Raw genomic sequence first — 115,343 nt, 5'->3', positions numbered from 1 at the left:
AGCGCGTTTTTCTAATTGACTCGCTTGTTGCTCAACTTTGGCTTCGATTTCTGCCCCCATGTTTTCCATGCGTTGTTCAAAGGCTTGCATATCACCACCTGAGCCCATTAGTTCTGAACCTACTGCCATTAAAATACTGCCCATTGATTGCATCATGGCAGCTTGCACGGCGCTTTCTATTTGCTGATCAAATTGGCTTTCAAAGTTTTCGCCAAATTGGTTAAAGCTTTGTTGCCCCATTACAAAAGCGCCTTGTTGATAAAAGGTGTTTTCAACTTCAACGTGAATATCTGCCATTAGGGCATTGATGCCGTCTAGGCCATCGATATTAAATGCATTGGCGACTTCTGTAATGGCAACACCCGCGATTTTTACCCCATCAAGGGCAATGTTGGCAACTTCAGGTAATTGGCTACGCAGGCTGTCTGAGTAATTACTGATCGCTTGGTGTTGTTGACTGTTTAGTGGCAAAGTTTGGCCATCGATGATTAATTCACCATTATCAGCAAAAGTCATGGTGTGATTATCTGCGGTAAATATTTCTAATTCGCTTGGTTTGATACGAATATCATTTTTAAATTCAATATCGCATGATTCACTATTGAAAGAGATATTAGTCTCATTATCATTATGTGCCATTGCCCCTGTGGCAATGAATAAAGAACTTATTAATAGTAATTTTTTCATTTTAATTTCCTGCTAATTTGTTGATTGTAACCAGTACGTATTTTTCTTATTTAATACTTATCAAGTTTGATGCCAATAATTTTTAGTATTTAAAAACAAAGGGCTAACAGTTTTTTGTGGTTTTTAAAGAGGATGCTCAGATTATAAAAAAACTATTTTTTAGTCATTTTGACTAATATGCATCAATGCATAAAAGATGTTTATCGTTTCGATAAAAAACTCTCACTTTCCAGAATTCAAATTTAGCGCTATTTATTCACAATATCGACATAACACTATTCTACAGTGGTGTTGTGGCTTTATTTTAGTGCGTTTTCATCATCTGAAATCGTGCTGAACATTTTTAATTTTACCAATGATAGTGATAAAAAATCCTGAATTGGTCTCAAACACTTTATGGAGTGGGTTGTGGGTAAGACATTTAGTTACGATGCGCTAGATGACGATTTTGTTGAAGACGAGTACGAAATGGTCGGGCGTAATCAACACGACAAGAATAAGCAAAAGGTAAAGAAAAAGTTGGAAGACTACCTTGAGCAAAAACGCTTGCGTAAAAACTTGGGCGATGATGACTTGGATGAGTATTTAAACGACTAAGAGATAATTTAGATAAAGAGGCAAATTGCCTCTTTATTGCTTTTAGCAGCTCATATATTGTTGCTTTTAAGGGCTTTGATAATAGCGCCTTCGATTTGCTGCGGCTTAGTAAATGGTGCAAACCGTTTGATCGCCTTACCGTCACGGCCAATTAAAAACTTGGTGAAATTCCACTTTATTTTGCGGGTTAAAAATCCCGGTAATGCAGACTTTAAGTGCCTGAATACAGGGTGAGCGTGCTCGCCATTAACATCAACTTTGCTCATCATCACAAAGTCTACGCCGTAGTTAATTAAGCACCCTTGCTCGATATCTTTGGCGCTGCCTGGCTCTTGCTTACCAAACTGATTACACGGAAAACCAATAATTACTAATCCTTGCTCGGCGTATTTTGCATGTAATTGCTGCAAGCCTTCATACTGTGGCGTAAAACCACATTTACTCGCTGTATTGACAATTAATACGACTTTGCCTACGAAGTCTGAAAAATCAATTGTCTGACCTTGAAGGTTGCTGGCTGAAAGTTGGTGAAAGTCGTTCATGGTAATCACTTATTATTGTTGTTTGCTAAATTCTATCCTGAGTTGCGACAGACATACAGCTTAAATTCTAAGCGCATTTAATTTATTAAGTTGAACGCTAGATAATGACGTACTCTTCAGCGGCAATTTTCAACACTAACTGCGTTGAGTTTATTTGCAAGAAGCAAGTGTCTGAGGCGCCAATTCGCTTAATCAGAGCGCAACTTAGCGATGAAATTTTAGCTATTAGTGCTTTAAGGATTAAAGCTGGCAAGTAAATATTCAATTAATAATCGCACTCGGTACGGCATTAAGTCTTTACGTGGATAGACCAGCCAGGAGGCGTTGTCAGTTACTTGGAATTCATCAAGTAAGGTAACTAATTGCCCCTGTTGAATATACTCAGCAACAATATCGGTGGCTAAATGGGCGATCCCTAAGCCCGCTAATGTTGCTGCAAGCAGTGCGCGAGGATGATTGCTGCGCCAGTTACCGGCAACTTTAACTTCTTTTATTTCATTATTAAAATTAAAACGCCAGCGTTTCCCCAAAGCGATTAAACAATTATGCTCTGTTAATTGGTATGGCGTAGTTGGGATTGACTGATGTGCTAAATATTCTGGGCTGGCAACGAGCGTCATTATGCGAGGGCTAAGTGGTCGTGCAATTAAGTTGGAGTCTTGCATACGGCCAAAGCGAATCGCTAAATCAAAGCCTTCTTCGACTAAATCGACATTGCGATTGTTAAAGTCCATATCTACTTCAACCTCAGGATAACGTTTTACAAACTCCACAATCTTAGGTGCGACATGACAGGCCACAAACTCACCGGCGCCAGAAATTCGAATTAAGCCTTTAGGTTTGCGTTGTTCACCTTGTAGTTGGTTATTCGCGTCGATTAATTCTTGCTTGATTGCTTTGAGTTTTATGGCGTATTCGCGGCCAATATCGGTGAGGCTTATTTTTCGTGTGGTACGTTGAAATAATACGGAGCCTAAGCGGTTTTCAAGCTGTTGTACTTGGCGACTAATGTGGGATGTAGATACTTCCATAGCTTTTGCTGCTTGGGTAAAGCTGCCATGTTCAACTACATGCAAAAATTCATCGAGGCCTTGCCACATTTCTTTGTTCTCAAAATGTTAAGTAATACTAGTTTATAGCATCTATTGTTGCAGCTGTGCAAAAGTGATTCTCTGAGCTTGCTCTTTTAATAAATCATTAAACCCATACAATTACTAAGTCACCTAATTTGGCTCATGAGAGCAAACTGTCAAGCAATGGAGTAACCATGTTAAATTTTAGTTTTGCAAACCCAACCAAAATTCATTTCGGCGAACAACAAATCGCTTTAATTAAAAATGAGATCCCAGCAGACGCAAAAGTATTAGTTACTTATGGCGGCGGCAGCATTAAAAGTAATGGCGTTTATGAGCAAGTTGTCGATGCGTTAAGTGAACATACTTGGTTTGAGTTTGCGGGTATTGAGCCTAACCCAAGTTATCAAACTTGTATGAAAGCCGTGGCTTTAGTGCAAGAAAAGCACATTGATTACATTCTTGCAGTGGGTGGTGGTTCAGTCGCTGATGGCAGTAAGTTTATCGCTGCAGCGGCAAATTATGAGGGTGAGCCATGGGATATTTTAGCAAAAGGTGGCGAGATTAAATCGGCTATTGCTCTTGGTGTGGTATTAACGTTACCAGCTACGGGCTCTGAGTCAAACGGTAATAGTGTTATTTCAAATCTTGAAACGCACGAAAAGCTTGCATTTGCTAGTCCATTTGTACTGCCAAAATTTGCAGTACTTGATCCTGCGGTGACTTTTTCATTGCCTGAGCGCCAAGTGGCAAACGGCATTGTCGATGCATTTGTACATACGATGGAGCAGTATTTAACTTACGATGTAGGTGCGAAGCTGCAAGACCGTTTCGCTGAAGGTATTTTAATGACCTTAATTGAAGAGGGTCCTAAAGCGTTTAGTGAGCCTGACAACTACCAAGTACGTGCAAACATTATGTGGTCAGCAACGATGGCACTGAATGGTTTAATTGGTGCGGGTGTGCCACAAGATTGGTCAACGCATATGTTAGGCCATGAAATGACCGCTATGTATGGTCTTGATCACGCGCAAACGCTTGCGATTGTATTACCACGGATGATGGCTGAGCAAAAAGAAACTAAACGCGGTAAAATCTTACAGTACGCAGAGCGCGTATTAGGATTAGATATTAGTGATGAAGATGCCGCGATTGAGCAGGCAATTACTGCAACTGAAGCGTTTTTCCACAGTGTGAATATGCCAACGCGTTTAAGTGATTATGAGTTGGGCGAAGAAGTTGCTGATAAAATTGTTGAGCAACTTGAACGCCATGGTATGGCGGCTATTGGCGAACGTGGGCAGGTTACGCTAGATAAAAGCCGCGCTATTTTATTAGCCAGCGTTTAAATTTGCTTAAATTAGCCAAAAAAGGTTAATTTAAGATCAAAAATAAGCCCATACCAACCAAGGTTGTGTAGTAAATATTGTGTGTTTTATAGGCCACAATAATGGCTGCCACAGCGGCGCTAAGGTATGGGTTTTGCCAATCTAAATTTATTCCCTTATCGGTCACAAATACAATCGGTGCCCAAATTGCTGTTAAAACTGCAGGCGCACTAAAGCTTAAAAACTGTTGCATTTTCGGGCCGACTTTAAACGGCAGTTGGCGATGTAAAAATAAATAGCGAGTAAAAAAGGTAATGCAAGCCATTAATAAAATAGTGGTCATCATACATTATGCTCCGTTTTACCTGAAATGCGGCTAATAATATAGCCAACGCTCATTGCTGTTAATGCCGCAGCCACTAACCATAATTCAAAGCCCTGGCTTTTAAGTAGCGTTGCCATAACACCCGCGGTGATCACTGTTGCTAATGTAGCGAGGTTTTTAATACCTGGAATTACTAATGCAATAAAGGTTGCAGCAATCGCAAAGTCGAGCCCAAGGTGAGTTAAATCGGGCAGCAAACTGCCTGCCACTATGCCAATTAAGGTCCATAGATTCCATGCGATGTAAAAGCTAAAGCCTGCGCTTAATGCATAGATCAATCGTGTTTTTGTACGATACGCTTTGCGATGATGGGAAAATGCAAATAACTCGTCGGTCAGTACAAAACTAACCGGTAAGCGCCAGCGTATAGGTTGGTCAATTACTTTGTGGCGCACAGCTAAGCCATATAAAAAGTGCCGTGAACTAATAATAAAGGTGGTAAATAAAATGGTCAGTAATGGCGTGTTACCTGCTATTAGTTCAATGGCAACGAGCTGCGCCGAGCCGGCAAATACCAGTAACGACATAGCTTGAGTTTCAACGGCAGTAAAGCCATTTTGAATTGCTAAAGAGCCACATAATATCCCCCATGGAACCACCGCTAAACATAGCGGTAGCATATCTAAAAAGCCTTTTATGAGTGCGCGTTTGCTGCTAAGTGACATTAATATTATTCATTACGGTAATTAATGCCCTTAGTCTGCCATAGATCAATTAACCCTGAACAGCAAAGATGCTAAATTAACAAAAGTTTGAAATAATAAGCTTTTACGCAAAAGAGATTAAACATGCACAATATTAAAGTATGGGATGGCTTTATCCGCAGTTTCCATTGGTTATTAGTGATTGCTATTGCAACGCTGTATTTTAGTGCTGAAGAAGGCATGATGGAATTACACTTTGTGGCTGGCTTTTTCACCTTAGCGCTGTTTTTAACTCGTCTTATTTGGGGAGTAATAGGGAGTAAAACGGCTAAGTTAACGGCACTGATTCACTCACCGAGAGCTGTACTTAAGTCTTTGCAACATGGTGATGGCAAGCTGGGCCATGGTGCTGCAGGTAGTTACATGGTGATTGCATTTTTTATTTTACTATTAGTGCAGTTACTCAGTGGCTTAATGACCACTGACGATATTTTAACGGATGGTCCGCTGGTGCAATATGCATCAAGCCAAGTTGTCGAATGGGCAGGTTGGCTGCATCATAAAAACTTTGATCTACTATTCTACGCGATTATTTTGCACGTAGTGGCGATTGTTATTTATCGCCTAAAAGGCAAAAAACTAGTCAAAGCGATGGTGACCGGTTATGCCGCTGAAAAAAATAATGATAGTAACGAAGAGCTAACAAAATCACCGTGGGCTGCGATAATTATTTTTGTCGTTGTATTTGCGGCATTACTGATGACATGGGGCGCAGAGCCTGTGGCTTACTTGTTTAGTTAAACGGTTCAACAGAGCAAAACGGCGCTAATTTAGCGCCGTTTTAGTTTTAAGATTATCGCATTAAAGATTAATCTTTAAATGATGTGTGGCAATCTTTACAGCCTTTAGCCCATGGGCCAAACGCTTTAGCGATTACTTTTTTATCGCCCGTTTGTGCTGCAACGGCAAGCTCGTCAGCGTATTGCTGGAACGCTGCGGCTTTTTTCATGAAAGTTGCGTTATCACTCCAAATGGCTGGCAACGCAGATGTATCACCTTTGTCAGAGCCCGCAACAAACGCTTCCCAAGGCATTTTTGATAATGCTGCTGCGTTATTGGCTCGTTGTTGAAAGCGCTCAGCATCGAATGGCACTTTCCCTTTAAGCATATCGCCCATATCACCGATTTGTACGCGGATCATTGAAAACGCAGCTTGGCGATATTCAATTGCGTCACTTGGCTTTTCAAATGCTGAATTGGCAGTTGCACCAAATGTGAGTGCACTCAGTGTTGCACCTAAAAGTAATTGCTTTAATTTCATTCCTTTTGCCCCTTATTAGTAATTCATTGCTTGAATAGCTGCTGTTGTATATCAGCAAGTTCGATTATTCAAGTTTATTGCGGTTAAACTGAACTGCTATTGAACTTAATAATTAAAATCTAATCATTGATATCAATATCGGCAAATATCATCCCTCTGCGCATGCTTCGAGTTGCTAAGAATACTTCACCTAGTAGCGACATAAATGCACAAATAAGTAATGCCATCGCGCCAACGAAACAGCTGCCAATAGTAACACCTAAATTAATAGATTGAATATGGGATAAAAACAGTAGCATAACCACTGCACATACAAGTACAGCACTTAATACACTTAAGCTAAAGGCAATATGAATACAGCGAGAGCGTTTTAACAATGCTCGTAGCTCTGTGGTTAGCGATGAATTAAATTCTTCATCGGTACTGACTTTTAACTTCCGCTCGAGCTGTCGTGCTCGGTCAGTAATACGTGCTAAGCGATTAGATAAAACCCCTAGCGTAGCAGCAATACCAGTGATTAAAAAAACCGGCGCAACGGCTGTTTGGATTACTTTTGCCATTGTTAAAATATTTATAACATCGGAATTCATTTTTTCCCTTTTTAGGTGTTTTGGTTACGTTTGTTTACAATGGTTTACATTTTAGGTTTTTAATTTTGGTCATATTTTACAATATGTTACTTCAGTTGTTCGAAGGTTTCATCCGATTTATGTAATTTGTATGTAATGGAATTGTTGTTATTCTGGGTTGCGAAGTTCTATATTAGACCCTCACTTAATTTTTGCTCATTAATAAGTACAATAATACATAACATATCCTAGGGGAAATCATGTCTAACAATCTAATAAAAAGAACAGCGGTTGCAACCGCCGTATCAAGTATCTTAATTGCTGGCGCTGTAAATGCAAATACAACAATTAATAGCGCACTTAAGCATACTAGTTACACACCTATATCACAGGCTGATATTGTTAATAAAAATGAACCTTCAGCGTACTTAGTGGTACTTAAAGCAACTACCGCAGCTGACATGATGGAGCGAGGCGTGTACCGCGTTTCAGATGCTCGCCAAAGTTATGCTAATGTAGAAACGTTACAAAATCAGGTTCAAGATAAGCTTTTTACTCTTGATAGCAATGTAAAAGTGCTTGGTTCAACTAAAATACTTGCGCCTACACTTATCGTGCAAGCTAGCCAAGGTGCGTTAGACCGCATTGCGCAAGACTCTCGCGTAGATCGCGTATTGCCTATGTTCGATTATGATTTACATGTTGCTGCTACAGCGGATTATATCAAAGCATCACCGATCGTAACGAGTGGAACGCATACAGGTTCAACGCAAACCGTTGCAGTATTAGATACCGGTATTGATTACACGCATAAAATTTTTGGTGGTGCAGGCACTGTTGAAGCGTATGAAGCGGCTCAAGCAGATCCAACAACCGTTACTTGGCCACAAGGGCAAGTCATGGGCGGTTATGACTTTATGCGTGACGATGCTGATCCAATAGAGAATGATCCATCAATTGCACCAGCAACTGGTGATGCTACAAGTCATGGTACATCGGTTTCTCACTCAGTGACCGGTATTGCGCCTGAAGTGGAGCTTTATGTGTATTCAGTGTGTGGTGGCGGTTGCCCAAGTGCTGCACAGGTGTCTGCATTAGAAGCGGCAATGGATCCAAATGGTGATGGTGATTCAGCAGATCGTGTTGATGTAATTAATATGTCGTTAGGTGGTGAGTTTGGTGACACGTATATCGGTGGCGGCACTCAATTCTTAATCCAACAAGCAGTAGAGGCGGGTGTAAACGTTGTTATCTCTGCGGGTAATGATGGCGATCACCCTTTCCGTATTGGTGGCCCATCGACCACCCCTAATGCACTTTCTGTTGGCGCAATGACTCACCCAGCAAATGATATTGCCATTGCTTCTGGTACTGTTGAAGGTACGGAAACTGTAATTCAGCCTTCAGGTTTTGGTCCGCAAACTGCGTTTGTAATGACGGATGCTGATGCTGAAGTTGTTTACCCAGATGAAAATCAAGATGGTTGTGTTGAATTCTCTGCAGAAACTGATTTTACCGGTAAAGCAGTTATAATTGACCGTGGTGCATGTAACTTTACTCAAAAAGTATTAAGCGCTCAAAACCGTGGTGCAGCATTTGTATTCATTGCAAATAATACCGACGATGGTACACCAGCGCCTATGGGTGGTTTTGATGCTGCAGTAACTATTCCAAATGTAGGGATTAATTTTGCTGCTGGGGCAGCAATGAAGGCAGCACTTACTGCTGGCGAACAGCCTACTTACAACATCGAGGTTGAGCGTAAAGTAACCGCAGGTGCAGTGGCTTCATTCTCATCACGTGGCCCGTCAATGGATGGTTTATTAAAACCTGAAATTACAGCGCCAGGTACAGCGATTATGGTTGCAGCCACGGGTACGCAAGATCAACTTGCCCCAGCTACAGGTACTTCATTCTCTGGTCCTATTACAGCAGGTGCAATTGCACTTGTTCGTGAGGCGCATCCAGAGCGCAGTGCGCTTGAAATCAAAGCGACAATCATGAATGCCGCAGATCTAAACGTGACTGTTGAGCCACTTAGTCTTAACCCAGATTCGCCGCTTGCACCAATTAGTTTAATCGGTGCTGGTTTAGTTGATGTGGAAAAAGCAGTTAACCTTCCGGTTGCTGCATGGGTTGAAGATACGATATTTAACACCAAACAAGCTGCATTATCATTTGGTTTAGAGCGTATGACTGAAGTAACGAGCTTTACTAAAACTGTGACGCTGAAAAACTTCTCAGATGCAGATAAAACATACGATCTTCGTATCGAAGAGCGCTACATGAACGATGTTGATAGTGCTGCAGTAAGTTTTGATATTCCACGTGACGTTACAGTTGCAGCGAATGCCGTAACAACATTTGATGTAACTATGACTGTAGATCCAACTAAGTTACCTGCTTGGACTCTAGATAATCCATTTAGCCAAGATGACCTAGCAGCTCGTAGTCCGTCACTGACTATGGCTGAATTTGATGGTGCCTTAGTGTTCGATGACACTTCAACAGCAGATACAGACCATGATCTACATATTGTTTACCATGCATTGCCTAAAGCCGGTGCAGAGTTAGCTTTCTCATATGAAGAAGTGAATGGCATTGGCGAGTTGGTTGTAACCAATGTGGGGGCGACTACGATATTACCGACTGCAGAATCAGTGGTTGCTACAAGTGAAGAGAACCGCGACGCTGACTTTGATATTCTCTCAACTACATTTGCTGCTTATGCGTCTGAGACATGTGAGTCAGGTGTGTTCATTACCTCTTCAATTCAATTACGAGATGAAATTACCCACATGCGTCAAATCGGTGTTCGTATGAATCTCGATATTGATAATGATGGTGTTTATGATCATTTTATGATGAATATTAATGATGTTGGCCGTGATGCAGCCATACCTGGGCGCAGCCGTACATTAATTGGTGAAATCGATGCCGCGGGTGAGGATGTGTGGCAGTGGGGTACACCGATGTATCATGCTGCTGGTGAAGATACAGTGACCTTCTCTGGATGTAGTAATTTGTTAGGATTAGATGCAAATATGCTAGGCAGCACAATTAACATTGCAGCTTCAGTTGGTTATCCAAATTATCAAGCCGGTGTGTTCTCTGAAACCGATAGTGCTGTTGGTTCTACTGTGTTTACAGGTAATCCTGTGGTTACTTTAGAATCAACAGAAGATGCGGAAATGAAATTATCAGAGCTAGCCCCTGGACAAAAAGCGGTTGTTAGAGCTAATGGTAACTTTGCATTGGCGTCTGCTACAGGCACCGATGTTTATATTAACTCTGTAACTGGTGTACCAGCAGTCCCTGTTGTGCCTAATATTGTTGCTAGTGAGTTTGCTATAAATGAAACTGCACTTGATGGTATTACTATTGGTCGACTTAGTTTTGAAGATACTCCAGCACTACGTATAACAAACTTTACTGTTGTTAGTATGTCTGCTCCAGGCTTAATGGTTGATGCTGAAACTGGCGATATCATGGTTGAAGATACGAGTATGTTGGATTTTGAGTCTGACGTTAAAGAAATCATTTTAACAGTGAAGGCGACTGATTTACTTGGTACTGAATCTGCAACAGCCGATATTAAAGTAACGATCACTAATGATGCCGATGAGCTGCCAGTTGTAGCAAAAGGGCAAAATTTCAGTATTATTGAATCCGCAGCCGAAGGTACAGTGATTGGCATGCTTGATCATAGTTTGTTTGAAAGTGCGGCAACAATGGTCACTGGTGGTACGGTTGCAAACACAAACTTAATTAGTATTAATAATAAGGGTGAGCTAGTTGTCACTGGCAGCCTAAGTTATTATGCAACTCCAACTATGACTCTTGATGTAACAGTAATGGATGACAGCGGCTTAGAGTCTGAGGTTGTGCAAGTTATGTTGAATGTAACCGCCGATCCTAAATCTCATGCCCCAGTCATTGAGGGTGGTCAAAAATTCAGAACTGATGAAAATGTTGCCATTGGTACCGTGTTGGGTCAATTGGTATTCTCAGACCCTGATATGGATATTTCGCCAATTACTCGTTTTATTGTATCTGGAACAACATTAGTTAGTGTTCAGTTAGATGGTTCAATTGTGACTATGGGTGAAATTGACTATGAGTTTGATAAAGAGATTGTTTTCAGTGTTCAAGCTGAAGATAGCAAAGGGTATGTATCGAAAGCTGTAAGTGTTGAGATTGACGTTAACAATCTACGTGCGAACGATGATGACGACAATGATAGCTCTGGTTCTCTAGCATGGTTAACACTGTTTGTAGCACCGTTTGCATTTATGCGTCGTCGCAAACAAAAGTAATGGCTTAATCACTTAAGCAACAGTTGCACATCAGTAACTGAAAACAAATATAAAGGGAGCTTAGGCTCCCTTTTTACATTGCTTTACAAACTAATATAGGTAATCAACAGGTAGTTAGATATATTGCAAGTAGTGGAATAATAATAACTCTAGGGAAATAACAATGAAAACAGGTCACTCATTTGCATTAGCGATTTTGTCGCTTGCGGTTTTAGCTGGTTGTAATAAAGCACCAGAACAAAGTTCAACAACGGTAGCCCAAAATAAGCAAACTACGGCACAGAAAAATGTAGTGCAGGAAATTACAGCGCCAGTAGCCAATAAAATACCATTTGCAATGACTATTCATGGTGATACACGTATCGATAATTACTACTGGATGCGTGATGATGAACGCCAAGATCCCGCGGTAATTGCGCACCTCAATGCAGAAAACAGCTATACAGATGCGATGCTAAAACACACTGAATCGTTGCAAGCCACCTTGTTTGAAGAGCTCAAAGGGCGCATTCAAAAAGATGATGACTCCGTGCCAACTAAAAGTGGTCAATATTATTATTCATCACAAACCCGTGGGGATAATGAATACCCGACTTATGTTCGCAGTGGCGATGACAAGGGCACTGATCAACACGTTATATTGGATGTTAATGAGTTGGCGAAAGGTCATGACTATTATGCGGCAACCGGGTTATCAGTTAGCCCAAATGGTAATTTATTAGCGTATGGCGAAGACACGGTAAGTCGTCGAATTTACACTATTTTAGTGAAAGACTTGAGCACAGGAAAATTGCTTGAAGATAAACTCGAAGGCACTGATGGTGAAATTGTCTGGGCTAACGATAATAAAACCTTTTATTACATTAAAAAAGACTTACAAACCTTATTAGGTTACCAAGTCTATCGCCACACGTTAGGTACTGCGCAAGCTGAAGATGAGTTGATCTATGAAGAGAGCAATACCAGTTATTATACTGGTATTGGTAAGAGTAAAGACCAGCAAGAAATTTATATTTTCCATGCTAGTACCAATGCTTCTGGTGTATCGGTAATTGATGCTAATGACGTCAAGGCGCAGCCTAAGCGGTTAATTGAGCGAGCAGAAAACCTTGAGTATAGTATTGAAAAATTGGCTGATTTTTATTATATCGTGACCAATTTGAACGCCGTGAATTTTCAATTAATGAAAGTACACAAAGATCAGGCGCATGATAAAGCAAATTGGCAAACAGTGATCCCAGCTCGTGATGCAGTGAAGCTTGAGGGGATTGATTTATTTGCTAATCACTTAGTTTATAAAGAACGTGAAATGGGCCAATCTCGTTTAACGGTGCGTAATTTAACCACGGGTGATGAACAGCAGCTGAGCTTTAATGACAGCAGTTATAGGGTTACTGCATACGGTAATAATGAGCTCGATAACCCAAATCTACGCGTTTACTACACTAGCATGACCACCCCCGCTAGCACTTTTGATATTGATTTAAACACAGGAGATAAAACATTATTAAAACAGCAACAAGTCATTGGTGAGTTTAACGCTGATAACTATGCGTCAGAGCGGTTGTTTATTAGCGCGCGAGATGGCGTAAAAGTACCTGTGAGCTTGGTTTATCGTAAAGATAAATTCAAAAAAGATGGCACCAATCCACTGCTACAATATGCATACGGGTCGTACGGTGCAACCATGGATCCAAGTTTCTCAAGTGGTCGTTTGAGTCTACTCGATCGTGGTTTTGTATTTGCTATCGCGCATATTCGCGGTTCACAAATGCTTGGCCGCCCTTGGTATGAAGATGGCAAACTACTTAATAAAAAGAATACCTTTAATGACTTTGTTGATGTTACCAAAAGCTTAGTTGCCCAGCAGTATGGCGCGCAAGAGCAAATATTCGCCATGGGTGGTAGTGCCGGTGGCTTACTTATGGGCGCCGTGGCAAACCAAGCACCAGAGCTTTATAAAGGCATGGTTGCCGCAGTACCATTTGTTGACGTAGTAACTACTATGCTTGATGCCAGTTTGCCGCTGACCACCAACGAATATGGTGAGTGGGGCAACCCAAACGACAAACTATATTATGACTATATGCTGTCGTACTCACCGTATGATCAAGTAAGCAAACAGGCCTATCCAAATATGTTAGTAACGACTGGTTTGCATGATTCTCAGGTGCAGTATTTCGAACCTGCAAAATGGGTTGCAAAACTACGTGAGTTTAAAACGGATGATAATAAATTACTGTTTAAAATCGATATGGAAGCGGGGCACGGTGGTGCCTCAGGGCGTTTTAAAAGCCTAGCGGATACCGCACTTAACTATGCTTTTATTTTAGACTTGGCCGGTATTAAAGAGTAATAACTGGCCCTAGTGTTTTACAATTAAGGTGTGACTTAGGTTACGCCCTAATTCTTTGGCTAAATTGAGTGTGTTTGTTTTGCTCACTTATTCCAGTTTGGCAGTAGTGACGACGCTGATTAAAATCTAGACATTAAGGCTGAAAAAGGTCAGCATGTAGGTGTTAACAAAAACAAGGAGATGATAATGGAAGATAATCAACAGGTTGAACCAGTTGTAGTAGATAAAGAACAGCGTACGTGGGCCATGTTATGCCATTTAAGCGCATTGGCGGGATTCATAATCCCAATGGGCAGTATTATTGGTCCATTGATTGTGTGGTTAGTGAAAAAAGATGAGATGCCATTAGTGGCGGAGCATGGCCGTAAATCGCTTAATTTTCAAATCACTATGCTAATTGCATATATAGTGTGTTTTATTTTGATGTTTGCAGTTATTGGGGTGATTTTATTACCTATAGTCGCTATTTTCTCATTTATTATGGTGGTGATTGGCGCAATAAAAACTAATGACGGTAAAGAGTTTAACTATCCATTTAGTTTAAATTTGATAAAATAAAGCATACTTTATTTTACTGAAACCCAGCTTCTGCTGGGTTTTTTATACGCTTTAAAAAGGCTTAGATGGCTTATTTAACGTTATTTTTTACCGCGTTTGTATCTGCAACCTTGTTGCCCAGCTCATCAGAAGTGGTACTGACGGCGATGGTCACCAAAGGCGAATATTTACTTTGGTTGTTGTGGCTTACTGCAACGGTGGGTAATGTGTTAGGGAGTTGTGTTAATTATTGGTTGGGCACCCAAGTGATCCGTTTTAAAGACCGCAAATGGTTTCCGGTATCACAGGCTAATATTGATAAAGCGCAGCAGCGTTTTGAAAAATATGGCGTGTACAGCTTATTTTTAGCATGGGTGCCGATTATTGGCGATCCATTGACTGTAGTTGGTGGAATTTTTAAGGTTCGCTGGTGGACCTTTTTATGGATTGTTACCCTTGGCAAAGGCGCTCGTTATTTAGTGGTGCTGGCCTTTGCCTTAGGTTTAGAGCAATTGATTTAATTTTTAGCCCAATCGAGTGTTAGTGACACTGAGTCTGCAAAGCGCAAGGCGTGGGGTTTATCAACCCGCGCTTTAGCGTAATTGACGCTAGAGTGGCGGTGGCACACTTCTAGTATCTCTGCGACCAACTTCTCCAGCAGTAAAAAGTGCCCTTGTTCGACCAGCGAAATGACTTCTTTGGTGATCACCTTGTAGTTCAATGCTTGTTCTACTTGATCGGTTTCACAGGCTTGTTCTGCGGGGTAGTGAATTTCTAAATTGATCACTACATCTTGCTTTTTTTCACGCTCATCGGGGTTAAAGCCGATAAAAGTACGCAGCCGTAAGTTAGTGACATTAATAATTGCATTGGCCATAGATTTAGCCTTTTACAAGCTGCAAAAACTCATTGCGGGTTTTTGGGTCTGCTCTAAAGTTACCTAGCATCACTGATGTCCGCATGCTGGAGTTTTGCTTTTCAACCCCGCGCATCATCATACACATATGTTTTGCTTCAACAATAACACCCACGCCTTTGGCGCCAGTCACTTCTTCTACCGCTTTAGCGATTTGATGAGTCAACTGCTCTTGAATTTGAAAGCGGCGAGCGTACATATCAACGATACGCGCAAATTTAGATAATCCAAGTACTTTGCCGTTAGGAATATAAGCAATATGACAGCGGCCAACAAAAGGCAGTAAATGGTGTTCGCACATTGAGTAAAGCTCTATATCTTGTACTAGTACCATATCGTCAGCATCAGAGGTAAATACGGCATTGTTGGTGATTTCGTCTAATGTTTGACGATAGCCTTTAGTTAAATACTCCATCGCTTTGGCGGCACGTTTTGGTGTGTCTAGCAGCCCTTCGCGTTGTGGGTCTTCACCTACGGCAGCAATGATCTCTTGGTAACTATTCTTTAATTCGTTATGCATAAATTTCTCAGTTTTAAATTAATTATTTTAAGTGCCTGCCGCCATCAACGGGTAATGAACGCCCTGTGATGTAATGGCTATTGAGTAATAAATCGACACTGTTAATTATTTCACGGCAACCTGGTTCGATGCCCATTAATGATTTTTTCAACGTTTTAGCACGGTACGCTTCATCATCGTGTTCATTAAAAATAATCAGCGAAGGTGCAATTGCATTGACTTTTATCTGTGGCGCATACTTAGCAGCAAACGATTTAGTTAAATTATCAAGCGCTGCTTTACTGGCTGCATAGGCTAAGTGTTTTGGGCTACCAGTATCGACAACATAATCTGTTAAATGAATGATGTCGGCTGGCTGATGATATTGCTCGTAGTGGCATTGCAATAACTCACCGCAGGCAAGGTTGATCAAATAAGGCGTCTTGGCATGGATACGCATCATATTATCAAATAGTGTCGCGCTGTCTGGATTATTGGCTTCACAATCCCAGCTTGAGGCGTTATGAATAATCGCTTTGAGGCTACCAGTATGGCTTTTTAATAGCTCAATAAACTCTGCAATAGCATTATCATCAGTAAAGTCAGCAGCGATACAAATAGCCCCTTGTTGCGCTAAATCGTCAATTGTTTTATGGCGAGTACGGTAAGTCACAATAATAGCTTGGCCAGCGGCAATAAAATGCTGAGCAAGTGCTAAGCCAATACGTTGGCCTGCGCCAGTAATTAAAATGGGCGATGTCATAAAATGCTGTATTCTCTATTTAGCGCTAAGTATTAATAAGCTAACTATAATCTAAATTACAGTAATGTTTCACCCATTAGCGTGGCAAAGTCATTACCGCATCATTGAGTTGTACATTACGGTTGACGATAAGAGAAGGATCATCAGTGCAGGCTCTTTATTGCTGCTGGCCTGCACTCAGTTCGTCAGTATGCAATTAATCGTAAATTGTTGGGATAGCTTGGCGTTTATGTTGAGTGCGTTGATAAATAGCAATGAGCTTTTCAGTGACTTCATCACTAACGTCTTTACCTTCTAAAAAGTCATCAATTTGTTCATAAGTTAGTCCTAACGCTTCTTCATCGGTAAGGCCCGGGCGATCGCATTCTAAATCCGCGGTTGGGGTTTTATTCACTAGCAACTCAGGCGCACCGAGTTGCTTTGCCAAAGCGCGTACTTGGCGTTTTGATAAACCAAATAAGGGTGCTAAGTCACAGGCACCATCACCAAACTTAGTGTAAAAACCGGTAATGTTCTCGGCACTATGGTCAGTACCCACTACCAGCCCTTGGCAGAAACCGGCAATTTCATATTGCGCAACCATGCGTTGACGTGCTTTAACGTTGCCTTTAATAAAATCAATTTGCGCTTGTTCAGGCAATGTTTCACCACAGCCAACCACCGCCGCTAATGCTTGTTCGTGCATGCCGTCTGCGGCGGGTTTGATATTAACCGTTAGCCGTTTACTAGGTTGAATAAAGTCAACTGCTAATTGTGCTTCAGCTTCGTCGGCTTGAATACCGTAGGGCAGGCGAACAGCGATAAATTGATACTTGTCAGTTTGTTGCTGTGCATTTAATTCATTAACGGCGAGTTGGCATAAGCGGCCACAAGTAGATGAATCTACGCCACCACTGATCCCCAGCACTAAAGAACGTGAATGTGCTGCCACAAGGCGGTTTTTGATAAAGTTAACGCGTCGGGTAATTTCCTGCTCAACGTTTATCCTTGGTTTAACTTTCATTTCAGCCATGATCTCGGCACGCATGCTGACTCCTAATAGTTAATGTTGTCATTATTATGTTATTGGCAAAGGCTAAATTAAAGCCCTAGGTGTTGTTTAATTTTTTGTAATTCGGCTTTTAACTGATCAATTTCTGTAAGCAGTTCATTGAATTCAACAGTTTTGAGTGCTGCTAATTCAGGCGGCTCTACAGCGACAGTAACGGCACTTTGTGGATCCGCAAATAAATGGCTGTAACGGCTTTCACGTTTACCTGGTTCGCGCGGGTGTTTTATCACATGCTCTGCGTTGATCAAGGCATTTAATGCTGATTCAACTTCAGTCACATTATTAAACTCTGCGAGTCGATTACTGCGGGTTCTTAATTCACCAGGAGTTTGTGGGCCACGCAGTAACATGAGGCAAATAATGGCGCGTTGTTGCTCAGTTAAGTGTAAATTACCAAACTCGGTGTTGCAAAAACGATGTGCGAACTTAGTTACGCGGCCAGACAATCCTTCATCTTGTGTGACTAAGCGCTGCGCGAGTAAAGCGTCTAGCGCCTCTTGTACTTGCGTTTCACTAAGAGTGAGTACGGGGTCACGGTTCGATTTTTGATTACACGCGTTAGTTAATGCATTGAGTGACAGCGGATAATGCTCTGGTGTGGTGCTTTGTTTTTCAAGTAAGCAGCCGATCACACGTTGTTCAATAGCGGTAAGTTGCATAATAAATCCTTCTTTTGTTGTGCCTAAGCTTACACTTTTATTGTTTATCAAGCCATTGTTGTAATTTCGGATTAAGCGTCTCAAAATCGAGCGGTTTGGTTAGATAATCACTCATGCCCGCAGTTAGGCATTTGTCTCTATCGCCTTGCATAGCATTCGCTGTTAAGGCAATGATAGCTACGTTTTTATAATGCTCTCCGGCATCCCCATTACGGATAGCGCGAGTTGCTTGGTAGCCGTCCATTTCTGGCATTTGACAGTCCATTAATAATAACTTGTATGGTTGTGCAGAATTACTTTTTAGTTGCTCAATTGCTGCAAGGCCATTTTCAGCAATATCGAAATTAATACCGGCTTGTTTAAGTAAAGCGGAGGCAACCACTTGATTGACCTTGTTGTCTTCTACTAGCAAAATTTTGTCTTGATTTGCAAAGTGCACGTTATTTATTGCAATGTTGCTATGTAATACAGGGTTATTTTGTTGTTGTTCAATAAACTTGTCATTTGCCAGCGAGTCAAATAAATCAGAAGGAGTTAGAGGCTTAAATATCATGCAATCAACTTTCACCGACAAGGAGGTATGCTCTTGCGAGAAACTCATCGGTGCCATCAGGATCAGCTTTACTTGGTGCTCATGTAGGTAGCTTTGGAGCGTGTTCATCACTGTGCTATCGACTTGTTGAGTAAAGCTATAATCAAGCAAAATAGCATCAATAGGTGCCTCACTTGTTGTTAAGTACTGGGTAATACTTGGATAGTGGCCGACAATATCAGCTTGTGCGCCCCATACATGCAGTTGTTTATGAGCAATTGCGCTATTTAAAGGGCAGCTATCAACAACTAAGATGCGTTTATTTTTGATTAAATGGCTCGGTAAATCTTGCTCTCTACTTAGTAGCGGCTGTACTTTAATTGAAAAAGTAAACGTACTACCTTGCCCGTAAACACTGGTAACGTTAATTTCGCCATTCATTAAATTACAGAGCTGCTTAACAATCGCCAGTCCTAAACCTGTGCCACCATATTGGCGAGTGGTTGAGGTATCTGCTTGCGTGAAAGAATCAAATAACGATGCTTGCTTATCGGCTTTTATACCAATCCCAGTATCAATTATTGAGCAATTTAAAAAAGTACCATCAGTGGTATTTTTTAAATCAGCAATGACAATAATTTCTCCATCGTGAGTGAATTTAACCGCATTACCGAGCAAGTTATTAATAATTTGCCGTAGCCTGTTTGGATCGCTAATAACTTCATTAACATCAATTTTAGTGGCATCTAAAACCAGTTTAGTATTTTGTTGCTCGACCTTGAGGGCAAATGATTCGACAATTTCCCCCAGTAATTTCGGCAAATTAAAGGCAATTTCTTCAATACCTAATTTACCCGCTTCAATTTTTGAAAAGTCCAAAATATCGTTAATAATGTTAAGCAGCGATTGCGCTGATGATTGCGCTAACTCAATGTGATGCGCTTGCTGGGGATCTAGTGGGGTTTGCTGCACAATATTCAGCATACCGAGTACCCCGTTCATCGGAGTGCGAATTTCGTGGCTCATACTAGCCAAAAACTCCCCCTTAGCGGCCACCGCTTTTTCAGCAGCTTCCTTGGCTTTGACTAACTGTTGCTCTGTTTCTATACGTTGTTCGCTAGAATATAAGCTGCCAATTAAAGCGGCTACAGCGATTAGAAAGCTTTCTTCGTTGCGAGACCATGCCCGTGGATGCAGACAATGCTCAGCACAGACAATACCAATGGCGCCGCTCCCTGCTGGAATAGAAGCACTTAGCATAGATTGTATTTCTAAAGGCGCTAAATAGTGCTTTGTGAGTGGCGTTGTCAGTTCGTTGCTAAGTGTATTAGGGGCGCAGATCACCGCTTGATGATTAATGGCGGTAAAAAAATGTGGTAGCTCACTTTGCTGCCATGCTTGCAATATCGTATTATCTGGGGCGTGTCTACCGTGATGGGCAAATAACTGTAATTGATCCTTTGCATCATTGAACAGCCAAATACTGGCGCGTTCGACATTTAAGGCATCGCAAACTGATTGCGTGATAATATCTTTTGCTTGTTTTAAATTACCAGTGAGCACCGCGCTATTAACCGTAAGAGAGGCAAGAGCTTCGTTGTGCCGTGCGGTTTTATTGCTTTCTAATTCAATACATTTGCGGGTGTTTATATCTTGCAGTGAGCCAAAAATCCTTACACAACGGCCATTACGGACCTCTGCTTCGCCATGTACTAATACCCACACGGATTGGTTCTGAGAATTAATTACTTCGAGTTCTACTTCGTAACTTTCACCGTATTTTATTGCTCGCTCAACGAGTTCTTTTATAGTATTACGGCTTTCTCCAGCTTTAAAATAAGCAAGGTTCTTTGGCCAGTTGGGTTGTTCATCTAAAGGATATTTGAAAATTTCTTTGGTCATATCTGACCAATATACTTGCTGTGTTTCGAGGTTAAATGACCACGCGCCAATTTTTGCTAAGCTACTCATAGTGATTAACATTTTTTCATTTTGTAGCTGGCGGTTGAGCATTTTTAAGAACACTAAAAATGCTAAAATTAGTAGTCCGCAAATTGTAAATATTGCTAACCGCAATGGCCATATTGCGGAGCTTGGTGGCGCCCAGCCTGTTTTTGGAGAAACAAAAATTTCCCATTCCCCACCTTGAAAAGTTAACTTAAATGCTAGTGGGTTGTGCTTTAAAATTTCAGAGCTGCCGCGGAAAAACTCCCCTTTTAGACCTAAGCCATTACGCCCTTGAATGGCGACATCGTAGTGCTCTTCTAATTCGTAGATACCTGCTTTAGTGTATATTTTGTCAATGTCGAGTACCACAGAGAGTAATCCCCAAAAATGTTTATCAGGGGGAAGATAAACAGGGACTCGGGCAATTAAGGCCTCGCCACCTTGAACTAAAGTGAGAGGACCTGCCATAACTATTTCATTGCTGTCACGGGCACGAATAGCATCGGCGTGTTGTGCTTTGTTTGCTAAAAAATTTAGACCAATCGCTTTTTCATTGCCAGCTAACGGATAAGTCATACTCAGCACCATATCAGGTGCGCCACCGATATTGCGTAATTCAGATGAGGTGTCGAATAATGGCGCGGCGATTTGTGCAAAACGTTGTTGATCTAAATTAGGCTCTGCGGCAACAGCGACGGCTAAACCACGGACAAGTTGAATATTCGACACTAAGGTTGATTCAAGTTGAGTACGGTAGCTACTCACCTCTGATAGAATTAATAGTCGGTGAGATTGTTTGGCACGGTTATAGCTGACCTGATCAAGTACTAAACTGATAAATAGAATAAAGGCGAGTGAAAACCAAAATGTCAGTTTGAATTTATATACCTGTTTATAATCATCTGTTTTTGGCAATGGCATTAAGATTAGTGCATTTTAGAATCGGCTGTTCAACTATAGTCAACTTATTGTGGAAATAAAAATAGTCCTGGTAAATCGTATTTTTTATTTTTATTTAAATTACGGCATGTTAGCTGCCAGATTAACTGTTAATCGTGATGATAGATGAGCTTATTTTGGGGCCAGTTGGAATTTATTCCCTTGAAACGAGTGAAGAACATTATTTTTCATAAAACTATGGTTATGATAGAACTAATTCACAGTGAAAGGACCGGTTCATGTTTAAAGTAATTAAGTGGTTGGTGTTGGCAATCGTTATTTTAGGGTTAGCTGCAACGGCAGTTATTTATGGTGTTCTGGCAATTAGCTTACCGGCGCTTGATGGTAATGGGCGTAGTAACCACGTCAGCCAAGCGGTAAAAATCTCTCGAGATCAACTGGGTCAAGCAGTTATTTCAGCTGAAAACCGTCTTGATGCCGCGTATGGTTTAGGTTTCGCACATAGCCAAGATCGGTTCTTTCAAATGGATTTATTGCGCCGTAATGCGGCGGGTGAATTGAGTGAATTGTTTGGTAAAGCGGCCGTAGGGTTAGATAAAAACATGCGCTTTCACCAGTTACGAAAACGCAGTGCAGCGATCGTTGAGCAATTGCCTCAAGCCGATCAAGCATTATTAACAAGTTATGCCGCTGGCGTTAACGAAGGCTTAGCGCAGGTAGGTTTTAGCAGTTTTGAATATTTACTAACAGGCGCAGAGCAAAAGCCTTGGCGCAGTGAAGATAGCTTGTTAGTGATTTACAGTATGTACTTAGATTTACAAACAGCGACCTTTGAGCGTGACCAAGCGTTAATTCAAATTGCCGATATTTATGGCTCAGAGATGGTCAGTTTTTTAACTCAACCCAGCCAATATCAAGCGGCTTTAGATGGCAGCACACTCGCACCTTATAATTTAGCTATTCCTGAATTTCCTAAGCAAACCTTACAAGCTTTATTAAATATTGATGCAAATCAAGAACGTGGTAGTAATAACTGGGCAGTGACAGGGCAGTTAACGACCACTGGGGCTGGGATGCTGTCGGATGATATGCACTTGTCGATGGCGGTACCGGTTATTTGGTATCGTGCGCAACTTAATTATGCAATGGCAGGAAAAGCGAGCCAAGTGACAGGGGTTTCCTTACCTGGCGCACCCGCCATTGTGGTGGGGACTAATAACAATATTGCCTGGGGATTTACTAATGGCTATTTGGATACGGCTGATTGGATAGCATTAACTGATAACAGTAAAACATGGCAAGAAGTTGAGCAAATAGCACTACCCGATGGGTCAATTGAAGAATATAAGCTGACATTGAGTGAGTATGGTCCAGTGCGAGAAATAAATGGCCAGCCTTATGCGCTTAGCTGGGTTGGCCATCAACCTTATGCAGTCGATATGGATTTATTGAAATTAGAACAAGCAACCACTGTCGATGACGCGCTGCGGATTGCCAGTGAAGTGGGTATTCCAGTACAAAATTTAATGGTGGTAGATAGCCAAGGCAATGCGGGTTGGAAAAATATGGGAGCCATTCCAGGGCGTATTAAGCCCAGTGAACTAGCTGTTCAGGAAAATGATTACTCAACACTTTGGCAGCATAATGAACAGCAAAGGCCGGAAGTTAAAAATCCTGTTGATGGCCGTTTATGGACTGGGAACTCTCGGGTGGTGTCGGCTGAAGATGATCAGCGTTTTGGTAATGGTGGCTATGCCTTAGGGGCACGCTCGAGTCAAATTCGTGATCGATTGTATGAAAAGCAACACTTTAATGAAGCTGATTTTAACCAGTTACAGCATGATAATCAGGCGCGTTTTTTACAACCGTGGCATAGTCTATTGCTGCAACAGCTTAATAAAAATAGTACGGCTAATCAGCAATACATAACAGAGTTAGAGAACTGGCAAGGGTGTGCCTGTGCAACGTCAATAGGCTATACACTGGTTAGGCGTTATCGTGATGAAGTTATTAATAGTGTATTTACGGCTATGCAAGCAAAGTTGCAGGCTCAGGGCGGTTCATTAAAGTATGTTAAACGTGATTTAGAGCCGGCAATATGGCAGCTTATTGAACAGCAACCAAGCAGCTGGTTAAATCCACAATTTGCTGATTGGGATGCACAATTAACTGATTCATTTCGTCAAGTTGTCAGTAACTTAAGTAAAGAATTTGGCAGTAACTTAAAAGCTTGGCAGTGGGGTACAGTGAATGAATTAGTTATTGAGCATCCATTCGCCCAGCAAATACCACAACTAAGTAAATTATTAAATATGCCGACCGCCGCAGGGTTTGGTGATAGTTATATGCCAGCAGTGCAGGGGCGAAGTTTTGGGGCGTCGCAGCGTTTTATTGCTCAGCCTGGGCATTTAGAAAACGCCATAATGGCCATTCCCGGTGGTCAATCAGGGCATCCATTATCGTCTTTTTATCGCGCAGGATTTGATGACTACGTAGCTGCAAAACCAACGCCGCTATTACCGCAAACACTAATTCATGAGATCACAATCTTACCTGTAAGTGAGCTTTAAATGTGCAAAGAGGTGTAAAATTAAAAATTATACCTACTTATACTTACTTCAATACAGTTGTTGGTGCTATCTTAAAAATAAACCAGCGCTAAGTATGCTGCACTAAGCAAACGTTCAGAGCTGAACAGGTATGATGTCGTATTGAATATCAAATGTAATGTCCTACGCCTAAAGGAGTTGTGTATGTCGGCAGAAAAAACCCATCTTGAGATTTGTAATTTAACGAAAGAGCAGTATCCACAAGTAAAAACCTTGATGGATCAAGCTTATCCAGATTTAGGTGGTGCATGGCCAAGCCATACTATATTTAGGTTGATTGACCAGTTCCCGGAAGGACAGTTGGGCATGGTGGATGATGGCGTGCTGGTAGGGATTGCACTGAGCGTGCAAGTGGATTACACGCGTTTTTCTAATCCGCATACCTATGAAGATATTGTTGACGGCCATGATCGGGTATTTAGTGACCCTGATGGTGATGCGCTGTATGGGTTGGATGTGGTTATTTCGCCTACTCATCGTGGTATGCGTTTAGGGCGCAGGCTTTATGATGCGCGTAAAGAATTGTGTCGTCAGTATAATCTGCGGGCTATTTTGGCTGGTGGACGTATTCCGCGTTATTACAACCACAGCAGTGACATGAGTCCAACAGAATATATTGCCAAGGTCGATCATAAAGAGCTGTATGATCCAATTTTAAGTTTTCAATTATCGAATGATTTTCAGGTTAAACGGTTACTTAAAAAGTATTTACCGGAAGATCAAAATTCGGTGGGTTATGCCACGCTACTTGAGTGGAATAACATTATGTTTGAACCGACCGACACGGTACTTGAATCAACAAAGTCGATAGTACGAGTTGGCGCAGTACAGTGGCAAATGCGCAGTGTTGAGTCGGTTGAAGAAATGCTCACCCAGGTTGAATATTTTGTAGACACAGTGTCTGATTACAAAAGTGATTTTATTCTCTTCCCTGAGTTTTTTAATGCACCACTTATGGGACTTAGTGAGCAAAGAAATCAAACCGAGGCTATTCGTTATTTAGCTGAATATACAGAGACTTTCCGTGATGCGATGTCGCGCATGGCGATTGAATATAACGCTAATATTATTACCGGCTCAATGCCGCTGGCTGAAGGCGATAAAATTTATAACGTCAGTTATCTGTGTCATCGCAGCGGTAAAATTGACGAACAACGTAAAATTCATATCACCCCTCATGAGCAAAATGATTGGGTGATCCAAGGCGGCGATAAAATTGCGGTATTTGATACCGATGCGGGTCGCGTGGGTATTCAAATTTGCTACGATGTTGAATTTCCTGAATTGTCACGAATTTTAGCAAAACAAGGTTTAGATATTTTGTTTGTGCCATTTTGGACCGACACTAAAAATAGTTATTTACGAGTACGTCACTGTGCACAAGCACGGGCGATTGAAAACGAATGCTACGTGGTTATTGCCGGCTCTGTGGGTAATTTACCGGAAGTAGAAAGTCTTGATGTGCAGTATTCACAATCAGCGGTATTAACACCGTCTGATTTTTCATTCCCTCATGATGCGACGCTTAATGAAGCAACCCCCAATACTGAAATGCTGTTATTTAGTGATTTAGATATGGATAAATTAAAAGTTTTGCACAGTGAAGGCACAGTGCGTAACTTAAAAGATCGTCGTGAGGATCTGTACGATGTAATATTGAAAAAGAGAGAAAATTAATGGCGTGGATTTATTTAATTATTGCCGGCTTATTGGAGATTGGTTGGCCGGTGGGATTAAAAATGTCGCAAGAGGGTGAAAATCGCTGGTTAGGTATTGGCATTGCTGTGGCGTTTATGGTCGCCAGTGGTTTTATGTTATGGCTGGCACAGCGTGATATCTCTATGGGCACGTCTTACGCGGTATGGACCGGTATAGGTGCAGCTGGAACATTTATTGTCGGTATTTTATTTTATAACGATGCGGCGACATTTGGTCGTATTGCCGGTGTGTTGATGATCATCAGCGGCGTGATCACCTTAAAAATTAGTCATTAATTCAGTGGATTAAAAAATGAAAGGCGGCCACGTTGCAGTGAGCCGCCGTTGTTGCTTATATCGAAGGCAACATCACTAACACCGCCGCAATGGCAATTAATAGCAGCCCTGCGCTGTCTTGGCGTTTTAATGGTTGCTTGAGCCACAACACTGAGATCAAAATAGTAAAAAACACTTCCACTTGTCCTAAGGTTTTAACATAGGCGACATGCTGTAAACTCATCGCACTAAACCAGCCAATCGAACCGACACAACTAAAGAAACTCACTGCACTGGTGGTTTTTTTATGTGCCCACATCGCGCGAAACGTAGGGCGCTCTTTTACTGCAATATAGCCACAAAGCATAATGGTTTGTAGGCTAATAATAAGCAGTAAAACCCATGCTGCTGAATAAGGAAACGACAGGCCTGAGTTTAGGCTTGCTTCACGTATCCATGACGAAGAAAGGGCGAATGCGGTGCCACAGGCTAAACCTAACAAGGCGGTTTTGAGGCTAAAGTGCTTAATATTCGTAATGCCACTTAATAGTAATACTGCAATTGATCCAAGAAATACGCCAAGCCAGCCGAGTAAAGATAGCGTCGCGCCAAAAAACAACACTCCCAAAATGGCGGCAACCAGCGCTTCACTTTTCGCAAGTCCCGCACCGACTGCAAAATTATTCATTTTAAATAATTTCACCATCAGCCCAGTGGCAATAATTTGCACTATGCTTGCGCCGACAATATAACCAATAAAAATAAGGTTGAAAGAGGGTAAGGGGGCATCTTGGTAGCTATATAATGCAATTAGATAAGCTAATGCAAGCGGGCTTGCCAGTATAAAGCGCGCTAAAGTGACGCCTGCAACACTGACATGTGCACTTAGCTTACTTTGTAAAGCGTTGCGCCATGACTGCATAAAAGCAGCTAAAATAGTTAAAAAGATCCAGATCATAATGAAAAAATAGCAAGTGAGAGAGGCGGATACGTTACCAGTGCAAGGGTGCTAAAGCGAACTAAGAATAGCAAAAATGAAAATATCTCAACTGCGACAATATGTCACAGCTGCAAAATGCTCACACTGAGCTATAGTTAAAGTGATGTTATTGTTAGCCGCTATTGTTTAGTAAGCAACGGCGGCTTTTTTATTACTCGGTTTTTTACACTATGCGCTTAGCTATGTTAAGTTGATGAGCACAACGATAAGGAGTAATAATGACTATTTTATTAATTTGTGCGCTGCTTGCTGTGTTGATGCCTTATTTTGCCAAAGCACCCGTGGCAGTTGCGATGAACAAGCTAAATGGCTATGACAATAAGCATCCTCGTGACCAACAATCTAAACTAACGGGCTTTGGTGCAAGAGCTTTGGCTGCACATCAAAATTGCTTTGAATCACTGGCAGTATTTGCAGTGGCTTTAGCCGTAGTTCTAGGTACTAATAACGTTCATCAAGTCACGGAATTACTGGCTATTGCTCATATTATTTCGCGTACTTTATATTGTGTTTTTTATTATCTAAATTTAGATGTACTGCGCTCATTAGTATGGTTTGTTGGGCTAGCAACCGCAGTTGCCATGATTATTGTGTGTATTTAAAAACAACTAAAACGCCAAAGCAAGCGGCTTAAATAAGGCGCTTGCTTTGGAGTCTTTGGTTGTTAAAATTTACTTAGCCGCAACAGTCACCTTTTCAATAAGATCTGCTGATTTGTAATCTTTATCTATTGCAAAGTCTAGCTGTACCAATACATCTTTAAAGCCCGAATCAGAAGGCTTATATTGCCATTGCATTAACGCTTTTTTTGCCTCTCTATCGAATACCCCTTCAGGCTTGGCATTCACAACCGACACATTTTGTGTCTTTCCGGCTGGGCTAATATCGTATTTTAATACTACTGAACCGCTGATACCTTGTTCAGCTGCCTGTATCGGGTATAAAGGCTCAATTCGCATAATCGGTGCAATCGACTGCTGTGCGGCTTTTGCTGCTGGCTGTTTAGCAATAGCAACGCTGCTTAACATCCCTGCGGCAAAAATTAGCAGGGCGCCCTTGGCAACCATTGAGCTATTGCCATTGTGTTTGATTTGATTGAGTCGTTGTAACATAGTGTTTTTATCTCCATAGTGTGAATAAGCCATCAAGCCTGCACGACTATTCGCTGCGCAATTAATGAGGGCCTTGCTGTATAAAATTCGTTGTTGGATGCTCTTATTGATTAGGACTTTTTCATCACATGACAGCTCTTGTAGGCGCCTGAAACTCAGGTAACCTATCCATGCTAGCGGGTTAAACCAAAACACCAAAGTGGTCATCAATAACAGCATATTGAGCAAATTATCGGCACGCTTTATATGTACTTGTTCATGCTCAATGATCAGCTTTAACGAGACGCTATCGGTTTTTTGCAAATAGCCAGTTGGCAACACTAACTGAGTACGTAATAAACCAATCACCATAGGCGTGCTGACGGCATCGCTTTGTAGTAACTGAATACCTGGATTATCCTTTGCAAACTGTTCATCATTAAGAGCAGTCAAACGCAGTTGTTTGATAAAGCGTTGGTGTGTCAGCGTGGCAATCACAGCCAATAAGCTGAATACCACGCTATACAGTAGCGCCCAATTAATGCTGAAATCAGCTACCAAGGCTTGATTTGGAGTGATCAACATAGTGCTTATAGCTGCACTTTGTAATGGTTTTAAATGGGCTGGTAAATTAGCAAGCAACAGGGCGATGGGTATTAGCAACCATAGCTTATAGACAAAGTTTGCACTGAGCCATTTTAACAAATAGCGCTCTAAAATGAGCAGGCTAACGATCAGTATGCTGAGCAATAGTTGTTGCTCAATCAGCCAGTTTAAGGTTATTTCTAGCATCTTAAATCCTTACTTTTGCTGTTTTTCCCAGTCATCAATGACTTTTTTTAGCTCGTTGATGTCTTGTTGAGAAAGTTGCTCAGATTTCGCAAAACCACTAACTAAAGGTGCAATGCGGCCACTAAAAAATCGCTCAATAAAGTTTTGGCTTTCTTTTAGCGTGTATTCAGCGCGTTCCATGCAAGGAGTGTAAATATACTGACGGCCATCTTTTTCAAAGCTCAAAGCGCCTTTTTTAACTAACCGACCGAGCAAGGTCTTAATGGTTTTTTCGTGCCACTGCTTTTCATCGCTTAAGCGTTCAATAATTTGGCTCGCTGTTGCTGGGTAGCTCAACCAAAGTGCATCGAGGACTTCAAATTCTGCTTTCGATAATTCAATCATTAATATGTTGCCTACAAATGTAATCTATAAATCAAGATTACACCTGTAATCATTATTTGCAACTGTTTTGTGTAAAAAATAATTAATTTTTTAAAATATCGAATTTATTGATTTTAAGGTAGCTGTTTTCAGGGAGGTTGAGCGTAGCCAGATTAAGATCGCTAATTTGCTCACGATATAGATCAATCACTTTATAGCCACAGTAATGAGCCATTTTCCGGATTTGGCGATTAAGGCCTTGCTTTAAAATAATACTGAACTGGCATTGAGCTATTTTTTCCACCGTACAGGGTAAGGTGATTTGTTTATTTACAGGAACGCCCTGAGCCATTTTTTGGCAAAAGTCGTCATCCAAAGGTTTGTCAACGGTGACTAAATAGCGTTTTGGTTGGTGGAAGTCAGGGTGGATCAGCTGATTACAAAATTCACCATCATTAGTCAGTATTAACAGACCACGAGAATCTTTATCTAGCCTGCCAATCGGGTATACGCGGGTATTTGTTGGTAGATGGTGAATTAAGCTGCTTGGATCATGTTGATTAAGCTTGCAATCAATGCCCACGGGTTTGTGGTAAGCGTAATAAACCCGTGCGGCTTTACCTTGGATACGCGTGTTATGGACACGTATATCGTCGTTCTCATCAACGTGATCAATATGATTGGCTGGGCGGTTATTTACGCTCACCATACCTTCATCAATCAGCCGCGAGGCTTGTTTACGAGAACAAACGCCAGCATGGGCAAGGTATTTAGCTAGACGAGTTTTCTCGCTCATAAATTAAGTCGCTTCGGTTTAAATTGATCAAAGTATATCAAAGCAACGTACAGATCACTTAATCCACTGTAAAAAGGGTTTTACCATGGCGATTAAATTATCAGAACTTAAAAACCATCAGCCTTTGCAAAAAGTCATTGTTCACTCATTGGAAATGGCTTTATACAATGTGTCGGTGATGATCAACAATGTCGAGTATTATATAACGGATGAACAAGGTGAGTTTATCCGTGGCTTAAGTCCATTACATATTCAAAAACGACTCGACCACCTTAGTTATGCGCAAATGGTATTGCGTCACACCAGTGCATACGATGAAATGTGTGGCCAGAGTGAAAAAGTGGCCAGTAATATGCTTGAGGTGCCTTATGGTAAAAATCATTTGTATTAACTTGTTAGTCATTTAAACTGACCTTTTAACTTGGTAAGCAGCGACCATGTATCAGTTTGAAAATGATGATTCACAGATATTAGAACAGTTACTGCGTGGGCACATAGTTGCTTATAATCAAGCTCACTTTGATGCCCAAAGACTGCCATTAGGGTGTAAATTTGTTGATGAAAATCAGCAAGTGGTGGCGGCTGTAGCTGCTCAATTATTTGGTAACTGGTTACAAATAAATTGGCTTTGGTGTGACGAAAAAGCACGCGGTCAAGGCTTAGCCAGTAAGTTACTTAGCGCGATCGAACTAAAGGGTAAGCAGTTAGGTGCGCTGCAAGTTCAGCTTGATACTTTAGATTTTCAAGCTAAACCATTTTATGAACACCGTGGTTATGAAGTTAAATATCAACTCGATAATTATCCTCGCTCTGGCACCCGCTACTTTATGGAAAAATCACTTAGTTAGCTGTTAATGGCTCGCCATCAAAAGTAATGCCCAAGAAGGGGGTTATTTCTGGTGCCAGCATAAACGTACGAATGTTCATGTGATCGTGTTCATTAGGATGACCAAGTACATCATCACGATAAAACGCGCCAAAGCAATCTAGGGTATTTTGTTTACTTAGCTGGTTAAGTTTAGCAAAAGCAAAAATTTTACATGAGCCATTATTTTCACCAGCGGCACTTTTTAAGCCGTGGTTATTGAATGCGCAGGCTGTAAAAGTATAGTTTGCTTCAATCACTGCCATCGTATCGGCAAATGCAATGGTGTGTGGCTCATTAGCCAGACGGCTTAAAAAATCGTTGAGTGTCATCGTCATCCTTATTTAGCTAACTCTAGCTGATTAGTTTGTTGATTAATATTAAATTTAAACAACTGTAAAAAATTCATGCCGAGTAATCCATAACCACTATGGTTATCAATTACTAACACTTCAAAGTTTTCAATGTATTGCTGGCCAATTAAAATTGAATCAAGTTGGTAGCGTTTTGCGATTACTTGGCCGTTGGCGGTATTGATGTTTAAGCTATCAATATAGTCGGGTATTGGCCGTAATGCTTGAAATACGTTATTTGGTAATACGGTAAAGCTTGCCCCAGTATCTATCATTAGTTGGGTGTTGAGCGCATCGTTGATTTGCATATCTAATAAATAGTGGACGCCGTATGGACGTAATGGCACTAGATCAATGCCGCTTTGCGCTTGTGCTATGCGTGTTTGTAATTCAGCAACCTGTGCTTGTAATGGATGTTCCACAGGAAAGCGCTCTAATGTTGCTTGCGCGCTTAGCAGATCATCGAGATGGTAATACGCATTAGCGAGTGCGAATAAGTAATTAGGATTTTCGTTATCATAGTCAAGCCACACTAAGGTTTGATTGATGGTTTTTTGCCACGCGTGCTGCTCTGTAAGCGTTTTTATTTGTGCGATAGTCAATTGTATTAAACGCATATTAATGGCTGCTTGCTGGCTTTCATTGGCAAGTGATTGCAATGAGAGTAACGCAACAATAGCTTGGTGCCGCTGCTGGTTTTTCACTAAACGTTCGCCGTCGAGCTGCAACATATTTATATCGTATGGGTAGCTGTTTAAAAATAATTGCAAAAAAGTCTCTGCAACGGTGAGCTCATTATTTTTTAACCAGCTATCGAGTTTATCCAACCATAAAAAGTAAAGTTGTTCAGCTTGTAATGGTTGGCTTGTAGTTAATGCTTGGTAGCTGGCTAAGGCAGCCGTAAACTGTCGCTGATTAAATTGCTGTAGAGCTTGCTGATAGAGTGATTGCTGATTGTTTGCAACGACAACTGATGGCGGCAATTTAACCGCTGTTTGCGGGGCTGTTGCTTGCTGCTGTGGCCACAATAAATAGCCATTAAGTGCCACTGATAGCAGTAGCAGCAGCGTGATCAGTTTAGTAACAGCAGTCCCTTTCATTGCTCGCTCCTAGAATATTATGGCTGGCTTAAAAAGTGTTTAAGCGCTTGAATATCAGTTATTTCAATATCGGCTAAGCCTTTGTAGGCATATTTAGCTGGTTGGTCATTTAACCAAAGTGACTGACAACCCGCATTATGCGCACCTTGTACATCGGTGTCTAAACTATCGCCGATGTGCAAAATATGCCGAGTTGGTACGCCAAGCGCGGCGGCGGCCTGTTCAAACATCGTGCTATGAGGTTTCGCTTTACCGTGAATGCCTGCTTGTAAAACCAGTTCAAATACACCATTTAAGTTAAAACGTTCAATTTCTACATTACCATTGGTAATAGCAATTAAGCGATAGCGTTTACTCAGTTGTGAAAGTAAATCGAGCACTTTATCATCCACCACAATTTGGCTGCGGGCATCAGCAAAGGCTTGATACGCATTATTAGCATGGCGTTCGAGCTCTGCGTTTTTATAACCGAGCTTTGCCAGTGCTGTACGCAGAGTGCTTTTGCGCCATTGCGTAACATTGTCGACTAACTCGGGGTTATCCAGTAGCGCCTGCTCACGGCATTGTTGCCAAAAGTCTTTGCCTTGTGCTTGCCAGTTTGGCAGTGCATTGAGGTAATTTATCTGTGCTTGAACGGCTGCTGTAATAATCGGATGGTTATTGTATAAGGTGTCGTCTAAGTCAAAACTCAGTACGGTAAAAGGTGAAATGGCACGATTAAAGCGGATCATATCAGCTCCTTGCTAGTCGGGATTTGAGCGTTTTTTAGCGCGAGGGTGAGTGTTGTCGTACACTTTTGCTAAATGTTGAAAGTCTAAATGAGTATACACTTGGGTGGCCGATAAGCTGCTATGGCCTAATAGCTCTTGTACTGCTCGCAAGTCGCCCGATGATTCTAGAATATGCGAGGCGAATGAATGGCGCAATTTATGCGGATGAACTTGGCTGCTAATACCTTGTTTTATGCCCCACTCTTGCATGCGCAGACGTACATGACGCGCTGAAATTCGGCATTTTTTGCTACTGACAAATACTGCAATTTCTTCTGGATGAGCAAATTGCGGGCGTAGTTTTAGCCATTTATTTAATGATTCGAGTGCTTTGCCACCAACAGGTAATAACCGTTCTTTATTTCCTTTACCTCTAACTAAAATCTCAGCTGAACTGCGGTTAATATCTTGCAAGTTAGCGCCCACTAGCTCGCTTATCCTTAAACCAGAAGAATACATTAATTCCATCATCGCCTGATCGCGCACCGCCAGCGGATCGTCATCGTGAATATCCAGTAACCGCGCCATTTGATCGACATCGAGATTTTTAGGTAATGGCTTGGCAAATTTAGGGCCTTTGATTGCTTCTGCCGGATTATGGTAATGACCTTGTTGGCTGACATTTTTAGTTTTTAAAAATTTATATAAGCTGCGAATACAGCTGAGTTTTAAACTAATCGTACGGCCGCTTAATTGTTTGCTGCGAAGTTGCATACTGTAACGACGTATATGCTCCCCCTGTACGCTTGACCAATCATTACACAGTTTACTGAAATACAAGGCGGCAAAGTTTAGTTGGCTAGTGTATTGGCTAATAGTGTGCGGTGAGTATTGTCTTTCGAAGCGTAAATAGTCACTAAATAATAAGATTGGCGTGCGCCACTTATCGCTTAGCTGGTTACATAATTGCTCAACATCTGGCGGCTGCTGCTCGCTCATGCTTGCTCTAGTTCCAATTCCAACAGTCTAAGTTGCAGTGAACGAACAAACTCCAGCACAAATAAACTGCCTTTTGCCGGTTCGAAGTGATTTGCATCTGCACTACCAAATGCCAAAATAGCGATAGGGTGCTGACTGTTACCAATTAAATACAGCGCAGTTGATTGTGTCGCAGGACTGAACAGTAAATCGCGCTCTTGCTGATTTACGCGACCCAAATAAACGCCATTATGCTGTAAGCGGTGCTCAATGAGTTGCGCAAACTTTTCATCATACTTAAGCAAGTGGCATTCATTAATCGCCGGATTGGTACAAATAATGTTGCGTAAGTTGATTGCTAAGGTTTTAAAATCGTAGTTGGTCCACAGTTGGCGATGACACTCGCTGAACAAGCTATAAATGAGCTCATTTTCTTTTGCGTGCTTAATTAAGCTGTCAATTTTGCTTTTCAGCATGGTGTTGTGTTCACGCAATTGCCGTTGCTGAATGTGCACTAATGAGGTCGCGCCTTGCGCTTGCTGCAGTTCAAGTTGGGCTAATAGTGTTGGGTTTTGAGCTAAAAATAAGGGGTTTTGTTGTAAAAACTCACTAACTTGCTCACTAGTTACTTTGTCGTTTGAGTTACTCATAAAGCAACTTGCCCATCAAATACATGCTCGGCAGGGCCGGTCATACGTACTGGATGGCCTTCACCTTGCCAGCGAATTTGTAAACTACCGCCCGGTAAATCGACCTGTACTGTGGTGGATAATTTACTTTGAATTTGGCCAATTACCATCGCGGCACAGGCGCCGGTACCGCAGGCGAGCGTTTCGTTAACGCCACGTTCCCAAACTCGCAGTTTAATATGTTCAGAATTGATTACTTGCATAAAACCCACGTTAACGCGCTGCGGAAAACGTTCGTGGTTTTCAAGTAGCGGGCCTAAAGTGCTGACGTCAGCGGTGTCTATATCATCAACTTCAAGTACACAATGTGGGTTACCCATTGATACAGCACCACTAAATACGGTGTGTTCTTCTGCTCGAATAATATAAGTCAGTTCACGCTTAGTCGCTTTGAGTGGGATTTTACTCGGTTCGAAATTAGGGTGGCCCATGTTCACGGTGACTTGGCCATCTTTTTCGATGTATAAGGTTAAATTACCTGATTTAGTCGATACGGTGACTTTATGTTTATTAGTAAGGCCTTTCATCCGTACAAAACGAGCAAAACAGCGAGCGCCATTGCCGCATTGTTCTACTTCGTTACCGTCAGCATTAAAAATACGATAATGGAAATCAAGATCGGGAGAATAAGGCGCTTCAACCATTAATAGTTGGTCAAAGCCGATGCCGAAATGGCGATCTGCCAGTTTTTTTATTTGGTCTCGTGACAAGAAAACGTTTTGTGTAATGTTATCAATTACAACAAAATCGTTGCCTAAGCCGTGCATTTTAGAAAAATTAACTAACATAGCGCTCTAATTCGGGTTGCTCTGCGCTAATCATGCCACAGAGCAGCCTGGTTACAAAAAGTTTATGGTAAAATTTTCTCACCTTGCCATAGACTTTCTAGAGTTTCGCGGGCGCGGATCAAATGACTCTGCTCGCCATCGACCATGATCTCTGCCACACGTGGCCGTGAGTTATAATTTGAGCTCATAGTAAAGCCGTAGGCACCAGCGCTGCGCTGGGCAAGTAAATCACCTTGTTGTAAGGCTAACAGGCGATCTTTACCTAAAAAGTCACCGGTTTCACACACCGGACCAACAATATCAAAGTTGTATGTGGGTGTGTCGTCATTACGCGGCGTTACCGGCACAATGTTTTGCCATGCTTGATATAAAGCAGGGCGCAACATATCGTTCATACCGGCATCAACGATTGCAAAAAACTTATCTTGGTTTTGTTTTATAAACTCAACTTTTGTAACCAAAATACCCGCATTGGCAGCAATCGCACGGCCCGGTTCAAAAATAAGCTCTAAGTGTTGATAATCAGTTAAACGATCGGTGATATGTGCCACATATTCACTTGGATGCGGTGGCGCTTCGCCGTTGTATGGTACCCCTAAACCGCCACCAATATCTAAGTGGCTAAGTTCAATACCGTTGGCTTTTAAATCGTCAATCAGTGCCAGTACTTTATCTAGCGCTTCGAGAAATGGTTTGATCTCAGTAAGCTGCGAGCCAATATGACAATCAACCCCAGTGATTTTTAAACCAGGTAATGACGCAGCATATTGATAAACGCTGACAGCGGTAAGGATATCGATCCCAAACTTATTCTCTTTTAAACCCGTTGAAATATATGGGTGAGTTTTTGCATCGATATCAGGATTCACCCGAATCGAAATAGGCGCTATTAAGTTAAGCTCGCTGGCAACTTCAGAGATGCGATCTAGTTCAGACACCGACTCAACATTAAAGCATTTAATGCCGAGCTTGAGTGCATAGGCAATTTCGTCAGCTGTTTTCGCAACCCCTGAAAATACCACTTTTTTGGCATCGCCGCCGGCCGCAATGACGCGGGCAAGTTCACCTTTAGAAACAATATCAAACCCTGAACCTAAACGAGCTAGCACATTTAACACTGCGATGTTTGAATTAGCTTTTACCGCATAACAGACTAAGTTTTTATGGTTGGTCGCGGCCTGTGCAAAGGCAAGATAATGGCGTTCAAAGGTTTTGCGGGAATAGATATAACAAGGCGTACCGTATTGCGCTGCAAGCTCACTGACAGCAATATCTTCAGCGTACAGCTGGTTATTTTTATAGTCAAAAAAGTCCATTATTGGTCCTGTTTCGATTCAGTTGTTGATGATGGGATTTTGGTAGCGGGTGGCGCTACTTGTTCTGGTTGATTTGGTTCGACTTTATCTTCCGGTAAATACAGTGGCCCGCTTTGTCCGCAGCCAGCTAAAGTGATGAGTAGTACACCAAGTGGGGAAAGTCGTTTTAATTGTTTAAGATGCATCTCTTTCATTAGATTAATCGTGTTGCTGGCTTTATAATCGCAGATTAACAGAATATCTAAAAAATGCAGCTATTCGCGGATGAATTTATTCCTGTTACACTAGCTGCATGCAATTCGTACCGAATACTTGGCTAAATGCCCGTAAAAGGAAACAATTATGACTGATCATGAATACCATCAATTAGCCGAAGCACTTATGTTCACTATTGAAGAGCAAGTGGATGACTGTGAAGCCGACTTAGACTATGAATCTGGCGAAGGTATTTTGGAAATTATTTTTGCCGATCGCAGTAAAATTGTGATTAATAAGCAAGCGCCTTTGCATCAAGTGTGGGTTGCGACTAAGTTTAATGGTCATCACTTTGAATTACGTGGTGATCAGTGGATTGATAACCGCTCGGGCGCTGAGTTTTGGCAATTTATGAATGAAGCCACAACGCGCCAAGCTGGTCAAACAGTACAGTGGCAATCAACGCTATGAGTTTAGCGTTTGTAGAGTACCCGGCAAAGGGCGATCATAAAGCAACCATTATTTGGTTGCATGGCTTGGGTGATTCAGGCGATGGTTTTTTGCCTGTTGCATCGCAACTTGCGTTACCTGATGAGTTAGGTTTGCGGTTCGTGTTTCCGCATGCGCCAGTGCAACCGGTCACCATTAATGGTGGTATGGCAATGCGTTCTTGGTATGATATTAAATCAATGGATTTAGACAAGCGCGCCGATGAAACAGGGGTTCGTGAATCAGCGGCTAAAGTTGAGCAGTTAATTAACCAAGAACTGGCCAGTGGTATTCCGGCGGATAAGATTATTTTGGCGGGTTTCTCACAAGGTGGCGTTATTACGCTGCATTTAGCACCGCGTTTACAGCAAAAGCTTGCGGGTGTAATGGCACTGTCAACATACATGTGTGCGCCTGAGAAATTATCCACAGAAGCAAAACACACAGATTTAAATGTATTTATGGCTCATGGTAGTCAAGATCCTGTTGTTCCTTATGAGGCAGGTCGTCATGCGTTTGATGTATTAACAGCGCATAACATGGAGGTAAGCTGGCAAGATTACCCAATGGGCCATCAGGTCTGTGGGGAAGAGCTTTTGGCGATTCGCCATTGGTTGATTGCTCGCTTAAGTTAATAGTGTTGAGTAGCCGAGGCTAAAATGAAACAAAAAATAGTGATCACTGCAAATATGAGTCGTGCGGCAGCACCTATCGCCCCTGAAGTAACCTATCAATGGCACTGGAAGCGCATTGTGACAGTTATGCTATTAGTGGTATTTGCGTTAGTTATTTTTACTTATAGCCTATTAGGCTCGGTTAACGCAGAGCAAAATGAACAACAACCAACAGACAATCCAGCCCCGCTTGTTATTGCCGCGAGTGATGATGAAACGTCGTTAGTCGATCTAAATCATGATGAAGAGACTGAGCTTGAATCGGCGACTGCTGCACCGGTTATTGCAGCCGTTAGTGAAAATAACAAGGATGATGTAACAGAATTAGTTACTGAGCCAGAACCGCAAGTTGTTGCTGTGAGTGAGCCTGAACAAAGTGAAACTCCAGCAGTTATCAGCGCAGTTACAGCTGATAGCAATGATGAGTTGCTTGAACGTGATGGCGTTGCAGAATCAGTTGATAACTTTGCAGCTTCAGCGCAGGTTGCCAGTGTCGCGCTTGGCGCCCGAATTGATACCGACAAAGTAAGTCGCGCAGTGTTGACTCGTGAGGTCGTGGATCGAGAGCCTGTTAATGTGTTTAAAGCAGATGTGCGTTTCAATGAATTTACCGACACGATGGCATTTTTTAGTGAGCTTAAAAACCTGCAAGGGCAAAAAGTTAAGCATGTTTGGCGCTATGAAGATGAAGTGCTAGCCAGCATTGAGCTTGAGGTAACATCTCCTCGCTATCGTACTTTCTCCAATAAAACTATTTTACCTGAACAAATTGGCAATTGGCGCGTTGATGTTGTTGATGAGCAGGGCCGTTTATTGGCACAAAAAGAATTTCGCATTTTGGCTGAGTAAGTGTTTAGCGTACTTTAGACTTAGCAAAGAAAATTAATTGGACTCCTTTTATGACTGAAAAAGTGACAAAAAAATCGCAACTTATCCGTATTGCTACACGGAAAAGTGCCTTAGCATTATGGCAAGCTGAATTTGTAAAAGCGCAACTTGAGCATTTTCATGCTGAACTCACCGTTGAGTTAGTGCCTATGTCGACCCAAGGAGATATTATTTTAGATACTCCTCTTGCAAAAATTGGTGGTAAAGGGCTGTTTGTTAAAGAACTTGAACAAGCTATGTTAGATGGCCGCGCTGATATCGCCGTCCATTCAATGAAAGATGTGCCGGTGGATTTCCCACAAGGATTAGCACTGCATACTATTTGTGAGCGTGAAGATCCACGGGACGCGTTTGTATCAAATAGCTTTGATAACATTGCACAGTTACCACAAGGTGCTATTGTTGGTACATCTAGCTTGCGTCGTCAGTGCCAAATACGTGCATTGCGACCTGATTTAGAAATTCGCGATTTACGCGGTAACGTCAATACCCGCTTAGCTAAGCTTGATGATGGCCAATATGATGCGATTATTTTAGCAGCCGCGGGTTTAATTCGTTTAGCAATGCATGACCGTATTAAAGCCTTTATTGAGCCAGAACAATCGCTACCAGCCAATGGCCAAGGTGCAGTTGGAATTGAATGTCGTATTGATGATGAAGTAACCAAAGCGTTACTTGCACCATTGGAACACAATGAAACACGCATTCGCGTAAATGCAGAGCGTGCCATGAATCGCCGTTTAGAAGGTGGTTGCCAAGTGCCGATTGGTGCTTATGCTTTAGTTGATGGCGAGCAAGTACATTTACGTGGCTTAGTTGGTGCGATTGATGGCAGCGAAATTTTACGTGCTGAAATCAGTGGTCATGCTCGCGATGCAGAACAACTGGGTGTACAACTGGCCGAGCAATTACTTGCATTAGGCGCAGATAAAATTTTAGCAGACGTATATAGAGACGCATAAATGTCACAGATCCTGATAACTCGCCCACATGGAAAAGGCGCCGACCTTGCAGAGCAACTGTCGCAAGGGGGTTATCAGGCGACTTTATTTCCGGTTTTAAAAATTGATTATTTCACCCCAGATAATACCCAGCTCAGCCCCTTATTAAATGCAGATAAAATTATTTTTATCTCCCAAGATGCAGTCAAAGCATTGTTGGCCCTTAAGCCCGATATAAATATCAAAGCACAATTTTATGCCGTAGGCGAACAAACCGCTGAAGCCATTTGGCAGGCGTTTGGGGTGCGAGCGGCAGTGCCTAAGCAGCATGATTCCGAAGGGTTATTAGCGCTAAAGTCATTACAGCAGATCGATGGGCAGAATATAGTGTTGGTCAAAGGTAAAGATGGCCGAACAACGATTGCAAAAAACCTCAAGCAGCGTGGGGCATTTTTAAATAATTTAGTCGTCTATCAACGTGGCCCTGTAGAAGGTAATGCAACTGACTGGATAGACCACTGGCAAAGCCTTGATGTTAAAGGTATAGTCATAACAAGTAATGCGGCAGTCGATGCAATTTTTCGTGAGCTGGGCGCAAAACAATTAGAGTGGATCAGACGCTGCCAGTTTTATGTTGCCAGTGCTCGCATCAGTGAACACCTTGCGGCGCAACAGATTGACTCGGCAAATATACACATTGCTGCAGGTGCAAGCGATAGCGCTATGTTTACTTGTATCAGCGAAGGTAACATTATGAGTGAAGACACAAAGCTAACATCTCAGCTTGCTGACACTAAAGCAACGCAAAGCAGTTCAACCAAGGCGAATGCTAAGGTTGCAGACTCTCCTTCGGCAACAAAAAAAGACTTTGCTATGAATCAAAAACCCAACCCAACTAACAAACAAAAAGTAAGTAAAACTGGCAGCTTAGCATTATTGATCTCGTTAATTGTGGCAGCTGGTGTGGGCTATCAGTTTTATCAAAAATTAAATACGCAGCAGCAAGAAAATCTGTTAATTAATCAGTTATCAGCTGACAACCAACTACTCAGTAAAGAGCTACAAGCCGTTAAAGTTGCGCAGCAAACCTTGCAACAAGCACTGTTTAATAGTGAGCAAAAAGTGACGGCAGCTTTAGCTGCAAGTGAAGCTGAAACACAGCAGCAATTAGAAAGTGCCTTGCAGCGTGCAGAGCAACAAACATATAGCCTTAATCCACAAGAGGTGACTAGTTTACAGCGTATGGCTGAGTTTAAACTGTGGGCTGAAAAAGATTACCAAGGGGCAACTGCTGTGTTGTCTCGTTTAGATGCGTTACTTGCAGAGCATCCAGGAACTGGCGCTATTCGCCAAGCTATACATCAGGACTTGCAGGCATTAAGCATTGTAAAAAGTGTGCCAGTTGAAGCCATTTATTTGCAGCTACATGGTGTACTAGGACAAGTTGATAAACTGACTTTTAATGCGGTTGCATTACCACAAGAAGTGGAGCAAGAAGAGCAACATGCATTGAGCGAAAACGTTAGTGACTGGCAGCAAAATCTAGCTAATACTTGGCATCAAATGATGGATGGCTTTATAAAAATCCGCCAACGTGAAGATGTTGCCATTGAAGCACTGCTTACAGAGCAAGAACGCCACCTAATTAAACAACGTTTGAGTTTGTATTTATCACAAGCTCAAGATGCTTTATTAACTAAACAGGCGAGTGTTTATTTTACTGCCTTAAACCAAGCAAGTGAATTAGTTAATGACTACTTTAAGCAAGATGATCCGCAAACCCAAAGCGTGTTGAAAGCGTTAGCTGCATTGAATAAAGAGTCATTAAACTTTAATCCAGAGATCACTTTGAAAAGTACTGAGCAGGTCAAGGAGTGGGCACAATGATCCGCTTAATCTTAGTTATTTTAGCGATTGTAGTATTGCTTGCTGTTGCGCCATTGCTACTCGGCGAAACAGGCTATGTATTGATCTCATTTAAGCAAACAACAATTGAGGGCTCCATAGTTGCATTTGCAATTACAGCATTAGCGATATTTATTGGTGCTTATTTAATTTATAAATTAGTGCGTTACTTATGGTCTTTATACAGCAATACTCGCCATCGTTTTTTTGCCCGTAGTGAAGAGCGTAAACAAGCGGCAATTGAGCAAGGTGTATGGAGCTTAATTAATGGCGATAGTGAGCAACTTGAACTTGCGCTGGCAAACAATAGTGTGGCTGATAATTGGCAAGATGTGCGCTATGCGTTACTAGCCAAAGCGGCATTACAAAACAATGAGCCTAATAAGGCAATTGTGTTACTTAATCAAATCTCACCAGAAAATCAATTAAAGGCGGCGAAGCTTTGGCTAGCCAGTGGTGATAGCAGTACCGTGACCGGTGAATTAAAACTATTAGCGGAGGCTAAAAAAGCCACCGCCTTGGAACTAAAACTGTATGCCGAAGTACTTGTTCAGCAACAAAAATGGGCTGCACTTGAGCAGTTTATGCCGCGTTTATTAGCCAAAAAAGCGTTAACGGATAGCCAGTGGGCGATATTATTGACCAGCTATTTTATGGCTCAGCCAGAATCGCAATTAACCGATAAGTATCAGCAACTTTCTAAAAACGTAAAAGTAAAAGCACATAGCTGTTACTTAGCCGCAATGGCAAAAGCTGGGCGTTTAAATGAGATTGAACTAAGTCTACTTAAAATGCTGAAAAAACCAGAGCAACACAACGAGCTTGCTCAGATTTTAAACGTTTCAGCACCTGGTGATGCGCTAAAATTACAAGCCAGTTTACAAGATGCGTTAAAGAAAGATCCTGACAATCAAGCATTGTTACTCGCACTTGCTTGTCTAGCGAATGCACATGGCGAATACGACCTAGCAGCGCGGGTGTTTGATAAGGCCTTAACTCGAGAAAATAGCAAAGCATATTTGGCACAAGCACAGCTTAGTTATAGTAAAAGCGCACAACCACAAAAAGCACTCGACCTGTATTTGTAGATACGCGGATCCACACCAGCATGGGAGCGTCAGAGCATTGAAAAATATATTTACTCTGACGTTTAGTCTTGCTTTTGCTTATTTTATTACTGGTTTTTTCAGTAACTCATTACTGGCAATAGATGGTTATGCAGTGGCTTCGTGGCCACCGTCAGGCATTGCCCTTGCGGGGTTTTTATTGTGCGGGCGACGCGCCTTAGTTGGGGTTTTGCTCGGTGCTTTACTCACCAATATGATTCATCTCGATCGTGTTGCTGATATTCTGCATTGGCAGGTTTTTTTACAAGCTTTAGCCGTCTCTTTAGCAGCCGTTTTGCAGGCCTGGGTAGGCTGCTATTTCATTGTTAAAATAATTAAAGCGCCGCTAGATTTATCCTCTTTAAAACACAGTGTGCAAAGCTTGATCATTGCAGGTCCTGCTTGCTGTGTGATCGCGGCAGCAATAGGCACCAGCTTATTGGTGTTCAATAATATAATACCGGTACATACCGCCTTTGATAACTTTGTCGCGTGGTGGATTGGTGACAGTATTGGGGTGTTAATTTTTACACCGTTAATATTGGCGGCTTTTAATTACGCACAGATGCGTCATCGCTTACAAGTAATTTTACCGGCAATCCTAATTTATGTCGTTATAAGTATTAGCTTTTATGCTGCCGCCAGTGTGAAAAAAGACAAAGATATTCAAAAGCAGGAAGCGAAAGTTGCGCAAGTGCAGTCGGAAATAAATCATAAGTTAAATGAAATTACAGGGCATTTAGCATTACTCTCAACTTTTTTCGCCAGTAGTGCTGGAGTAAGTAATGATGAATTTAAGCGTTTCACTTCAAAACAGCTGGATTATAGTAATGAAATTCTTGCTTTTGAATGGGTGCCTTACGTACCAGCAGCACAGAGCACTGATTATCAGAATAGAGTTCGCCAACAACAAGCTGGCTTGAGTCAGTTTTATATTAAAGAGCAATCCTCTGCTGGGCTCTGGCAGCCTGTTAGTGAGCGAGATGCTTATTATCCAGTGCAATATACCTATCCAATTATAGGTAATGAAGAGATTATTGGTTTTGATTTGGCATCGAATAGCCAGCGTCGTAGAGCATTGCTGTTGTCAAAAGCATTGAATGAATTCGTGGTTAGTGAACCTATTGATTTATTACAGAATAAAGCGCGCGAACAGGGTGTGTTGTTTATCAGCCCAGTATTTAATGATTTGGATACACAGGTTGACTTTAGAGGTTTTGTGGTTGCGGTGGTGAGCCTAGCGCGCTTAGCAAATACTTTACAATTTAATCATCACAGCCAAATAAGTGCAGATTTTTATGATGTCACCGATGTGCAAAACACACTCTTAATTTATCGCACTGCTCGTACTGATATAGAGCTGTTGAGTGAATACCAATTAGAGATTGGCGAACGAATTTGGCAAATACAGCTACTTGAGCCAAAAACACAAACGTCATGGATAATGTACTGGTTTGCCCAAATATTAGGGATGTTGTTTGTGTGGTTACTGATCACTTTCTTAATTTCAGTAACAGGCACTAATATTCAGGTTAGGGAGCAAGTTGCTCAACAAACACGCGTTTTGCGACAAGAAAAACAAAAAGCGGATGAAGCAAGTCAAATCAAAAGCCAGTTTTTAGCCAATATGAGTCACGAAGTACGGACTCCGATCAATGGCATCAAAGGGCTGCATTATTTAGCGTTACAGCAGCAAGATTGGCAACAAGCCCGTCATTATATTGAACAAGCTGATGGCGCACTGAGTGTGCTGCTGCGAGTATTAAATGATGTGCTGGATTTTTCAAAGATGGAAGCGGGTAAACTGGATTTAATGCAAGAGCCAATTGCATTAAATAAGTTAATTGATGAATTAATTAATTTGGTGCAATTTGAAGCTGATATAAAGTCGCTGAAATTACTATTAGAAATCGATAGCACAACTGAACTACAGCTAGATTGTGATCCAATACGGTTAAAACAAGTGCTGCTTAATTTATTAAATAATGCGATTAAGTTTACCGCCGCTGGGGCTATTACGTTAAAAGTATGGCAACAGCGTGACAGTATATATTTTAGTGTCAGTGACACTGGTATTGGTATTAGCCAAGCAGCCCAACAGCAGCTATTCCAACCGTTTGCTCAAGCTGATAGCTCTACCTCGCGACAGTTCGGTGGCACTGGATTGGGATTAAGTATTTGCAAGAAGCTGGTTGAATTAATGGGTGGAACGATTAGCCTAGTCAGTAACGAAGGGCAGGGTTCAACTTTTACTTTCACCTTACCGCGCACTTCACCGCTTGCGAAAGCTGAGCAATTAGGGCCACAGTTTAATGATATTGATACAAACAATATATCGCTCGCTGCATTTAAGATCTTATTAGTTGAAGATAATCTGCTCAATCAACATGTTGCCACCGCTATATTAAAAACCAAAGGCTGTATTGCTGATGTTGCTGTTGATGGTTTTGAGGCGATAGAGAAAGTTTTTGAAACCCGTTATGATTTAGTTATCATGGATATTCAAATGCCGAATATGGATGGCTTGCAAGCGACTAAAGTGATCCGTGATGAGTTATTTATGCATGAGTTGCCTATTATTGCTTTGTCTGCAAACGCTCATGATGATGATGTTAAAAAAGCCCTCGCAGCTGGTATGGATGGCTATTTAACAAAACCAATTGATGCAGAGAAGCTATTTAAAACCGTGTGGCATTATCTACACAAAAGTACTCATTAATATTATTAGTACTTTTATCGAGCGGGGCTGACAAATGACCTCAATAATACCAACAAAATCATCTAAACTTGAATTACCGATTGAAGTGCGTATCATCCGCGCAAATTAACTGAACTGAGTGCTAATTATGATCAACAAAAAACTCCCTTTGCTAGATATTCATCGCCATTTAGATGGTAATGTCCGCGCACAAACAATTCTTGATTTAGGCCGTCAGTTTAATATTCAACTGCCCGCTGACAATGTTGCAGCGCTAATTCCACATGTACAAGTTATTGATCCTGAACCTAACCTAATGGCTTTTTTACAAAAGCTTGATTGGGGCGTTGCAGTGCTGGGTGACTATGATGCATGTCGACGTATTGCCATTGAAAATATCGAAGATGCCCAAGCGCAAGGCTTAGATTATGTTGAGCTGCGTTTTAGTCCTTACTACATGGCGCAAAGCCAAGGTTTACACCCACAAGGCGTGGTTGAAGCGGTTGTTGATGGGATTAAAAGTGCGACTCAAAACAGCACAGTTAAAGCTAATCTGATTGGTATTATGTCACGCACTTATGGCACTAAGATTTGCCAGCAAGAACTAGATGCCTTACTGGCGTTTAAAAATGATTTAGTAGCGATTGATTTAGCCGGTGATGAAATAGGTTTTCCAGGTGAGCTATTTGTTGATCACTTTAAACAAGTGGGTGATGCTTACTTAGCGGCGACCATACATGCTGGTGAAGCGCTAGGATCGGCAAGTATTTGGCAGGCGATAAACGAACTGGGGGCGGGGCGTATTGGTCATGGTGTCAAAGCTATTGAAGATGCCAAGCTAATGGACTACCTACGTGATCACCGCATAGGGATTGAGTCATGCTTAACCAGTAATGTGCAAACCAGTACCGTCGCTAGTTTAGCTGTACACCCACTGAAACAATTTTTAGACCATGGTATTTTGGCCTGCATTAATACTGATGATCCAGCTGTCCAAGGCATCGAAATTGAGCATGAATACGCGATTGCAGCACCGGCGGCAGGGTTAACTAAAGCGGATATGGAAAAAGCCCAAGCCAATGCACTCGATATTGCATATTTGAGTGATGCTGAAAAACAGCAACTAAAGCAAGCTGCCGCTTTACGATAGTTGCGATGTACAAGCCATTAAATTATGCAATGCACCTAATGCTCACGTTGGCAGCTTAGGTAGTTATCATACATGGCTTTAAGAATATCACTACGGCCTATCATACCTATGACCGTAGTGCCTTCTACAACGGGGTAGTTTTTCGGCTTACCGGTTTTCATTTGCTCTGCAAGTTCCATGATGTTGGTGTCTGCATTGACGGTGACAACCTCGGTTTGCATCAGCTGTGAAACCTTAACCACGCCATCACAAAAATAACTAGTTTGCATTAATGGTTTTAGTAGTTCTTGCTCAGAAATAAAGCCCACTAAACATTTATTATCATCAAACACCGGCGCGCCCAGTAGTTTGAATTTTTGTAGTTCTGCAATTGCGGTGGTCATCTCGGTTTCGGGGGTAATATGCGGTAACTTGCGCTGCATAAAATCTTTTACTTTGGTGTTTAACATTTGGCTCTCTCCCAATTAATGAGTTATACAAAGTATGGTTAAGGATTGGCCGTTTGTGAAATTGTTTATGTTGATTATGCTGATAGGTAACAACAATCACAGCTAAATTTAATTATCAGCCAGACCATCAGAGTGAGTTTGGTATTTGGCTTTCACTAACTCCATATAATGCGTTAAGCTTTTTTGTGGATTAGTATCGAATGTCTTGGTGAGCGGAACAATACTTTGAATACGATCTAAGCGAAACTCTCGGTAGTCACAGCGTAATTGACAATAAGCGATAAGAGTCCACTTTGCGCCCCAATATACCAGCCCTAAAGGGTCGGCAATACGCTGGCTTGGTCGTTGGTTTACATCCAGATAATGAAATTCAATGCAGGTTTTATTGGTGATGGCTTTACGCAGTATCAAAGTGGTCGTTTGGTGGCTTTTATCGTGATGAAATGCAGAGACTAAATACGGTAGCTCTGCAACGTGTTGTTTTAGCTTGTTAGGCAGCACAGCATTAATTTTAGTAATTGCAGCTTGGGCATTCGCTGCTAACTGTGGATCAGTCCAAGCGCTGACCATTTTACTACCTAATAGCAGTGCTTGTAGCTCTTCTAGCGTAAACATCATTGGCGGTAGGTCATAATCGGCAATTAGATAGCCTGTGCCGGCCTCACCTTCAACGGGTACGCCCGAACTCTGTAAATGCTGAATATCGCGATAAATTGTTCGCTGAGATACATTCAAGCGAGCTGCAAGATCTCGGGCTGTAATCGCAAAGCGGCGACTTTTTAGTATATTTACTAGTTGAAATAGCCGCTCTGATTTATGCACTGGTTTGCGTTCCTTAAAATAAAGCTATTAGCTTTGCTGACAAGCTGTTTGGCTCAGTACTTCAAAGCGATCCAACTTTATCGATTCTTTTGCAATTAGAGAAGTGTACTGCTGGCAAATAGCACTATCAAAAAATACATCACGAAGTTTTTGGGCATCAGCAACCGTAGCAAAATAAATGATACTACTATATTGCTGGGTATCGGCTTGCTTAGCAAGGGAGCGGTAAAGTACGCCTGATTGGTTATCAATATAATGCTGAAAATCATTATTAGCGATGTGGAACTGCGCTAAGTTTGTATCAGTCTTTAGTTTGAAATTTACAACTTCGATTAAATTTGTGGTCATCATAGTTCTCCTTGTTTAAGAAGAGCTAAGTAAATCATAGCGGGCTGTCAGGGAATGTCAGTAACCAGCTTACGGATAAAAATTAAGCTGGTTACTCTGGTTATACTATTTTATAAATGCAAATGCATCGGCGTACATGTTTTCGCGAATTGCACCGTGGTTTAAAAAGTCATCACGAACAATGCCAATCATATCAAAGCGACCCGCCATATAAATATCGTATGGAGCAAGTGAGACTATATCGCTCATTACGGCTTTATGTACGTAGCCAGTGTGACCGGTCCAGCTGTCAGTTGGGTTTTCAACCACAGGAATAAACTCAAAGTTTTTGCGGCTGTCAGCCCATGCCTGCATTTCGCTATGTGCATATAAAGCCGATTCTTCGCGTACGCCCCAATAAAATAATACTGGGCGGTCACAACCAATTTCACTTAAATGGTCGGCCATTGATTTTGCGTATGAAAAACCGGTGCCACCGGCGAGTAAAATTATTGGTCGTTCGCATTGTAAGCGTAATTGTGAAATACCTAGGCCAGCTTCAATCAACACCTGAGTTTTCTCAGCATGTGCTGTGCGAAGGTGTTCAAGGGTTTGCATTGCATATGAATCAACGGCAGATGCGCCAATGTGCAGCTCTAGCTCATCACACTGTGAAGGGCGGCTGGCAATTGAAAACGCACGCTTGTCTTTTTCACCCAGTACGACTTGTAGGTATTGGCCAGCTTCAAAAGTAACGCTTTGTGCTGGTTTTAAAATGACTTTGTGAACAAATTCGGTTAATGGGCTGATAGCGACAACTTCAGCGTGTAATGTTTGCATGTTTTACCTTAAATTAGCAGAGACGCACTTTATTTGAGCAATAGTAGCATAACCGCGCAGTGAGTTTACAGCCTCTAACAGGCCAGTTAGAGAATATCTAAGCTTTGCCAAATTTCATCGACGCGATCTTTAGTTGCTTGATCCATCACGATAGGCTCGCCCCATTCTCGGCTGGTTTCGCCAGGCCACTTATTGGTGGCATCCATTCCCATTTTCGAACCAAGACCTGAAACAGGTGAGGCAAAATCAAGGTAATCAATTGGCGTGTTTTCAATTAAAGTGGTGTCGCGGGCGGGATCCATACGGGTGGTGATAGCCCAAATTACATCATTCCAGTCGCGCGCGTTGACGTCATCATCGCAAACAATCACAAACTTAGTGTACATAAATTGGCGTAAAAACGACCATACTCCCATCATCACCCGTTTGGCATGACCAGGATATTGTTTTTTCATAGTCACTACGGCCATGCGGTAAGAGCAACCTTCAGGCGGTAAGTAAAAATCGACAATTTCAGGGAACTGCTTTTGTAAAATTGGCACGAACACTTCGTTCAACGCGACACCTAAAATAGCCGGTTCATCAGGCGGGCGACCGGTGAAGGTACTATGATAGATAGGATCTTTACGGTGTGTCATGTGAGTGACTGTCATTACCGGGAAGTCATCTACTTCGTTATAATATCCGGTGTGATCACCGTATGGGCCTTCAGCTGCCACTTCGCCTGGCATGATATAGCCTTCTAACACTATTTCGGCACTTGCCGGTACTTGTAAGTCGTTTGATATTGATTTAACCACTTCAGTTTTGCTACCGCGCAGTAAGCCGGCAAAGGCGTATTCACTCAAGGTATCTGGTACTGGCGTGACCGCGCCTAAAATAGTCGCTGGATCGGCGCCTAATGCCACCGATACCGGATAAGGCTGACCTGGGTTTTCTTTACACCACTCTTGAAAATCAAGTGCGCCACCGCGGTGTGATAACCAGCGCATAATGATTTTATTTTTACCAAGCAACTGTTGGCGATAAATCCCAAGATTTTGGCGCTTTTTATAGGGACCTTTGGTGACGGTTAACCCCCAGGTTATTAACGGCGCTACATCACCTGGCCAGCAGTGTTGGATTGGCAGCTTAGTTAAATCAACATCATCGCCTGCAATAATAACTTGCTGACACGGTGCTTTTTTAACTTCTTTGGCCGGCATATTTAACACTTGCTTAAAAACGGGGATCTGACCAAATGCTTCTTTTAAGCCTTTTGGTGGTTCAGGCTCTTTTAAAAATGCCAGTAACTTACCGACTTCTCGCAGCTCGCTAACGTGTTCTTTACCCATTCCCATGGCAACGCGCTCTGGTGTACCAAATAAATTAGCCAGCACCGGAATATCATAGCCTTTAGGGTTTTCAAACAATAAAGCAGGGCCCTTAGCACGTAGTGTGCGATCGGCAATTTCGGTCATTTCTAGATAAGGATCAACTTCTTGGTGAATACGTTTCAGTTCACCTTTTTTTTCTAATAAATCGATAAAATCACGTAGATCTTTGTATTTCATAGTGGGCCGCTTTAAAGCTTAAAAGACTGTTAGCATTATACTTAAATAAAAACGGTAAGCGAATTAATGAGGTGTCTTTAGGGAGTATTTAAGCGATCATTTTTGTCACATTATCAGGTGAGTAAGCTATAGTTTAAGACTAATGTTTGAAATGAGTTTTTGATTAATGGGTGGGCTTATCGTAAAAACATTTATCAAGGCTGTAATTGTTTGCTGTGTAATTACCTTTGTAGATCAAGTCAGTGCTAAACAATCATTAGATTCTGCGATCAATATACCACTTTTTAATGAGCATAGTGCCGTGATGTTAGTGGTGGAACCGCAAACGGGTGAAATTAAATTTGCTAATAAGGCTGCGGCTGCATTTTATGGTTACAGTATTGCGCAATTACAAACAATGCGCATCCAGCAAATTAATATATTTACCGAGCAACAAGTTGCACAGGAGCGCCAAGCGGCTCTGAGTAAAGGGCAAAACTATTTTGTTTTTCAGCACCGCTTAGCGAGTGGTGAAACACGTACTGTTAGCGTTTATTCAGCCCCATTTACAATTGAGAATAAAGATTTTTTATTTTCTGTAATACATGATATTTCATCGCAACGTAACCTTGAAAAAGCACTTTGGCATTACCAAGAGAATCTTGAAGAGTTGGTTGCCAGCCAAACTAATGAAATAGAACAAAAGCGCACCGATCAATTGTTGTTAGCGCTGATATCTATTTCTGTACTGATGATACTGTTGGCGACGTTAACCTTGTTAGCTTTGCGATTGCGCAGGGCTAAAAAGTCGGCGCAAAAAGACAGTGCGACGCTAAAAGCGATTTTCAATAGTATTGATGATTTGCTGGTTTACACTGATGCCGAACATATAGTTATTACCGCTAATACTACGGCTGTGCAAAAGTTAACGGCCGGCGAGCCACTGGAAGATAAAAATATTTACTCATTTACTGAGTGTCCGAAAGGAGTTGCTGGGGTTGATAGTGAGTGTCAATTTCACGGAGCCAAAGAGGTATTTTGGGGAGAGGCACGAGTAACCGCCGTTATCGACGAAAAAAATAGCAAAATTGGTGAAATACACTTAATTCGTGATATCAGTTTAAAATTAAAAGCACGCCAGCAGCAACGACTTGCGAGTACGGTATTTTCGGCAACTAATGAAGGTATTTTGGTTTCTAATCGTGATAATGAAATTCAAACTGTAAATGCAGCCTTTACGCAGATCACCGGTTATCAAGAACAAGATGTGCTTGGTCAAACACCTGCAATATTAAATTCGGGTCGTCATAAACCATCGTTTTTTAAAGCGCTATATCGACGTTTAAACGAGGCGGGGCAATGGGAAGGCGAAATATGGAACCGCCGCAAAGATGGTAGTATTTATCCTAGCTGGGTCAATATTTCGGTGGTATTTGACGATGAAAAAGACATTGAAGTTTATGTTGCCTTATTTAACGACATTTCGTTACGCAAAGAAAATGAACAGGAAATGTGGCTACAAACTAATTTTGATACCTTAACGGGTTTGGCAAATCGCTATCATTATAATAGTAAGCTAGATCAAGAAATGATCCGTGCGACGGCTGATAATAAGCGTTTGGCAATTTGTTTTATTGATTTAGATCGGTTTAAAAGTGTTAACGATACCTTAGGGCATAATAGTGGTGATTTACTGTTACTTGAGGCTGGCAAAAGGCTTAAAGCATGTATGCGTAGCTCTGACGTAGTTGCCCGTTTAGGTGGCGATGAGTTTGCGCTATTACTGCCCGGGATCAATACGTTAGCAGATATTGAGCGATTAGCTAAAAAAGCTCTGCTGGCGCTTAATTCTTCATTTAAAATTGGTGAGCAAGATGTATTTGTATCCGGCAGTATGGGGATCACTATTTTCCCCGACGATGGAGCCGAGCGCAAAATCTTATTACGTAATGCAGATAGCGCCATGTACAAAGCTAAAGCACAAGGGCGAAACTGTTTTGAGTTCTTTACCAGCGGCTTGCACGAACAAGCGACAGCTCGCAGCAAGCTTGAAAATGCTCTCCATAAGGCTCTTAGTAATAGCGAGTTTACCGTTTATTTTCAGCCAATTATTAGCCATGATAAAAAGAAGGTCGGTTGTGAAGCTTTATTACGATGGCATAGTGCGGAGCTGGGCGATGTGTCGCCGGCACAATTCATTCCGGTGTGTGAAGAGTTAGGATTGATCATTGCAATTGGTGAGTGGGTACTCAGAGAAGCATGTCGCGAAGCTGCTAAGTGGTGTAGCTGTTTCGGTGAACAATTTTTTGTCACGGTAAATATGTCTAGCGTGCAATTTATTCGCCAAGATATTGAGGCGTTAGTTAAAAGTGTTTTGCAGGAAACGCAGTTATCAGCTCAGTGTTTAACCCTTGAAATTACAGAAACGCTACTTGCTGATAATAGCTCAAACATCTTGCAGCAGTTACAAGCATTACGTGCAATCGGCGTGGGTTTGGCAATTGATGACTTTGGCACCGGTTACTCGTCGTTGAGTTATTTAAAGCGTTTTCCGCTGAGTAAGTTAAAAATAGATCGGGAGTTTATCAAAGACTTACCCGATGATCTTGAAGATTGTGCGATGGTTAGTGCAATAATTTCAATGGCTAGTAACCTACAGCTTAAAGTTGTTGCCGAAGGAGTTGAAACCTCTGCACAGCTGGCTTTCTTAAATGCTCTAAATTGTGATTATATTCAAGGCTTTTTATACAGTAAACCACTGCCAGCGGCACTATTTGATCAATACATTCGGGAGTTTATCGCGGGGCAAAATAATAAATGAGTAGCTACACAGCACTGTAATGGTATTTCAGCGCTGTGTATTTGGCATTATGACAATAGCCGCTGAAGATGAATTTATATTCAGAGTTAGAACTTAAATCTTTCTACTGCGCTGGTTAATGAGTGGGCGAGTTGGTTAACGTTTTCACTTTGATTGGCCAGTGACTTTGCATGTTCGGCATTGCTTTGTGCTTGTACGGTTACTTGCGCCATGATCTGTTTTATACCATTACTGTTATCAAGCTGATGATGTGATGAATCCGCAATTTGTGTGCTCATTTGGTTAATTGTCACTAAGGTACCTTTTATTTTATCTACGGCTTGGTTTAGCTCGCTACTATTGGCAACACATTCTTTTGCTTGCTGTTGGCCGTCATTGATCTCATGGTGAGCTGTGCTGGCTTGTTGTTGTAGCGTTTGGATCATGGTGTGAATTTCACTGGTAGAACTTTGTGTGCGAGCGGCTAAAGAGCGAACTTCATCTGCGACTACAGCAAAGCCTCGGCCATTTTCACCGGCACGGGCCGCTTCAATAGCAGCATTAAGTGCAAGTAAATTTGTTTGTTCAGCAATGCTACTAATTGTATCTACTATTGCGCCAATTAATTGTGTGTGTTGAGTGAGTTCGTTGGTGCTTTGCACTGCTTGATCAAGACGAGCGAGTAAAGCGGCAATGCGCTGACTGTTACGATCAGCTATGTGATTCACATCATTGGCAAATTGCGAGGCGTTTGCAACTTCACTGGAGGTGTTATCAGCTTGCTCACAAACGGCTTGGGAATTACTAAACATGCTATGAGCCACCGAACTGGCTTGTGCTATGTGATCTAACTGTTGCTGCGCTGCTAGGGTCATATGTTGGCCTTGCTCGCTGGTTTGAATTGCTGATTGATCTAAGGTGTGGGCGTTGTCACTTATTGCACTTAGTAGTGTACTCAAGTCATCACTTAATTGATTGATATTATTTAACAGCAGACCAAATTCATCGTCGTTAACTGGTTTTGTGCGTTTCGACAAGTCACCGGAAGCGATACGTGATAGCGCTTTATTAACAGTATTCAGCGGTTTTAGCATTGCCTTAGTCGTTAAAAAACAGATCAACGCTGCAAACGAAATAAGCACTAAACTTATAATAATGGCGAGTGTTGAGCCTGTGCTAATGACCGATTGAGCATCAGCTTGTAAGGTGTTAAAACGTTTATCGGCTAATTGGTTGAGCTCAATAATAAGTTGTTCGGTAAGTTGAAATTGCTGTTGAAATGCTGAAAAGGCTTGTTCAGCCTCAACTTTGCTGGTTAAAAGTGTAGTTTGTTGCTGATATAGCGTTGTTAACTGTTTATTTATTAAGTTTAGTAGCTCTTCTAGGCTGACAAAGTTGGTTTTATTTTCCAGCTCACTTGCTTGTTGTTGTAGGTAGGTAAAATTAGATTGAATATTATCTAGCAAAAAGTTGGTATCTTGTTGGTGCTCGTTGAGTGTTTGCAAGGTGTTTATATGGCTGATGTTTTTAACATTATTACCTAAGGTGAAAAGCAAATCATCAATGCGGGTCGCGGTGCCAACAATCGCGGCTAATAATGTTTGTTGTTCAGCTGCTACTTCGATTAATTCTAAATCAAGTAAGCCATTACTTAAATCAGCGAGGTTGTTAGCGTAATCATTTGCCAATGTAGTGACCTCAGTTGTGGCGGTCAGGCCTTGCTGTTTGGCGTTAAACATTGTTGTGTTGGTAGTATTAAGTTGCTGATAGCGTTGCTCTATTTTTGACAGTAGCTGCTGCATTTGCGGTTGATCATGAAGTTGCGTGTTTAGCTCTTTCAGCTTGCTGGCAAATATGGCTTGGTTTTCACGGGTACTGTGTTGCTGCTGTTGTAAGCTGCTTTCTGTTGTTTGACTGTACGCAACAGCATTATATTTGGTGATTGATAACAGTGATAAACGAAGCGCATTACTTTGTTGTTGTACCGGTACGGCTAACGTTTCTATATCTGCAGTCGCATGATTAATTTGCCCGAGTGACCAGTAAAAAAAGCCACTGCTGGCAAGCATTAAAAAACCAATTGTGGCAAAGGCAAAAATCAGTTTTGTTTTTATAGCAATAGCGCGCATAGCTAACCCGTAAATACTTAAGTATTTATGAGTGTAGCAGTATTTTTGTAAATTATAAGCGTTGCATGCGGATGCTTTACTCTAAATTACAGTGATATTTGTTGCCATCAATGATCAGCATTGCTTCGTTACCTTTGGTCCAAAAAAGTACGTCATCATTGCTATATTTTGCACCTGAGGCGCTGATCTGTTGCGTTAACGGGTAGGTAACCTGGTTATAAACCAGTGAGGCCGTTTCTGCACTCTCGCTGGTGATAACCGCCGTTAGTTGGCTATCGCAGGAATAAGATTGGCTGTTTTGTGGTTCAGTACATGCACTAAGGCTGAGCATACCGAGTGCAATTAATAAGCTTTTATACATAAATAGGTACCTTGGTAAGTGGGTTTAACGACTAGCATAGCAAACGAAAATTAACCGTTGGTGAAAGTGGCCGTTTAGGCTATGTTGATTATTATAAACAGTTAACTGCAAAGGAAATTAAATGGCAGGTACGAATCTATTAACCTTGTTGGATGATATCACTACATTGTTAGATGATATTGCCACAATGAGTAAAGTCGCGACAAAAAAAACCGCTGGTGTATTGGGGGATGATTTGGCGTTAAATGCTCAGCAAGTTACCGGTGTTAGTGCAGATCGTGAACTGCCTGTGGTGTGGGCCGTGGCAAAAGGGTCGTTTCTTAATAAAACCATTTTGGTTCCTGCCGCTTTATTGATCAGTGTCTGGCTGCCTTGGCTTATTACGCCGTTACTAATGATTGGTGGGTTATTTTTGTGTTTTGAAGGTGCCGAAAAACTGGTTGAAAAGTTTTTACCTAGCCCGAAAAACGACGAGCTGAGTGAAGCTGAACATCTAGATTTAGTGGCATACGAAAAACAAAAAATTAAAGGAGCTATTCGTACCGATTTTATTTTATCGGCAGAAATAATTGTCATCACGCTTGGCACAGTTGCCGGTGCAAGTTTGCTTAATCAAGCGCTGGTATTGAGTGTGATTGCTGTGATCATGACCATAGGTGTGTATGGTTTGGTAGCAGGAATTGTAAAGCTTGATGATGCTGGTTTGTATTTACTCAAACAAGCCCAGCAAACGGGTAATCGTTTTAAAGCATTACTAGGGAAAGGTCTATTAGCTGCGGCACCACGTTTAATGGCGTTTTTAGCGTTTGCTGGTACGGTCGCGATGTTTTTAGTTGGTGGTGGTATTTTAGTGCACGGCATAAGTGTATTGCATCATTGGCAAATAGCGGTCACTGAATTTGCATTAACAACCTTAGGTAGGTTGGGAGAAGTGTTTGCGCCATTATTATTTGATGGCTTATTAGGCGTGCTGGCTGGCGTTGTTGTGGTGCTTATTCATCACACTGTTGTGAGTATAAAAACAAAAGAGCCGGCAAATTAAATCTGCCGGCAATGGCTTAGCAAGGGAATGCTATGAAAGTTATGATTAAGCTTAGTGGTCGTGCTCTGCTTCCTCAGCGATGCCTAACCAAGTTATTTTACTTGGGGTAAAATCAAGGTTAAGAATAGTTTCGGCCGTTTGTTCATGAGTATCGACGCTTAATACTGTTTGGTTATTTGCATCGCTGATATATACCGTATCATCGGCCGCTGAAGCCGCTAACGCATAGTTGCCTGTGGGGCTGTCGAGTACTTGAAAACGAGCACTGACTTGCCAATCATCCTCAGCATCCAGTATCGATAAAAACCCATCGCTTTCCAGTACGTAAAACTCGCCTGTAATACTATCGAGCGCACTTGCTAATACGGTATTTTCGGTATTTTCGGTATTTTGCTGCCATGCAAGCTGTGTCATTTTAGCTGATTCTGGGTCGATGGTGTAAAAAAGCTTACTTTGTGCAATACCTAAAAAGAGCTCGCTGTGCTCGCTCCCTTTAATACTACCAATCCGTGATCCCTCAGCAAAACTATCAAGGTTAGCTACTTTAGTTGCGTTAAATGCACCATTGTGTTCTTCAATAACTAATACACCATCACCGCAGCCAAAGGCAATGTGCTGATGATTTTGTGCGCTGCCATGCAGTGCAGGGCAATCAAGCTCAAAACGCTGTTCTTGGTGGAAGTGATCGCCATGAATATGTAGTTGTTCCACATAATTTGGCAGCACGCTAGTTACATCTTCACTGCGATAGGTGGTGATCACTGAGTCACCGCGAATTTGTGCCGTACCATGCATAGCATTAGCAAAACTATGTGTTGCCAGTGTTTCGCCATTCGCAATTGATTCGTCAGTTAAAATAGCAAAGCTTGCAGCAATACCCGCATCTATATTGCCATCAAAAAACAGCGCAGCTTGCTGTTCGCTTACATCAAAATGAGTTGGCTTATCATTTGTTAATGTAAACCCTGACAAGGCAGGAGCTTGTTTGTAATCATGCAGGTGATCACCATGATCTTCTTGATATAAACCGCCATCAATAAACTCTACGTAGTTATCATCGCGTTGTATCAATACTACAAAACGATTGTTAGGACTTGCATATAAGCCGCTAACAATATTGGTAGTATTAAACATTTCAAGTAGCGCGTTAGTGTCAGTATCGAAAATTGATACGTTGGCAGCATCAGCGTGACTAATGGCTAAACGCCCTGTTGAAGTGATTTCGGTATGCTCATGGTCATCTGGCTGTCCAGCATTTTTATCTGCAAGATCATCAATTTCACTGTTACAGGCACACAGTACAGCAACCATAGAGGCGATCAGGCTAATTTTAAAGTTAGGTAAAATCATTAGCAGTCCAACGTTTTGTTATAATATATCAGTAATGTTATATTGTAACCAAATTAAAGTAAATAGTTACTCTTCGTTGTTTACTTAAGTATTTGGATGGATACCTATTTAAAACTTTATTGGGTACAATTGTAGCAATTATAAAAATACCAATTTAAAAGGATGTTGTATGAACAAAATAATGCAGTTTATTGTTGTTATTGTGTTGTTCTCTTGTTGCCCAATTAGTTATGCAAATCAGTCAGGTCCTACAGTCGAGGACTTTAGCCGCAGCAGTGAATATAGCCAAGTTAAAATCTCCCCTAAAGGCAGCTACCTTGCAGTAATTATGCAACCTCAAGGTAAAAAGGTACTGGTTATTTTAGATGCTAAGAAATTCACAATTCACCATGCTATTAATTTTCAGAGCAATGCGCAGGTTGGTGCTTATCACTGGGTAAGCGATGAACGAGTTGTTGTTGCAAAAGAATACTTACGCGGTTGGCAAGATCACCCTGAATATTACGGTGAATTATATGGCGTGAATGCCGATGGCTCGAAAGCTAAATATTTAGTTGGCTATCAGGGCGAAATGCAAACTGGTTCTCGTATCAAAAAAGCCACACCGGTTTATGGCACCTCTTATTTGTTGGATCCTTTGATCCACGATGACGATAAAATGCTTATCATGACTTATCCGTGGACATCTAGTAGTGAACCGCACACAGTTGTTTATGAGGTCGATGTTTTTTCAGGAAAGCGTCGTAAAGTTACCCGCTCACCGTCACGTATGGCCAACTTTTTGACCGATCATGAGGGAAATGTCAGAGTGGCTGTTTCCAGTGATGATTATATCAAACCCACAATTCATACCCGTGAAAAATCAGGCGGCCGTTGGCAAGAACTTAACTTAGGTGATTTGACTTACAGCGATATGAACTTACACGCTTTTGATAGTAGTGGTGATGCTGTTTATGTCACTGCGTCTATCAGTGGTGAAGCGCAAGGCTTATATAAATTGAATCTGAAAACCAGAGCAATTGATTTAATTCATAAGGAAGAGGGGGTTTCACCAAAGCAAATATGGGTTGATGAAGCATCAAAAGAGTTATTTGCGATTGAAACCGAGCTAGGCTATCCGACTTATGCCTTTGTCGATGGGCAATCAGAGAAAAGCATGCGTTTAAAATCATTAATCTCCGCTTTAGCTGGTGAACAAGTACAGCTTGTAAGTAGTACTGAAGATGGTGACACTAATATTATTTATGCCTCGAATGACCGTAACCCTGGCCAATATTATTTATTCGATGCTAAAAAAAATAACTTACGATTTTTGTTTGCATCTCGTAGTTGGCTTGATGCAAAGCAGATGGCGCAGACCAAACCAGTGAGTTATACCAGTCGAGATGGTTTAACTATTTATGGCTACTTAACACTGCCGAATAACAGTACAGAGAAAAACTTACCTTTAGTGGTTATGCCACACGGTGGTCCACATGGCCCTCGCGATTGGTGGGGGTTTGACCCCGATGCACAGTTACTTGCCAACCGTGGCATGGCGGTACTAAAAGTTAATTTTAGAGGCTCAGGTGGTTTTGGCCGTAACTTTGAGCATGCTGGGCATCAAAAGTGGGGGGCTGAAATCCAATTTGATATTATTGATGGTGTTAAGTATTTAATTGAGCAGGGCACGGTTAATAAAAATAATATCTGTATTATGGGCGCGAGCTTTGGCGGATACTCAGCGTTACAAAGTGCGATTTTAGAACCTGATATGTTTAAATGTGCGATTGGCGTTGTTGGTGTTTACGATTTGCCGTTAATGTTTAAAGAAGGAGATGTTGCGGAGCGCGACAGTGGCCAACGTTATTTACAGAATGTATTGGGCACAGATGAAGCGCAATTAAAGGCATTTTCGCCAAGTTATAATATTGATAAGTTAAAGGCTCCTGTACTGATAGTGCACGGTGGTGAAGATCAGCGGGCACCGATAGAACAAGCCGAATCACTTATTGCTGCTCTTAAAAAAGCTAAGCACCCTTATATATATGAGCTACTTGAAGATGAAGGGCATGGGTTTTATAAGCAAGAGCACCGCACTCGTTATTATCAACAAGTACTGGCATTTTTAGATCAACACCTAACACTGTAACGATCTGTCTTGTAGGTTAAATGGCAAGCTTTTGGCTTGCCATATTTATTAGCAGGCGTGTTCTAGGCACAGTTCTTTGAGTTGTACTTTGGCTTTGTGGTTATTTTGCAGTGCGGCTTGTTGATACCAGTAAATGGCTTGGGAAAGATCTTTTTCTACCCCCTCACCATCACGATACATTTGTGCTGCATTAAGCTGCCCCCACTGTGAGCCTTCTTTGCTGGCGAGTAAAAAACTCTCAAAGGCATCTTTGAATAAACCATCTTTGTAATAGATGATGCCTTGCTGGTTATTTTTATTAAGCTTTACCCCTTCATATAAAGGTTTTGGCTGTGGTGGAAACATCACAAAGCCGCCGTATAAACTGTATGCGTAAGGACGCAGTACATCATAAATAGCACCTTCATCATATAAATGCTGCACTTCCTTACGCGCTAGAGTGAGTGTCTTTGATGAGAAATAATCTTTTTGAACTAATAAGCTGGTGCGCATCGCTGTTGTTATGGCTCTGTCGTGTTTATAACGGTAGTTACTAATCTGAAAGGTAATATTTTTATCATCAAACTCGAGTACTTGGGCTACTTTTAGGTTTTCAGGGCGCAATGGTTGGTTAGAGAATTTATCTGCATGTACCAAGTAAGTATCGAATGCTTGCGGCTGGCTTAGTATTGCTTGCTTGGTTTTTAGCTCATCAAGATGGTGTGTATAGAGGTAGATAGATAGCCAGATAACTAATATTGAGCCTATAAAATATTTGATTAAAGAAAGCTTTTCTAACCATGGCAGTTGCATAACAGAAAGCTGCACACTGTGCTGACAATGATTACACTGGTATTGATAACGCCACGCTAGTGGCAACATAGGTATGATTGAAAAACGTAAAAAACGGCTATGATTTTGTAGCTGGTAGTCATCATTGTGACACTGCGGACAGGTTTTGGTTTGGCTGAAAAACGACAATGAATCGCAGATATTGAAAAGTAGCATTTGAGGCCCTCTGTCCCTTCCTTGTTTTACGTTAAATTAAAACAAGGAAGGTGAGATGCAAAGCACAAAACTGTAAGCAAGTATGTTTGGTTGGCTTATTTACTTGCTACAGGCTTTGCTTTAATAATGGTTTTTGCATCTGCCGCCATAAAGGCAAATACAGCATACGCCGCGGTATTTTGCTTTAGTTTAGCCGGATCTACTTTATCAAGCGTATCATCAGCAGTGTGATGGTAATCAAAGTAATCAGTGCCATTTTGATGCAGTTCAAAAATTGGTGCGCTGGTGGCATTTTTGAATGGAATTAAGTCAGGCCCGCCATTGGCGCTATTTTTACCAATGTATTCTACGTTAAGTGGCGCTAGTTGCTTGGCTATTGCACGTACTACTGGCAGTGACGCTGCAGATACATTCGACTCAAAGCCATACACTACATCAGCACCAAAGTCAGATTCAGCCGCGGCAACAATTTTATCAAGCTCATTTGCATGCTGTTTAAAATAAGCTTTAGCACCCCATAAGCCAAGCTCTTCAGCGGCAAATAGCACCACCCGAATGCTACGTTTTGGGCGTTTTATTTCGCTAATATGCTTAGCTGCCGCCATTGTTAGCGCAACACCTGCACCGTCATCAAGTGCACCAGTGCCTAAATCCCAAGAATCTAAGTGACCGCCAATCAGCACATACTGCTCTGGATTTTGCGTGCCATTGAACTGACCAATCACGTTATAGCCAGTACCTTGACCACGATCTTCAGTTTGTACATTAATATTAACGGTAACATTTTTACCAAGTGCGATATTGGTCAGCATCCGGATTGGCAATGGTTACGTTAGGGATTTTGGTTACGCCATCTTGGTAATGGCTGCCACCGGTATGCGCAAAACGGTGATGAGCCGTACTAACTGAGCGCATCATATAGCCAATCGCGCCTTTTTTAGCGGCTTCTACAGAGCCAGTTGAGCGAGCACGAACCGCAGGGCCATAACCGTTGCCATCGATATCACGATTCATACGGTAATTTATATAAGCAATTTTTCCCTTTAAGCTGTTTGCGGGAGCGGCAATCAACTCATCAAGGGTTTCAAATAATATAACTTCAGCAGTAATGCCGTCTTTTGGTGTACTGACACTATGCCCTAAAGCGGTTAAATGCAGTGGTTGCTCACTTGGCGTTAGGATTTTGCCGCTTTCATTAAAACGACGCCATTCTGGGAAGGTCGCTTCTTCAAGCCATACCTTATCAAAGCCAAGCTGTTTAAATTTAGCTTGGGCCCAGGCAACGGCTTTTTTATCATTTTCAGTGCCTGGTAAACGCGGGCCTATTTCAGTCGTAAGGGATTCTAGTAATTGGTAGCTTAAATCACTATTGCTAGCGTTATCTCTAAGCTCGGCAACTTGCTTAAGTTGTTTAGCGTTAAATTCAGGCTCTGCGGCGCTGGCTAAAAAGCTACTAGCAAGTAGTAACCCTGTGATGATTTTTTTCATTATTGACCTTGGCGGTATTTTCAAGTGTGCGCTATTAAAGCATTTAATACTGAGTAGCAAAAGCAGATGAGATAAAAACGCGAAGGCGGCTTTTCAACATTGCAGGTTTATTGATAATCTTGCCAGCTTAATGGTAGCAATTTGTATATTCTGCTATTATGCAGCATAACTAAGTCGGGCATCTGCAGCGGCTTTTCATGTTTACTTTTTGCACTGGAAATTACTTTGACCGCTACAGCTTTTTCATCTCTCGCTTTACCATCTGGGTTGGTAGATAACTTATCAACATTAGGTTATACCCAAATGACAGCCGTACAGGCGCAAAGTTTGCCGCCAGTTCTTGAAGGTAAAGACATTATTGCACAAGCCAAAACAGGCTCAGGTAAAACGGCAGCGTTTAGTTTAGGCGTGCTTGCTAAACTTAATGTGAAACGTTTTCGTATTCAATCATTAGTACTTTGTCCAACCCGTGAGCTTGCCGAGCAAGTTGCTGTAGAAATGCGTAAATTAGCGCGCGGCATTCACAATATTAAAATTTTAACCTTGTGTGGTGGCGTTTCAATTGGGCCGCAAATAGGTTCCCTTGAGCATGGCGCGCATATTATTGTTGGTACACCTGGGCGTGTAGATGACCATATTCGCAAAGGCACTTTGCGCTTAGATGATGTTGAAACTTTAGTGCTGGATGAAGCCGATCAGATGCTTGATATGGGCTTTCAAGATACTTTAGATGCGATTATCGATTGTATTCCCAAGCAGCGCCAAACGTTATTATTTAGCGCCACTTTTCCACGAGCAATCGAAGCGATTGCTAAACGGGTGTTAAGCAATCCTGTGATGGTGAAAGTGGAAGAAGAGCAAGAAAAGAGCACCATTAAGCAGTACTTCTATAAAATGGATAATAACAAGCAGCGCTTTAATACGTTAAAGTTGTTATTGCTTAAATTTCAGCCTGAAAGTTGCGTGGTGTTTTGTAATACCAAAGTTGAAACACAGCAGGTCTGTGATGATTTAGCCGATGAAGGCTTTAGTGCGGTATCATTGCATGGTGATTTGGAGCAACGTGATCGTGAACGCACACTTATTCACTTTGCCAATAAAAGTGCCTCAATCTTAGTGGCCACCGATGTTGCGGCACGCGGTTTAGATATTGATGATATGGACATGGTGATCAACTATCATCTTGCCCATGACCCGCAAACCCATGTGCACCGTATTGGTCGTACCGGTCGCGCGGGTAAAAAAGGTATCGCTTGTTCAATTTATGGTGATGCAGAGCAATTTAAAGTGGCGCAAATTGGTGACCATTACGAATGTGATTTCTTGCCTGAGCAATTACCGCCATTTAGCTTACTTGAAAAACCACCATATAAACCGCAAATGGTCACCTTGATGATTGATGCGGGTAAAAAGCAAAAAGTGCGTGCCGGTGATATTTTAGGCGCACTAACGGGCAAAGACGGCGTTGCAGGGCGTCAGGTTGGTAAAATTAACGTACTTGATAACGTAGCTTTTGTTGCTGTTGAACGTAATTCTTCAAAACCAGCACTACGCAAATTAACTGAAGGCAATATTAAAGGCCGTAAAATACGCGCTCGTCGCCTAACTCGTTAATTCTCGATTGTTGAGCAGCTTGCCTTAAGCTGCTCATATTCATTCTTTAGCTCTTTAAACTTTTCTGTATCGCCAGTTTCTTTATCTGGGTGGTACTGCATGGCCAGTTGTCGCCAGCGTTTCTGTATATCTTTCAAACTACATTGTTTCGCCAATTGCCAACGATGTAACAGCATGTCATAAGCTTTACGGTCCAGTGCTTGCTGTGGTTTTTTATGGCTTGCAAAACGTTGCCAGAAGTCATTAAGCAACTCTTCGATTTCATCACTGGTTGTTTCGTAATTTTGCCAATCTAGATAATAGTCTCGCAGCGGATCAAGCTGTTGCACTGAGTTATGGGGAGCCGTATCTGTCAGAGTTATTTGTAAGCTGGCGATAGCCAAGTGCTGAGCTGGTTGCAGTTGCTGCTGTAGTTGATACAGGGCATTCATGATTAAAAAATTACGTTTAAATAAATCACGCTCTGGTTGCACATCAAGCGTGCTGATAGAGCCTTGCTGTTGTAATTTCAATGCTAAAGTATGAACCATCCACGTCTCTTGCGTTAGAATAAGCTCAAAAATCTCATCTATCAGTGGGTTAAGCATTGTTTGCAGTCTAGTTATTAGTGTATCTTGGCTAAATTATCATAGCTTAACACTACTAACAAAATTCCAAGGAAAAAAATTATGCTAGGTCAGTTCAAGCGCCTACTATTTATTTGCTTTATTATTGTACTTGGCGTTTTTTCTCAATTTAGTAATGCTCAGCAGCAAGTAACGCTGTTGGAGCAATTTAAGCTTACTAATGAGTGGTCAGAAAAGCTGCAGTTAGCAAATCAACTACTTGCCAGGCAACTTTCAAATCAACAACAAGTCGCTATCTATTCTAGTTTAGCCGAACGCGCGTTTGAACTAAGTAACTACCCTCAAGCATTACATTATTATCAGTTGTTAGAGCTAAAAACCCCATTTGAAAAACAACCTGAGTTACATTTTAGAGCAATAAAAATGCAAGGTGTAGTGCAGTACTTTCAAGGTTTACTGCAACCAGCCATTATTAGTTATAACCGAGCCTTAAATTTGGCTGTGCGTTTAAACAGCCCATTAAAGCAAGCTAACTTATTGAGTAATATTGGCTTGGCATATTTTAATATGCATAACATGGAGCTTGCGTTAGAGCATTACCAACAGGCAAAAGCATTTTATGAAAACGACGGGAGTGAAAAAGACAAGGCGGATATTCTGCATAATATTGCCGGCGTCTACATTCGTTTATCGCGTTATGATTCAGCACTCGAAATTTATCGTCAAGTGATTGATGTATTTCAGCAATTAGATGATGAAGAGGGGATTGCCCGTGCCCATGGCAATATGGCTGTTGCTTATGCAGAGTCAGGTCAAAATCAATTAGCGCTGCACTATTATCAACTCGCTTTACGGTATTATCAAAGCGTCAATGATGCCTACCAGCTGTCGGTCCAGCATACCAATTTAGCGAGTATAAACTTAAAAATAGATGAGCTAGATGCCGCTTTGTACCATGCAAAAGCGGCTCAAAAATACGCTAGGCAGATTGATAATCAATCATTACAGTTAGCAGCTCTACAAGTGTTAGCCAAAGTGCAATTAGTTAGCGGGGATATAGATACCGCTAAACAAAATTTAAAACAATCAATCGCACTAGCCAAAGAATATAAAGATGAGTTACGTGTTAAAGATGGCTTAGGCATTGAAGCGTTATTAAGTGCGGGTGAAGGCGATTACAAGCAAGCGATTCAGTTGCATCAGCAGTTTGTTGATTATCAGCGCGGTATAATTAGTGAAGAGGTTATGAAAGCGTTAAGTACATTTCAGTCTCAGTTTCAATCGAGCCAGTTAAATCAGGAAATTAAACAGCTTAAACAAGAGCGTAGCTTACAAGAACTAAAAATCGAAAAACGTTCACAATTGACTATTTTACTGTCAATAGTATTGATGCTGGTGTTGATCTGTGCGGTTGCACTATATCGTCGTGCAGTTGAGAAAAAGGCCAAAAATCAATTAGAACAAAAAGTTGCGCAACGTACTCAAGAGTTACAATATGTGGCACAAGAATTACGTGCAGCGAATCAAGTGAAGAGCCAATTTTTGGCAAATATTAGTCATGAAATTCGTACACCGCTTACGGCGATATTGGGGCAAACAGATGACTTATTGAATGGTTTGTATCAGCCTCAGCAGCTACAAACGGAGTTGTTGGTCATTAAGAAACACAGCGATCATTTAAAAGGTTTGATCAATGATGTGCTCGATCTGAGTAAAATAGAAGCCAACCGCTTAGATTTAGATGTTAGCGAGTTTGATCTAGTCGTGATTGTTAACGATGTTTACGCTATGTCGAGTATGCAGGCCAAAAATAAAGGGTTAACACTCTTATTAGAAAACAACTTAGGGCCGAGCTTTTGGACTAAGCTCGATTTGATCCGAGTTAAGCAAATACTGATTAACTTACTAACGAATGCGATTAAATTCACTGAAAGCGGTTTTGTCACTTTGCATATTGATCACACCGAGCAAGGCGTTTGCTTTAAAGTTAGTGATACGGGGATTGGTATGACGACAGCGCAAATAGAAAATATTTTTGAGTGTTTTCAACAAGGCGATAATACCATTAGTCGCAGGTTTGGTGGTTCAGGATTGGGTTTAAGTCTCTCACAACAATTAGCAATTATGATGGGGGGTTATATCAGTGTTGAAAGTGAGCTGCATAAAGGCAGTGAATTTATTTTTAATGTGCCATGCAAACAATATCCGCCAGCAAAAGTTGCAAGTGAGGCTGCAGTACCAGAAAATAAAACCGGTCTTGTCGGACGAGTGTTGTTAGCAGAAGATCATTCTGACAATCGTAGGCTAATAACACGCTTCTTAAAGTCTACTGGGCTTGAAGTGATCTCAGCAAGTAATGGTGAACAAGCGGTTGAGCTTTGTCTTAGCGAGTTCCCTGATATTGTTTTATTGGATATACAAATGCCAGTAATGGATGGCCTGAGCGCTTTTGAATTATTAAAAAAATGTGGTTTTAATAAACCGATCTTCGCGTTAACGGCTAATGCGATGAGTCATGAAATAGATGATTACTTAGCCATGGGGTTCACGGGCTATTTAAGTAAACCAATCGAGAAAGAAAGCTTCTATCGCACGCTCGCCTTGTATTTGGATAATCCTATAGCGTTACCTACAACTAATCCTGATATTAGTGATTTAGTAAGCAGTTTTATCGCCAGCTTTGATGATGAAATTAAGTTACTGACAGCGCATTTTGCAGCACAGGATTTGACGGCATTACAGCAAGATAGTCACCGTATTCTTGGTGCAGCACAAATATTTACACTCACGAATGTGGCTGATGCAGCGTTGCGCTTAGATAAGGCGTTATTAGCGAAAGATCAACCAGCAACCGATGCAGAGATAGCTGCGTTGCTGGATGAATTAATTCAGCAATTATCTAAATCATCTGACCTAGAATAGCCCTAGCGCTTGCGGTTAGAGATTAACTCCACGAAGGTTATAACAAGGACTTTTCGGCAAAAAAAATGCCTGTATTAACAGGCATTTTAGAATGTTGTAAACGGAATTACTGACGTTTCATCGAATCAAAAAATTCATCATTGGTTTTGCTCATAGAGAGTTTATCAATTAAAAACTCCATCGCGTCAATTTCAGACATTTCGTGCACGATTTTACGTAAAATCCACATTTTTTGTAGCTCGTCTGGTTTAGTCAGTAATTCTTCACGACGGGTACCAGAGCGGTTAAAGTCGATTGCAGGGAATACACGCTTTTCAGCAATCTTACGATTTAAGTGTAATTCCATATTACCGGTACCTTTAAACTCTTCGTAGATAACTTCATCCATCTTAGAGCCGGTATCGATCAGCGCCGTAGCGATAATGGTTAAACTACCACCTTCTTCAACGTTACGTGCAGCACCAAAGAAACGCTTCGGTTTATGCAGGGCGTTCGCATCAACACCACCGGTAAGTACTTTACCAGATGAAGGAATTACCGTGTTGTATGCACGAGCTAAACGAGTGATTGAATCCAATAAGATGATGACATCTTTTTTGTGCTCAACCAGACGTTTGGCTTTTTCGATTACCATTTCAGCAACTTGAACGTGACGGCTCGCTGGCTCATCAAACGTTGATGCAATCACTTCACCTTTAACAAGGCGTTGCATTTCAGTTACTTCCTCTGGACGCTCATCAATAAGTAATACCATTAATGTTGCATCAGGGTGGTTATGAGTAATTGATTGCGCAATGTTTTGTAGTAGCATTGTTTTACCCGCTTTTGGCGGCGCTACTAATAAACCACGTTGGCCACGGCCAATTGGTGAGGCTAAATCAAGTACTCGAGCGGTAATATCTTCGGTGCTACCATTACCACGTTCCATACGTAAACGTTCATTTGCGTGTAGCGGGGTAAGGTTTTCAAAAAGGATTTTAGTGCGAGAGTTTTCAGGTTTATCAAAATTTACTTCGTTTACTTTTAGTAAGGCAAAGTAACGTTCGCCGTCTTTAGGTGGACGTATCAGACCCATTATAGAATCACCAGTACGCATACTAAAACGACGAATTTGGCTAGGTGATATATAAATGTCATCAGGACCCGCAAGGTAAGAGGCTTCTGATGATCTTAAGAAACCAAAACCATCCTGTAAGATTTCTAGTACACCACCGCCAAAAATGTTCTCTCCACTTTTGGCGTGGGCTTTAAGGATAGCAAAGATAATATCTTGCTTTCTTAAGCGGGCTACGTTTTCGAGCCCCATGGACTCAGCTAAGTCTACAAGTTCTTTGATCGACTTGTCTTTTAATTCGCGTAAATGCATATTGGTGGGTTCTTTATTACAGTTATCATGCTCATATAATCGATATTGATTAGTGAGAGAGGTTTGTTGGTAAACTAAGGATTAGTTGGCTTTATAAACTAGCAGGTCACTGGCTAGGCGTCCAGTCTTTATACAAAAAAAATGTAAAAAAGGGCAAAAAGCCCTTTTTTACGTCTGTATTTAGATGTTGTTTTCTAAAAATTCAACTAATTGAGTTTTAGAAAGTGCACCAACTTTAGTTGCTGCAACCTGGCCTTCTTTGAAAAGAAGTAGTGTAGGGATGCCACGGATGCCAAATTTAGGTGGTGTGCCTGCATTTTGATCGATGTTTAATTTACCGATAACGACACGGCCATCAAATTCATCTGCTACTTCATTAAGAATTGGCGCGATCATTTTACATGGTCCGCACCATTCAGCCCAAAAATCAACTAATACAGGCTTGTCTGATTGTAAAACGTCAGCTTCAAAGCTATCGTCAGTTAATTGAATAATTTTCTCGCTCATTGCGCTCTCCGATAAGTTAGGCGAAATATTTAATGCGTATTTAAACACTCTTGTTTCTTATTGCAAGTATAAACGTTATGCTTAAACGCTATGACTAAGACACATTTAACCGATAAAAAGTTTTCAGACTTTGCTATCGCACCGGAAGTGGTTGCCGGTTTAACCGAAAATGGGTTTGAATATTGCACACCCATTCAAGCTAAATGCCTACCTTTTATTTGTGATGGCCGCGATATTGCGGGCCAAGCACAGACAGGGACAGGCAAAACGTTGGCGTTTTTAACTGCCACGTGCCATCGGTTATTACAATCTAGCAAAGCACCTAGTAAACATCCAAGAGCCCTGATCATGGCCCCTACTCGGGAGCTTGCGATTCAGATCCACAAAGATGCAAAAATTTTAGCGCCACACTGTAATCTTAACTTAGGTTTAGTATATGGTGGCGAAGATTACGAAAAACAACGTGCACAATTAGAAAAAGGCGTTGATATTTTAATTGGCACCACAGGTCGCTTAATCGATTTATATAAACAAGGGTGTTATACCCTCAATGAAATCGAAGTTGTGGTACTAGATGAAGCCGATCGTATGTTTGATTTGGGCTTTATTAAAGATATTCGTTATATGTTCCGCCGTATGCCGGATACATCACAACGCCTTAACTTATTATTTTCAGCAACGTTATCGTATCGCGTTCAAGAACTGGCGTTTGAGCACATGACAAACCCAGAGCATGTACAAATTGAACCAGATGTAAAAACGGGTAAGCGTATTGAAGAAGAGTTATTCCATCCTTCGCAAGAAGATAAAGTTAAGCTGTTATTAACTTTGATTGAAGAAGAATGGCCAGAGAAAGCCATTGTGTTTGCAAACACCAAACACAGTTGTGAAACAGTGTATGCATGGTTAAAAGCTGATGGTCATCGTGTAGGTATGCTGACTGGTGATGTTAATCAGAAAAAACGCCAATCAATTTTAGCGCAATTCTCTAAAGGTGATTTAGATTTCCTAGTGGCAACTGATGTTGCAGCGCGTGGCTTACATATCCCAGAAGTAAGTCATGTATTTAACTTCGACTTACCAGATGATTGCGAAGATTATGTGCATCGAATTGGCCGTACTGCACGAGCCGGAGCATCAGGTAAGGCAATTAGTTTTGCATGTGAACAGTACGCATATAACCTTCATGAAATTGAAGAGTACATAGAGCACAGCATTCCTTTATCACATTATGATAAAAGTGCATTGCTTGATGATTTAACTAAGCCTACTATTCAAAGAAAACGTAACTATACAACAGGCCCACGCAGTCGTAGTAATAACAGCGGACGTAGACCAAACAATAGTTACCAAAAAGCACGGTCGTAATTACGGCCGTCGTTATAGTCGTAGTAGTAACTAGAGGTTTTTGAACGGTGGGGCAACTTAAACCGCAAAAAAATGTTTATGCAGTAATTGATTTAGGATCTAACAGTTTTCACATGTTGATCGCTAAGTCAATTGCTGGCGGCTTGCAAACCATAGGCCGCGTTAAACGCAAAGTCAGATTAGCCGCAGGGCTAAATGAAGATAACCTATTGAGCACAGAAGCAATGCAACGAGGTTGGGAATGTCTCGCGTTATTTGCAGAACGCCTCCAAGATATTCCGAAAAACAACATTACTATCGTTGCCACCGCTACGTTGCGTTTAGCAACCAATGCCGATGAATTTAAAATCAAAGCCGAACAAATCCTTGCCCATAAAATTAATGTTATTAGCGGTGAACTAGAAGCGCGCACGATTTATAAAGGTGTAGCGCACACTTCGTCATGCAGTGGCCGTCAATTAGTTATTGATATTGGTGGTGCCAGCACCGAAGTGGTAATTGGTAAAGGTTTTGACGCATTACATTACAAAAGCCTAAACATGGGCTGTGTTACTTACCTAGAGCGTTACTTTAAAGATTGCAAACTCAATGACGCTAATTTCAATGCCGCTATTAAAGCCGCACGAGTAGTTATTGATGATATAGCGCCAAGTTACAAAGTGGCGGGTTGGGAGATTGCATCAGGAGCATCGGGTACAGTGCAAGCGATCCAAGAAATTATGGTCGCACAATCACTTGATGACACATTAAGCCTAGATAAGCTTAATGAAATTAAAAAACAGTCGATAGCCTACAACACAATTGCTGAATTAGACCTACCAGGCTTAAGCGAAGAAAGGCGTTTAGTATTTGTTTCAGGGCTCGCTATTTTAATTGCGCTATTTGAAGCGCTTGAAATTGATAAAATGGGCTTAGCAGGCGGCGCACTTCGTGAAGGTGTGCTCTACAGTATGATCCCTGAGTTTCATAATCACGATATTCGCAAGCGCACAGTTGATGGCTTAATGAGTCGTTATCATGTTGATCAAAAGCAAGCAAACCGAGTAGCCGAGCTTAGCAGTCACCTCGCAGCTCAAGTCAGCGAGCAGTGGCTATTACTCGATAATAATGGCTTACCGTTACTTAAAGCAATTGCGCAATTACATGAAATAGGTTTGTTAATTGAATATAAGCAGTACCAAAAGCATACCGCCTATATTCTTGAAAATACCGAGATGCCTGGTTTTTCACAATCGGAGCATAAAATTATTGCTGCAGCCGCTAACGCACACCGTTCTGATCTGCAAAAGAATGTGTTTGCACATTTAGGCTGTCATGTGCAATTAACACAATATTTAACGCGCTTGATTAGGATCGCTGTGATCTTATCAATGCGTCGCCAAGATGACGTATTACCAAAATTAACTTTAACTGTTAATAATGAAGCTTTAACACTAATATTTGAAAATGATTGGTTAAAAGCGCATCCACTTATGGCAAGTGAGCTCCAACAAGAGTGTAAACAGCAAGCAAAAGCAGGCTGGAAGTTTATAGTTAAATAGTAAAAGGGCTTTAATAGCCCTTTTATTGTATTAAAAAGCACCGTTGTGCAGTAAATTTGTTCGAACAGTCAATAAAATCAAAAAAGATCAAAAAAACAGTTGATCTGTTTTTGGATCTCCCTATAATGCGACCCCACTGAGACGGCAAACAGCAACGCATAGCGACGTATGAGCTACTCACAGAGTTAAATAAAACTTAGCATTAAATGTTCGAAAAGAAAGTTTAAAATTAAGTATTGACTCGAAAAATAAAGGATGTAATATACGCATCCCTAGCGACATTGTCGCAACGTTCTTTAACAATATAAAGCAATCATCTGTGTGGGCACTCGTACAGATTGAGTTCTAACAGCAGATTCTAGTTCGCTAGATGAAGCAAACAAATTTAGAGTCTCAATTGAACTGAGTGACCAACAGCAATAAATTTATTTATTGCAGCACAGTCAATTCGTTTTTGGCAACAAAAACAAATAATTCAGAATTCATTGAGCATGTCCTTTGGACAGAAAAAACTTTTAATTGAAGAGTTTGATCATGGCTCAGATTGAACGCTGGCGGCAGGCCTAACACATGCAAGTCGAGCGGTAACAGAGAGTAGCTTGCTACTTTGCTGACGAGCGGCGGACGGGTGAGTAATGCTTGGGAATATGCCTTTTGGTGGGGGACAACAGTTGGAAACGACTGCTAATACCGCATGATGTCTACGGACCAAAGTGGGGGACCTTCGGGCCTCACGCCAAGAGATTAGCCCAAGTGGGATTAGCTAGTTGGTAAGGTAATGGCTTACCAAGGCGACGATCCCTAGCTGGTTTGAGAGGATGATCAGCCACACTGGGACTGAGACACGGCCCAGACTCCTACGGGAGGCAGCAGTGGGGAATATTGCACAATGGGCGCAAGCCTGATGCAGCCATGCCGCGTGTGTGAAGAAGGCCTTCGGGTTGTAAAGCACTTTCAGTAAGGAGGAAAGGTTATACTTTAATAGAGTATAGCTGTGACGTTACTTACAGAAGAAGCACCGGCTAACTCCGTGCCAGCAGCCGCGGTAATACGGAGGGTGCGAGCGTTAATCGGAATTACTGGGCGTAAAGCGTACGCAGGCGGTTTGTTAAGCGAGATGTGAAAGCCCTGGGCTCAACCTGGGAACTGCATTTCGAACTGGCAAACTAGAGTGTGATAGAGGGTGGTAGAATTTCAGGTGTAGCGGTGAAATGCGTAGAGATCTGAAGGAATACCGATGGCGAAGGCAGCCACCTGGGTCAACACTGACGCTCATGTACGAAAGCGTGGGGAGCAAACAGGATTAGATACCCTGGTAGTCCACGCCGTAAACGATGTCTACTAGAAGCTCGGGTCCTCGGACTTGTTTTTCAAAGCTAACGCATTAAGTAGACCGCCTGGGGAGTACGGCCGCAAGGTTAAAACTCAAATGAATTGACGGGGGCCCGCACAAGCGGTGGAGCATGTGGTTTAATTCGATGCAACGCGAAGAACCTTACCTACACTTGACATACTGAGAACTTACTAGAGATAGTTTGGTGCCTTCGGGAACTCAGATACAGGTGCTGCATGGCTGTCGTCAGCTCGTGTTGTGAGATGTTGGGTTAAGTCCCGCAACGAGCGCAACCCCTATCCTTAGTTGCTAGCAGGTAATGCTGAGAACTCTAAGGAGACTGCCGGTGATAAACCGGAGGAAGGTGGGGACGACGTCAAGTCATCATGGCCCTTACGTGTAGGGCTACACACGTGCTACAATGGCGCATACAGAGTGCTGCGAACTCGCGAGAGTAAGCGAATCACTTAAAGTGCGTCGTAGTCCGGATTGGAGTCTGCAACTCGACTCCATGAAGTCGGAATCGCTAGTAATCGCGTATCAGAATGACGCGGTGAATACGTTCCCGGGCCTTGTACACACCGCCCGTCACACCATGGGAGTGGGTTGCTCCAGAAGTAGATAGTCTAACCTTAGGGAGGACGTTTACCACGGAGTGATTCATGACTGGGGTGAAGTCGTAACAAGGTAGCCCTAGGGGAACCTGGGGCTGGATCACCTCCTTATACGATTTAGAACTTATTTGTTCGTAGTGTCCACACAGATGATTGTTATTGTAAAGAGAACAAACACTTATTGTTTGGGTCTGTAGCTCAGTTGGTTAGAGCGCACCCCTGATAAGGGTGAGGTCGGTAGTTCAAATCTACTCAGACCCACCACTTCTTCTTAATACTGCGTTGTAAGCTTCGTTGTTTAGTGAACTAAACGGCCTCAACTTACGCTTTGTCTTAAAAAGAAGTCGGTATACAAACAATAAGTACCAGCATATGTGGGGCTATAGCTCAGCTGGGAGAGCGCCTGCCTTGCACGCAGGAGGTCAGCAGTTCGATCCTGCTTAGCTCCACCACTTTTACTTCTTAAAAATAAATATTCTTTATCGGGTCCTTAAAAAGCCTGAGAATAGAGTGTGTTTAATTTTGAGAAGTTTTTTAATCTCTTGCTCTTTAAAAATTTGGAAAAGCTGATAATAAAATTCGTATGAATACATTTGTATTTGTACAGAGTTTTCAAAAGTAAAAAAGAATGATAGCAGTATCATTCAGTGCCATTTAATGAACGTTTACGTTTGTTGATTGGTATCTACTTTAGTATTCAATATTAACTTCTGGCGAAGTTAAACTGTCACGAAACAAAGACCCGTTTGGGTTGTATGGTTAAGTGACTAAGCGTACACGGTGGATGCCTTGGCAGTTGGAGGCGATGAAGGACGTATTAACTTGCGATAAGCCTAGTCAAGCTAGTAAAAAGCACTTGAGACTAGGATTTCCGAATGGGGAAACCCACCTGCTTGCAGGTATCGTTAACTGAATACATAGGTTAACGAGGCGAACGCGGAGAACTGAAACATCTAAGTACCCGTAGGAAAAGAAATCAACCGAGATTCCGGAAGTAGCGGCGAGCGAAACCGGAACAGCCCTTAAGCTTATTATGTGTTAATGGAAGGCGCTGGAAAGCGCCACGATACAGGGTGATAGTCCCGTACATAAAAATGCATTTTAAGTGAAATCGAGTAGGTCGGAGCACGTGAAACTTTGACTGAATATAGGTGGACCATCATCTAAGGCTAAATACTCCCAACTGACCGATAGTGAACCAGTACCGTGAGGGAAAGGCGAAAAGAACCCCTGTGAGGGGAGTGAAATAGAACCTGAAACCGTGTACGTACAAGCAGTAGGAGCCCACTTGTTGGGTGACTGCGTACCTTTTGTATAATGGGTCAGCGACTTATATTTTGTAGCGAGGTTAACCGATTAGGGTAGCCGTAGGGAAACCGAGTCTTAACTGGGCGAATAGTTGCAAGGTATAGACCCGAAACCCGGTGATCTAGCCATGGGCAGGTTGAAGGTTGAGTAACATCAACTGGAGGACCGAACCCACTAACGTTGAAAAGTTAGGGGATGACCTGTGGCTAGGAGTGAAAGGCTAATCAAACCGGGAGATAGCTGGTTCTCCCCGAAATCTATTTAGGTAGAGCCTCGGACGAATACTTACGGGGGTAGAGCACTGTTAAGGCTAGGGGGTCATCCCGACTTACCAACCCTTTGCAAACTCCGAATACCGTAAAGTACTATCCGGGAGACACACGGCGGGTGCTAACGTCCGTCGTGAAGAGGGAAACAACCCAGACCGCCAGCTAAGGTCCCAAAGTCATAGTTAAGTGGGAAACGATGTGGAAAGGCCCAGACAGCCAGGAGGTTGGCTTAGAAGCAGCCATCCTTTAAAGAAAGCGTAATAGCTCACTGGTCGAGTCGGTCTGCGCGGAAGATGTAACGGGGCTAAACTATGCACCGAAGCTGCGGATTCATCTTAGGATGAGTGGTAGGGGAGCGTTCTGTAAGCGGTTGAAGGTGTACCGGGAGGTATGCTGGACGTATCAGAAGTGCGAATGCTGACATGAGTAACGATAATGCGGGTGAAAAACCCGCACGCCGGAAGACCAAGGGTTCCTATCCCATGTTAATCAGGGTAGGGTAAGTCGACCCCTAAGGCGAGGCCGAAAGGCGTAGTCGATGGGAAACGGATTAATATTTCCGTACTTGGTATAATTGCGATGGGGGGACGGAGCAGGCTAAGCAAGCATGGCGTTGGTAGTCCATGTGAAAGTGAGTAGGCTAGTGACTTAGGTAAATCCGGGTTGCTGTTAGGCTGAGACACGAGACGAGTCACTAAGGTGATGAAGTTGCTGATGCCATACTTCCAGGAAAAGCCTCTAAGCTTCAGATTATACCGAATCGTACCCCAAACCGACACAGGTGGTCAGGTAGAGAATACTAAGGCGCTTGAGAGAACTCGGGTGAAGGAACTAGGCAAAATCGTACCGTAACTTCGGGAGAAGGTACGCTCCGATTGGTGATGAGACTTGCTCTCTAAGCTGATTGGAGCCGCAGTGACCAGGTGGCTGGGACTGTTTATTAAAAACACAGCACTGTGCAAAATCGCAAGATGACGTATACGGTGTGACACCTGCCCGGTGCCGGAAGGTTAATTGATGGGGTTATCTTCGGAGAAGCTCTTGATCGAAGCCCCGGTAAACGGCGGCCGTAACTATAACGGTCCTAAGGTAGCGAAATTCCTTGTCGGGTAAGTTCCGACCTGCACGAATGGTGTAACCATGGCCACGCTGTCTCCACCCGAGACTCAGTGAAATTGAAATCGCAGTGAAGATGCTGTGTACCCGCGGCTAGACGGAAAGACCCCGTGAACCTTTACTACAGCTTGGCACTGAACATTGAACCTACATGTGTAGGATAGGTGGGAGACTTTGAAGCAGAGACGCTAGTTTTTGTGGAGTCGTCCTTGAAATACCACCCTTGTAGTTTTGATGTTCTAACGTTGGCCCCTGAATCGGGGTTACGGACAGTGCCTGGTGGGTAGTTTGACTGGGGCGGTCTCCTCCCAAAGAGTAACGGAGGAGCACGAAGGTTGGCTAAGTACGGTCGGACATCGTACGGTTAGTGTAATGGTAGAAGCCAGCTTAACTGCGAGACAGACACGTCGAGCAGGTACGAAAGTAGGTCATAGTGATCCGGTGGTTCTGAATGGAAGGGCCATCGCTCAACGGATAAAAGGTACTCCGGGGATAACAGGCTGATACCGCCCAAGAGTTCATATCGACGGCGGTGTTTGGCACCTCGATGTCGGCTCATCACATCCTGGGGCTGAAGTCGGTCCCAAGGGTATGGCTGTTCGCCATTTAAAGTGGTACGCGAGCTGGGTTTAGAACGTCGTGAGACAGTTCGGTCCCTATCTGCCGTGGGCGTTTGAGAATTGAGAGGGGTTGCTCCTAGTACGAGAGGACCGGAGTGAACGAACCGCTGGTGTTCGGGTTGTCATGCCAATGGCATTGCCCGGTAGCTACGTTCGGAACTGATAAGCGCTGAAAGCATCTAAGCGCGAAGCAGGCCTCGAGATGAGTTCTCACTAGACTTTTAAAGTCTCTGAAGGGCCGTTGAAGACTACAACGTTGATAGGCAAGATGTGGAAGCATAGTGATATGTTAAGCTAACTTGTACTAATTACCCGTGAGGCTTAACCATACAACGCCAAACGCGTTTTATGTGATAGTTGAACAAGCGAAGAAGTTAAGATTGTAGGTCGTGATTTATCGCGACAACTAAAGTAGATTTACTGACAGCTTTAAGCGATAAGCTTTAAGTTGTAAGAAGACAATTATCAGCCATTTTCCAAATTTTAATTAATTGGCTCGAAAGAGCGGATTAATACCAAATTTGCTTGGTGACAATAGCGTTTTGGACCCACCTGACCCCATGCCGAACTCAGTAGTGAAACGAAACAGCGCCGATGATAGTGTAGCATTTGTTATGTGAAAGTAGGTCATCGCCAGGCTCCAAATTAAAGAAACCCGTTACAGCGATGTGACGGGTTTTTTGTTGTTTAAAAGAAAGGTTCTAGTTCCTAGGTCCTAGGCGCTAGGTTGCTAGGCGGTCATTACGTAAGTGTCCGACAAAACACACTTAGCATGTCCCCGGTCTATGATAGTGTCGCATTTGTATGTGGCTCTCTGCCGCTGTGGGCACTACGTCATCGCCAGGCTCCAAATTAAAACAATCCATATTCTTCAGTTTCTTCTGCCTGTTGATGCATTAAGTGTTGTGGTCTGAAAATAGCACTTGGGTCTATGAGTACGCTATGTTTATGTTCAAGTTTAATCAATCCTCGCATCATATTTTTGGTCTGCGGATCAATATCAAAACCGACATCTGTGAGTTTATCTAAAGGTTTGATATCTTCTTTTTTATAGCTGATATTATCTTCAACCTTATCGACCAATAGCCCGATGTGAGGGTTCCTACCATCTTTAGTGGTAAAAATGATAATTGGCTTATGATCGAGTAGGATCTGTTCTTTCGCTGATTCAAATAATCTGATGAGTTGCATGAAGTTACTGTTGCGCTCTATGTTCAGCTCAGTCATCGCTTGTGTTATATTGCTTTGTTTTACTAACTCAATTATCTTATTTGCACGCATATATAGTCGGCTGTGGGGAATTTTAAAGCGCTCTATAATTGCTTTGAGATCTTCGTTTTCAGTTTTGAAGTTACTGTACCATTTTGCAAAATTTGATTGCTGAACATCAGTATTATGAGCAAAGGGTTGATTATGCTTGATACTATTTTCCAGTGCAGCAAACCATTGTTGTTGCTTTTGTTGCCACTCGCTAAATAATTCGACCAATGCTTGATTGGTTTCTTGTGTTGATTGTTTATTAAGAATAATCCCTAAATCAAAGATCGGGGTTGGGGTTTCCATATAATCTTTAACACCAATAAAGCTTTTATTGTCGTTTGGTAATGAGGTTAAATTATCTTCAAAGCGTTCAGTTAAAAGTATGTCGAGAATTTTTAATGAAATCGTCTTTTGGCCTACCCTAAAATTAATTAAATCCATACAGCCCTCATCTCCTAGATTGATAGATTAAGAATAGAACATTATTTAGAAAACGCAGTTATTTTGTTACCGCACAGAGCGGTAGACGATATGTTTATTTTTATCAGTTTTATTGATGAATAACGCGTTTATTTGTTTATCTTCACTGAAAATAATATTTAGGCGCTGCATCAAACAATTATGTTGCAGTGGTTGAGGGCAGCGTTGTGCCGCGGCAGTAAATACCATTGCATTCAGATAGCCTTCAAAGTGGATGCGATTTGGTTTGTTAATATTGGCCAGTGCCATATCTTGTAAGAATTCACGGCACCAATAGGCGCTGCATTTATGTGGGTTTGGCACGACTTCGGTGACCATCACTTCACTAGGGTATTTAAGCCGCGCAAATAGGTCTGAACTTGAAGCAAAAGAAACGCTAGTGTATTCAGGGGTAAATTGTTGCTCATAGGCGTTATTTATAAACTCTGATAATGGCTTATAAGTACCTACTAAACTAATGGCAGTCACGCCACTGGCTTTAAGTGTTTTTAGGGCGTTTGCAATATCATGGCTATTACGTTGAAAGCGTGCGACTTTAACTGGTTTTAGGTTAAATTTAGCGAGCGATTTTCTTAGCCCTGACTCTACTACGAAGCCAAACTCATCAGCTTGAATTAACAATCCAATTCGACTGTGATTCTTTTCTTCGACGAGGTATTTTATTTGTTCGTCAGCTTCATCTTCATAGCTGGCGCGTAGATTAAACACATTCATTTTTGGCTGATAATGCAAAAATTCGGCGCCGCTGTAAGGCATTAAATAAGGAGTTTGTAACTTTTCAAGCAGAGCAGAAACCGCGAAGCTTGTTGGTGTGCCCATGGCTCCAAATAGCGCATCGACTTGGTCTTTATAAATGAAGTGACGAGTATTACGAACTGCTCGCCTTGGCTCGTAACCATCATCGGCAACAATAAGCTGCACTTGAGCCCCATTGATGCCGCCACTTTTATTTAGCTTGTTAAAATAGACATTACTACCTTGGTAAAGTTGTTCACCAATTTGTTTTGCAGGCCCGGTTAAGGCGGTAGACATACCTAGTTTTATAACGGGTTTGTTTTTGGCATAGGCAAAGTGGCCGGTAAAGAATAGCAGCAATAAAACAACACTAAGGTAATTTCTTAAGTAAATATTGCTCATACCAATTAGTTACAGCCTGTTTTAATTGTTTATCGAGTGATTTTTTACCGCTGATCTGTAGAGCTGTTTGTGTCTTTTGAGGTGACCAGTTTTGTAATATTAGCCTAATAAAAAGGCATTTGGTATTTTCATCGCAGGTTAACAGGCTGCGAGGTGTGCACCAAAGTGTCCGCCATAGTAAAGGTTTTATGGCGTGTAATTGATAGTCTGTTGTTAATAAAGATTTTAATCGTTTATCTAAGTGGCGATCTACCTGCTGTGGCATAAAAGCTGTAAGTACTTGTTCGATTAATTGCTGATCTAGTTGGTTAAAATGATCGAGTAGTTGCAATGCAAAATCAGACTGAAATTCGCTTTCTAGTTGCCTGTTTAAGGTATTGTCTCGACTTAAACTTTTTAGTACCAGTGTAGCATGTTCTGCGGTTGCTTTATCTTGTTTGAACCCTAGTTTGACTAGATTAAAGCCCGCCGCTTGCCAAAACTTTAGTAAGCTGGCATTTGCACCAAAACTGGCACCAAACCAATGGCAGCTTGCAGTTAATTGTTGCTCGCAATGCGCAAGTAACTTTGAACCAATCTTGTTGTTATGGTGCGATGGTGCAACAGCAATGCGGACAACACGAGCGCAGTTTAAGGTGAGTATACTTGGCTCAACGGTTAACTGCGCTAAGGTTTGCGCCATTAAGTGGCCTTGCGGGCGGCGTTGGCCACTGGCAATCTGTTCACTTATTGTTGTATTTAAACCGCCTTCAATAGCAATTAAACATACCCCAAGAAGCGTATCACGTTGTTGGCAGACAAAAATACGCTGTGCTGTAGCATCCAGCAGGTGGCGTAAATCATTCACACTAGTTTGATAGTGCGCTAACGACAATAAGCCCATGACTTGGCGAAGTCGCGCTTCATCGTGGGCCAATTCCGTTGTTTTCAGCTCGCTAAACTCAAGTGCCGCATTATTAAACTCACTACTTGTATAGTCTGCATCTAGGGCTAAGAGTTTACAAATATGTTGTTCAAGAGGATCCGCTGGAGCAAAACGTATTGGTAGCTCTAAATTAACACTGCGCATATTTTTGAAGTGCTTTTCTAAATAACGTTTAAAGCGCAAAGTATAACCGCGGCCGTTACCTTCATAACCAATCATAGTGCTGGCAAATACAATGCGCGGATAATGAGCAAGCATTTTGATAAGCATAGGCACTGGAATTGCTGCGGCTTCGTCAACTAGCAGCACATCGCATTGAGGCTGCTCATTTAATAGTTGATCTGGTGCAATATAACGTAAGTTAGCGAGCTGTTTTTGTTGTGCTTGATAATGACAGCCTCGCATAGCTGCAAAATGTTTAAAGCAGCTATGTAGAGCTGTAAATTGTTGTGAACAGATAATAATGTTTTTATCGCTAAGCTTTGCTGCTGCAAGGCCGAGTGCCGCAGATTTGCCTCGGCCACGATCAGCAGTGATCAATAATGGCCGGTTCGCTCTTCCCGTTGCGGTTTTAATTATTTGCTCAACACAATACTGTTGCTCTGTAAGTGAAAGTACACCAGTTTCGGGGCTCACTTTAGGAGGCGGCTGCCAACCTTCCGTTTGGCTAAAATGCAGTAGTGAGTTATCGCTAAGCAAACCAGCTAAACGTTGATTAAAGTAACTGTGCTGGCGTTGTTGCGCAAATGATTGAAAGGTTTCGAGGGCTGGATCGCACCAATGCTGTAAATCAGCCAGCTCTGGTAATAATAAAATAAATAACCCGCCAGCTTGCACTGTGCCGCTGAGAGCGGCGAGTTTATCTGGGGCTAAGCCACTAAAGCCATCATAAATAACATGTTGAAATTCTTGGCCGAGGATCTGATGAGTATGTTCAGGCCAGCTACTATTTTTGAGCTCACGGCTGGCTGATAATACCTTGCACAGGGGGTGGTTCAGTTGCTTAAGTAACTCATTGGCTTGCTGGTAACACCAATTTTGCTCGCCAGTAACTAATAGCAGTTGCCTATGTTTTGCATAGGCAAGTTGCGTGAGGAACGATGCTAATTGCGGACTAAATAGCTTGCAGTCGTGCATAAACAGTTACTAACCACTTACTACCAAAGTCATCAAAATTCACTTGTACGCGAGATTGAGCGCCACTGCCTTCGTAATTAATAACTGTTCCCATACCAAATTTAGCATGTAATACATGCTGCCCTAAGTTAAAGCCACTTTCTTCAAATGCTGCATGACTCACCGATGAGCTAAATCGGCCAGCTGCAGGCGGGCGCGATACTTGGGTTTTTATACGAATTTCTTCAATGCAATCTTCTGGCATTTCACGTAAAAAGCGTGATGGGCTATGGTATTTTTCTTGACCATAAAGACGACGGCTTTCAGCGTGGCTAATATAGAGTTTTTCCATGGCGCGAGTCATGCCTACGTAACAAAGACGGCGTTCTTCTTCTAAGCGGCCTGATTCCTCGTTACTTTGCTGTGATGGGAACATGCCTTCTTCAACACCAACCATAAATACCAGCGGGAACTCTAGGCCTTTCGCTGAGTGCAGTGTCATCATTTGCACGGCATCTTCATGTTCTTCAGCTTGGCCATCACCCGACTCCAGGGAGGTATAAGCCAAGAATCCTTGCAGTGGTGAGCTAAACTCTTCATCTTCTGGGAGTTCGTATTGGCCACAGGCGCTGATCAGCTCTTCTAAGTTTTCTACCCGAGCACGGCCTTTTTCGCCTTTTTCAGCTTGATACATAGCCATAAGGCCCGATGTTTGAATCGCGTATTTGGCTTGCTCTTCTAGCGTGAGATCGCCAATTTTGTCTTCAATGTGCTCAACCAGCTCAACAAACTTAGTTACAACACTAGCCGCACGCCCTGATAGATGCTGTTGCTCAACAATGGCTTTTGCAGCGTACCAAAGCGGCAGTGATTCACTGCGTGCACAATCACGAATATGGCTTAGGGTTTTGTCGCCAATACCGCGGGCTGGGGTGTTAATAACACGCTCAAAAGCGGCATCGTCTTGGCGATTGCCAACAAGGCGTAAATACGCCAGTGCGTCTTTAATCTCTTGGCGTTCGAAAAAGCGCATACCGCCGTAAATGCGGTATTTTAAGCCTTCTTGTAGCATGGCTTCTTCAAGTACCCGCGATTGCGCGTTACTACGGTATAAAATCGCAGCGTCTTGTAATGCATTACCAGCATTGAGCCAACTACGCAATTTACTGCTGACAAAGCGGGCTTCGTCTAATTCGTTAAAAGCGGCATAAACAGAAATAGGCTCGCCATCATTGCCATCGGTCCAGAGGCTTTTACCCATCCGGTCTGAATTATTTTGAATAAGCGCATTAGACGCTTTTAGAATAGTAGCAGTAGAACGATAGTTTTGCTCGAGGCGAATTGTTTCGGCTTCAAAGTCGGTTAAAAAGCGTTTGATGTTTTCAATTTTTGCACCGCGCCATCCGTAAATACTCTGGTCATCATCACCAACAATCATAATGCTGTTGGTATCGCCGGCGAGTAATTTAAGCCATGCATATTGAATGGTGTTGGTATCTTGAAATTCGTCTACTAGCATATGAGCAAAACGTTGCTGGTAGTGACGTAGTAAGGTTGGATTGTTTTTTAGAACCTCAAAACTACGCAGTAATATTTCGGCAAAATCAACTAATCCAGCACGGTCACAGGCTTCTTGATAAGCGGTATAGACCTTAAGCATCATTTGCTCATTGATGTCATAAGCTTGGATATCTTTGGGGCGCAGGCCTTCATCTTTCTTGGCGCTGATATACCAACCAAACTGTTTCGCAGGCCACTTTTTGTCATCAATATTCATGGCTTTTAATAAGCGTTTGATCATGCGTAGTTGATCGTCTGAATCTAAAATCTGAAACGCTTCTGGTAAGTTAGCTTCACGGTGATGGGCGCGCAAAATACGATGTGATAAGCCATGGAAAGTACCAATCCACATACCACCGACGGGGGCTTTAAGAGCCTCTTCAACGCGGGTTCGCATTTCTTTGGCAGCTTTATTGGTAAAGGTTACTGCAAAAATACTGTAAGCAGAGGCTTGCTCTACTTGCATGAGCCAAGCGATACGATGAACGAGTACTCGAGTTTTTCCTGAGCCTGCGCCAGCCAGCACCAACATATTTTGAAGTGGGGCAGCAACTGCATCCCGTTGCTTATCATTTAAACCGTCGAGTAATTCTGAAACGTCCATCATCACGCCTTTTCAATCAATATTAAAAGCAGTATAACAGGTGTTTTTGTTAGGCTAAATAAAATACTGTTTTTATAACCAGTTAATTTAACGGATCCTCTGAAGGCTTTAAAAACTTAATGATTCATTTATAGCCATTTTTTAGCTAAGCTAGAACAACAGTATTAAGTTACATCGCCAATTTGACTTATATTTAGTAAAAATCACGATTTAAGCCAGTTTTTAGTAAGGCTCTTGTTTTTAACTTGTTGATTTTTAATAATTAAATAATTGGCATGAAGAATGTAAGTAGATAACAATAAAATTTAATTAATAATTGAGGTTAACATGGCAGAGCAAGGTTCAGGCGGTAATGTGATCGCAGCGATTTGTAATATATTTTTCCCAGGTTTAGGGCAGTTAGTACAAGGCCGGATCATGGCGGCAATTGCTTTCTTCCTAGCGTGGGTTATTAGTGGCGCGCTTATTTATGTTGCGATTGGTTTTATATTGCTGCCTATAGTCTATATTTGGGCAATCATTGATGCCGCTCGGTTTAGATCTTACCGGTAGCTGTGTCACTTAAAAGAATAGCGCTTTTTAGCGCTATTTTTGTATCTGGCTTTATTTATTCAGCACTGACTAGGGTATAATCCCGAGCATTAGTTGTATTTAGGTAAAGTTATGGAATACCAATTTATACGCGATCCAATCAGTGGCCTGCGGATTAAAATTAGCAGTGAACATGCAGTTATTGGTCGTTGGTTAAATGAAGAGATCGGCAAAGACAAAATTGCCATGGTACAGGCTTTAATAGCCTCAGTATCAAGTAGTTTTGAGCCGTTAACGCTACAGGGCCAAGAAATTGATTTGATTTTAAATAAAGATGAAGCCATTTTTGAAGCCCATGCCTTGCACCAAGACTCAGAAGACTTATTTGCTTATCAAGATGATGAACTGATGCTCGAAGAAAATGGTTTAAGCAGTGGCTGTGGTTTTGAAGATTTTGTAGATCTGATTAATTCATGGCAAGAATTTACCACCGGCAGGTAAGCAGAGGGTTAAAGCCCTCTGCTAATTACGCTATTGCTCAGATACAGATTTTACTGCCGCTAATAGTAAACTTTCAGTAAGGCGAACTTTATAATTAGGGTTTGCGTACTGAAAATGCACTAAACCTTTCTGGTCAATTACAAAAACTGCCGGCACAGGTAAGGCTACCTTCGCCTTACCATCAAGAGACACAAAATTTACCCCTAGTTTATTACGATAAATAGTCGCGGTTTTATCATCAAGGTAAAAAGCTAAACCAAGCGCTTGGCTAAGTAATAGGCTATCGTCAGAAAGTAGCTGATAATTTGGTGAATCTATTTTGCTTTCAGCCAATTTTTCTGGACTATCTGGTGATACTGCAATAATTTGCGCACCTAGGTCAGCGAGTTCAGCTTCAATTTTTTGCACATTCGCTAATTGCTTCGAGCAATATGGGCACCAACCACCACGGTATACGATAAGCACCGTTGTTTTTTCAGCAAAACGTTCAGCTAAAGTAACATTTTTACCTGTTTTATCTTTCAGTGTGATTGCTGGCACTGTTAAGCCGGGCATCAATGGACTAACTTTTTCAGCCTGATCCGCAATATTTGTAGCCGTTGCAGCAGCCACTGATGTAGCCATTGATACAGTAATTGCGAATGAACAAGCGCGTAGGATTGCTTTTAACATGTAAGTCTCTAATAATTTTTTAAACGTGTGGTATATAAGATAGGCTAATTGGAGAAATAATTTCATTAGATCTCACTTACCTGTATTATTACTGCAATTAAAATAGTAACTGGAAGAGATATGTCTGCCAATTTAAATAAACTAGTGGTGATGCTAGAAATGCAAAATGCGATGAACACCAAAGTTCATGAGCAATGGTTTAGCCAAGGCTTTGAATGGTATCGTGCTATTTGGGTTGAATGTGCAGAAATGCTTGATCATTACGGTTGGAAATGGTGGAAAAAACAAACTCCAGATACCGAGCAAGTTATTTTAGAACTGGTTGATATTTTTCATTTTGGTTTATCGCTACGCATTGATGGTGAGACTAGCTACTTGGAGCTAGCTAAGCAGCTTGAGCAACAATTAAGCGCACCGCAACAAGGCGATGATTTCAAACAAACGTTAGAGACTCTAGCAGCATCAGCTGTCGCAGAAAAAACTTTTAATGCAGCGGCATTTGCTGGTTGTATGGCGCAAATAGGCATGGATATCGATGATTTATATCGTGGCTATGTTGGTAAGAATACGCTTAACTTTTTCCGCCAAGATCATGGTTATAAAGAGGGTAGCTATATTAAAGTGTGGAATGGCCAAGAAGATAATGAGCATTTAGTTGAGGTGGTTAAAAGCCTTGATACTGAGCATGCTGATTTCGCAAAGCTTGTTTACCAAGGCTTAGAGGCTCGTTACCCGAAAAACTAAGGGAGCAGAGTACGAAAATCGGTCACGTTTAAGTAGTCACTGATCTCATTGTGCGGTTGTTTGCTATCAGGGTTTGCAACCGCCAATAAATGGCCAATACCATATTCTTTAGCGGCATTTAGCACGGCCAAACTATCATCAACAAATAACGTTCGTTGTTTCTTAAAACCTAACTCAGCTTGTACTTGCTGCCATAATGGTTGGTGCTCTTTACTTACACCATATTGATGCGTTGAGATCACGCCATCGAGATAATTATCGATGTTGGTTTGTTCAAATTTAAGCATCACACTTTCCGGGTGTGCATTGGTCAGTAAGATTAACTCTTTACCTGCTTTTCGTAATGCAGTTAAAAATTCTGGTACATCTTCACGTACTTTGATCAAATGCTGGTGTTGACGCTTTAACTCCAGAATTGGCAGGTTAAGTTGTTGCTCCCAGTACTCTAAACAATACCACTGAAGTTGCCCGCTGACCGCTTGATAACGTTTGAGAATATCAGCTTTAGCCTGCGCCAAGCTGATGTTTTGTACAATGGCGTGCTGTTCGGGGATCACGGTAAGCCAAAAGTGAGTATCAAAGTGGAGATCAAGCAAAGTACCATCCATATCTAATAGCACTGTATCGATTTTCGACCAATTTAGCATAGGAATTTCATCTTATAGGGTTTATTATTGAACTAACTGCCATGATAGCAAATTAATGCCAATGACACAGAAAAAGCACCCAACACCACCACAGATCCTTAGCACCGAAGTCGTTGCTAAGAGTAGATTATTTACGGTGGAATCACTTGAATTAAAATTTTCAAATGACGAACAGCGTCAATATGAACGGATCCGCGGCGGTGGCCGTGGGGCTGTAATGATAGTGCCAGTAACGGCTGATAATGAACTACTGTTGGTACGCGAATACTGCGCTGGCACCAATGATTATCAACTAGGCTTTCCGAAAGGGTTAATAGATCCTGGCGAAACCCCAGAGCAAGCAGCTAATCGAGAGCTAAAAGAAGAGGTGGGTTTTGGCGCAGAGCAATTACAGCCACTGAAAACGGTGTCTATGGCGCCAAGTTATTTTAATGCCACCATGCACATTTTATTTGCACAGCAACTTTATCCGCAAACCTTGCCTGGTGATGAACCAGAACCTTTAGTGGTTGTTAAGTGGCCATTAACTGATTGGCAGTCATTATTGCAACAATCAGACTTCACAGAAGCACGAAGTGTTGCAGCTTTGCTATTATTAACTCAGTATTTAGAATCAGGAGCTGCGGATGATTGAATTACTTGAGCCATGTATTGAGCTTGCGCAAAGCGCAGGAGCTGCAATTATGGCTATTTACAAGAAAGATGATATTGGTCAGCAAGAAAAGTCAGATCACACACCCGTCACTAAAGCCGATTTAGCCGCTAACGATGTATTAGTTGCTGGATTAAAAGCGCTGGCGCCAGATATTCCTATAATGTCAGAAGAGACACCCATCCCTGCTTTAGCAGATAGGCAAGATTGGCAGCGTTACTGGTTACTCGACCCTATGGATGGCACTGGAGAATTTATTTTAGAAAGCGGTGACTTTGCTGTAAATATCGCTTTGATTGAAAACAATCGCCCAGTGCTTGGGGTGATTTATTGGCCTGCGAAAGCAACCACTTATTTTGCCAGTTATCAAAATGGCGCATTTAAGCGTATAGATGGTAAAGACCAACAAATTAATGTTGCCACTCCAGATAACTTAACTTTGGCAGTTAGTCGTCGCCAAAAGATTGAAGCAGTAAGTCAGTACTTAAATATGCAGTTCACAACGGTTGCTGTTGGTTCATGTTCTTTAAAAGCCTGTATTGTCGCTGAAGGTAAAGCTGATTGTTTTTTACGGATCGGGCCAACTGGAGAGTGGGATACGGGAGCATCGCAAATAATTGTTGAAGAAGCAGGGGGCTGTATTACTGATGCTGAGTTTAATCCGCTGACCTATAATCAACGTGAGAGTACAGAGAATCCTGACTTCATTGTAATGGGACACCCCGATTGGGAATGGCAAAAAATGATAAATCCGCATCAAAGAGCCGTTTAATTACCCTGTTTGTTTGCTTTTTGTGCGGTTGAACAGCTTTAAGCAGTTTAACTGTTGCATTATAATATGATTCCTATACTATAGCGCTCTCTTCGAAACAGGCTCGCAAATAACGCGAAATTGTTGAATAAGAAATTACAGGCGCGGGATGGAGCAGAATGATAAATCATTCGCCGGACTGCTTAAACCTGAAGTCGAAGGTCGTCGGTTCAAATCCGGCTCTGGGACTATAAACATACAGGCGCGGGATGGAGCAGCCTGGTAGCTCGTCGGGCTCATAACCCGAAGGTCGTCGGTTCAAATCCGGCTCCCGCAACCAATTTCCTTTAGAGGTTTTAGGTTACTGTAAAGCTCTTGGTGAGAGTTAAAAATCACTAGTCGATAGACTTAAAATATACAGGCGCGGGATGGAGCAGCCTGGTAGCTCGTCGGGCTCATAACCCGAAGGTCGTCGGTTCAAATCCGGCTCCCGCAACCAATTTTTTTATTAAAATTTGGTGCAATAGGTAGTTTTAAAAGGTCGTCGGTTCACTCTTCACCTTCACAGCTCCCGCAACCAATTCTTTAGAGAGTTGAAAGCCAAGTTGTAATGTATAGCAACTATAAATAAATCTGCAATTTCAGGCGCGGGATGGAGCAGCCTGGTAGCTCGTCGGGCTCATAACCCGAAGGTCGTCGGTTCAAATCCGGCTCCCGCAACCAACTGAAATAAAAATTAAGAATGAACAGACACTCCCTATGAGTGTTTTTTTATGTCTGAAATTCAGTGAAATAAATAGCTCGTCGGTCTCAGCTCTACATTAGCCAGCAAAGGCCATCTATTTAAATCCGGCTCCCGCAACCAACTGAAATAAAAATTAAGAATGAACAGACACTCTATATGAGTGTTTTTTCATGTCTGATATTCAATGAAGATCTTGATGTTGCTATATAACCCGAAGGTCGTCGGTTCGCTCTTCATAAATTCTGGCTCCCGCAACCACTGAAATAAAGTAATAATGAATCGACACTCTTAATGAGTGTTTTTTTATGTCTAAAATTCAGTGGGTGCAAAGATTGGGCTACTCATAACCCGAAGGTCGTCGATTCGTTCTTCATAAATGGCTCCCGCAACCACTAAAATCAAGTAATACCAATCTGCCAAATTATGTGATCTAATTAGCGCACCGATACTTATCTACTTTTACTAAATTGAACTTAGAAGAATCCAAACAACTTTTAGCTTTATCACGTAAAGAGCCTAATGCAAGAAAGCGTATACGCTTGCTTGCTGTTTCATTATTCTTTGAGGGCGAAAACAGAACGAATATTGCTAAGCGGCTAAATACAGCACGCGGCAGTGTCAATAAATGGGTTTCAAACTACCTTAACAATGGCGTTGCTGGCTTGAACAACAAACCGATTAAAGGCCGTCCAGCTAAATTAACCTCACAACAACTAGACACACTGTCACATTATGTAAAGCAGTCAGCACGTTCTTCAGAAGGAGGCAGACTAATGGGGGAAGATATTGCTCAGTATATTTATGACCAGTTCAACGTAAGGTATCACACCGATCATATTTACAAACTGCTCAAAAAGCTTGGGTTTAGCTGGATCACAAGCCGTTCTAAGCACCCAAAGCAGTCAAAAGAAAGCCAAGAGGCTTTTAAAAAAGTTCCAAGTGGAAACGATCCTTCACACCCCAGGACATCTTCCTTTAGATCGCATTGATGTTTGGTTTCAAGATGAAGCACGGTTTGGCCAGTAAAATCAAACAACGCGCTTATGGGCTGAAACAGGCTCTAGACCTTGCGCAACAAAACAACAGCAGTTCGAGTATGGATACTTATTTGGTGCTGTGTGCCCAAGTAACGGTAAAACAGAAGCGTTGATCAGCCCTATCGTCAATAAAGACGTCATGACGCAACACATGGAATTAATATCAAAAGCCACGGAGACGGGACGTCATGCGGTTGTGATCGTTGATGGTGCTGGTTGGCATACTATTGATACTGTACAACCATTTAATAATATAACGTTGATAAAGCTTCCACCTTACTCCCCAGAGTTAAACCCAATGGAGCAAGTATGGAGTTGGCTACGGCAACACTGTCTATCAAATCGTGTATTTAGTGGTTATGAAGAAATAGTCGAACAGGTATCGCAAGCGTGGAATAAATTCATCTCAGTTCCTGATACGGTTAAAAGCATATGCTCTAGAGACTGGATAAAATTGACTTAATCTTTATGCAGATTGGTATAATAATGAATCGACACTCTTAATGAGTGTTTTTTTATGTCTAAAATTCAGTGGGTGCAAAGATTGGGCTACTCATAACCCGAAGGTCGTCGGTTCGCTCTTCATAAATTCTGGCTCCCGCAGCCACTGAAATAAAGTAATAATGAATCGACACTTTTAATGAGTGTTTTTTTATGTCTGAAATTCAGTGAAATAAATAGCTCGTCGGTCTCAGCTCTACATTAGCCAGCAAAGGCCATCTATTTAAATCCGGCTCCCGCAACCAACTGAAATAACAAGTTCTATTAAATCTACACGCCTAAAGCGTGTTTTTTTATGTCTACAATTTGATGGAACCTAGAACCTAGAACCTAGAACCTAGAACCTAGAACCTAGAACCTATTTCCAAAGATCTGGGTCTTCTTCTGGGCGTGAGTTGTTACGCTCTAGCACTTGCGAGAAGCGGTTGGCAAAAATACCAAGGTAACCCCACGCTGCGAAAAATAGTGCGATGGCTAAAATTACTAAGCCGATGATTTGTAAGCTGTAGTGGCTATAATAGCCGAGGGCAATAAATACCACGGCCAGCACAAACAGTGCAAGGCCGCGTAAAAAGCGTTTTAAGCTGAGCTTAGGTTCAGAGCCTAAGCGATATATCAGCCGCTTTAACATGATTATGAGCGATTAATAGTAAGAATGATCGCCAGCTTTGTGATCGGTGATATCAGCAACACCAGTGATCTCATCAAACTTAGCAATCATTTCTTTTTCAATGCCTTCTTTTAGCGTGACATCGATCATAGAACAACCATTACAGCCACCGCCGAATTGTAAAACAGCAATACCTTCAGCTGTTACTTCTACAAGACTTACTTGGCCGCCATGGTTAGCAAGCTGAGGGTTAACCTCTGTTTCTAACATGTGTTGAATACGTTCGTTAAGGCCTGCGTCATCGCCGATTTTACGGGCTTTAGCATTAGGTGCTTTAAGTGTTAACTGGGTGCCCATTTTATCGGTAACAAAATCAATTTCAGCTTCTTCTAAAAATGGCGCGCTTTCTGCGTCAACTACAGCATCAAAGCCGTTAAAAGGAAGACGAATATCAGTGGCTTCCACAGCATCTTCAGGGCAGTAAGATACACCACATTCCGCTTGTGATGTGCCAGGGTTAACAACAAATACGCGAATATTTGTTTTTTCAGCTTGATCAGCTAATAATTTTGCAAAATGCGATTGTGCGGTTTCGGAAATAGAAATCATAAAACAACTATACTTGACTAAATTACTCGGATACTGGTTATCATACTCCGCTCATCGCGTTGTCGCCAGTGTTGAGCGTAAAAATTTGGCATCTATTTTAAGCAGTGGTAGCGTGCAAACATTGATCATTTACTGAGTGTTTTCTATGCGTTTGATAATAACAATCTTTACACTATTGCTAAGCTTTTCTTGTTTAGCACAACCGCTTTCCTATTATTTCAATAATGATGTGAAATTTGATCCAACTATTCCTACCCCAGAGCAGGTTTTAGGTTATGAAGTCGGGCAGTGGCATGTACGCCATGATCAACTTGTCCGTTATATGGAAATATTGGCAGAAAAAAGTGACCGTATTAACTTTGAAGTCATTGGTCGCACTCATCAACAGCGTCCACTGGTGATGCTTACTATCACTGCTGCTGATAAGTTGGCAAATGTGGAGCAAACACGTAAGGCGCACTTGGCCCGTTTAGCTGATCCCGAAAAAGCCAAAGAGACTGATCAACCTGCGATAGTATGGATGGGTTATAGCGTGCATGGCAATGAATCTTCGGGTAGTAATTCAGCCTTGCTAGTGGCTTATTATTTAGCTGCGGCGCAAGGTAAAGAAATTGATACGTTATTAAATAATACGGTTATTTTACTCGATCCTGCATTAAACCCCGATGGCTTAGCACGCTTTGCTAATTGGGCGAATAGTAACCGTGGCATGAATTTATCGTCTGATCCACAAACCAGAGAACATATTGAAAGCTGGCCAAGTAGCCGTACCAATCATTACTGGTTTGATTTAAATCGCGATTGGTTATTATTACAGCACCCAGAATCACAAGCACGAATTGCTAAGTTTCATCATTGGAAGCCAAATATACTCACTGATTTTCATGAAATGGGGCCTAATAGCACCTTTTTCTTTCAGCCAGGTATTCCATCGCGGAAACACCCGATTACCCCTGATGAAAACGTCAGCCTCACTAAGGCAATAGGTAACTATCATGCCAAAACATTGGATGAACATAATGCATTATATTTTACTGAAGAAAGTTTTGATGACTTTTACTACGGCAAAGGCTCTACCTACCCAGATGTAAACGGTGGCGTGGGCATTTTATTTGAGCAAGCCAGCTCTCGTGGTCACTTGCAAGAAACCATCAATGGGCCTTTGAGTTTTGCATTTACGATTAAAAACCAGCTGCTTACGAGTTTATCTACATTCCAAGCAGCTATCGATAATCGCCAAGCACTACTCGATTATCAAGCTAGTTTTTATAATAATGCTGTAGAGCTTGCCAATGATGAAGATTATAAAGGTTATGTAGTGCAAGGTGGCGCTGATACTACCCGTACCGAGCTGTTCTTAGATTTATTGAAACAGCATCAAATTCTGGCATATCCACTTAATAAAGCAGTAAAAGCGAATGGTAAGAACTTTTCTGCGAAAAGTTATTTTGTGCCACTTGCACAACCACAATTTCGTTTAGTGAAAGCCATTTTCAGTGAGCAAAAGCGTTTTGTTGATAATACTTTTTATGACGTATCAGGTTGGACCTTAGCGCATGCTTTTAACTTAGAGTTTGCAGCTATAAAAAGCGATTGGGGATTGGATGTTAGCAAAGATGCATGGCAGCAGCCCGAACAACCACAATTTGCCGCGTTGGATGCGCAGTATGCGTTTGGTTTTAAGTGGGATAATTACTTAGCACCAAAAATGCTTAACAAGTTATTGCAACAAGGTGTACAAGCACGCGTTGCATTAAGTCCATTATCAGCAAAATCACTCACCAGTACTGAAGAATTTGCTGCCGGAAGCATCATTGTTCCTGCGGGGATTCAAACTAACCCACAATGGGTTGCATTATTAAATAATGCTCAAAATGAGTTTGGTATTGCTATCACGCCAATTACCTCAGGCTTGACCTCACAAGGTGCTGATTTAGGATCTCGAACGCTTGCGGTTGTGAAAGCGCCGAAAGTGTTACTGGTAGGCGGCCAAGGCACTAGCCAATATGAAGTCGGTGAAGTGTGGTATTACTTAGATCGTTTTGTTGGTGTGGCACCTACCATTGTGGAAATGGAGCGTTTTAGTAATTTAGAGCTTAGTGATTACAGCCACATTGTTTTAGCGCATGGAAATTACAATAAGCTTTCGGATGCTGACAAAATAGCAATTAAAACTTGGGTGCGTAAAGGTGGGGTGATTTGGGGCCACAAAGGTGGAGCGAAGTTTTTAGTCGATCAGCAACTATTAAAAACCACTTACTTATCACGCCAAGATGTTGCCAGTGCCTTCAAAACGGATGGCTTACATTATGGTGATAAAGATCACCTCGCAGGGCGGCAACGTATAGCTGGGGCGATTTTTAATACTAAAGTTGATTTAACCCACCCACTTACTTTTTCATTACAACGAGACACCTTACCGGTATTTAAAAACAGTACTTGGTTACTGGAAATGTCAGCAGCCCCGTTTGTTAATGTATTACAGTACACGCAAAAACCGTTACTAGCCGGTTTTACCGATGACGTAAATATTGAACAAGTCGCTGGTGCGGCTGGTTTAGTAGCGCATTCGTATGGTCGTGGCAACGTGATTGGTATGACGGATGACCCCGTGTTTAGAGGTTATTGGTACGGGACGAGTCGGTTATTGAGTAATGCATTATTTTTCGGTCATACATTTAGCGCAAATGCAGATTAACTAATCCGCTTAAGTATTAATCCCCCAATGGTGTTAAACAGGTTACAAATGCCCAGACTTGTTTAGCACCCGCTTGTTTAAGTGCCACGGTGGCTGCATTTAGTGTGGCGCCAGTGGTCATCACATCATCAATAATAGCGACCGTTTTTCCTGTCATATCGGTATTACATATGAATGCGCCATGTAAGTTTTTAATCCGTTTAGCTTTACTGAGTGATGATTGCGCTTGTGTTTTTTTACTGCGCTGTAAACTTATAAAATCAACATGTTCATTTTCTAAGCTGGGCAACCAGCATTGCGCTACTTGGTTAAAACCTCGCTTTAAAAAGCGTTGTTGATGCAAAGGTAAAATAATAAATAGCTCAGGCCATGTTTCGCTAGCTTGTTTACTGCTAGTGAATTGCAGGCTAATTATTAATGACAACGCTTTTTTATAATGAATTTGATTACTAAATTTTAATTGGCTGAGCCAGTTATCAAACGGAGGCCGATACCAGGCACAAGCAAATAGATGGTCAAATTGGCAATCAGGAAACAGCTCTACGATATCAGGGCGATACAATAAGTTTGGATGTTCACGTAAATCGAGTAACGACAGATCTGCTAAGCAATGTTCGCACAAGCTATAATCACTGTTAACAACGCACTGGCATTGCACGCAAAAGGAAGGGAAAAACCAATCCCCGAGGTGTTGAAGGCATTGCTTAAAAGCAGTCATTGCATTCATTTCCTTAAGCGCTATTATGAGCGCTAAGTTTGGAACAGGGTTGGTGAAAATGCAAAATGAGCTAGTGTTATTACATGGTTGGGGGATGAATCAAGGGGTGTGGCAATTGATCTTACCTGAACTTGAGTTTATTCATGTCGATACCGTGCGTTGCATTGATTTACCTGGTTATGGCAATAGCCAAACATCGCCAAAACCTTATAGTTTGCATGCCGCCGCGCTACAATTAAGTAATCAATTACAGCCAAACTCGACTTTAATGGGGTGGTCTTTAGGTGGTTTATTTGCCGTATATATTGCTAAACATTGGCCTGAAAAAGTATCGAAAGTAATATTAGTTGCTTCAACGCCATTGTTTGCTGAAAACGATGAGTGGCCAGGAATTAAAACAAATGTATTAGCTGCATTTAAAGAGCAGTTAGTCACTCATCGTGAAAAAACCATAGAGCGATTTTTAGCGATACAAGCTATGGGCAGTGATAGCGCCCGTGATGATATAAAGCAGCTAAAAAAATTGTTAAATGAATACCCTGCACCGCAAGAAAGCGCCTTAAGTGTAGGATTAGATATTTTGCAGCATGATGATTTACGTCATGCTTTTGCCAATTGCCCGGTACCAATTCGTGGTATATTTGGTCGTTTAGATGCACTAGTGCCTTATCGCGCAGTAGCTAAAATGCAGGCTTTAAATAGTGATTTTGAGTATGAGGTTATAGATAAAGCGTCGCATGCGCCTTTTATTTCTCACCAGAAAGAGTTTTTATCCATCGTCAAATCAATGCTTTAAAAAGCAACTCCAATAGGGCCTGAAAAACTCTAGCAGAAAGCTTTATTTTGGCTGTTTTATGAGCGATAATTAACCAACATAACATTGGTGGAGGTATAATATGCCAATTGGATCTGTTTTTAATAACGGTGTTGAAGGTTTTAATCGTGCCAGTCAGGGCATTGAAAAAGCCAGCGCAGAAATAAATCGCGCCAGCATTGAGCAACAAGACGACGCCCAGCTTGCCCAACAGCGCCAGCTGCAGGCTGCACGCCCAGAAGAAGCGGTAACCGCTCCTGTGTCACAACCACCACGTATTGATGAAGCATTGGTAAATTTAAAAGTTGAAGAGTTTAATGCCAAAGCCAATACGCAATCAATTCAAACCGCGGACGAAGTGCTGGGGACTTTGATTGATATTCGTGTTTAATTTGCCATGAACATTGTCACGCCATTTCCTAATGTAAATATAAACACCGCTAATGTTTATACGGAAACCGCTCGGCGTGACAACCAACTTCGGGAAGTTATCCCGCCACCTGCTGCTGCAAAACCGACTAATGCTGAAAACAAAGCCCTCGGTGATAATGAAAAAACCAAACAACCCGGTAGCAATGATACCGGCACATATGATGCTAAGGGTAAACTTGCCGACGAAAAAGTAATTCAACAGCGTCAGCAGGGAGATGCAGAGCAAAACCCAGAGCAAAATGAACAGCAACAACAAGATGCAGAGAAAGAAGCCAAGCAAAAAGAGCAAGTAGCTCAGCAAGAGCAACAAGATGCTGAGCAAATTAAAGAGCTTAAAGCTCGAGATACCGAAGTGCGTATTCATGAACAAGCGCATGCTGCTGTTGGTGGTCAATATGCAGGTTCTCCTAGCTATGAATATCAGCGTGGCCCTGATGGCACTAATTACGCCGTTGGGGGTGAAGTACAAATTGACGTTGCTGAAATCGAAGGCGATCCACAGGCGACGATAGAGAAAATGCAAACGGTACGTGCAGCTGCACTCGCTCCTGCCGAGCCTTCAGGTGCTGACCGTTCGATTGCCGCTGATGCCACGCAAAAACTTGCCGCAGCGCAGGCTGAGCTTAGTAATATAGATAGCGATGATGAAAGCAGCACGCAATCGGCATCATTCAAAGTAGATAGCGAATTTACAAAGGATGAGAAAATAGCGACTACTGCTGGATCAGAAACCGCAACGGCTAAGCGCGATATTGAAGTTGAGCAGCGCGCAGGTCGCATCGCACAGTTTTATCAGGCAGCCATCTCACCTTATGGACAGTCTGGCTTTTCTGCAACCATATAGTTGTTCCCTAGTAATATCTACTCCCGCAATGTAAATCCAAATAAATCAGCCTTTAAATGTGATTTTTTAGATTTATTTCCCTAAATGTATACTCTTAATTGTGAAATATTCCTGTAACTGTTATTTTCTCTGCGATTTTTATTATGGAAGACAATTAAATGAAATATGCAGTAATGGTAGGGGCTTTATCCTTTTTTTCAATCACCGCAGTGGCAAATCAAACATCTGGCTTAAGCTATGACTATGTCGAAGTTGGCTATGCAAAAATGGACGTAGATGCCTTAGATGAACTTAGCTTGGACGGCTATGTAGTTAAGCTGAGTAAGCAACTTGGTAATAATTGGTACCTAACTGGTTTGTACGCAAGTACATCAGATGACATGGCAAACAGCGTCTCTGAGGATTATCGTGATATCTTTCAAAACGGTGAGTATGTCGGAACGTCACAGTTATACACTGAAGGGAAGTTAGACGTTGAATTTACTAGATTGGAGCTCAGTGCGGGTTATATTCAACACCTATCGGCCGTTACCAACGTAGATTACAGTATTAACTTAGGCAAGCTTAAATATAGCACTGATTTTAAAGCCATTGTTGAAGAAAGATTTAATGGCCAAGTCTTTTCATCTTCTGAAGAAGGTTATTCAGATTCAAATAGTGCAGAAATTCTTGCTGCTAATGTGCAAGTCAGACATTTAGTCACGGATAAATTTGAAGTAAACGCAGGAATTGGCTACGAGCGTTTACATGATGAAGAAAGTGATAATAACTTAGTGTTAAAAGCGGGTTTTAATTATACCTTGACTGAAAAAGCTATTTTAGGCGCGTCTTACCGTTATGTTGATGAGTATGCAGACATCACAGCTACATTACGCTATTACTTTTAATTTTTAGTTATGAAAAACAACGCCACAAATCGAGTTAGTGGCGTTTTTATTTTGAAAGAGCCATTAAATGAAACATGTATTATTAATCGCTGCATTATCTTTTTTGTCAATCACTATTACGGCAGTTCAAGCATCAGGCCTGAACTATGATTATATTGAAGCTGGCTATGCAAAAACGGACATCAAAAGCTATGATAAAACGGATGTAGACCGCTCTGGTGCGCCTAGTTATGGTGGGTATATTATAAACCTCAGTAAACAATTTTCTGAAAATTGGTATTTTACAGGCTCGTATTCTCAAAGTAGCGCTGACTATTCAAGCGTTGCTAAATACTTGTCTCCTCCTTTGCCTGATGGGACTTATTCAAGCGATGTTATCGATACATATAGTAGTGTCATCGATATGGAGCTAACTCGTTATAGCCTTGGCTTTGGGTATGTTCAGCATTTTTCAGATGTTACTTCATTTGATTATGCATTGAATTATGGACAACTCAAAGTTAAGTCTGATGCAACAATCTTGCATGAACGTGAATACGCAGGCGATGTGTTTTATTCTTCAAAATCAAACTATAAGAACTCGGATACAAGTGATTTTTTTGCAATAAATGCGCAGGTTAGGCATTTATTAACGAGCAAATTTGAAGTCAATGCAGGAGTTGGTTACGAGCGTTTACATGATGAGGAAAGTAATAATAACTTAGTGTTAAAAGCGGGTTTTAATTACACCTTGACTGAAAAAGCGGTTTTAGGTGCGTCTTACCGTTACGTAGATGAGTATGCAGACATCGCAGCTACATTACGCTATTACTTTTAAATCTGATTTAAATTGCAAACGCCACAAACTAAGTTTGTGGCGTTTTTGTTTACGGCTATTTTTTCACTTTGGCATTTGCGAAGGCGTCTGCAAATGCATTACCCATTATTGCATTACCGGTATCGCGTTTTGGTTTAGCAGCGCGGGGTTGCTGAGCATTGTTACGACTATTAGCTTGCGGCTTTTGACTGGCTGATGGCGCAGGCTTGTTGCTGGTATCGATGTCATCGTCCAAACGCATGGTAAAACTAATACGTTTACGGGCAGCGTCAACTTCCACTACTTTTACTTTTACAATATCACCAGCTTTAACCACTTCGCGTGGATCAGAGATAAACTTATTAGTGATCGCAGAGATATGCACTAAACCATCTTGGTGTACACCCACATCAACAAAAGCACCAAAGTTAGCTACGTTTGAAACCACGCCTTCTAAAATCATCCCAGGCTTTAAGTCACTGATTTTTTCAACACCTGCTTTAAACTCGGCGGTTTTAAAATCAGGGCGAGGATCTCGGCCTGGTTTATCTAGCTCGCTGATAATATCAGTGACGGTTGGCAAACCAAATTTATCATCAATGTAGTCATTCGCAACTAGCTTATTTAACAGCTCTGAGTTGCCAATTAGGGTATTTACATCCAGACTATTTTGCTCACAAATACGCTTAACAACAGGGTAAGCTTCTGGGTGAACCGATGATCTGTCCAGCGGGTCGCTACCATTGCTAATTTTTAAGAAGCCTGCAGCCTGCTCAAATGCTTTTGGCCCTAAACGCTCTACTTTTTTTAGTTCAGAGCGTTTAATGAATGAGCCATTTGTATCGCGATAATTAACAATATTTTGCGCTAAGGTTTTATTTAATCCTGAGACACGGGCAAGCAGTGGCACTGAGGCCATATTTAAATCTACACCTACCGAGTTCACACAATCTTCAACCACAGAGGTCAGAGTTTGCCCTAGCTGGCTTTGCGATACATCGTGCTGGTATTGACCCACCCCAATTGATTTAGGCTCCACTTTCACGAGTTCGGCAAGTGGATCTTGTAAGCGACGTGCAATTGAAACCGCACCACGTAACGACACATCTAAATCAGGAAACTCATTCGCGGCAAATTCTGATGCTGAATACACCGATGCACCGGCTTCACTGACCATGATTTTATTCAGTTTAAGCTCGCTGTTAGCTTTGATAAGTTCAGCAACGAGTTTGTCCGATTCACGTGATGCGGTGCCATTCCCAATCGCGATTAACTCAACCTTATGTTGACGACATAATTGCTCTAGCGTACGTATTGATTTATCCCAATGATTTTGTGGCGCATGAGGGAAGATTGTTTGTGTTGCCAGTAACTTACCCGTGCTATCGACGACGGCAATTTTACAACCAGTACGTAGGCCGGGATCAAGTCCTAAAGTGGTACGCGCTCCGGCTGGTGCTGCCATTAATAAGTCTTTTAAGTTTTTTGCAAATACATCGATAGCGCCAGTTTCGGCTTTTTCACGCATGGCTGCTAAAAATTCGTTTTCTAAATGTAAGCCCAGTTTAATTTTCCAGGCCCATTGCACGACAGTGCCAAGCCAAGGACTCGCTGTTTGCGTACTGATGTCTAAACGGTAATGATCGGCAATCATTTGTGCACAATACTGTGAGGGGTTTTCTGAGCTTGGCTCAGGATTAATACTGAGTTGCAGTACGCCTTCGTTGCGCGCGCGAAGCATGGCTAAAGCACGGTGCGAAGGCACTTTTTTAAGCGCTTCTTGATGCTCAAAGTAATCACGGTACTTAGCACCAGCTTGTTCTTGTCCGGCAACAAGGCTTGCTTCAATTTGGCCGTGTTGGCTAATGTGGCTACGGAATTTAGCGAGCAATTTTGCATCTTCGGCAAAACGTTCCATTAAAATAAATTTTGCGCCATCCAGTACTGCTTTCTCGTCGGCAAAGCCGGCTTCAGGGTTTAGGTAACTTGTCGCTTGTTGCTCAGGGTCTAATGAAGCATCTTTGAAAAGTGCATCAGCTAGAGGTTCAAGGCCTGCTTCAATCGCTATTTGACCTTTGGTACGGCGTTTGGCCTTGTAAGGTAAATACAGATCTTCTAACTCAGTTTTGCTATCAGCATTATTAATATCTGCAGCTAAACTCGGAGTGAGCTTATCTTGTGATTTGATGGTCGTTAAAATAAAGGCTCTACGTTCTTCTAGTTCACGTAAATACGATAACCGCTGTTCTAATAAACGTAATTGGGTATCGTCTAATCCACCCGTTACTTCTTTACGATAGCGGGCAATAAAAGGCACAGTTGAACCTTCATCGAGTAATTTTGTAGCAGCTATAACTTGTTGCTCTTGAGCATTCAGCTCAGTGGCTAAACGGGCAGAGATATTGCTCATGCAAAAACCTTATTAAACAATTTGAAGACCAGAACGAGAGTTTTGGCGTAATGAATTGCCTGAATAATATCACAGCAACGCACAATAAAAAGGCCTTAAAGTATGCTTTAAGGCCTTTGTAGCGAAGATAATTATCACTCGCTAAATACGTAAATAGTTAAAAACTAATGTGGGTGCTCAATATGCTCCATTACTTCACTGAAAGAGTGAGCGATAGGACTAATATGAACGGGGATTTGCAATGTTTTTGCAATTTCACGCGCAGAGATCAAGCCACAAATTTCATTATGTGCGGTGGTAACCAGTAAAAACATCATACCGGCTTGCTCCATTGTTTGTAATGCATCACCAACACATGCATAGCCTAGGCTTTGCATACTTACACCGGTTAAGTGACTAAGTGGTGTCATCACGTGACGTAAGCTAATTTCAGCACGAGAGATATTTAAGCGCTGTGCTAAAATCATTATTTTTGAGCTTTGTAGATCAGCGCTTGATGCGATACCGAGTAACTTTTCTTGGTCATCAACCACTAAAATAAAGCCGGTATGTTGGCTGGTTATTTGTTTTAATGCATCCACGATAGTGGTTTCAAAATGCGCGCGTAGCGGATCTTTTTGAGTGAAGTTATTAACCATAGTTAAAGCTGGAGAGGTTAAATCAATTAACGGCTGAGTTTCACTGTAAGTGTGAGATAAAATGCCTTCAGAAATGTTTTGAGTACGAAGCTCTTTAAAGTTAGTCATAGTAATCACCAATTATGTTATTAAATTTAATAAAGTTTTAAGCAGTAAATTAAATTAAATAACTCGGTGGACCACGCTGATAAGCTTGCTTAAAAGGCTGTGCTAAAGTGGCACTCACATAAAGAGATGAAGTATTTTCAGGGAGTGGTTGAAGCGCCCTGATAGAGATCACGTCAACGTATGTGTCTATGTCAACGTCAGTTTGCTCTGCTATGTCACAAACAAAGTAGTGTGGGGTTGGAGAAGCTAACTCTTTAGAATCGTTATTGTCCTGCGCAAATGATGTCAAACTCACACTTATTAAAAGTGCGAATAACATGGCATTACTAATTATGCGATGTATTGCGTTTGACATAACTACGACCTTCCAATTCTAAACTCAAGCGCGAAATGCTTTACTTGAGTATCTTTATTTATAGTCTACAAACCCACTTTAGACAATCAATAATTAACCTTTTCTGAATAATTAGTCGAGAGTATTTATTACTCGGCTTAGCGCTTATCAAGCGCCAGGATAATTGATGCTGTTAACGTACCACTCTTTTTTGCCCTGCGGGGTGGTAACATAAAACTCATCGTCTACTTGTTTTTTCAATAGCGCACGCGCCATTGGTGAATCAATGGAAATATAGTCTTTACGATCATAAATCTCATCAGGACCAACAATTCTAAATTTGAGTATTTCACCTTGTTCATTTTCAATTTCGACCCAAGCGCCAAAAAATACTTTGCCAGCTTGCTCAGGAGAGTAGTCAATAATTTTTAAATCTGGCATACGCTTACGTAAATAACGCACGCGACGATCTATTTGTCGCAATAAGCGTTTATTGTACTGGTAGTCTGCATTTTCAGAACGATCGCCTAGGCTTGCGGCCCAACTCACTATTTTAGTGACTTCTGGACGCTTCACATTCCAAAGGTGGTCATGCTCTTGTTGTAGCTGTAAATACCCTTCACGGGTGACTAAGTTAGTTTTCACGTTGCAATTTTTTACCTTGGGAAACACCTAGGCAAGGTATAAAAATCTTGTTGGCTTGTCGAGCTGATTTTCACTATCGTCAGCATTTGTGATGGCTTGAAATGTTCAGTAACAATCTAGTGGCCTAATTAGTTTTTTATTATGCTGTTTTTCATTTATATTAATCACAACAGTACAAAATAATAAGAATGAAAGTAATGGGACATGAAACCACAAAAGTATTAGTCGTTGATGATGATATGCGGTTACGCAGCTTGTTAGAGCGCTACTTGGTAGAACAAGGATTTATTGTGCGTACAGCTGGCAACTCCGAGCAAATGGATCGGCTGTTAGAACGTGAAAACTTTCACTTGATGGTGCTTGATTTAATGTTACCGGGTGAAGATGGCTTATCTATTTGTCAGCGGTTACGGCAAAAAGAAAATGAAATCCCAATTGTCATGCTTACCGCCAAAGGGGATGAAGTCGATCGGATCATAGGTCTTGAGCTCGGCGCAGATGACTACATTCCAAAGCCATTTAATCCACGAGAATTATTAGCCCGTATTAAAGCTATTTTGCGTCGTCGTTCAAAAGAAGTGCCAGGAGCACCTGCGGCAGAAGAAAATGAGATTTCGTTTGGGGAGTTTTCACTTAATTTAGCGACGCGGGAAATGAGCCAAGGTGACAAAACCATGTCGTTGACCAGCGGTGAGTTTGCGGTATTGAAAGCGCTGGTTACACATCCGCGAGAGCCGCTTAGCCGTGATAAGTTAATGAACCTAGCACGTGGTCGAGATTACAGTGCATTAGAGCGCAGTATCGATGTACAGGTATCGCGTCTGCGGCGGATGATCGAAGTCGATGCCGCTAATCCACGTTATATTCAAACTGTATGGGGCTTAGGTTACGTATTTGTACCTGATGGTGAAAAATAATCTGCTATGAGTATGTTTCCCAAAAGTGCATTTGGACAAACGGTATTTTTGGTGGCGGCATTATTGCTGATCAACCAAGTGGTATCGTATATCACGGTGAGCCTCTATGTCGTTAAGCCTACGATTGAGCAAGTTAATCTGATTTTAGCCAAACAAATCAAAACGGTGTTTATCGATTGGGAAGATGGCGTTGAGATCAGCGATGAAGTATCGAATAAGTTTTTTGAAATAACCGGTATCGAAGTTATGACTCAGCGCCAAGCGATGAGCGAAGGGCTAGGCCAAACTCGTGAGTATTCAATGTTATCACGCAGTATGTCTGAGCAATTGAATGGCTCAGCGCGGGTGCGTATTAGTCAAACTGATCCGCTCGTGTACTGGGTTGAAGCACCACAAGCACCGGGCTACTGGGTTAAAGTGCCGCTTACTGGCTTTCAAGAAAATAACCTCGAATTTTTAACTTTTTACTTATCCAGTATTGGTTTTTTAAGTGTGCTGGGGGGCTGGTTGTTCGCCCGTCATTTGAATCGACCTTTAAAAGCGTTACAACAAGCGGCGGTAAAAGTAGGAGTTGGAGATTTTTCCACTAAACTTGAAGAGCATGGTTCAACCGAAGTGATTGAAGTAACTCGCGCGTTTAATCAGATGTCGCGGGGTATTGCAGCGCTTGAAAACGATCGCCGATTATTGATGGCGGGTGTTTCTCATGATCTACGTACGCCACTAACACGAATTCGCCTTGCTACCGAAATGATGTCGGATGAAGAAGATTATCTGCGTGAAGGCATCATCTACGATATTGAAGACATGAATGCCATTATTGATCAGTTTATTGAGTATTTACGCCATCACAAACGTGAAGAGTTGGCGCTTGAAGATCTCAACGCGATAGTGTCAGAAGTGGTGCATTCAGAACAAAAACATCAACGTACTATCACCTTTCGCGAAAACCCTAGTATTAGTAATATTCCTTTGAGTATGGTGGCAATTAAGCGAGTTATTACCAACATGATTGAAAATGCCATTCGTTATTCGGATGGTGATATTGCTGTTGAAACTGCACTAAGCGCTGATAAAAAATACGCTATGGTAGTTGTTAAAGATCATGGCCCAGGTATTCCTGAAAGTGAACTTGAAACGGTATTCGAGCCTTTTAAACAAGGCGATGCTGCACGAGGCAGTGAAGGCAGCGGCTTAGGCCTTGCGATCATCAAGCGCATAGTTGATATGCATGGTGGTAAAGTAAAACTGGTTAATCGCCCAGAAGGTGGTTTAAATGCAGAGGTTTATTTACCAGTCAAAGTGAGTTAGCTGTATATAGTTAATGCGTCGTTATTTGGTTGCTGTCTGCGCTGCCAAAAAGGACTGTTTGACCAGCGTTGCTCTTGATCGTAAAAATAACGTTTGTGATCTAAATAACGGTGCCAAATCTGTTCTATTTGTTGTTGGTATAGTTTTTTAAATTGGAGTTGGGTATCGTGTTCTATTTTATTGACTATATCGAGTTTTTTCATCAGCTTGGCAAGTTGCATCGCAGTTGCCATGGCATTAAAAATTCCTTGCGATGAGATTGGATCAAAGCTCAGTGCCGCATCACCTAACGCTGCCCATTGTTGGCCTGCAAAACACTCCAAGCGCGTGGAGTTAGCGCTGACGATACCATGCAGTGTTATTGGCTGTTGGCATACATCGAGTATTTTCGCTTGCTTGGCATAACATTGTGCATGTTGAGTAAATAACTTTGTATCACGGTGTAGGCCTTTGGTGAGCAGATCCGGATCCGTTTGAAATGCTAAAACACGACGTTGGTTTGGTAATGGTGCACTGTACCACCAGCCGTTTTGTGTGGCACAAATGCTGCCTAGCTGATTTTCAATAGTATTAGCCACGGTTGCCCAGCAAGATATTAGCCGATCATGTTGTTTGTGAGCGGTGTATTTTTTTGCAAAATGAGCCTTTCGGCCAGTGGCATCAATTACGAATTGACTCGCAATGTTGATTGTTTGCTCGTGTTGCAGCTGTGTCAGTGTTATTTGCCAGCGCTGTCCTCGGTATTCGCTGTTTGCTAATTTGCTAGGCCAAATACAGCGCACACCCCGTTGCAGCGCTTTTTCGCGTAAAAAGTTCTCAAATACTTGGCGATCCAAACGCCAACCAAAACCATCAGGGTTATTTAGGTTATCAGTCACATAGGGCGTTGCTTGGCCCCAACTGATCTGCAATCCTGCGTTGTGTAAATGTTGCGGGGTTATCACGTTGGCCGCTAGTTGGTGTTCAAATTCAGTTAATAAATCTAACTGCTGTAAAATGCGTCGTGCCGCAGGCGCTAAGCATTCACCAATTCGCTGTTCGGGCATTTCAGACTTATCAATCAAAGTGACTTGATATGAGTCACATAAAGCAAGTGCGGCGATACAACCCGCCACACCTGCACCAATGATCACAACGTCCGTTTGTAATTCGCTCTCTTGAAGTATCGCCATTGGTTTAGCGCCCTTTGTTGCGATGGAAACGGCTGGCTTTTTCAGTAACACCTAAGTTGCTTTGACTGCGATGTGAAGCGTGCTCAGCGGAGAGTGTGGCTTTGGTATGCTGCATCGCTTTACTCGCTAAGTTAACTTGCGCCTCATCTTGTGGATTGTTGGGCAATATACCAACCTGCATTGCGCTAGGAAATTGTGCATCGCCGATTACGCCGATATGAGGTTGTACAATCGCAAGTTCAGCAAAGTTGTCTATCATACTATTGATTTGGTTTGTATATGTGGCAGGATTACCGTGCAGAGGTAAATCATCAAGCCAGTCAGTACGATAAGCAAAAGCCTGTTGACGAGTACTGTCAGATAATGAGGTATCAAGCACTTGTTGATAGCGGAACTGATTCATTATTTGATTTGGCACTCGAGCAGGCCAAAATGTCGGTAAAAATGGATCGTACTCAGAGTTGTAGCCATCTCTACAACTCGCGGTATCAGTTTGCCAAGGAATAGCCATCCAGCGTGTTATTCCACCTGCAACTTGGCCACCAAACAAAGGTCCTTGCGCTAGGGTATAAACGTCGCTATTCATTACTGGGCCGTAATAGTAACGGTCGCTTGGTAAGTCCGCTTGGGCGTGCTTGAGTCGAAATGCCGACATATACATGCCTGCGGTTCGCATTGGCCAAGTCATTTCACAGCCTGGGTGAAATGCATCAGCAAGGCAAAACTCCATCGCGCCGCGGGTAAGTAATTCTGGCTGCTCGGCAATAGGATAATCATCTAACGCGGTTACATTTGCATGAGCCGGACAAGCTGATTGTGGGGTGTAATCATTAATAAAATCACCCTTCACCCATTGCTCTAAAAAGCTCAATTGCAAATTTGATAGCGTTGCATGCTGGCGCACTGAGCCTGTGGGAGGAATGCTAATCGCATCACCATATAGCCAAGGCCACAGCTGTGGAGCCTGCGCACCGGGAACATCAAAACGACGAAAGTTATTAGACAGAGTTCGGCGTAATTCCTGATAGGCAGGAGAGGGATCGCTCAGCTTTTCTAGCCATTCATCTGTGGTGTAATTAAACTGACCACCCCAGCCAAATGCGCCTGCAAATCCATCATTAACCCATTGTAAATCGGTCATTCGGGTAAAAATGGGTTGAATGTCGTTGCGAAAAGAAGGTCGCTGTGGTCTTGCCAGCATACCGGCATCTACAGCAACGTCGCGCATTAAATCCCACATGGTGCGTACTGATTTTTGCATCGGTGCATAATCCGGTGGCGCGCAAATAACCCAAGCGGGCTCTACGCGAAGTGCTACCCCCTGATATACAACCTCAGCTGTAATTGGGCCATCTGAGGTGTCATCATACCAACCTTCATTATTTGCAAAGGTAATCGCTATATCGCCATTTACGTTACGTGACACACCATGACCACCGAGCATTAGTAAGCGGCCGTTTTTATCACTGCGCATTTCGCCTAAGTACACGTCTTGATCCATAAATTGGCCAATAAACTCATGCTTAGATTTTACGTTTTTGCGGTTTATACTGTGTTTGCCACCCTTGATTAACAGCTTGCTACGATCGGCTACATTGTTATTACGCAGTAACGATGGCGGCGCATCGGCGGCTTCTGGAATATCTAAAGCAATTTGAAATTCGTACCAAGAGGCTTTTTGATTTGCTAATTCAGCGTGCCAAGTGATCTCTGCATTGTCGAGGGTCAGTTCTTTTATCGCTTTGCCAGCGGCATTAAAACCGTAAATTCTAAACTCAGCGGCTTGGCGTTTTAATGCGCCGGTTTTATCTCGGTAACTGTGTTCATCAGTATGGGCTATGGGCTGTGGTTGTTGTGGGCCAATAAAGTAGTCTTTTTTACTATTACCTACGCGCATTACGCCAATCGGCGGATAAATACCAGCATAAACAATGCACTCAGAGTCAATGTCTTGATCTTGCTGTGGCTTAAATGCACTCAGCTGTTTAGGCTCTTGTAGCTGCTGACCATTAGCTGTATGTCGGGCATGAGCACTGGCCGCATAGGCTGACTTTCGAGCCAATGCAATGCTGCCTAGGGGCTCGTGGGCGGCTAAAGTACGCCAAATATTAAACGCTAAGTTATTACCAAGCTCAGCTTGGCCAATCGCGGTAATATTTTGTTGTGCTAAATGTAACCGCGCAATACATACATAGGGGCTTTCTTCGCAGCTCCACACGGCTTGTGCATCATCAAGTGGCATTGTTTTAGGGTTTGTTCTTAATTGTACTTCAAAGCGAAAGGTTGCACTGCTTTGCCGTAAACGCCGCTGTAAGTCTAAGGCGAGGTAATTATTATCGACACTTGGTGCGCCAAGTTCACTGTCTTCAGGCACTAAGCGATATTTTACAATCTGTTGTTCGCCTAATTTGAACGGTAGTATTGCCCAATAATTAGCGCTTAAACAGCTTGCTTCAACTTTTTGCATGGCCTGTAAAATAGTGGCTGTTTGTATGTGTTGTGGATTATTTAAATAGGCATCATAGTTTTTATCGATCACGCCTGCGGTGGTGAATTGGCACATCTGTTGCGCATTTTTGGTGAAAAATCGATCCATGTTTTGAAAAATAAAATCTGCGGTTTCAGCTTCGCCAATTAGCTTTGGCCCATCGACTGCAAAGAGCTTCACCGCCAACCCTAATGTACTGTGTAAATCCGGTGAGGATGGCAACGTATCACTTGAAAAGCGCACCGCACATTCGTATTCTTTGCCTGCAAAAATGCCAATTTTAAATTGCGGGTCTATATCTGGGTTGATAATAAAGTGACCATAAGCAATGCCATGCTGCTTTCTAAATACAGCTCGTTGTGCTGGCTGTTGACCTTTGTCTATACGCGGCACTTGACCAAGACCAACAAACATTTCAGTTAACCGCTGGCAGGCTAATTCAACATCTTTGTCGTTTGACCAACACGGCACATTGTTAGCAGTTGCTGGCGTTTTAATGCTGTGCTTTTTGGGTTTTTTCGCCATTATTATATTCCTTATAGTATTGAAGCGGCTCTAGAGGTATTAGCTCTAAAAGTTCTTTTCAGCAAGTTCACTATTATTGAGCTGCTTGCACATTGAGCTGTTGATTGCTGCTGCGTAACTTTTCAAAATTGTTAAAAATATGACTAACGGCCATGGTGGATTGACCCGCACTAATGCCGTGACACGCAAAGCAATTGTTAATTGAATAATTAGCAGTTTGATTGGGATCGCCATAGGTTTGGGTATAGGTCTCTAGCGTTATATTGGCAAGCGCCAGTGAACCACGCAATTTGTCGTTAGCATTAGGCGGTACAATATTGCCGCTAATGCCATTACTAAATTGATAACCTTGGGTACTTAACCAGACACTGCCAGCATAAAAATAGTGCTGCCAATGAGTGCCTTGTGCTGCTAAATTTTTATTAACACTGAGGTTGAGTTGCTGAATGTTATTAAAATTTTCTGCATCTTGGTTTTGCTGTGTGGCTGTGGCGACTGTTGTATAGGGTGCGCCGTTAGGTACGCCAAATTGATAAAGTCTAAACGTATTAGTGGTTGTTTCACCTTGTGGGTAGCTTAGGTTAGCGTCGCCAGCCGTGGTGTTTTTTCTATAAAAAATAAAGTTATCGCTATCGCTTACCACTTTATTTGCATCGTAAGCTGTAGTGACTTTTTTAAATGCACTCGTTGAACCGTAATAATCAGGCGTTGATGCTTGATGTTCAAAGGTGGCCCAAATAAATTCCGGGTGATTTTCTACTACCCCAACAACATGCATACCGATTAATGCGACCTTACTGTTACGGATGGTTTTATTATCCGCTTTGATCAGTGCTTGACGAGTATAAAACTGCGCGTCTATCTCTTGTTCAGAATATAGCGCGCGTAGTTGATCTGTTGCCAACCAGGCTGCTTTTATTTCAACCGAGCCCACAGCAAACTGATCACTGCTGGTGATCGGGGTTTTAGCTGCCGACTTGATGAATTCACGGTTTATATGAATTGAATAGTAAGCAGGCTGATTACCATATTTTGTAAATAACTCGCCATGGCTACTACCCGCCTGAGTGGTATCTTCTAAAATTAGTTGAGCACTTAATTTAAAGCCTGTGGGATTGAGTAAATCATTCCAAGGCTCAAGATAAGGCATCATTTCATTGTTTACTTGCAAGTAGTCATCGCCAAACATGACTAGTTGATTGGTCTTTTTATCTATTTGAGTTAAATACAGAAACTTCTGCCAAGACCATTGATGAAAGTCACAGTTAGTGGATTTATCTTGTCCGTTGACCAATGCAAACGGGCTATCTTTACCTTCTTTAGGCGGTTTAACTGGAGAGTTAAACCAATCGCTTTGAGCACCACAATTAGTTTGCGACGCATATTGAGCAGATAATTTCCCAGTTGCATGAGCGGTTAGCGAGCTTAGACAGGCTAATGCCACAACGGCGATTGTAACGGACTTAAAAGGTGCCATGATAATGTTCCTACAGTTGCTAATTGAGCTAAATAATTTTTATCAATACAAAGTAGGTCACTACAGATAAGAAATCTATTACACGACATTGCAGCAAGGAGTCAGCCAGTATTTAGGTTGCTCAAGTTGAGTGCTTTGTTGTTACTGGGGTTATTGGATTAATAATTGTGGTTGTTGCCGAACGGTTTTAAGGGGGCAGCTGTATCTTAGTCTTAAAACGAATAAGCGCGAGTTATACTCGCGCTTAGCCATTACTTTAATATGTTTATAAGTTTGCTATTACAATGCTTTAAATCTAATCGCTGTACCACCGCTGGTGGCAAGGTTGAGAGTTAGCTTATCAGCCGCCGTAACAACGCGTGTTTCTATTGTTAAATCGTATGGGTTATTTTTCCACTCGGCTTTATCGCCATCACGATAAATCTGCGCTGCAAACTTTTTGCCTTTATCTAAAAAGTCGAGCTTTACTTCAAGTGTACGTGCTTGTTCGTCGGTCACGGCACCTAAGTACCAATCGTTACCTGAGTAGCCATCGCGTTTACGCTCTTTACGAGCAAATACTACAAAGTCACCAACTTCACCATCAAGGGCAATACTTTGCTGCCAATCGGTAGGTACGTCTTGAATAAACTGAAAAGCATCCGGTTTGGCTAAATAGTTACGCGGTAAATCTGCGGCCATTTGAATAGGGCTGTACAACACCACATACAAAGCCAACTGCTTTGCTAACGTGGTTTGCGGACGGTTAGTGTCAGCACCTAAGCCATTAAAGCCCATATCAAAAATACCTGGGGTAAAGTCCATTGGCCCTGCCAACATACGCGTGAAAGCCAGCATTGGAATATGCTCTGGTGGATTTGGCGGTGTGCCCCAGGCATTAAACTCTTGGCCGCGAGCACCTTCACGGGCGATCCAATTTGGGTAAGTACGGCGCAGGCCGGTATCTTTAATTGGCTCGTGAGTATTAATGCTAATTTTATGTTTAGCAGCGAGCTTTACACTGTGTAGGTATTCATTAACCATAAATTGGCCATCGTGCCACTCATGGCGAGCAATGCCGTTTTCATCAATACGTTTGATGTTACCACCATCTGCTACGTAACCTGTTTTTACTTGGCTGACGTTAGATTTTTCGTACAGCGCGTAAGCGTCTTCCATTTGCTCGCGGTAGTTAGTTACGTTGCCTGAGGTTTCGTGGTGGCCAATCAGTTGCACACCTTTTTGTTTGCCGTAACGAGTAAGCTCTGCAATATCAAAATCAGCGTAAGGTTTAGTAAAGCTAAATACATCACCGTTGAAGAACCAGTCGCCATCCCAGCCAATATTCCAACCTTCAACCAATACGCCATCAAAGCCATATTTAGCCGCAAAATCCATGTAATATTTCGTGTTTTGTGTGGTTGCGCCGTGTTTTTCACCGCTGCCCCAAGTGGTTTCATTGATGTGCATACCCCACCAAATACCCACGTATTTACCTGGTTTAACCCACGATACATCACCGAGCTTGTTTGCTTCATTGAGGTTTAAAATAATATCTGAATTGATCAAATCAATGGCTTTTTCGCCAATTTGTACTGTACGCCATGGAGTATTAAATGCACCGTGCTTTTTAACTGCGATGCCATCAGACCAAGGTGTTAAGTCGGCTTGTAAAGTCCCTGGACGACGTTGATTGAGCACCATGCCTGCGTAATCAACCAGAGCAGCTTCGTGGATACTGACATGGACATCGTCAGCATTTTTAAAGGTAAATGGGGTGTGTACCAGCGCCGCTTGTTGTAGTGGGCTGGTGTTATAAACGTATTCATAACGGTTCCAACCACGCGCAGGGATCCACCATGCGGTGGCTTTATCTGCCCCACTAATGGCAAACTCGGTGAGTTCTTTAGTGATTTCGATGTTTTCAAACCCTGCTTGTTTCGGTACTTCGTAACGAAAACCCACGCCATCATCAAAGGCTCGAAAACGAACCGTGTATGTGCCGCCTTGTGGCGCTGGTTTACTAAAGGTAACGGCAACTTCGTTATGTTTATCAATAACGGTTTGGCGTTCACCCCAAGGTTGTTGCCATTGGCTGTCATGTTGAGAACTTTTAACGTCGGTTATTGTAAAGCCTTCAGCAAAGGCGGCTTGTTGCTTAAATTCAAAGCCAAGTGATGAGTTTTCAATAACATTTTTGCCGTTAAAGCTGATCTTATAACTTGGTGTAGCTTGCTGATCCGAAATGGTTATTTTTATGTTTCCGTTTGGAGATTGAATCGTCGCGTCTTTAGCAAAGCAAGCACTTGAAAATCCAAGTAGAAGTAGCAAAGGTAATCGCATAGCTGTTCCTTGAGGTGTAACCTAATTGAATCATTTAGCATAAAGCGCAAGCGCCTTGATTACGAGATGGCTGCATACGTATTCAATTTATTAGTCGGCCAAGTTTTAGCTAAATATGCAAAATAAAATTAACAAAGTATTAATTGAATCGGTCTATAATGAATAAAGCCAAATAATAAGACATTTAGATGAGCAAACTATTTATCGCTACTTTATTTATTTTTATGATGAG

The 115,343-nt window shown here is 42.0% G+C and carries 96 protein-coding genes, 5 tRNA genes, 3 rRNA genes and 2 pseudogenes (2 of these 106 only partly in view); 51 read left to right on the top strand and 55 right to left on the bottom strand.

From position 1 onward, the window contains the following. On the bottom strand, positions 1-687 hold the 5' portion of the coding sequence (locus ACMVDV_RS12795) for a YggN family protein (protein WP_416158359.1). The gene continues 111 nt to the left of window position 1, outside the view; 687 of the gene's 798 nt are visible here — the first part of the coding sequence; it begins with the start codon at positions 685-687; its stop codon lies off the left edge, out of view. 408 nt (positions 688-1,095) lie between these two features. On the opposite strand from ACMVDV_RS12795, the gene ACMVDV_RS12790 reads away from it, so the two are divergent. Beyond that, the gene (locus ACMVDV_RS12790) at positions 1,096-1,284 is read left to right on the top strand and encodes a PA3496 family putative envelope integrity protein (protein WP_145240019.1); all 189 of its coding nucleotides are present in this window, start codon (positions 1,096-1,098) and stop codon (positions 1,282-1,284) included. A gap of 50 nt (positions 1,285-1,334) precedes the next feature. Here ACMVDV_RS12790 and ACMVDV_RS12785 read toward each other — a convergent pair whose 3' ends face one another. Further along, the gene (locus ACMVDV_RS12785; protein ID WP_304182909.1) at positions 1,335-1,826 is read right to left on the bottom strand and encodes a glutathione peroxidase; all 492 of its coding nucleotides are present in this window, start codon (positions 1,824-1,826) and stop codon (positions 1,335-1,337) included. Positions 1,827-2,059: 233 nt separating this feature from the next. Then, entirely contained in the window at positions 2,060-2,926 is an 867-nt protein-coding gene (locus tag ACMVDV_RS12780) for a LysR family transcriptional regulator (protein WP_416158358.1), read from the bottom strand. Positions 2,927-3,093: 167 nt separating this feature from the next. On the opposite strand from ACMVDV_RS12780, the gene ACMVDV_RS12775 reads away from it, so the two are divergent. Beyond that, a complete protein-coding gene (locus tag ACMVDV_RS12775; protein ID WP_416158357.1) occupies positions 3,094-4,248 on the top strand; it encodes an iron-containing alcohol dehydrogenase in 1,155 nt (384 codons plus the stop codon). 25 nt (positions 4,249-4,273) lie between these two features. Here the strand turns inward: ACMVDV_RS12775 and ACMVDV_RS12770 are convergent, their stop codons facing one another. Then, positions 4,274-4,573 (bottom strand): AzlD domain-containing protein, encoded by a 300-nt coding sequence (locus ACMVDV_RS12770; RefSeq protein ID WP_416158356.1) that lies wholly within the window; start codon positions 4,571-4,573, stop codon positions 4,274-4,276. Further along, positions 4,570-5,277 (bottom strand): AzlC family ABC transporter permease, encoded by a 708-nt coding sequence (locus tag ACMVDV_RS12765; protein ID WP_416158355.1) that lies wholly within the window; start codon positions 5,275-5,277, stop codon positions 4,570-4,572. Before ACMVDV_RS12765 ends, ACMVDV_RS12770 begins: the two co-directional genes overlap by 4 nt. A 123-nt stretch (positions 5,278-5,400) precedes the next feature. Here ACMVDV_RS12765 and ACMVDV_RS12760 point away from each other — a divergent pair, with 123 nt between their 5' ends. Further along, a complete protein-coding gene (locus tag ACMVDV_RS12760; protein ID WP_416158354.1) occupies positions 5,401-6,057 on the top strand; it encodes a cytochrome b/b6 domain-containing protein in 657 nt (218 codons plus the stop codon). A gap of 67 nt (positions 6,058-6,124) precedes the next feature. On the opposite strand, the gene ACMVDV_RS12755 is transcribed toward ACMVDV_RS12760, so the two are convergent. Further along, positions 6,125-6,577, bottom strand: a complete 453-nt coding sequence (locus ACMVDV_RS12755) for a c-type cytochrome (protein ID WP_416158353.1) — start codon at positions 6,575-6,577, stop codon at positions 6,125-6,127. 119 nt (positions 6,578-6,696) lie between these two features. Continuing rightward, positions 6,697-7,167 (bottom strand): DUF2721 domain-containing protein, encoded by a 471-nt coding sequence (locus tag ACMVDV_RS12750; RefSeq protein WP_192540820.1) that lies wholly within the window; start codon positions 7,165-7,167, stop codon positions 6,697-6,699. Positions 7,168-7,406: 239 nt separating this feature from the next. Here ACMVDV_RS12750 and ACMVDV_RS12745 point away from each other — a divergent pair, with 239 nt between their 5' ends. The 4 genes from ACMVDV_RS12745 to ACMVDV_RS12730 all read left to right on the top strand — a co-directional run bounded on the left by ACMVDV_RS12745 (position 7,407) and on the right by ACMVDV_RS12730 (position 14,876). Beyond that, a complete protein-coding gene (locus ACMVDV_RS12745; protein ID WP_416158352.1) occupies positions 7,407-11,462 on the top strand; it encodes a S8 family serine peptidase in 4,056 nt (1,351 codons plus the stop codon). A gap of 163 nt (positions 11,463-11,625) precedes the next feature. Then, entirely contained in the window at positions 11,626-13,818 is a 2,193-nt protein-coding gene (locus tag ACMVDV_RS12740; RefSeq protein WP_304182894.1) for a S9 family peptidase, read from the top strand. Between the two features lie 186 nt (positions 13,819-14,004). Further along, positions 14,005-14,376 (top strand): DUF4870 domain-containing protein, encoded by a 372-nt coding sequence (locus ACMVDV_RS12735; protein WP_192540823.1) that lies wholly within the window; start codon positions 14,005-14,007, stop codon positions 14,374-14,376. A 65-nt stretch (positions 14,377-14,441) separates the two neighbouring features. Next, positions 14,442-14,876: a YqaA family protein gene (locus ACMVDV_RS12730; protein ID WP_416158351.1), complete on the top strand. Its 435-nt coding sequence runs from the start codon at positions 14,442-14,444 to the stop codon at positions 14,874-14,876. On the opposite strand, the gene folX is transcribed toward ACMVDV_RS12730, so the two are convergent. From folX to ACMVDV_RS12700, 6 genes are all read right to left on the bottom strand, one after another. Next, positions 14,873-15,232, bottom strand: a complete 360-nt coding sequence (folX, locus tag ACMVDV_RS12725) for a dihydroneopterin triphosphate 2'-epimerase (protein WP_192540825.1) — start codon at positions 15,230-15,232, stop codon at positions 14,873-14,875. The two genes, ACMVDV_RS12730 and folX, sit on opposite strands and share 4 nt — an antisense overlap. A gap of 4 nt (positions 15,233-15,236) precedes the next feature. After that, the gene (gene folE, locus ACMVDV_RS12720) at positions 15,237-15,791 is read right to left on the bottom strand and encodes a GTP cyclohydrolase I FolE (protein WP_064666818.1); all 555 of its coding nucleotides are present in this window, start codon (positions 15,789-15,791) and stop codon (positions 15,237-15,239) included. A 22-nt stretch (positions 15,792-15,813) separates the two neighbouring features. Further along, positions 15,814-16,533 carry a dihydromonapterin reductase gene (folM, locus tag ACMVDV_RS12715; protein WP_416158350.1) on the bottom strand — a complete coding sequence of 240 codons (720 nt, stop codon included), beginning with the start codon at positions 16,531-16,533 and terminating at the stop codon, positions 15,814-15,816. A 196-nt stretch (positions 16,534-16,729) separates the two neighbouring features. Beyond that, positions 16,730-17,560 carry an ammonia-dependent NAD(+) synthetase gene (gene nadE, locus ACMVDV_RS12710; RefSeq protein ID WP_416158349.1) on the bottom strand — a complete coding sequence of 277 codons (831 nt, stop codon included), beginning with the start codon at positions 17,558-17,560 and terminating at the stop codon, positions 16,730-16,732. A 53-nt stretch (positions 17,561-17,613) separates the two neighbouring features. Continuing rightward, positions 17,614-18,243: a YceH family protein gene (locus ACMVDV_RS12705; RefSeq protein WP_416158348.1), complete on the bottom strand. Its 630-nt coding sequence runs from the start codon at positions 18,241-18,243 to the stop codon at positions 17,614-17,616. Positions 18,244-18,280: 37 nt separating this feature from the next. Further along, the gene (locus tag ACMVDV_RS12700) at positions 18,281-21,643 is read right to left on the bottom strand and encodes an ATP-binding protein (protein ID WP_416158347.1); all 3,363 of its coding nucleotides are present in this window, start codon (positions 21,641-21,643) and stop codon (positions 18,281-18,283) included. 257 nt (positions 21,644-21,900) lie between these two features. Here ACMVDV_RS12700 and ACMVDV_RS12695 point away from each other — a divergent pair, with 257 nt between their 5' ends. From ACMVDV_RS12695 to ACMVDV_RS12685, 3 genes are all read left to right on the top strand, one after another. Continuing rightward, on the top strand, positions 21,901-24,192 hold the full coding sequence (locus ACMVDV_RS12695) for a penicillin acylase family protein (RefSeq protein ID WP_416158346.1): 2,292 nt from the start codon (positions 21,901-21,903) through the stop codon (positions 24,190-24,192). 183 nt (positions 24,193-24,375) lie between these two features. Continuing rightward, positions 24,376-25,908, top strand: a complete 1,533-nt coding sequence (locus ACMVDV_RS12690; protein ID WP_304182878.1) for a bifunctional GNAT family N-acetyltransferase/carbon-nitrogen hydrolase family protein — start codon at positions 24,376-24,378, stop codon at positions 25,906-25,908. Next, a complete protein-coding gene (locus tag ACMVDV_RS12685; RefSeq protein ID WP_304182876.1) occupies positions 25,908-26,225 on the top strand; it encodes a DMT family transporter in 318 nt (105 codons plus the stop codon). Before ACMVDV_RS12690 ends, ACMVDV_RS12685 begins: the two co-directional genes overlap by 1 nt. A 55-nt stretch (positions 26,226-26,280) precedes the next feature. Here ACMVDV_RS12685 and ACMVDV_RS12680 read toward each other — a convergent pair whose 3' ends face one another. Then, positions 26,281-27,162 carry a DMT family transporter gene (locus tag ACMVDV_RS12680; protein ID WP_304182874.1) on the bottom strand — a complete coding sequence of 294 codons (882 nt, stop codon included), beginning with the start codon at positions 27,160-27,162 and terminating at the stop codon, positions 26,281-26,283. Positions 27,163-27,422: 260 nt separating this feature from the next. Between ACMVDV_RS12680 and ACMVDV_RS12675 the strand changes: the two genes are divergently transcribed. Further along, positions 27,423-27,806, top strand: coding sequence for an MAPEG family protein (locus ACMVDV_RS12675; RefSeq protein ID WP_304182870.1), 384 nt, complete (start codon positions 27,423-27,425; stop codon positions 27,804-27,806). 69 nt (positions 27,807-27,875) lie between these two features. On the opposite strand, the gene ACMVDV_RS12670 is transcribed toward ACMVDV_RS12675, so the two are convergent. The 3 genes from ACMVDV_RS12670 to ACMVDV_RS12660 all read right to left on the bottom strand — a co-directional run bounded on the left by ACMVDV_RS12670 (position 27,876) and on the right by ACMVDV_RS12660 (position 30,246). Next, positions 27,876-29,087 (bottom strand): M56 family metallopeptidase, encoded by a 1,212-nt coding sequence (locus ACMVDV_RS12670; protein WP_416158345.1) that lies wholly within the window; start codon positions 29,085-29,087, stop codon positions 27,876-27,878. Positions 29,088-29,096: 9 nt separating this feature from the next. Next, positions 29,097-29,471, bottom strand: coding sequence for a BlaI/MecI/CopY family transcriptional regulator (locus ACMVDV_RS12665; protein WP_064666829.1), 375 nt, complete (start codon positions 29,469-29,471; stop codon positions 29,097-29,099). Positions 29,472-29,553: 82 nt separating this feature from the next. Continuing rightward, positions 29,554-30,246: a pseudouridine synthase gene (locus ACMVDV_RS12660; protein ID WP_416158344.1), complete on the bottom strand. Its 693-nt coding sequence runs from the start codon at positions 30,244-30,246 to the stop codon at positions 29,554-29,556. Positions 30,247-30,331: 85 nt separating this feature from the next. Between ACMVDV_RS12660 and ACMVDV_RS12655 the strand changes: the two genes are divergently transcribed. Together ACMVDV_RS12655 and ACMVDV_RS12650 are read left to right on the top strand one after the other, a co-directional pair. Continuing rightward, positions 30,332-30,637, top strand: a complete 306-nt coding sequence (locus ACMVDV_RS12655) for a DUF6482 family protein (RefSeq protein WP_416158343.1) — start codon at positions 30,332-30,334, stop codon at positions 30,635-30,637. A gap of 46 nt (positions 30,638-30,683) precedes the next feature. Further along, the gene (locus ACMVDV_RS12650) at positions 30,684-31,094 is read left to right on the top strand and encodes a GNAT family N-acetyltransferase (protein WP_416158342.1); all 411 of its coding nucleotides are present in this window, start codon (positions 30,684-30,686) and stop codon (positions 31,092-31,094) included. Here ACMVDV_RS12650 and ACMVDV_RS12645 read toward each other — a convergent pair. The 8 genes from ACMVDV_RS12645 to lptM form a co-directional block, all read right to left on the bottom strand. After that, complete coding sequence (locus ACMVDV_RS12645) at positions 31,087-31,443, bottom strand: HopJ type III effector protein (RefSeq protein WP_304182860.1); 357 nt, start codon at positions 31,441-31,443, stop codon at positions 31,087-31,089. The two genes, ACMVDV_RS12650 and ACMVDV_RS12645, sit on opposite strands and share 8 nt — an antisense overlap. Positions 31,444-31,451: 8 nt before the next feature. After that, complete coding sequence (locus tag ACMVDV_RS12640; RefSeq protein ID WP_416158341.1) at positions 31,452-32,564, bottom strand: retroviral-like aspartic protease family protein; 1,113 nt, start codon at positions 32,562-32,564, stop codon at positions 31,452-31,454. 17 nt (positions 32,565-32,581) lie between these two features. After that, positions 32,582-33,295, bottom strand: coding sequence for an HAD-IA family hydrolase (locus ACMVDV_RS12635; RefSeq protein ID WP_304182857.1), 714 nt, complete (start codon positions 33,293-33,295; stop codon positions 32,582-32,584). Positions 33,296-33,307: 12 nt separating this feature from the next. Then, positions 33,308-34,273 (bottom strand): tyrosine recombinase XerC, encoded by a 966-nt coding sequence (locus tag ACMVDV_RS12630; RefSeq protein ID WP_304182856.1) that lies wholly within the window; start codon positions 34,271-34,273, stop codon positions 33,308-33,310. Next, complete coding sequence (locus ACMVDV_RS12625) at positions 34,270-34,902, bottom strand: DUF484 family protein (protein WP_416158340.1); 633 nt, start codon at positions 34,900-34,902, stop codon at positions 34,270-34,272. The genes ACMVDV_RS12630 and ACMVDV_RS12625 overlap by 4 nt, the downstream gene beginning before the upstream one ends. Beyond that, a complete protein-coding gene (dapF, locus tag ACMVDV_RS12620; protein WP_304182853.1) occupies positions 34,899-35,729 on the bottom strand; it encodes a diaminopimelate epimerase in 831 nt (276 codons plus the stop codon). The genes ACMVDV_RS12625 and dapF overlap by 4 nt, the downstream gene beginning before the upstream one ends. Before the next feature lie 62 nt (positions 35,730-35,791). Continuing rightward, entirely contained in the window at positions 35,792-37,045 is a 1,254-nt protein-coding gene (lysA, locus tag ACMVDV_RS12615) for a diaminopimelate decarboxylase (protein WP_416158339.1), read from the bottom strand. Beyond that, entirely contained in the window at positions 37,045-37,239 is a 195-nt protein-coding gene (gene lptM, locus ACMVDV_RS12610) for an LPS translocon maturation chaperone LptM (RefSeq protein ID WP_416158338.1), read from the bottom strand. The genes lysA and lptM overlap by 1 nt, the downstream gene beginning before the upstream one ends. A 148-nt stretch (positions 37,240-37,387) precedes the next feature. Between lptM and cyaY the strand changes: the two genes are divergently transcribed. The 8 genes from cyaY to add all read left to right on the top strand — a co-directional run bounded on the left by cyaY (position 37,388) and on the right by add (position 47,091). Further along, positions 37,388-37,711, top strand: a complete 324-nt coding sequence (gene cyaY / locus ACMVDV_RS12605) for an iron donor protein CyaY (protein ID WP_416158337.1) — start codon at positions 37,388-37,390, stop codon at positions 37,709-37,711. Further along, a complete protein-coding gene (locus ACMVDV_RS12600) occupies positions 37,708-38,364 on the top strand; it encodes an alpha/beta hydrolase (RefSeq protein WP_416158336.1) in 657 nt (218 codons plus the stop codon). The genes cyaY and ACMVDV_RS12600 overlap by 4 nt, the downstream gene beginning before the upstream one ends. A gap of 24 nt (positions 38,365-38,388) precedes the next feature. After that, positions 38,389-39,252: a DUF2914 domain-containing protein gene (locus ACMVDV_RS12595; protein ID WP_416158335.1), complete on the top strand. Its 864-nt coding sequence runs from the start codon at positions 38,389-38,391 to the stop codon at positions 39,250-39,252. Positions 39,253-39,314: 62 nt separating this feature from the next. Then, on the top strand, positions 39,315-40,253 hold the full coding sequence (gene hemC / locus ACMVDV_RS12590; protein ID WP_416159095.1) for a hydroxymethylbilane synthase: 939 nt from the start codon (positions 39,315-39,317) through the stop codon (positions 40,251-40,253). Next, on the top strand, positions 40,254-42,119 hold the full coding sequence (locus ACMVDV_RS12585) for a uroporphyrinogen-III C-methyltransferase (RefSeq protein WP_416158334.1): 1,866 nt from the start codon (positions 40,254-40,256) through the stop codon (positions 42,117-42,119). Next, positions 42,116-43,225 (top strand): heme biosynthesis HemY N-terminal domain-containing protein, encoded by a 1,110-nt coding sequence (locus ACMVDV_RS12580; protein ID WP_416158333.1) that lies wholly within the window; start codon positions 42,116-42,118, stop codon positions 43,223-43,225. Before ACMVDV_RS12585 ends, ACMVDV_RS12580 begins: the two co-directional genes overlap by 4 nt. A 37-nt stretch (positions 43,226-43,262) precedes the next feature. Beyond that, positions 43,263-45,962: a CHASE domain-containing protein gene (locus ACMVDV_RS12575; protein ID WP_416158332.1), complete on the top strand. Its 2,700-nt coding sequence runs from the start codon at positions 43,263-43,265 to the stop codon at positions 45,960-45,962. A gap of 127 nt (positions 45,963-46,089) precedes the next feature. After that, on the top strand, positions 46,090-47,091 hold the full coding sequence (gene add / locus ACMVDV_RS12570; RefSeq protein WP_416158331.1) for an adenosine deaminase: 1,002 nt from the start codon (positions 46,090-46,092) through the stop codon (positions 47,089-47,091). 35 nt (positions 47,092-47,126) lie between these two features. Here the strand turns inward: add and ACMVDV_RS12565 are convergent, their stop codons facing one another. The 5 genes from ACMVDV_RS12565 to ubiD form a co-directional block, all read right to left on the bottom strand. After that, positions 47,127-47,540 (bottom strand): CBS domain-containing protein, encoded by a 414-nt coding sequence (locus ACMVDV_RS12565; protein ID WP_304185104.1) that lies wholly within the window; start codon positions 47,538-47,540, stop codon positions 47,127-47,129. 108 nt (positions 47,541-47,648) lie between these two features. Beyond that, positions 47,649-48,362 carry a helix-turn-helix transcriptional regulator gene (locus ACMVDV_RS12560; RefSeq protein WP_304185106.1) on the bottom strand — a complete coding sequence of 238 codons (714 nt, stop codon included), beginning with the start codon at positions 48,360-48,362 and terminating at the stop codon, positions 47,649-47,651. 27 nt (positions 48,363-48,389) lie between these two features. Next, on the bottom strand, positions 48,390-48,713 hold the full coding sequence (locus ACMVDV_RS12555; RefSeq protein WP_304185107.1) for a hypothetical protein: 324 nt from the start codon (positions 48,711-48,713) through the stop codon (positions 48,390-48,392). Positions 48,714-48,815: 102 nt separating this feature from the next. Next, positions 48,816-49,529, bottom strand: coding sequence for an NAD(P)H-flavin reductase (fre, locus tag ACMVDV_RS12550; protein ID WP_304185108.1), 714 nt, complete (start codon positions 49,527-49,529; stop codon positions 48,816-48,818). Positions 49,530-49,615: 86 nt separating this feature from the next. Further along, positions 49,616-51,082: a 4-hydroxy-3-polyprenylbenzoate decarboxylase gene (gene ubiD, locus ACMVDV_RS12545; protein WP_304185109.1), complete on the bottom strand. Its 1,467-nt coding sequence runs from the start codon at positions 51,080-51,082 to the stop codon at positions 49,616-49,618. 166 nt (positions 51,083-51,248) lie between these two features. Here ubiD and ACMVDV_RS12540 point away from each other — a divergent pair, with 166 nt between their 5' ends. Beyond that, positions 51,249-53,882, top strand: coding sequence for an EAL domain-containing protein (locus tag ACMVDV_RS12540; protein ID WP_416158330.1), 2,634 nt, complete (start codon positions 51,249-51,251; stop codon positions 53,880-53,882). Between the two features lie 86 nt (positions 53,883-53,968). Here the strand turns inward: ACMVDV_RS12540 and ACMVDV_RS12535 are convergent, their stop codons facing one another. After that, positions 53,969-55,990, bottom strand: coding sequence for a methyl-accepting chemotaxis protein (locus ACMVDV_RS12535; protein WP_416158329.1), 2,022 nt, complete (start codon positions 55,988-55,990; stop codon positions 53,969-53,971). A 76-nt stretch (positions 55,991-56,066) separates the two neighbouring features. Further along, positions 56,067-56,351: an MliC family protein gene (locus tag ACMVDV_RS12530; RefSeq protein WP_304181699.1), complete on the bottom strand. Its 285-nt coding sequence runs from the start codon at positions 56,349-56,351 to the stop codon at positions 56,067-56,069. A 121-nt stretch (positions 56,352-56,472) separates the two neighbouring features. Between ACMVDV_RS12530 and ACMVDV_RS12525 the strand changes: the two genes are divergently transcribed. Continuing rightward, positions 56,473-57,393 carry a DUF808 domain-containing protein gene (locus ACMVDV_RS12525; protein WP_416158328.1) on the top strand — a complete coding sequence of 307 codons (921 nt, stop codon included), beginning with the start codon at positions 56,473-56,475 and terminating at the stop codon, positions 57,391-57,393. 51 nt (positions 57,394-57,444) lie between these two features. Here ACMVDV_RS12525 and ACMVDV_RS12520 read toward each other — a convergent pair whose 3' ends face one another. Beyond that, positions 57,445-58,743 carry a hypothetical protein gene (locus tag ACMVDV_RS12520; RefSeq protein ID WP_416158327.1) on the bottom strand — a complete coding sequence of 433 codons (1,299 nt, stop codon included), beginning with the start codon at positions 58,741-58,743 and terminating at the stop codon, positions 57,445-57,447. Positions 58,744-58,912: 169 nt separating this feature from the next. Between ACMVDV_RS12520 and ACMVDV_RS12515 the strand changes: the two genes are divergently transcribed. Then, on the top strand, positions 58,913-60,874 hold the full coding sequence (locus ACMVDV_RS12515) for an alpha/beta hydrolase family protein (RefSeq protein WP_416158326.1): 1,962 nt from the start codon (positions 58,913-58,915) through the stop codon (positions 60,872-60,874). 48 nt (positions 60,875-60,922) lie between these two features. Here the strand turns inward: ACMVDV_RS12515 and ACMVDV_RS12510 are convergent, their stop codons facing one another. After that, complete coding sequence (locus tag ACMVDV_RS12510) at positions 60,923-61,861, bottom strand: tetratricopeptide repeat protein (protein ID WP_304181707.1); 939 nt, start codon at positions 61,859-61,861, stop codon at positions 60,923-60,925. A gap of 95 nt (positions 61,862-61,956) precedes the next feature. Continuing rightward, positions 61,957-63,349 (bottom strand): annotated as a pseudogene (locus ACMVDV_RS12505) (M20/M25/M40 family metallo-hydrolase). A 225-nt stretch (positions 63,350-63,574) separates the two neighbouring features. Here ACMVDV_RS12505 and dbpA point away from each other — a divergent pair. After that, positions 63,575-64,963 carry an ATP-dependent RNA helicase DbpA gene (dbpA, locus tag ACMVDV_RS12500; protein ID WP_064666863.1) on the top strand — a complete coding sequence of 463 codons (1,389 nt, stop codon included), beginning with the start codon at positions 63,575-63,577 and terminating at the stop codon, positions 64,961-64,963. Here dbpA and ACMVDV_RS12495 read toward each other — a convergent pair. Further along, a complete protein-coding gene (locus ACMVDV_RS12495; protein ID WP_064666864.1) occupies positions 64,960-65,550 on the bottom strand; it encodes a DNA-J related domain-containing protein in 591 nt (196 codons plus the stop codon). The genes dbpA and ACMVDV_RS12495 overlap by 4 nt on opposite strands. Before the next feature lie 81 nt (positions 65,551-65,631). Here ACMVDV_RS12495 and ACMVDV_RS12490 point away from each other — a divergent pair, with 81 nt between their 5' ends. Beyond that, complete coding sequence (locus ACMVDV_RS12490) at positions 65,632-68,451, top strand: ATP-binding protein (protein WP_416158325.1); 2,820 nt, start codon at positions 65,632-65,634, stop codon at positions 68,449-68,451. 106 nt (positions 68,452-68,557) lie between these two features. On the opposite strand, the gene rho is transcribed toward ACMVDV_RS12490, so the two are convergent. After that, a complete protein-coding gene (rho, locus tag ACMVDV_RS12485; protein ID WP_064666866.1) occupies positions 68,558-69,817 on the bottom strand; it encodes a transcription termination factor Rho in 1,260 nt (419 codons plus the stop codon). 180 nt (positions 69,818-69,997) lie between these two features. Continuing rightward, a complete protein-coding gene (gene trxA, locus ACMVDV_RS12480; RefSeq protein ID WP_304181715.1) occupies positions 69,998-70,324 on the bottom strand; it encodes a thioredoxin TrxA in 327 nt (108 codons plus the stop codon). 90 nt (positions 70,325-70,414) lie between these two features. On the opposite strand from trxA, the gene rhlB reads away from it, so the two are divergent. The 7 genes from rhlB to rrf all read left to right on the top strand — a co-directional run bounded on the left by rhlB (position 70,415) and on the right by rrf (position 79,132). Beyond that, the gene (rhlB, locus tag ACMVDV_RS12475; protein WP_416158324.1) at positions 70,415-71,692 is read left to right on the top strand and encodes an ATP-dependent RNA helicase RhlB; all 1,278 of its coding nucleotides are present in this window, start codon (positions 70,415-70,417) and stop codon (positions 71,690-71,692) included. 47 nt (positions 71,693-71,739) lie between these two features. Then, positions 71,740-73,233, top strand: a complete 1,494-nt coding sequence (gene gppA, locus ACMVDV_RS12470) for a guanosine-5'-triphosphate,3'-diphosphate diphosphatase (RefSeq protein ID WP_416158323.1) — start codon at positions 71,740-71,742, stop codon at positions 73,231-73,233. 516 nt (positions 73,234-73,749) lie between these two features. Further along, positions 73,750-75,291: ribosomal RNA gene (locus ACMVDV_RS12465) — 16S ribosomal RNA — on the top strand. A gap of 76 nt (positions 75,292-75,367) precedes the next feature. After that, a tRNA-Ile gene (locus ACMVDV_RS12460) sits at positions 75,368-75,444 on the top strand. Between the two features lie 112 nt (positions 75,445-75,556). Next, positions 75,557-75,632: transfer RNA gene (locus ACMVDV_RS12455), tRNA-Ala, on the top strand. Between the two features lie 305 nt (positions 75,633-75,937). Further along, a 23S ribosomal RNA gene (locus ACMVDV_RS12450) occupies positions 75,938-78,822 on the top strand. Positions 78,823-79,017: 195 nt separating this feature from the next. After that, positions 79,018-79,132 (top strand): 5S ribosomal RNA (rrf, locus tag ACMVDV_RS12445). The 16S, 23S and 5S rRNA genes sit together here with 2 tRNA genes alongside, the layout of an rRNA operon. A 213-nt stretch (positions 79,133-79,345) precedes the next feature. Here rrf and ACMVDV_RS12440 read toward each other — a convergent pair. The 4 genes from ACMVDV_RS12440 to uvrD form a co-directional block, all read right to left on the bottom strand. Continuing rightward, positions 79,346-80,194 (bottom strand): chemotaxis protein, encoded by an 849-nt coding sequence (locus ACMVDV_RS12440; protein ID WP_416158322.1) that lies wholly within the window; start codon positions 80,192-80,194, stop codon positions 79,346-79,348. A 66-nt stretch (positions 80,195-80,260) separates the two neighbouring features. Next, entirely contained in the window at positions 80,261-81,370 is a 1,110-nt protein-coding gene (locus tag ACMVDV_RS12435; protein ID WP_416158321.1) for an ABC transporter substrate-binding protein, read from the bottom strand. Beyond that, the gene (locus ACMVDV_RS12430; protein WP_416158320.1) at positions 81,339-83,432 is read right to left on the bottom strand and encodes a GNAT family N-acetyltransferase; all 2,094 of its coding nucleotides are present in this window, start codon (positions 83,430-83,432) and stop codon (positions 81,339-81,341) included. The genes ACMVDV_RS12435 and ACMVDV_RS12430 overlap by 32 nt, the downstream gene beginning before the upstream one ends. After that, on the bottom strand, positions 83,410-85,575 hold the full coding sequence (uvrD, locus tag ACMVDV_RS12425; RefSeq protein ID WP_064668529.1) for a DNA helicase II: 2,166 nt from the start codon (positions 85,573-85,575) through the stop codon (positions 83,410-83,412). Before uvrD ends, ACMVDV_RS12430 begins: the two co-directional genes overlap by 23 nt. A 327-nt stretch (positions 85,576-85,902) precedes the next feature. Between uvrD and ACMVDV_RS12420 the strand changes: the two genes are divergently transcribed. Both ACMVDV_RS12420 and ACMVDV_RS12415 read left to right on the top strand, forming a co-directional pair. Beyond that, entirely contained in the window at positions 85,903-86,127 is a 225-nt protein-coding gene (locus ACMVDV_RS12420) for a hypothetical protein (protein WP_416158319.1), read from the top strand. Positions 86,128-86,238: 111 nt separating this feature from the next. After that, positions 86,239-86,607, top strand: coding sequence for a YacL family protein (locus ACMVDV_RS12415; RefSeq protein ID WP_145242569.1), 369 nt, complete (start codon positions 86,239-86,241; stop codon positions 86,605-86,607). Between the two features lie 30 nt (positions 86,608-86,637). On the opposite strand, the gene ACMVDV_RS12410 is transcribed toward ACMVDV_RS12415, so the two are convergent. After that, entirely contained in the window at positions 86,638-87,279 is a 642-nt protein-coding gene (locus tag ACMVDV_RS12410) for a peroxiredoxin-like family protein (protein ID WP_416158318.1), read from the bottom strand. 120 nt (positions 87,280-87,399) lie between these two features. Between ACMVDV_RS12410 and ACMVDV_RS12405 the strand changes: the two genes are divergently transcribed. Further along, on the top strand, positions 87,400-88,023 hold the full coding sequence (locus tag ACMVDV_RS12405; RefSeq protein WP_304179599.1) for a dUTP diphosphatase: 624 nt from the start codon (positions 87,400-87,402) through the stop codon (positions 88,021-88,023). On the opposite strand, the gene yrfG is transcribed toward ACMVDV_RS12405, so the two are convergent. Then, a complete protein-coding gene (yrfG, locus tag ACMVDV_RS12400; RefSeq protein WP_416158317.1) occupies positions 88,020-88,670 on the bottom strand; it encodes a GMP/IMP nucleotidase in 651 nt (216 codons plus the stop codon). The genes ACMVDV_RS12405 and yrfG overlap by 4 nt on opposite strands. A 61-nt stretch (positions 88,671-88,731) precedes the next feature. On the opposite strand from yrfG, the gene nudE reads away from it, so the two are divergent. The 6 genes and pseudogenes from nudE (at position 88,732) to ACMVDV_RS12370 (ending at position 92,318) form a co-directional block, all read left to right on the top strand. Next, positions 88,732-89,304: an ADP compounds hydrolase NudE gene (gene nudE, locus ACMVDV_RS12395; protein ID WP_304179604.1), complete on the top strand. Its 573-nt coding sequence runs from the start codon at positions 88,732-88,734 to the stop codon at positions 89,302-89,304. Then, complete coding sequence (gene cysQ / locus ACMVDV_RS12390) at positions 89,297-90,094, top strand: 3'(2'),5'-bisphosphate nucleotidase CysQ (protein ID WP_416158316.1); 798 nt, start codon at positions 89,297-89,299, stop codon at positions 90,092-90,094. The genes nudE and cysQ overlap by 8 nt, the downstream gene beginning before the upstream one ends. A gap of 242 nt (positions 90,095-90,336) precedes the next feature. Further along, a tRNA-Met gene (locus tag ACMVDV_RS12385) sits at positions 90,337-90,413 on the top strand. 82 nt (positions 90,414-90,495) lie between these two features. Beyond that, positions 90,496-90,572: transfer RNA gene (locus ACMVDV_RS12380), tRNA-Met, on the top strand. Between the two features lie 147 nt (positions 90,573-90,719). Next, positions 90,720-90,796: transfer RNA gene (locus ACMVDV_RS12375), tRNA-Met, on the top strand. A gap of 489 nt (positions 90,797-91,285) precedes the next feature. Further along, positions 91,286-92,318: pseudogene (locus ACMVDV_RS12370) on the top strand (IS630 family transposase). Between the two features lie 396 nt (positions 92,319-92,714). On the opposite strand, the gene ACMVDV_RS12365 reads toward ACMVDV_RS12370, so the two are convergent. Continuing rightward, positions 92,715-92,987 carry a hypothetical protein gene (locus ACMVDV_RS12365; protein ID WP_416158315.1) on the bottom strand — a complete coding sequence of 91 codons (273 nt, stop codon included), beginning with the start codon at positions 92,985-92,987 and terminating at the stop codon, positions 92,715-92,717. A 12-nt stretch (positions 92,988-92,999) separates the two neighbouring features. Next, the gene (gene nfuA / locus ACMVDV_RS12360) at positions 93,000-93,575 is read right to left on the bottom strand and encodes a Fe-S biogenesis protein NfuA (RefSeq protein ID WP_304185332.1); all 576 of its coding nucleotides are present in this window, start codon (positions 93,573-93,575) and stop codon (positions 93,000-93,002) included. Between the two features lie 145 nt (positions 93,576-93,720). On the opposite strand from nfuA, the gene ACMVDV_RS12355 reads away from it, so the two are divergent. Then, the gene (locus ACMVDV_RS12355; protein WP_416158314.1) at positions 93,721-96,273 is read left to right on the top strand and encodes a M14 metallopeptidase family protein; all 2,553 of its coding nucleotides are present in this window, start codon (positions 93,721-93,723) and stop codon (positions 96,271-96,273) included. Positions 96,274-96,289: 16 nt separating this feature from the next. Here ACMVDV_RS12355 and ACMVDV_RS12350 read toward each other — a convergent pair whose 3' ends face one another. After that, the gene (locus ACMVDV_RS12350) at positions 96,290-96,991 is read right to left on the bottom strand and encodes a ComF family protein (protein ID WP_416158313.1); all 702 of its coding nucleotides are present in this window, start codon (positions 96,989-96,991) and stop codon (positions 96,290-96,292) included. A gap of 58 nt (positions 96,992-97,049) precedes the next feature. Between ACMVDV_RS12350 and bioH the strand changes: the two genes are divergently transcribed. The 5 genes from bioH (at position 97,050) to ACMVDV_RS12325 (ending at position 100,785) form a co-directional block, all read left to right on the top strand. Further along, positions 97,050-97,787 (top strand): pimeloyl-ACP methyl ester esterase BioH, encoded by a 738-nt coding sequence (gene bioH / locus ACMVDV_RS12345; protein WP_416159094.1) that lies wholly within the window; start codon positions 97,050-97,052, stop codon positions 97,785-97,787. A 100-nt stretch (positions 97,788-97,887) separates the two neighbouring features. Next, on the top strand, positions 97,888-98,196 hold the full coding sequence (locus ACMVDV_RS12340) for a hypothetical protein (RefSeq protein WP_145242541.1): 309 nt from the start codon (positions 97,888-97,890) through the stop codon (positions 98,194-98,196). 6 nt (positions 98,197-98,202) lie between these two features. Then, on the top strand, positions 98,203-99,081 hold the full coding sequence (locus tag ACMVDV_RS12335) for a putative metalloprotease CJM1_0395 family protein (RefSeq protein WP_304185325.1): 879 nt from the start codon (positions 98,203-98,205) through the stop codon (positions 99,079-99,081). 158 nt (positions 99,082-99,239) lie between these two features. Further along, entirely contained in the window at positions 99,240-99,968 is a 729-nt protein-coding gene (locus tag ACMVDV_RS12330; RefSeq protein WP_416158312.1) for a hypothetical protein, read from the top strand. Positions 99,969-100,035: 67 nt separating this feature from the next. After that, positions 100,036-100,785 carry a hypothetical protein gene (locus ACMVDV_RS12325; RefSeq protein WP_416158311.1) on the top strand — a complete coding sequence of 250 codons (750 nt, stop codon included), beginning with the start codon at positions 100,036-100,038 and terminating at the stop codon, positions 100,783-100,785. Between the two features lie 55 nt (positions 100,786-100,840). Here the strand turns inward: ACMVDV_RS12325 and ACMVDV_RS12320 are convergent, their stop codons facing one another. The 4 genes from ACMVDV_RS12320 to greB all read right to left on the bottom strand — a co-directional run bounded on the left by ACMVDV_RS12320 (position 100,841) and on the right by greB (position 104,899). Continuing rightward, positions 100,841-103,174 (bottom strand): Tex family protein, encoded by a 2,334-nt coding sequence (locus ACMVDV_RS12320; protein ID WP_416158310.1) that lies wholly within the window; start codon positions 103,172-103,174, stop codon positions 100,841-100,843. 164 nt (positions 103,175-103,338) lie between these two features. Then, a complete protein-coding gene (locus tag ACMVDV_RS12315) occupies positions 103,339-103,920 on the bottom strand; it encodes a CBS domain-containing protein (protein WP_304185190.1) in 582 nt (193 codons plus the stop codon). A 49-nt stretch (positions 103,921-103,969) separates the two neighbouring features. Next, the gene (locus ACMVDV_RS12310; protein WP_304185189.1) at positions 103,970-104,275 is read right to left on the bottom strand and encodes a hypothetical protein; all 306 of its coding nucleotides are present in this window, start codon (positions 104,273-104,275) and stop codon (positions 103,970-103,972) included. A 147-nt stretch (positions 104,276-104,422) separates the two neighbouring features. Further along, entirely contained in the window at positions 104,423-104,899 is a 477-nt protein-coding gene (gene greB / locus ACMVDV_RS12305) for a transcription elongation factor GreB (protein WP_304185188.1), read from the bottom strand. Positions 104,900-105,096: 197 nt separating this feature from the next. On the opposite strand from greB, the gene ompR reads away from it, so the two are divergent. Then, positions 105,097-105,816, top strand: a complete 720-nt coding sequence (ompR, locus tag ACMVDV_RS12300) for a two-component system response regulator OmpR (protein WP_054206379.1) — start codon at positions 105,097-105,099, stop codon at positions 105,814-105,816. A gap of 6 nt (positions 105,817-105,822) precedes the next feature. Then, on the top strand, positions 105,823-107,127 hold the full coding sequence (gene envZ / locus ACMVDV_RS12295) for a two-component system sensor histidine kinase EnvZ (RefSeq protein WP_304185186.1): 1,305 nt from the start codon (positions 105,823-105,825) through the stop codon (positions 107,125-107,127). On the opposite strand, the gene ACMVDV_RS12290 is transcribed toward envZ, so the two are convergent. The 4 genes from ACMVDV_RS12290 to ACMVDV_RS12275 all read right to left on the bottom strand — a co-directional run bounded on the left by ACMVDV_RS12290 (position 107,124) and on the right by ACMVDV_RS12275 (position 115,111). After that, complete coding sequence (locus ACMVDV_RS12290; RefSeq protein WP_416158309.1) at positions 107,124-108,299, bottom strand: tryptophan 7-halogenase; 1,176 nt, start codon at positions 108,297-108,299, stop codon at positions 107,124-107,126. The two genes, envZ and ACMVDV_RS12290, sit on opposite strands and share 4 nt — an antisense overlap. 4 nt (positions 108,300-108,303) lie before the next feature. Then, entirely contained in the window at positions 108,304-111,312 is a 3,009-nt protein-coding gene (locus ACMVDV_RS12285; RefSeq protein ID WP_416158308.1) for a LodA/GoxA family CTQ-dependent oxidase, read from the bottom strand. 73 nt (positions 111,313-111,385) lie between these two features. Then, positions 111,386-112,789 (bottom strand): hypothetical protein, encoded by a 1,404-nt coding sequence (locus ACMVDV_RS12280; protein ID WP_416158307.1) that lies wholly within the window; start codon positions 112,787-112,789, stop codon positions 111,386-111,388. Between the two features lie 279 nt (positions 112,790-113,068). Further along, positions 113,069-115,111: a glycoside hydrolase family 97 protein gene (locus tag ACMVDV_RS12275; protein WP_416158306.1), complete on the bottom strand. Its 2,043-nt coding sequence runs from the start codon at positions 115,109-115,111 to the stop codon at positions 113,069-113,071. Positions 115,112-115,299: 188 nt separating this feature from the next. Here ACMVDV_RS12275 and ACMVDV_RS12270 point away from each other — a divergent pair, with 188 nt between their 5' ends. Then, positions 115,300-115,343: the start of a methylamine utilization protein gene (locus ACMVDV_RS12270; RefSeq protein WP_416158305.1), read on the top strand. 586 nt of this gene lie beyond the right edge of the window; 44 of the gene's 630 nt are visible here — the first part of the coding sequence; the start codon lies at positions 115,300-115,302; the stop codon falls past the right edge of the window.

This window comes from Pseudoalteromonas sp. ASV78 (assembly GCF_047806705.1).
In the GTDB taxonomy this organism is placed as follows: domain Bacteria; phylum Pseudomonadota; class Gammaproteobacteria; order Enterobacterales; family Alteromonadaceae; genus Pseudoalteromonas; species Pseudoalteromonas prydzensis_A.
This window is presented reverse-complemented; position numbering and strand designations above follow the sequence as displayed.

What these genes read in the sequence shown, in the direction of transcription:
- ACMVDV_RS12785 (WP_304182909.1), bottom strand. Translation starts at nt 1,826, where the DNA reads ATGAACGACTTTCACCAACTTTCAGCCAGCAACCTTCAAGGTCAGACA.
- ACMVDV_RS12780 (WP_416158358.1), bottom strand. Translation starts at nt 2,926, where the DNA reads ATGTGGCAAGGCCTCGATGAATTTTTGCATGTAGTTGAACATGGCAGC.
- ACMVDV_RS12775 (WP_416158357.1), top strand. Translation starts at nt 3,094, where the DNA reads ATGTTAAATTTTAGTTTTGCAAACCCAACCAAAATTCATTTCGGCGAA.
- ACMVDV_RS12770 (WP_416158356.1), bottom strand. Translation starts at nt 4,573, where the DNA reads ATGATGACCACTATTTTATTAATGGCTTGCATTACCTTTTTTACTCGC.
- ACMVDV_RS12765 (WP_416158355.1), bottom strand. Translation starts at nt 5,277, where the DNA reads ATGTCACTTAGCAGCAAACGCGCACTCATAAAAGGCTTTTTAGATATG.
- ACMVDV_RS12760 (WP_416158354.1), top strand. Translation starts at nt 5,401, where the DNA reads ATGCACAATATTAAAGTATGGGATGGCTTTATCCGCAGTTTCCATTGG.
- ACMVDV_RS12755 (WP_416158353.1), bottom strand. Translation starts at nt 6,577, where the DNA reads ATGAAATTAAAGCAATTACTTTTAGGTGCAACACTGAGTGCACTCACA.
- ACMVDV_RS12750 (WP_192540820.1), bottom strand. Translation starts at nt 7,167, where the DNA reads ATGAATTCCGATGTTATAAATATTTTAACAATGGCAAAAGTAATCCAA.
- ACMVDV_RS12745 (WP_416158352.1), top strand. Translation starts at nt 7,407, where the DNA reads ATGTCTAACAATCTAATAAAAAGAACAGCGGTTGCAACCGCCGTATCA.
- ACMVDV_RS12740 (WP_304182894.1), top strand. Translation starts at nt 11,626, where the DNA reads ATGAAAACAGGTCACTCATTTGCATTAGCGATTTTGTCGCTTGCGGTT.
- ACMVDV_RS12735 (WP_192540823.1), top strand. Translation starts at nt 14,005, where the DNA reads ATGGAAGATAATCAACAGGTTGAACCAGTTGTAGTAGATAAAGAACAG.
- ACMVDV_RS12730 (WP_416158351.1), top strand. Translation starts at nt 14,442, where the DNA reads ATGGCTTATTTAACGTTATTTTTTACCGCGTTTGTATCTGCAACCTTG.
- folX (WP_192540825.1), bottom strand. Translation starts at nt 15,232, where the DNA reads ATGGCCAATGCAATTATTAATGTCACTAACTTACGGCTGCGTACTTTT.
- folE (WP_064666818.1), bottom strand. Translation starts at nt 15,791, where the DNA reads ATGCATAACGAATTAAAGAATAGTTACCAAGAGATCATTGCTGCCGTA.
- folM (WP_416158350.1), bottom strand. Translation starts at nt 16,533, where the DNA reads ATGACATCGCCCATTTTAATTACTGGCGCAGGCCAACGTATTGGCTTA.
- nadE (WP_416158349.1), bottom strand. Translation starts at nt 17,560, where the DNA reads ATGCGTGCCGAGATCATGGCTGAAATGAAAGTTAAACCAAGGATAAAC.
- ACMVDV_RS12705 (WP_416158348.1), bottom strand. Translation starts at nt 18,243, where the DNA reads ATGCAACTTACCGCTATTGAACAACGTGTGATCGGCTGCTTACTTGAA.
- ACMVDV_RS12700 (WP_416158347.1), bottom strand. Translation starts at nt 21,643, where the DNA reads ATGCCATTGCCAAAAACAGATGATTATAAACAGGTATATAAATTCAAA.
- ACMVDV_RS12695 (WP_416158346.1), top strand. Translation starts at nt 21,901, where the DNA reads ATGTTTAAAGTAATTAAGTGGTTGGTGTTGGCAATCGTTATTTTAGGG.
- ACMVDV_RS12690 (WP_304182878.1), top strand. Translation starts at nt 24,376, where the DNA reads ATGTCGGCAGAAAAAACCCATCTTGAGATTTGTAATTTAACGAAAGAG.
- ACMVDV_RS12685 (WP_304182876.1), top strand. Translation starts at nt 25,908, where the DNA reads ATGGCGTGGATTTATTTAATTATTGCCGGCTTATTGGAGATTGGTTGG.
- ACMVDV_RS12680 (WP_304182874.1), bottom strand. Translation starts at nt 27,162, where the DNA reads ATGATCTGGATCTTTTTAACTATTTTAGCTGCTTTTATGCAGTCATGG.
- ACMVDV_RS12675 (WP_304182870.1), top strand. Translation starts at nt 27,423, where the DNA reads ATGACTATTTTATTAATTTGTGCGCTGCTTGCTGTGTTGATGCCTTAT.
- ACMVDV_RS12670 (WP_416158345.1), bottom strand. Translation starts at nt 29,087, where the DNA reads ATGCTAGAAATAACCTTAAACTGGCTGATTGAGCAACAACTATTGCTC.
- ACMVDV_RS12665 (WP_064666829.1), bottom strand. Translation starts at nt 29,471, where the DNA reads ATGATTGAATTATCGAAAGCAGAATTTGAAGTCCTCGATGCACTTTGG.
- ACMVDV_RS12660 (WP_416158344.1), bottom strand. Translation starts at nt 30,246, where the DNA reads ATGAGCGAGAAAACTCGTCTAGCTAAATACCTTGCCCATGCTGGCGTT.
- ACMVDV_RS12655 (WP_416158343.1), top strand. Translation starts at nt 30,332, where the DNA reads ATGGCGATTAAATTATCAGAACTTAAAAACCATCAGCCTTTGCAAAAA.
- ACMVDV_RS12650 (WP_416158342.1), top strand. Translation starts at nt 30,684, where the DNA reads ATGTATCAGTTTGAAAATGATGATTCACAGATATTAGAACAGTTACTG.
- ACMVDV_RS12645 (WP_304182860.1), bottom strand. Translation starts at nt 31,443, where the DNA reads ATGACACTCAACGATTTTTTAAGCCGTCTGGCTAATGAGCCACACACC.
- ACMVDV_RS12640 (WP_416158341.1), bottom strand. Translation starts at nt 32,564, where the DNA reads ATGAAAGGGACTGCTGTTACTAAACTGATCACGCTGCTGCTACTGCTA.
- ACMVDV_RS12635 (WP_304182857.1), bottom strand. Translation starts at nt 33,295, where the DNA reads ATGATCCGCTTTAATCGTGCCATTTCACCTTTTACCGTACTGAGTTTT.
- ACMVDV_RS12630 (WP_304182856.1), bottom strand. Translation starts at nt 34,273, where the DNA reads ATGAGCGAGCAGCAGCCGCCAGATGTTGAGCAATTATGTAACCAGCTA.
- ACMVDV_RS12625 (WP_416158340.1), bottom strand. Translation starts at nt 34,902, where the DNA reads ATGAGTAACTCAAACGACAAAGTAACTAGTGAGCAAGTTAGTGAGTTT.
- dapF (WP_304182853.1), bottom strand. Translation starts at nt 35,729, where the DNA reads ATGTTAGTTAATTTTTCTAAAATGCACGGCTTAGGCAACGATTTTGTT.
- lysA (WP_416158339.1), bottom strand. Translation starts at nt 37,045, where the DNA reads ATGGACTTTTTTGACTATAAAAATAACCAGCTGTACGCTGAAGATATT.
- lptM (WP_416158338.1), bottom strand. Translation starts at nt 37,239, where the DNA reads ATGAAAGAGATGCATCTTAAACAATTAAAACGACTTTCCCCACTTGGT.
- cyaY (WP_416158337.1), top strand. Translation starts at nt 37,388, where the DNA reads ATGACTGATCATGAATACCATCAATTAGCCGAAGCACTTATGTTCACT.
- ACMVDV_RS12600 (WP_416158336.1), top strand. Translation starts at nt 37,708, where the DNA reads ATGAGTTTAGCGTTTGTAGAGTACCCGGCAAAGGGCGATCATAAAGCA.
- ACMVDV_RS12595 (WP_416158335.1), top strand. Translation starts at nt 38,389, where the DNA reads ATGAAACAAAAAATAGTGATCACTGCAAATATGAGTCGTGCGGCAGCA.
- ACMVDV_RS12585 (WP_416158334.1), top strand. Translation starts at nt 40,254, where the DNA reads ATGTCACAGATCCTGATAACTCGCCCACATGGAAAAGGCGCCGACCTT.
- ACMVDV_RS12580 (WP_416158333.1), top strand. Translation starts at nt 42,116, where the DNA reads ATGATCCGCTTAATCTTAGTTATTTTAGCGATTGTAGTATTGCTTGCT.
- add (WP_416158331.1), top strand. Translation starts at nt 46,090, where the DNA reads ATGATCAACAAAAAACTCCCTTTGCTAGATATTCATCGCCATTTAGAT.
- ACMVDV_RS12565 (WP_304185104.1), bottom strand. Translation starts at nt 47,540, where the DNA reads ATGTTAAACACCAAAGTAAAAGATTTTATGCAGCGCAAGTTACCGCAT.
- ACMVDV_RS12555 (WP_304185107.1), bottom strand. Translation starts at nt 48,713, where the DNA reads ATGATGACCACAAATTTAATCGAAGTTGTAAATTTCAAACTAAAGACT.
- fre (WP_304185108.1), bottom strand. Translation starts at nt 49,529, where the DNA reads ATGCAAACATTACACGCTGAAGTTGTCGCTATCAGCCCATTAACCGAA.
- ubiD (WP_304185109.1), bottom strand. Translation starts at nt 51,082, where the DNA reads ATGAAATACAAAGATCTACGTGATTTTATCGATTTATTAGAAAAAAAA.
- ACMVDV_RS12540 (WP_416158330.1), top strand. Translation starts at nt 51,249, where the DNA reads ATGGGTGGGCTTATCGTAAAAACATTTATCAAGGCTGTAATTGTTTGC.
- ACMVDV_RS12535 (WP_416158329.1), bottom strand. Translation starts at nt 55,990, where the DNA reads ATGCGCGCTATTGCTATAAAAACAAAACTGATTTTTGCCTTTGCCACA.
- ACMVDV_RS12530 (WP_304181699.1), bottom strand. Translation starts at nt 56,351, where the DNA reads ATGTATAAAAGCTTATTAATTGCACTCGGTATGCTCAGCCTTAGTGCA.
- ACMVDV_RS12525 (WP_416158328.1), top strand. Translation starts at nt 56,473, where the DNA reads ATGGCAGGTACGAATCTATTAACCTTGTTGGATGATATCACTACATTG.
- ACMVDV_RS12520 (WP_416158327.1), bottom strand. Translation starts at nt 58,743, where the DNA reads ATGATTTTACCTAACTTTAAAATTAGCCTGATCGCCTCTATGGTTGCT.
- ACMVDV_RS12515 (WP_416158326.1), top strand. Translation starts at nt 58,913, where the DNA reads ATGAACAAAATAATGCAGTTTATTGTTGTTATTGTGTTGTTCTCTTGT.
- ACMVDV_RS12510 (WP_304181707.1), bottom strand. Translation starts at nt 61,861, where the DNA reads ATGCTACTTTTCAATATCTGCGATTCATTGTCGTTTTTCAGCCAAACC.
- ACMVDV_RS12495 (WP_064666864.1), bottom strand. Translation starts at nt 65,550, where the DNA reads ATGCTTAACCCACTGATAGATGAGATTTTTGAGCTTATTCTAACGCAA.
- ACMVDV_RS12490 (WP_416158325.1), top strand. Translation starts at nt 65,632, where the DNA reads ATGCTAGGTCAGTTCAAGCGCCTACTATTTATTTGCTTTATTATTGTA.
- rho (WP_064666866.1), bottom strand. Translation starts at nt 69,817, where the DNA reads ATGCATTTACGCGAATTAAAAGACAAGTCGATCAAAGAACTTGTAGAC.
- trxA (WP_304181715.1), bottom strand. Translation starts at nt 70,324, where the DNA reads ATGAGCGAGAAAATTATTCAATTAACTGACGATAGCTTTGAAGCTGAC.
- rhlB (WP_416158324.1), top strand. Translation starts at nt 70,415, where the DNA reads ATGACTAAGACACATTTAACCGATAAAAAGTTTTCAGACTTTGCTATC.
- ACMVDV_RS12440 (WP_416158322.1), bottom strand. Translation starts at nt 80,194, where the DNA reads ATGGATTTAATTAATTTTAGGGTAGGCCAAAAGACGATTTCATTAAAA.
- ACMVDV_RS12435 (WP_416158321.1), bottom strand. Translation starts at nt 81,370, where the DNA reads ATGAGCAATATTTACTTAAGAAATTACCTTAGTGTTGTTTTATTGCTG.
- ACMVDV_RS12430 (WP_416158320.1), bottom strand. Translation starts at nt 83,432, where the DNA reads ATGCACGACTGCAAGCTATTTAGTCCGCAATTAGCATCGTTCCTCACG.
- uvrD (WP_064668529.1), bottom strand. Translation starts at nt 85,575, where the DNA reads ATGGACGTTTCAGAATTACTCGACGGTTTAAATGATAAGCAACGGGAT.
- ACMVDV_RS12420 (WP_416158319.1), top strand. Translation starts at nt 85,903, where the DNA reads ATGGCAGAGCAAGGTTCAGGCGGTAATGTGATCGCAGCGATTTGTAAT.
- ACMVDV_RS12415 (WP_145242569.1), top strand. Translation starts at nt 86,239, where the DNA reads ATGGAATACCAATTTATACGCGATCCAATCAGTGGCCTGCGGATTAAA.
- ACMVDV_RS12410 (WP_416158318.1), bottom strand. Translation starts at nt 87,279, where the DNA reads ATGTTAAAAGCAATCCTACGCGCTTGTTCATTCGCAATTACTGTATCA.
- ACMVDV_RS12405 (WP_304179599.1), top strand. Translation starts at nt 87,400, where the DNA reads ATGTCTGCCAATTTAAATAAACTAGTGGTGATGCTAGAAATGCAAAAT.
- yrfG (WP_416158317.1), bottom strand. Translation starts at nt 88,670, where the DNA reads ATGCTAAATTGGTCGAAAATCGATACAGTGCTATTAGATATGGATGGT.
- nudE (WP_304179604.1), top strand. Translation starts at nt 88,732, where the DNA reads ATGACACAGAAAAAGCACCCAACACCACCACAGATCCTTAGCACCGAA.
- cysQ (WP_416158316.1), top strand. Translation starts at nt 89,297, where the DNA reads ATGATTGAATTACTTGAGCCATGTATTGAGCTTGCGCAAAGCGCAGGA.
- ACMVDV_RS12365 (WP_416158315.1), bottom strand. Translation starts at nt 92,987, where the DNA reads ATGTTAAAGCGGCTGATATATCGCTTAGGCTCTGAACCTAAGCTCAGC.
- nfuA (WP_304185332.1), bottom strand. Translation starts at nt 93,575, where the DNA reads ATGATTTCTATTTCCGAAACCGCACAATCGCATTTTGCAAAATTATTA.
- ACMVDV_RS12355 (WP_416158314.1), top strand. Translation starts at nt 93,721, where the DNA reads ATGCGTTTGATAATAACAATCTTTACACTATTGCTAAGCTTTTCTTGT.
- ACMVDV_RS12350 (WP_416158313.1), bottom strand. Translation starts at nt 96,991, where the DNA reads ATGACTGCTTTTAAGCAATGCCTTCAACACCTCGGGGATTGGTTTTTC.
- bioH (WP_416159094.1), top strand. Translation starts at nt 97,050, where the DNA reads ATGCAAAATGAGCTAGTGTTATTACATGGTTGGGGGATGAATCAAGGG.
- ACMVDV_RS12340 (WP_145242541.1), top strand. Translation starts at nt 97,888, where the DNA reads ATGCCAATTGGATCTGTTTTTAATAACGGTGTTGAAGGTTTTAATCGT.
- ACMVDV_RS12335 (WP_304185325.1), top strand. Translation starts at nt 98,203, where the DNA reads ATGAACATTGTCACGCCATTTCCTAATGTAAATATAAACACCGCTAAT.
- ACMVDV_RS12330 (WP_416158312.1), top strand. Translation starts at nt 99,240, where the DNA reads ATGAAATATGCAGTAATGGTAGGGGCTTTATCCTTTTTTTCAATCACC.
- ACMVDV_RS12325 (WP_416158311.1), top strand. Translation starts at nt 100,036, where the DNA reads ATGAAACATGTATTATTAATCGCTGCATTATCTTTTTTGTCAATCACT.
- ACMVDV_RS12320 (WP_416158310.1), bottom strand. Translation starts at nt 103,174, where the DNA reads ATGAGCAATATCTCTGCCCGTTTAGCCACTGAGCTGAATGCTCAAGAG.
- ACMVDV_RS12315 (WP_304185190.1), bottom strand. Translation starts at nt 103,920, where the DNA reads ATGACTAACTTTAAAGAGCTTCGTACTCAAAACATTTCTGAAGGCATT.
- ACMVDV_RS12310 (WP_304185189.1), bottom strand. Translation starts at nt 104,275, where the DNA reads ATGTCAAACGCAATACATCGCATAATTAGTAATGCCATGTTATTCGCA.
- ompR (WP_054206379.1), top strand. Translation starts at nt 105,097, where the DNA reads ATGGGACATGAAACCACAAAAGTATTAGTCGTTGATGATGATATGCGG.
- envZ (WP_304185186.1), top strand. Translation starts at nt 105,823, where the DNA reads ATGAGTATGTTTCCCAAAAGTGCATTTGGACAAACGGTATTTTTGGTG.
- ACMVDV_RS12290 (WP_416158309.1), bottom strand. Translation starts at nt 108,299, where the DNA reads ATGGCGATACTTCAAGAGAGCGAATTACAAACGGACGTTGTGATCATT.
- ACMVDV_RS12285 (WP_416158308.1), bottom strand. Translation starts at nt 111,312, where the DNA reads ATGGCGAAAAAACCCAAAAAGCACAGCATTAAAACGCCAGCAACTGCT.
- ACMVDV_RS12280 (WP_416158307.1), bottom strand. Translation starts at nt 112,789, where the DNA reads ATGGCACCTTTTAAGTCCGTTACAATCGCCGTTGTGGCATTAGCCTGT.
- ACMVDV_RS12275 (WP_416158306.1), bottom strand. Translation starts at nt 115,111, where the DNA reads ATGCGATTACCTTTGCTACTTCTACTTGGATTTTCAAGTGCTTGCTTT.